94 protein-coding genes, 3 tRNA genes and 2 pseudogenes (2 of these 99 cut by a window edge) are annotated in these 115,343 nt (G+C 73.7%); 50 read left to right on the top strand and 49 right to left on the bottom strand.

Annotation, left to right across the window (positions count from 1 at the left end; genetic code table 11):
• The 4 genes from K353_RS23000 to K353_RS36620 form a co-directional block, all read right to left on the bottom strand.
• Nucleotides 1-862, bottom strand: the 5' portion of a protein-coding gene (locus K353_RS23000; protein WP_111555428.1) for a dihydrolipoamide acetyltransferase family protein. The gene continues 662 nt to the left of window position 1, outside the view; the window shows 862 of its 1,524 coding nt (coding positions 1-862); it begins with the start codon at nt 860-862; its stop codon lies off the left edge, out of view.
• A gap of 14 nt (nt 863-876) precedes the next feature.
• Nucleotides 877-1,851, bottom strand: a complete 975-nt coding sequence (locus tag K353_RS22995) for an alpha-ketoacid dehydrogenase subunit beta (protein ID WP_370447637.1) — start codon at nt 1,849-1,851, stop codon at nt 877-879.
• Nucleotides 1,851-3,002, bottom strand: a complete 1,152-nt coding sequence (pdhA, locus tag K353_RS22990; RefSeq protein WP_233533769.1) for a pyruvate dehydrogenase (acetyl-transferring) E1 component subunit alpha — start codon at nt 3,000-3,002, stop codon at nt 1,851-1,853. Before pdhA ends, K353_RS22995 begins: the two co-directional genes overlap by 1 nt.
• 231 nt (nt 3,003-3,233) lie before the next feature.
• Nucleotides 3,234-3,359, bottom strand: coding sequence for a hypothetical protein (locus tag K353_RS36620; RefSeq protein ID WP_255410759.1), 126 nt, complete (start codon nt 3,357-3,359; stop codon nt 3,234-3,236).
• Between K353_RS36620 and K353_RS22985 the strand changes: the two genes are divergently transcribed.
• Entirely contained in the window at nt 3,315-3,974 is a 660-nt protein-coding gene (locus K353_RS22985) for a response regulator transcription factor (RefSeq protein ID WP_111555426.1), read from the top strand. The two genes, K353_RS36620 and K353_RS22985, sit on opposite strands and share 45 nt — an antisense overlap.
• Nucleotides 3,975-4,032: 58 nt before the next feature.
• On the top strand, nt 4,033-5,118 hold the full coding sequence (locus K353_RS22980) for a phosphotransferase enzyme family protein (RefSeq protein ID WP_199528211.1): 1,086 nt from the start codon (nt 4,033-4,035) through the stop codon (nt 5,116-5,118).
• A gap of 14 nt (nt 5,119-5,132) precedes the next feature.
• Here K353_RS22980 and K353_RS22975 read toward each other — a convergent pair whose 3' ends face one another.
• From K353_RS22975 to K353_RS22950, 5 genes are all read right to left on the bottom strand, one after another.
• A complete protein-coding gene (locus K353_RS22975; protein ID WP_111555425.1) occupies nt 5,133-6,833 on the bottom strand; it encodes a protein kinase in 1,701 nt (566 codons plus the stop codon).
• Nucleotides 6,834-7,013: 180 nt separating this feature from the next.
• Nucleotides 7,014-8,330: a protein kinase gene (locus tag K353_RS22970; RefSeq protein WP_111555424.1), complete on the bottom strand. Its 1,317-nt coding sequence runs from the start codon at nt 8,328-8,330 to the stop codon at nt 7,014-7,016.
• Between the two features lie 103 nt (nt 8,331-8,433).
• Complete coding sequence (locus tag K353_RS22965; protein ID WP_111555423.1) at nt 8,434-9,054, bottom strand: bacterial proteasome activator family protein; 621 nt, start codon at nt 9,052-9,054, stop codon at nt 8,434-8,436.
• Nucleotides 9,055-9,145: 91 nt separating this feature from the next.
• Complete coding sequence (locus tag K353_RS34480) at nt 9,146-10,201, bottom strand: hypothetical protein (protein WP_158585466.1); 1,056 nt, start codon at nt 10,199-10,201, stop codon at nt 9,146-9,148.
• A 103-nt stretch (nt 10,202-10,304) separates the two neighbouring features.
• Entirely contained in the window at nt 10,305-11,288 is a 984-nt protein-coding gene (locus tag K353_RS22950; RefSeq protein WP_111555420.1) for an NAD(P)H-quinone oxidoreductase, read from the bottom strand.
• A 200-nt stretch (nt 11,289-11,488) separates the two neighbouring features.
• Here K353_RS22950 and K353_RS22945 point away from each other — a divergent pair, with 200 nt between their 5' ends.
• Nucleotides 11,489-12,547 (top strand): TrkA family potassium uptake protein, encoded by a 1,059-nt coding sequence (locus K353_RS22945; RefSeq protein WP_370447641.1) that lies wholly within the window; start codon nt 11,489-11,491, stop codon nt 12,545-12,547.
• Nucleotides 12,548-12,632: 85 nt separating this feature from the next.
• Here K353_RS22945 and K353_RS22940 read toward each other — a convergent pair whose 3' ends face one another.
• The 4 genes and pseudogenes from K353_RS22940 to K353_RS22925 all read right to left on the bottom strand — a co-directional run bounded on the left by K353_RS22940 (nt 12,633) and on the right by K353_RS22925 (nt 16,032).
• Nucleotides 12,633-13,877, bottom strand: a complete 1,245-nt coding sequence (locus K353_RS22940) for a molybdopterin molybdotransferase MoeA (RefSeq protein WP_233533768.1) — start codon at nt 13,875-13,877, stop codon at nt 12,633-12,635.
• Nucleotides 13,874-14,293 (bottom strand): annotated as a pseudogene (locus K353_RS35970) (DUF6457 domain-containing protein); the annotation flags it as partial. The pseudogene K353_RS35970 and the gene K353_RS22940, both read right to left, overlap by 4 nt.
• A 144-nt stretch (nt 14,294-14,437) precedes the next feature.
• Nucleotides 14,438-15,014 (bottom strand): annotated as a pseudogene (locus K353_RS22930) (molybdenum cofactor guanylyltransferase); the annotation flags it as partial.
• Between the two features lie 94 nt (nt 15,015-15,108).
• Nucleotides 15,109-16,032, bottom strand: a complete 924-nt coding sequence (locus K353_RS22925; RefSeq protein ID WP_111555417.1) for an MBL fold metallo-hydrolase — start codon at nt 16,030-16,032, stop codon at nt 15,109-15,111.
• 197 nt (nt 16,033-16,229) lie between these two features.
• Here K353_RS22925 and manA point away from each other — a divergent pair, with 197 nt between their 5' ends.
• Nucleotides 16,230-17,423: a mannose-6-phosphate isomerase, class I gene (manA, locus tag K353_RS22920; protein WP_111555416.1), complete on the top strand. Its 1,194-nt coding sequence runs from the start codon at nt 16,230-16,232 to the stop codon at nt 17,421-17,423.
• 61 nt (nt 17,424-17,484) lie between these two features.
• Here manA and K353_RS22915 read toward each other — a convergent pair whose 3' ends face one another.
• Entirely contained in the window at nt 17,485-18,036 is a 552-nt protein-coding gene (locus K353_RS22915; protein ID WP_111555415.1) for an HD domain-containing protein, read from the bottom strand.
• A 103-nt stretch (nt 18,037-18,139) separates the two neighbouring features.
• On the opposite strand from K353_RS22915, the gene K353_RS37255 reads away from it, so the two are divergent.
• Nucleotides 18,140-18,892, top strand: coding sequence for a GNAT family N-acetyltransferase (locus K353_RS37255; RefSeq protein WP_370447636.1), 753 nt, complete (start codon nt 18,140-18,142; stop codon nt 18,890-18,892).
• On the opposite strand, the gene dnaB is transcribed toward K353_RS37255, so the two are convergent.
• Nucleotides 18,853-20,409 carry a replicative DNA helicase gene (gene dnaB / locus K353_RS22905; RefSeq protein ID WP_370447640.1) on the bottom strand — a complete coding sequence of 519 codons (1,557 nt, stop codon included), beginning with the start codon at nt 20,407-20,409 and terminating at the stop codon, nt 18,853-18,855. The two genes, K353_RS37255 and dnaB, sit on opposite strands and share 40 nt — an antisense overlap.
• A 537-nt stretch (nt 20,410-20,946) precedes the next feature.
• Between dnaB and K353_RS22900 the strand changes: the two genes are divergently transcribed.
• Entirely contained in the window at nt 20,947-22,296 is a 1,350-nt protein-coding gene (locus K353_RS22900) for an MATE family efflux transporter (protein ID WP_111555414.1), read from the top strand.
• A 138-nt stretch (nt 22,297-22,434) separates the two neighbouring features.
• Here the strand turns inward: K353_RS22900 and rplI are convergent, their stop codons facing one another.
• The 4 genes from rplI to rpsF all read right to left on the bottom strand — a co-directional run bounded on the left by rplI (nt 22,435) and on the right by rpsF (nt 24,194).
• Nucleotides 22,435-22,881, bottom strand: a complete 447-nt coding sequence (rplI, locus tag K353_RS22895) for a 50S ribosomal protein L9 (protein ID WP_100837244.1) — start codon at nt 22,879-22,881, stop codon at nt 22,435-22,437.
• A gap of 17 nt (nt 22,882-22,898) precedes the next feature.
• Nucleotides 22,899-23,135, bottom strand: a complete 237-nt coding sequence (rpsR, locus tag K353_RS22890; RefSeq protein WP_033214207.1) for a 30S ribosomal protein S18 — start codon at nt 23,133-23,135, stop codon at nt 22,899-22,901.
• 67 nt (nt 23,136-23,202) lie between these two features.
• The gene (locus K353_RS22885) at nt 23,203-23,802 is read right to left on the bottom strand and encodes a single-stranded DNA-binding protein (RefSeq protein WP_111555413.1); all 600 of its coding nucleotides are present in this window, start codon (nt 23,800-23,802) and stop codon (nt 23,203-23,205) included.
• Nucleotides 23,803-23,903: 101 nt separating this feature from the next.
• Nucleotides 23,904-24,194: a 30S ribosomal protein S6 gene (rpsF, locus tag K353_RS22880; protein WP_030457607.1), complete on the bottom strand. Its 291-nt coding sequence runs from the start codon at nt 24,192-24,194 to the stop codon at nt 23,904-23,906.
• 236 nt (nt 24,195-24,430) lie between these two features.
• On the opposite strand from rpsF, the gene K353_RS22875 reads away from it, so the two are divergent.
• The 3 genes from K353_RS22875 to K353_RS22865 all read left to right on the top strand — a co-directional run bounded on the left by K353_RS22875 (nt 24,431) and on the right by K353_RS22865 (nt 27,228).
• Nucleotides 24,431-24,748 carry a hypothetical protein gene (locus K353_RS22875; RefSeq protein ID WP_100837242.1) on the top strand — a complete coding sequence of 106 codons (318 nt, stop codon included), beginning with the start codon at nt 24,431-24,433 and terminating at the stop codon, nt 24,746-24,748.
• Nucleotides 24,749-24,936: 188 nt separating this feature from the next.
• Nucleotides 24,937-26,055, top strand: a complete 1,119-nt coding sequence (locus K353_RS22870) for a peptidoglycan bridge formation glycyltransferase FemA/FemB family protein (RefSeq protein WP_111555412.1) — start codon at nt 24,937-24,939, stop codon at nt 26,053-26,055.
• A gap of 141 nt (nt 26,056-26,196) precedes the next feature.
• Nucleotides 26,197-27,228, top strand: a complete 1,032-nt coding sequence (locus tag K353_RS22865; RefSeq protein WP_111555411.1) for an alanine racemase — start codon at nt 26,197-26,199, stop codon at nt 27,226-27,228.
• 140 nt (nt 27,229-27,368) lie between these two features.
• Here K353_RS22865 and K353_RS22860 read toward each other — a convergent pair whose 3' ends face one another.
• Both K353_RS22860 and K353_RS22855 read right to left on the bottom strand, forming a co-directional pair.
• Nucleotides 27,369-28,931, bottom strand: a complete 1,563-nt coding sequence (locus K353_RS22860) for a glycosyltransferase family 87 protein (RefSeq protein WP_111555410.1) — start codon at nt 28,929-28,931, stop codon at nt 27,369-27,371.
• Nucleotides 28,932-29,037: 106 nt separating this feature from the next.
• Entirely contained in the window at nt 29,038-31,800 is a 2,763-nt protein-coding gene (locus tag K353_RS22855) for a transglycosylase domain-containing protein (RefSeq protein ID WP_305000326.1), read from the bottom strand.
• 296 nt (nt 31,801-32,096) lie between these two features.
• On the opposite strand from K353_RS22855, the gene K353_RS22850 reads away from it, so the two are divergent.
• Together K353_RS22850 and K353_RS22845 are read left to right on the top strand one after the other, a co-directional pair.
• Entirely contained in the window at nt 32,097-32,759 is a 663-nt protein-coding gene (locus K353_RS22850) for a PadR family transcriptional regulator (RefSeq protein WP_100837239.1), read from the top strand.
• Between the two features lie 145 nt (nt 32,760-32,904).
• Nucleotides 32,905-33,987, top strand: a complete 1,083-nt coding sequence (locus tag K353_RS22845; protein WP_111555409.1) for an inositol-3-phosphate synthase — start codon at nt 32,905-32,907, stop codon at nt 33,985-33,987.
• 87 nt (nt 33,988-34,074) lie between these two features.
• Here K353_RS22845 and K353_RS34925 read toward each other — a convergent pair whose 3' ends face one another.
• Complete coding sequence (locus tag K353_RS34925; RefSeq protein WP_199528210.1) at nt 34,075-34,845, bottom strand: peptidoglycan-binding protein; 771 nt, start codon at nt 34,843-34,845, stop codon at nt 34,075-34,077.
• Between the two features lie 165 nt (nt 34,846-35,010).
• Between K353_RS34925 and K353_RS22835 the strand changes: the two genes are divergently transcribed.
• Nucleotides 35,011-36,303, top strand: a complete 1,293-nt coding sequence (locus K353_RS22835) for an MFS transporter (RefSeq protein ID WP_111555408.1) — start codon at nt 35,011-35,013, stop codon at nt 36,301-36,303.
• A gap of 132 nt (nt 36,304-36,435) precedes the next feature.
• Here K353_RS22835 and K353_RS22830 read toward each other — a convergent pair whose 3' ends face one another.
• Complete coding sequence (locus tag K353_RS22830; RefSeq protein ID WP_111555458.1) at nt 36,436-37,872, bottom strand: CCA tRNA nucleotidyltransferase; 1,437 nt, start codon at nt 37,870-37,872, stop codon at nt 36,436-36,438.
• 291 nt (nt 37,873-38,163) lie between these two features.
• On the opposite strand from K353_RS22830, the gene K353_RS22825 reads away from it, so the two are divergent.
• The 7 genes from K353_RS22825 (at nt 38,164) to trxA (ending at nt 49,012) form a co-directional block, all read left to right on the top strand.
• Nucleotides 38,164-40,509 carry a DUF6049 family protein gene (locus tag K353_RS22825; RefSeq protein WP_146616549.1) on the top strand — a complete coding sequence of 782 codons (2,346 nt, stop codon included), beginning with the start codon at nt 38,164-38,166 and terminating at the stop codon, nt 40,507-40,509.
• 51 nt (nt 40,510-40,560) lie between these two features.
• Entirely contained in the window at nt 40,561-43,080 is a 2,520-nt protein-coding gene (gene murJ, locus K353_RS22820) for a murein biosynthesis integral membrane protein MurJ (RefSeq protein ID WP_199528209.1), read from the top strand.
• 287 nt (nt 43,081-43,367) lie between these two features.
• Complete coding sequence (locus K353_RS34475; RefSeq protein WP_158585465.1) at nt 43,368-45,557, top strand: protein kinase family protein; 2,190 nt, start codon at nt 43,368-43,370, stop codon at nt 45,555-45,557.
• 127 nt (nt 45,558-45,684) lie between these two features.
• Entirely contained in the window at nt 45,685-46,512 is an 828-nt protein-coding gene (gene sigM, locus K353_RS22810; protein WP_111555406.1) for an RNA polymerase sigma factor SigM, read from the top strand.
• Nucleotides 46,509-47,468 carry a hypothetical protein gene (locus tag K353_RS22805; RefSeq protein WP_111555405.1) on the top strand — a complete coding sequence of 320 codons (960 nt, stop codon included), beginning with the start codon at nt 46,509-46,511 and terminating at the stop codon, nt 47,466-47,468. The genes sigM and K353_RS22805 overlap by 4 nt, the downstream gene beginning before the upstream one ends.
• Before the next feature lie 153 nt (nt 47,469-47,621).
• Nucleotides 47,622-48,590 (top strand): thioredoxin-disulfide reductase, encoded by a 969-nt coding sequence (trxB, locus tag K353_RS22800; RefSeq protein ID WP_111555404.1) that lies wholly within the window; start codon nt 47,622-47,624, stop codon nt 48,588-48,590.
• A gap of 95 nt (nt 48,591-48,685) precedes the next feature.
• A complete protein-coding gene (trxA, locus tag K353_RS22795; protein ID WP_014137010.1) occupies nt 48,686-49,012 on the top strand; it encodes a thioredoxin in 327 nt (108 codons plus the stop codon).
• Between the two features lie 145 nt (nt 49,013-49,157).
• Here the strand turns inward: trxA and K353_RS22790 are convergent, their stop codons facing one another.
• The 9 genes from K353_RS22790 to rpmH all read right to left on the bottom strand — a co-directional run bounded on the left by K353_RS22790 (nt 49,158) and on the right by rpmH (nt 55,829).
• Complete coding sequence (locus K353_RS22790) at nt 49,158-49,775, bottom strand: GNAT family N-acetyltransferase (protein WP_111555403.1); 618 nt, start codon at nt 49,773-49,775, stop codon at nt 49,158-49,160.
• Nucleotides 49,776-49,893: 118 nt separating this feature from the next.
• Nucleotides 49,894-50,961 (bottom strand): ParB/RepB/Spo0J family partition protein, encoded by a 1,068-nt coding sequence (locus K353_RS22785; RefSeq protein ID WP_111555402.1) that lies wholly within the window; start codon nt 50,959-50,961, stop codon nt 49,894-49,896.
• Nucleotides 50,958-51,950: a ParA family protein gene (locus K353_RS22780; RefSeq protein WP_111555401.1), complete on the bottom strand. Its 993-nt coding sequence runs from the start codon at nt 51,948-51,950 to the stop codon at nt 50,958-50,960. Before K353_RS22780 ends, K353_RS22785 begins: the two co-directional genes overlap by 4 nt.
• Before the next feature lie 307 nt (nt 51,951-52,257).
• Nucleotides 52,258-53,034 (bottom strand): 16S rRNA (guanine(527)-N(7))-methyltransferase RsmG, encoded by a 777-nt coding sequence (gene rsmG, locus K353_RS22775; protein WP_111555400.1) that lies wholly within the window; start codon nt 53,032-53,034, stop codon nt 52,258-52,260.
• A gap of 139 nt (nt 53,035-53,173) precedes the next feature.
• On the bottom strand, nt 53,174-53,695 hold the full coding sequence (locus K353_RS22770) for a R3H domain-containing nucleic acid-binding protein (protein WP_100837227.1): 522 nt from the start codon (nt 53,693-53,695) through the stop codon (nt 53,174-53,176).
• Between the two features lie 58 nt (nt 53,696-53,753).
• Nucleotides 53,754-54,929: a membrane protein insertase YidC gene (gene yidC, locus K353_RS22765; RefSeq protein ID WP_370447635.1), complete on the bottom strand. Its 1,176-nt coding sequence runs from the start codon at nt 54,927-54,929 to the stop codon at nt 53,754-53,756.
• 3 nt (nt 54,930-54,932) lie between these two features.
• Entirely contained in the window at nt 54,933-55,247 is a 315-nt protein-coding gene (gene yidD / locus K353_RS22760) for a membrane protein insertion efficiency factor YidD (protein ID WP_100837226.1), read from the bottom strand.
• Nucleotides 55,244-55,672: a ribonuclease P protein component gene (gene rnpA / locus K353_RS22755; RefSeq protein ID WP_111555399.1), complete on the bottom strand. Its 429-nt coding sequence runs from the start codon at nt 55,670-55,672 to the stop codon at nt 55,244-55,246. The genes yidD and rnpA overlap by 4 nt, the downstream gene beginning before the upstream one ends.
• Before the next feature lie 19 nt (nt 55,673-55,691).
• The gene (gene rpmH, locus K353_RS22750; RefSeq protein ID WP_033214180.1) at nt 55,692-55,829 is read right to left on the bottom strand and encodes a 50S ribosomal protein L34; all 138 of its coding nucleotides are present in this window, start codon (nt 55,827-55,829) and stop codon (nt 55,692-55,694) included.
• Between the two features lie 429 nt (nt 55,830-56,258).
• Here rpmH and dnaA point away from each other — a divergent pair, with 429 nt between their 5' ends.
• The 13 genes from dnaA (at nt 56,259) to K353_RS22685 (ending at nt 72,583) form a co-directional block, all read left to right on the top strand.
• A complete protein-coding gene (gene dnaA, locus K353_RS22745; RefSeq protein ID WP_111555398.1) occupies nt 56,259-58,154 on the top strand; it encodes a chromosomal replication initiator protein DnaA in 1,896 nt (631 codons plus the stop codon).
• A 1,235-nt stretch (nt 58,155-59,389) separates the two neighbouring features.
• Complete coding sequence (gene dnaN / locus K353_RS22735) at nt 59,390-60,520, top strand: DNA polymerase III subunit beta (RefSeq protein WP_111555396.1); 1,131 nt, start codon at nt 59,390-59,392, stop codon at nt 60,518-60,520.
• 146 nt (nt 60,521-60,666) lie between these two features.
• Nucleotides 60,667-61,542: a phosphogluconate dehydrogenase (NAD(+)-dependent, decarboxylating) gene (gnd, locus tag K353_RS22730; RefSeq protein WP_100837222.1), complete on the top strand. Its 876-nt coding sequence runs from the start codon at nt 60,667-60,669 to the stop codon at nt 61,540-61,542.
• Between the two features lie 36 nt (nt 61,543-61,578).
• Entirely contained in the window at nt 61,579-62,715 is a 1,137-nt protein-coding gene (recF, locus tag K353_RS22725; RefSeq protein ID WP_111555395.1) for a DNA replication/repair protein RecF, read from the top strand.
• 67 nt (nt 62,716-62,782) lie between these two features.
• A complete protein-coding gene (locus K353_RS22720; protein ID WP_111555394.1) occupies nt 62,783-63,295 on the top strand; it encodes a DUF721 domain-containing protein in 513 nt (170 codons plus the stop codon).
• A 273-nt stretch (nt 63,296-63,568) separates the two neighbouring features.
• Nucleotides 63,569-65,560 (top strand): DNA topoisomerase (ATP-hydrolyzing) subunit B, encoded by a 1,992-nt coding sequence (gene gyrB, locus K353_RS22715; protein ID WP_233533765.1) that lies wholly within the window; start codon nt 63,569-63,571, stop codon nt 65,558-65,560.
• A gap of 37 nt (nt 65,561-65,597) precedes the next feature.
• Nucleotides 65,598-68,198 (top strand): DNA gyrase subunit A, encoded by a 2,601-nt coding sequence (gene gyrA, locus K353_RS22710; protein WP_111555392.1) that lies wholly within the window; start codon nt 65,598-65,600, stop codon nt 68,196-68,198.
• Nucleotides 68,199-68,345: 147 nt separating this feature from the next.
• Nucleotides 68,346-68,993: a DUF3566 domain-containing protein gene (locus K353_RS22705; protein ID WP_111555391.1), complete on the top strand. Its 648-nt coding sequence runs from the start codon at nt 68,346-68,348 to the stop codon at nt 68,991-68,993.
• Nucleotides 68,994-69,218: 225 nt separating this feature from the next.
• Nucleotides 69,219-70,601, top strand: a complete 1,383-nt coding sequence (locus K353_RS22700) for a cyclopropane-fatty-acyl-phospholipid synthase family protein (protein ID WP_111555390.1) — start codon at nt 69,219-69,221, stop codon at nt 70,599-70,601.
• A 16-nt stretch (nt 70,602-70,617) separates the two neighbouring features.
• Nucleotides 70,618-70,691 (top strand) — tRNA-Ile (locus K353_RS22695).
• 285 nt (nt 70,692-70,976) lie between these two features.
• A complete protein-coding gene (locus K353_RS35960; RefSeq protein ID WP_233533764.1) occupies nt 70,977-72,011 on the top strand; it encodes a hypothetical protein in 1,035 nt (344 codons plus the stop codon).
• Nucleotides 72,012-72,271: 260 nt separating this feature from the next.
• Nucleotides 72,272-72,400 (top strand): DLW-39 family protein, encoded by a 129-nt coding sequence (locus K353_RS35955; RefSeq protein WP_014137031.1) that lies wholly within the window; start codon nt 72,272-72,274, stop codon nt 72,398-72,400.
• A gap of 110 nt (nt 72,401-72,510) precedes the next feature.
• Nucleotides 72,511-72,583: transfer RNA gene (locus K353_RS22685), tRNA-Ala, on the top strand.
• A gap of 74 nt (nt 72,584-72,657) precedes the next feature.
• Here K353_RS22685 and K353_RS22680 read toward each other — a convergent pair.
• Nucleotides 72,658-73,581, bottom strand: coding sequence for a DUF5324 family protein (locus tag K353_RS22680; RefSeq protein ID WP_111555389.1), 924 nt, complete (start codon nt 73,579-73,581; stop codon nt 72,658-72,660).
• A 163-nt stretch (nt 73,582-73,744) separates the two neighbouring features.
• On the opposite strand from K353_RS22680, the gene K353_RS22675 reads away from it, so the two are divergent.
• Nucleotides 73,745-74,272, top strand: a complete 528-nt coding sequence (locus tag K353_RS22675) for a peptidylprolyl isomerase (RefSeq protein ID WP_111555388.1) — start codon at nt 73,745-73,747, stop codon at nt 74,270-74,272.
• A gap of 133 nt (nt 74,273-74,405) precedes the next feature.
• Nucleotides 74,406-75,305, top strand: coding sequence for a rhomboid family intramembrane serine protease (locus tag K353_RS22670; RefSeq protein WP_111555387.1), 900 nt, complete (start codon nt 74,406-74,408; stop codon nt 75,303-75,305).
• 272 nt (nt 75,306-75,577) lie between these two features.
• On the opposite strand, the gene crgA is transcribed toward K353_RS22670, so the two are convergent.
• Complete coding sequence (gene crgA, locus K353_RS22665) at nt 75,578-75,832, bottom strand: cell division protein CrgA (protein ID WP_100837211.1); 255 nt, start codon at nt 75,830-75,832, stop codon at nt 75,578-75,580.
• Nucleotides 75,833-75,986: 154 nt separating this feature from the next.
• Here crgA and K353_RS22660 point away from each other — a divergent pair, with 154 nt between their 5' ends.
• The 5 genes from K353_RS22660 to K353_RS22645 all read left to right on the top strand — a co-directional run bounded on the left by K353_RS22660 (nt 75,987) and on the right by K353_RS22645 (nt 79,646).
• The gene (locus K353_RS22660; RefSeq protein ID WP_199528208.1) at nt 75,987-76,757 is read left to right on the top strand and encodes a DUF881 domain-containing protein; all 771 of its coding nucleotides are present in this window, start codon (nt 75,987-75,989) and stop codon (nt 76,755-76,757) included.
• 264 nt (nt 76,758-77,021) lie between these two features.
• Nucleotides 77,022-77,192, top strand: a complete 171-nt coding sequence (locus K353_RS34920; protein ID WP_199528207.1) for a hypothetical protein — start codon at nt 77,022-77,024, stop codon at nt 77,190-77,192.
• Nucleotides 77,193-77,250: 58 nt separating this feature from the next.
• Nucleotides 77,251-77,913: an aminodeoxychorismate/anthranilate synthase component II gene (locus K353_RS22655; protein WP_111555386.1), complete on the top strand. Its 663-nt coding sequence runs from the start codon at nt 77,251-77,253 to the stop codon at nt 77,911-77,913.
• Between the two features lie 5 nt (nt 77,914-77,918).
• Complete coding sequence (locus tag K353_RS22650; RefSeq protein ID WP_111555385.1) at nt 77,919-78,893, top strand: class E sortase; 975 nt, start codon at nt 77,919-77,921, stop codon at nt 78,891-78,893.
• An 18-nt stretch (nt 78,894-78,911) separates the two neighbouring features.
• Entirely contained in the window at nt 78,912-79,646 is a 735-nt protein-coding gene (locus tag K353_RS22645) for a class E sortase (protein WP_111555384.1), read from the top strand.
• An 85-nt stretch (nt 79,647-79,731) separates the two neighbouring features.
• Here K353_RS22645 and pknB read toward each other — a convergent pair whose 3' ends face one another.
• From pknB to K353_RS22615, 6 genes are all read right to left on the bottom strand, one after another.
• Nucleotides 79,732-81,768, bottom strand: a complete 2,037-nt coding sequence (gene pknB / locus K353_RS22640; protein ID WP_111555383.1) for a Stk1 family PASTA domain-containing Ser/Thr kinase — start codon at nt 81,766-81,768, stop codon at nt 79,732-79,734.
• Nucleotides 81,769-82,086: 318 nt separating this feature from the next.
• A complete protein-coding gene (locus K353_RS22635) occupies nt 82,087-83,544 on the bottom strand; it encodes a penicillin-binding transpeptidase domain-containing protein (RefSeq protein WP_111555382.1) in 1,458 nt (485 codons plus the stop codon).
• Complete coding sequence (locus tag K353_RS22630) at nt 83,541-85,046, bottom strand: FtsW/RodA/SpoVE family cell cycle protein (RefSeq protein WP_111555381.1); 1,506 nt, start codon at nt 85,044-85,046, stop codon at nt 83,541-83,543. Before K353_RS22630 ends, K353_RS22635 begins: the two co-directional genes overlap by 4 nt.
• Before the next feature lie 34 nt (nt 85,047-85,080).
• Nucleotides 85,081-86,592, bottom strand: a complete 1,512-nt coding sequence (locus K353_RS22625; RefSeq protein ID WP_111555380.1) for a protein phosphatase 2C domain-containing protein — start codon at nt 86,590-86,592, stop codon at nt 85,081-85,083.
• A gap of 45 nt (nt 86,593-86,637) precedes the next feature.
• Nucleotides 86,638-87,162 carry an FHA domain-containing protein gene (locus K353_RS22620; protein WP_111555379.1) on the bottom strand — a complete coding sequence of 175 codons (525 nt, stop codon included), beginning with the start codon at nt 87,160-87,162 and terminating at the stop codon, nt 86,638-86,640.
• Nucleotides 87,163-87,174: 12 nt separating this feature from the next.
• Nucleotides 87,175-88,053, bottom strand: a complete 879-nt coding sequence (locus K353_RS22615; RefSeq protein WP_111555378.1) for a DUF3662 and FHA domain-containing protein — start codon at nt 88,051-88,053, stop codon at nt 87,175-87,177.
• 352 nt (nt 88,054-88,405) lie between these two features.
• On the opposite strand from K353_RS22615, the gene K353_RS22610 reads away from it, so the two are divergent.
• Nucleotides 88,406-88,489, top strand: a tRNA-Leu gene (locus K353_RS22610).
• A 102-nt stretch (nt 88,490-88,591) separates the two neighbouring features.
• On the opposite strand, the gene K353_RS22605 is transcribed toward K353_RS22610, so the two are convergent.
• Nucleotides 88,592-89,833, bottom strand: coding sequence for a sensor histidine kinase (locus K353_RS22605; RefSeq protein WP_233533762.1), 1,242 nt, complete (start codon nt 89,831-89,833; stop codon nt 88,592-88,594).
• Nucleotides 89,830-90,498 (bottom strand): response regulator transcription factor, encoded by a 669-nt coding sequence (locus K353_RS22600; RefSeq protein WP_111555453.1) that lies wholly within the window; start codon nt 90,496-90,498, stop codon nt 89,830-89,832. The genes K353_RS22605 and K353_RS22600 overlap by 4 nt, the downstream gene beginning before the upstream one ends.
• Before the next feature lie 186 nt (nt 90,499-90,684).
• Here K353_RS22600 and K353_RS22595 point away from each other — a divergent pair, with 186 nt between their 5' ends.
• Both K353_RS22595 and K353_RS35950 read left to right on the top strand, forming a co-directional pair.
• Nucleotides 90,685-92,466, top strand: coding sequence for a phosphatidylglycerol lysyltransferase domain-containing protein (locus tag K353_RS22595; RefSeq protein ID WP_370447634.1), 1,782 nt, complete (start codon nt 90,685-90,687; stop codon nt 92,464-92,466).
• A gap of 536 nt (nt 92,467-93,002) precedes the next feature.
• The gene (locus K353_RS35950; protein WP_158585464.1) at nt 93,003-93,443 is read left to right on the top strand and encodes a hypothetical protein; all 441 of its coding nucleotides are present in this window, start codon (nt 93,003-93,005) and stop codon (nt 93,441-93,443) included.
• 19 nt (nt 93,444-93,462) lie between these two features.
• Here the strand turns inward: K353_RS35950 and K353_RS22585 are convergent, their stop codons facing one another.
• Entirely contained in the window at nt 93,463-96,156 is a 2,694-nt protein-coding gene (locus K353_RS22585; RefSeq protein WP_111555377.1) for a SpoIIE family protein phosphatase, read from the bottom strand.
• Between the two features lie 216 nt (nt 96,157-96,372).
• Here K353_RS22585 and K353_RS22580 point away from each other — a divergent pair, with 216 nt between their 5' ends.
• The 5 genes from K353_RS22580 (at nt 96,373) to K353_RS22560 (ending at nt 102,084) form a co-directional block, all read left to right on the top strand.
• On the top strand, nt 96,373-97,494 hold the full coding sequence (locus tag K353_RS22580; protein ID WP_111555376.1) for a rhodanese-like domain-containing protein: 1,122 nt from the start codon (nt 96,373-96,375) through the stop codon (nt 97,492-97,494).
• 79 nt (nt 97,495-97,573) lie between these two features.
• Nucleotides 97,574-98,200 (top strand): DUF5819 family protein, encoded by a 627-nt coding sequence (locus K353_RS22575; protein ID WP_146616546.1) that lies wholly within the window; start codon nt 97,574-97,576, stop codon nt 98,198-98,200.
• On the top strand, nt 98,158-99,237 hold the full coding sequence (locus K353_RS22570) for an HTTM domain-containing protein (protein ID WP_370447639.1): 1,080 nt from the start codon (nt 98,158-98,160) through the stop codon (nt 99,235-99,237). Before K353_RS22575 ends, K353_RS22570 begins: the two co-directional genes overlap by 43 nt.
• Nucleotides 99,238-99,280: 43 nt before the next feature.
• On the top strand, nt 99,281-101,431 hold the full coding sequence (locus K353_RS22565) for an FUSC family protein (RefSeq protein ID WP_111555373.1): 2,151 nt from the start codon (nt 99,281-99,283) through the stop codon (nt 101,429-101,431).
• Nucleotides 101,428-102,084, top strand: coding sequence for a TrmH family RNA methyltransferase (locus tag K353_RS22560; protein WP_111555372.1), 657 nt, complete (start codon nt 101,428-101,430; stop codon nt 102,082-102,084). Before K353_RS22565 ends, K353_RS22560 begins: the two co-directional genes overlap by 4 nt.
• 18 nt (nt 102,085-102,102) lie before the next feature.
• Here K353_RS22560 and K353_RS22555 read toward each other — a convergent pair whose 3' ends face one another.
• From K353_RS22555 to K353_RS22540, 4 genes are all read right to left on the bottom strand, one after another.
• The gene (locus K353_RS22555; protein WP_111555451.1) at nt 102,103-103,425 is read right to left on the bottom strand and encodes a peptidoglycan-binding protein; all 1,323 of its coding nucleotides are present in this window, start codon (nt 103,423-103,425) and stop codon (nt 102,103-102,105) included.
• A 312-nt stretch (nt 103,426-103,737) separates the two neighbouring features.
• Entirely contained in the window at nt 103,738-104,844 is a 1,107-nt protein-coding gene (locus K353_RS22550; protein WP_111555371.1) for a hypothetical protein, read from the bottom strand.
• Nucleotides 104,845-105,094: 250 nt separating this feature from the next.
• A complete protein-coding gene (locus tag K353_RS22545) occupies nt 105,095-107,260 on the bottom strand; it encodes a S53 family peptidase (protein ID WP_111555370.1) in 2,166 nt (721 codons plus the stop codon).
• A 188-nt stretch (nt 107,261-107,448) separates the two neighbouring features.
• Nucleotides 107,449-108,924 carry an FAD-dependent oxidoreductase gene (locus K353_RS22540; RefSeq protein ID WP_111555369.1) on the bottom strand — a complete coding sequence of 492 codons (1,476 nt, stop codon included), beginning with the start codon at nt 108,922-108,924 and terminating at the stop codon, nt 107,449-107,451.
• 128 nt (nt 108,925-109,052) lie between these two features.
• On the opposite strand from K353_RS22540, the gene K353_RS22535 reads away from it, so the two are divergent.
• Nucleotides 109,053-110,300 (top strand): glycosyltransferase, encoded by a 1,248-nt coding sequence (locus tag K353_RS22535; protein ID WP_370447633.1) that lies wholly within the window; start codon nt 109,053-109,055, stop codon nt 110,298-110,300.
• A gap of 444 nt (nt 110,301-110,744) precedes the next feature.
• Nucleotides 110,745-111,701: a hypothetical protein gene (locus K353_RS22530; RefSeq protein ID WP_111555367.1), complete on the top strand. Its 957-nt coding sequence runs from the start codon at nt 110,745-110,747 to the stop codon at nt 111,699-111,701.
• Between the two features lie 89 nt (nt 111,702-111,790).
• Here the strand turns inward: K353_RS22530 and paaN are convergent, their stop codons facing one another.
• Complete coding sequence (gene paaN / locus K353_RS22525) at nt 111,791-113,485, bottom strand: phenylacetic acid degradation protein PaaN (RefSeq protein ID WP_111555366.1); 1,695 nt, start codon at nt 113,483-113,485, stop codon at nt 111,791-111,793.
• A gap of 192 nt (nt 113,486-113,677) precedes the next feature.
• A complete protein-coding gene (locus K353_RS22520) occupies nt 113,678-114,943 on the bottom strand; it encodes a glycosyltransferase family 39 protein (protein WP_111555365.1) in 1,266 nt (421 codons plus the stop codon).
• A gap of 149 nt (nt 114,944-115,092) precedes the next feature.
• Between K353_RS22520 and K353_RS22515 the strand changes: the two genes are divergently transcribed.
• A protein-coding gene (locus K353_RS22515) for a glycosyltransferase family 2 protein (RefSeq protein ID WP_111555364.1) crosses the window boundary here: on the top strand, nt 115,093-115,343 show its 5' end (the start). 817 nt of this gene lie beyond the right edge of the window; only the first 251 of its 1,068 coding nucleotides appear in the window; it begins with the start codon at nt 115,093-115,095; its stop codon lies off the right edge, out of view.

Genomic DNA, 115,343 nt, shown 5'->3' with positions numbered 1-115,343 from the left:
TGGCCTTGCGCACGCCCTTGACCGGCACCCGGACGTCCCCGGACGCGTCCGGCACCGGCCGCACCGGCGCGGCGACGGCCGGCGCGGCGACAGCCGGCGCGGCGACGGCCGGCGCGGCCGACTGGACCGCCGGGGCCGCCTGGACGGGCGGGGCCGCCGGGGCCGCGACCGGCTCGACGACCGTCCCGGCGGCGGTGTTCGCCGCGGCGTGCACGTCCTCGCGGGTGATCACGCCGTTCGGACCGGTCGGCACCACGGCGCGCAGGTCGATCCCGAGGTCCTTGGCGAGCTTGCGCACCGGCGGCTTGGCCAGCGGGCGCTCCCCCTCGACGGCGGGCGCGGCGGGCACGGCGGGCGCGACGGCCACCGGCTCGGAAGCCGGGGCGGCGGGCGCGGCCGGGGCGGCGGGCGCGGCCGGGGCGGCGGGCGCCATCGGGGCGGTCGGCGCGGCCGTCCCGTTGCTGCGGCGGGTCCGGCGCTGCGCCGAGCCGGTGCGCGGCCCGTAGCCGACCAGCACCTCGCGGCGCTCCGGCTCCGGCTCGGCCTCCGCGGCGGTCGCGGGCGCGGGCACCACGGGCGCGGCGGGGGCGGCGGCGGGCGCGGCGCCCGCGACGGCCACCGCGATGATCGGGGTGCCGACGTCGACGGTGGCGCCCGCCGGGAAGTGCAGCGCCTCGACCACGCCGGTGAACGGGATCGGCAGTTCGACGGCGGCCTTGGCGGTCTCCACCTCGCAGACCACCTGCCCGTCGGTGACGGCGTCGCCCGGCTTCACGTACCAGGTGAGGATCTCGGCCTCGGTCAGGCCCTCGCCCACGTCGGGCATCTTGAACTCGCGGAGCGAGTGAACACCAGTGGTCATCTTCGCTCCCCGGCTCAGAAGGCGAACGTGCGGTCGACGGCGTCGAGCACGCGGTCCAGGTCGGGGAGGTAGGTCTCCTCGACGCGCGACGGCGGGTACGGGGCGTGGTAGCCGCCGACCCGCAGGATGGGTGCCTCCAGGTGGTAGAAGCAGCGCTCGGTGAGCCGGGCGGCGAGCTCCGCGCCCAGGCCGAGGAAGACCGGGGCCTCGTGCACGACGATGCCGCGGCCGGTGCGCTTGACCGACTCCTCCAGGGTGGCGAAGTCGATCGGCGACAGCGAGCGCAGGTCGACCACCTCCAGCCGGCGGCCGTCCTCCTCGGCGGCCTTCGCGGCCTCCAGGCAGACCTTGACCATCGGCCCGTAGGCGATCAGCGTGGCGTCGGTGCCGGGCCGGGCGATCCGGGCCGCGTGCAGCGGCAGCATCGGGTCCTCGCCGACCTCGCCCTTGTCCCAGTAGCGGCGCTTGGGCTCCAGGAAGACCACCGGGTCGTCCGACTCGATGGCCTGGCGCAGCATCCAGTGCGCGTCGTGCGCGTTGGACGGGCTGACCACCCGCAGGCCGGCGGTGTGCGCGAAGTACGCCTCGTGCGACTCGCTGTGGTGCTCGACCGCGCCGATGCCGCCGCCGAACGGGATGCGCACGGTGACCGGCATCTTCACGTGGCCGAGCGCCCGGGCGTGCATCTTGGCGAGCTGGGTGACGATCTGGTCGAAGGCCGGGTAGACGAAGCCGTCGAACTGGATCTCGACCACCGGGCGGTAGCCGCGCAGCGCGAGGCCGATCGCGGTGCCGACGATGCCGGACTCGGCGAGCGGGGTGTCGATCACCCGGTCCTCGCCGAAGTCCTTCTGCAGGCCGTCGGTGATCCGGAAGACGCCGCCGAGCTTTCCGATGTCCTCGCCCATCAGGACGGTCTTCGGGTCGCTCTCCAGCGACTTGCGCAGCGCCTCGTTGAGCGCCTTGGCGATGCTGAGCTGGCCGGCCATCAGTGGTGCTCCCCACCCTCGAAGGAGGCGGCGTACGCCTCGTACTCGGCGCGTTCCTCGTCCACCAGGGCGTGCGGCTCGCTGTAGACGTGGTCGAAGATCAGGGTCGGGTCGGGGTCGGGCATCGAGCGGACGCCCTCCCGCACGCGCAGGCCCAGCTGCTCGCTCTCGGCCTCGACCCCGGCGAAGAACGCCTCGTCGGCGAGGCCCTGCTTCTCCAGGTGGGCCCGCAGCCGCAGGATCGGGTCCTTGGCCTTCCAGGACTCGGTCTCCTCGGACTGCCGGTAGCGGGTCGGGTCGTCGGAGGTGGTGTGCGCGCCCATCCGGTAGGTGAACGCCTCGACCAGGACCGGGCCCTGGCCGGTGCGGGCGCGGTCCAGCGCCCAGCGGGTGACCGCGAGGACGGCCAGCACGTCGTTGCCGTCGACCCGGACGCCGGGGAAGCCGAAGCCGGCGGCGCGGCGGTAGAGCGGGATGCGGGTCTGCACGGCGGTGGGCTCGGAGATCGCCCACTGGTTGTTCTGGCAGAAGAACACCACCGGCGCGTTGTAGACCGAGGCGAAGGTGAAGGCCTCGTTGACGTCGCCCTGGCTGGAGGCGCCGTCGCCGAAGTAGGCGATCACCGCGTCGTCCGCGCCGTCCTTGGCGATGCCCATCGCGTAGCCGGTGGCGTGCAGGGTCTGCGAGCCGATCACGATGGTGTAGAGGTGGAAGTTCTTCTCGTTCGGGTCCCAGCCGCCGTGGTTCACGCCGCGGAACATGCCGAGCAGGTTCAGCGGGTCCACGTCGCGGCACCAGGCCACGCCGTGCTCGCGGTAGGTGGGGAACGCGTAGTCGCCGGTGCGCATCGCGCGGCCGGAGCCGACCTGGGCCGCCTCCTGCCCCAACAGCGAGGCCCACAGGCCCAGTTCGCCCTGGCGCTGGAGCGAGGTGGCCTCCGCGTCGAAGCGCCGGACCAGGACCAGGTCCCGGTAGAGCGCGCGCAGCTCCTCGGGCGTCACGGTGAGCGGGAACTCCGGGTCGTCGACCCGGTCGCCCTCCGGGGTGAGCAGCTGGACGAGCTCGGGTTCGGCGGTGGCGCCGGCCCGGGCGGGGTCAGGGACGCCGGGGGCGGCCTTCTTGCGCGCCCTCGACGTGCTTTTGACGGTCACGTTCACTCCTCGGTCTGTCCGGCCACCCGGGGTCGCCGGCGGCCGGTCCGGTCGCCTCCCCGGCTCGCGCGCGTGGGTGTGCGCACCAGTGCGGGCAGGCGGTGTTCCCTTTCCGACGGCGTCCTCACGAGAACGTTACCCAGCGGCGCCCTTCGGCGCGCTTGCGCTAGGACGTCCTAGTTGTTCCCCGGCGGGGATGACCGCAGGTGTGGCGCGGTCGGCCCGTTCCGGTCAGGACACCAGCGCACGGTATCCGGGCACGGGCCGCTGCGAAAGGGGGTAACCGGCATCGATTTGTGCGACGCTTTGCAAATGACTGATAACGGACATATCAGGGTTTTTCTCCTTGATGATCACGAAGTGGTCCGGCGCGGCGTGCACGACCTGCTCTCGATGGAGGACGACATCGAGGTGGTCGGCGAGGCGGGGACGGCGGCCGAGGCGCTCAACCGCATTCCGGCGGTCCGTCCGGACGTGGCGGTGCTCGACGTCCGGCTCCCCGACGGCAACGGGGTCGAGGTGTGCCGGGAGATCCGCTCCCAGGACCCCTCGGTGAAGTGCCTGATGCTCACCTCCTTCTCCGACGACGAGGCGCTGTTCGACTCGATCATGGCGGGGGCCTCCGGATATGTCCTGAAAGCGATCCGCGGCACCGACCTGCTCTCCGCGGTGCGCGACGTCGCGGCCGGCAAGTCCCTGCTCGACCCGGTGGCCACCAGCCGGGTGCTGGCCCGGCTGCGGGACGGCGGCGAGAAGGAGGACGAGCGGACCGCCCAGTTGACGAAACAGGAGCGCCGCATCCTCGACCTGATCGGCGAGGGGATGACCAACCGGCAGATCGGCAACGAGCTGCACCTGGCCGAGAAGACGGTGAAGAACTACGTCAGCAGCCTGCTGGCCAAGATGGGCATGGAGCGCCGCACCCAGGCCGCCGCCTACGTCGCCCGCCGACAGGCCGACCAGCAGCACTGAGAGCAGATTCGCACACGCTGTGTCAAGCACCCATCACGCCGAGTAATAGGCTCTGTGCGTGACGGACGGTCAGACCATCTCCCTCGCGCCGGCCCGCCCGGACGCCACCGCTCCCCCCGTCGGAACCCTCAGCCCCCCGGTCGCCCGCGCCGCCGTGGCCGGGGTCCTGCGGGCCTACCGCGTCCCGCCGCCGCTCGCGGTGGAACCGGTCGCGGAGGGCCTGCTCAACCGGGGGTACCGGATCACCACCGCGGCGGGCGACTACTTCCTCAAGTGCTACGTCGACCGGGCCACCGCCAGCCGGTCCGCGATCACCGCCCAGCACCGCGCCACCACCGCGCTGGCCGCCCGCGGCCTGCCGGTGCCGGCCCCGCTCGCCGACACCGGCGGCCGCACCGTCACCGCGCGCGGCGGACGGCTGTTCGCGCTCTACCCGTGGGTGGCCGGACACCACCGGCACGGCACCGGCCTCGACCCGGTCCGGTGCGGCGAACTCGGCGCCCTGCTGGGGGTGTTGCACGGCACGCTGGCCGAGGTGTGCGCCCCGCTGCGGCAGCCCGCCGGGGTGCTCAGCGCCGAGGTCGAGGAGACCGGGCGGATCATCGCCGAACTCCGCGCGCTGGCCCGCGCCCACCGCCCCTACGACGCCTTCGACCGGCAGGCCGAACAGCACCTGGCCCAGCGCCTGGACCTGCTCGCCGCCCACCGCCACCGCCGCCCCGGCCCGGCCGACGCCCCGCCCACCGGCTGGACCCACGGCGACTTCCACGGCCTGAACGTGCTCTACCGGGGAGACACCGTCAGCGCCGTCCTGGACTGGGACAAGCTCGCCCCGCACCCGGTCGCCGAGGAGGCCGTCCGGGCCGCCACCCTGCTGTTCAACGACCGCGCCACCGGCGTCCTCGACCTGCCCCGGGTCCGCCACTGGGCCCGCGCCTACCGGGCCACCGGCGCCGCGGACGCCGAACAGGTCGCCCGCGCCGTCCACCGGGTCTGGTGGGAGCGGCTGAACGACCTGTGGATGCTGCAGTGGCACTACCAGCGCCGCGACCACCGCGCCGACCCGCTGTTCCCGGCGGCGGCCGGGCAACTGGCCTGGTGGTGCGAGGAGTACGAGCAGGTCATCGACGCGTTCGCCAACTGACCTGCCCGCACCGCCTACTGGACGGGCGGCAGCCCTCCGACGGCCACTCCGGTGCTGGACGGGTTCGCGCTGGGCGAGTTGGAGGCGGGGGCGCTGGCCGACTCGCTGGGCTTGGTCCCGGTCGCGCTGGCCGAGGGCGACGCCGACGACGAGCGCGACGGGCTGGTCGAGGGCGACGCGGAGGGGCTGGTCGAGGGCGAGGCGGACGGCGAGTACGAGGGGGTCGTGGTCTCCGGCCGGCTGCTGCTGCTCGGGGTGCGGCTGGGCGCCTGGGTGGTGGGCTGCTCGCTCGGCTGGTCGGTGGCGTGGGTGCTGGCGCTCTGCACCGGCACCGTCGGCCGCTGGTCCTGCGGGCCCTTCGGGTGGTCGTCGTTGGCGGACAGCGCGAGCGCGACCCCGATGGTGGCGGCGAGCACCAGCGCGACCGCGCCCAGCACCCAGCCCCACGGGTTGCGCCGCCGCCCCGGCTCCTCGCCGTCCTCCCTGCTGCCGCCGCCCCCGCCGCCGGCCCCGACCGCCGCCGGGTAGGGCGACGCGGGCGTCCGGTAGGCCGAGGTGACCTGGTAGGGCAGCGCCTCGGTGGCGGCCGTCCCGGCGACCGGGTTCATCGGCTCGGTGAGCGAGGCGGAGCCGGTCGGCGGGGTGGCGTCCCAGGCTCCGGCCCCGGCGGCGGCCAACCCCGCCGCGGCGGCCGGGTGGCCGGCGCCGGCCGCGCCGTGCATCTGCCGCAGCGCGTGCTGCAGGTGGGCGCGGAACTCGTCGGCGCTCTGGAACCGGTCGTCGGGGTTCTTCTCCAGCGCCCGCAGCACCAGCCCGTCCAGCGGCGGCGGCACCCGGTCGTTGGCCCGGGACGGCGGCACCGGCGCGTCCTGGACGTGCTGGTAGACCACCGACAGCGGGGTCTCGCCGACGAACGGCGGCCGCAGGGTGAGCAGTTCGTACAGCATGCAGCCGGCCGCGTACAGGTCGGAGCGGTGGTCGACGGACTTGCCGAGGGCCTGCTCGGGCGAGAGGTACTGCGGGGTGCCCATCACCATGCCGGTCTGCGTCATGGTGGTGGCGCCGCCGGCCAGCGCCCGGGCGATGCCGAAGTCCATCACCTTGACCGCGCCGGTGGTGGTGATGATGACGTTGGCCGGCTTGATGTCCCGGTGCACGATGCCGTGCCGGTGGCTGTAGGCCAGCGCCTCCAGCACCCCGGCGGTGATGATCAGCGCCTGGTCGACCGGCGGCGCCTCCTCGTCCACCAGCAGCTCGCGCACGGTGCGGCCCTCGACCAGCTCCATCACGATGTACGGGGTGGACTCCCCGCCGTGCTGCTCCTCGCCGGTGTCGTAGACCGCGACGATCGAGTGGTGGTTGAGCGCCGCGACGGCGTGCGCCTCGCGGGTGAAGCGCAGCCGGGCGGTGTCGTCCTCGGCGAGCTCCGAGCGCAGCAGTTTGACGGCGACGGTGCGGCCCAGCCGGATGTCCTGGGCGGCGAACACCTCGGCCATCCCGCCGCGGCCCAGCCGCCGGGTCAGCCGGTAGCGGCCGTCGCCGACGGTGGGGAACGGAACGGCGCTGCCGCGCGCGGGAGTTCGGGGGCCGGTCGGGAACACCTCGGTGGGTCCGGTGGCCTCGTCCGGGCGGCCCGCGTCCCCGTCCCGGGCGTCCGCCCCGGGCATCTCCGGCCGCTGGTCCCCGTCGTCGTCCGGTCGTTCGCTCTGACCCATCGCTCCTCGCCCCGGGCACCCGCTCGGCGCGCGCTCGCCCTGTCGGTTCTTCTTCAGCACGCTACCGTCTCGCGCCCTTCGGCGTGGAACGGGACGGTACGCGCGGGGGTGGCTTCGGGTGGCGCGAACCTGTCGGCACCCCGGTTCGATTACCGTGTCGGTCGACCGCGCCCGACGCCGTCAGGAGGTGTTGGCGCCGGCCACCACGACCATCAGGACGATGAACGCCAGCATCAGCACACCGGCGATCACGCAGATCACGACCGCGGCGGTCGAGCAGCCGTTGCGCTCGTTGACCGGCACCGCCGGGTACGGCACCGGGGTGTGCGCCTGGGCCGGGAAGGGTCCCGGGGTGCTCTGCGGGAACGGCTGCTGGAAGGCCTGCTGCGGGAACGGCGGCGGGGTCTGCGCGGCCTGCGGGAACGGCTGCGGGGTGGGCACCGCGTACGGCGGCGGGGTCTGCGGGCCGGGCACCGGCCGGTAGGGCTGCTGCACCGATGACGGACCGGCCTGCGGGCCGGGCACCGGCGGGAAGTTGGTCAGCGACGGCGCGGCGTGCACCGAGCGCGGCCCCTCGCCGATCACCAGCGGGGTGGACGCCTGCAGGGGCGTGTTGCCGCCGCCCCGCTCCCCTGCCAGGACCCGCTCCACCTCCTCGCGCATCGCCTCCGCGGTCGGGAACCGGTGCGCCGGGTCCTTGCGCAGCGCCCGCTCCACCAGCGCGTCGATCCCCGGGGTGACCGCCCGGTTCAGCGTGGACGGCGCCGGCGGGGTCTCCTGCACGTGCTTGTACGCGATCGAGAAGGCCGAGTCGCCGTCGAACGGCAGTCGCCCGCTGAGCAGTTCGAACAGCATGCAGCCCACCGAGTACAGGTCGGACCGGGCGTCCACGCTCTTGCCGAGCGCCTGCTCGGGCGAGAGGTACTGCGGGGTGCCGACCACCATGCCGGTCTGCGTCATCGAGGTGACGCCGGACTGCAGGGCGCGCGCGATGCCGAAGTCCATCACCTTGACGACGCCCTTGCCGGACACCATGACGTTGGCCGGCTTGATGTCGCGGTGCACCAGCCCTTGGTCGTGCGAGGCCTCCAGTGCCGCCAGCACCGCCGCGGTGATCTTCAGCGCCTGCTCGTTGGGCATCGCCCCGAGGGTGGTCACCTGCTCGTCCAGCACGTCCTTGAGCGAACGGCCCTCGACGAACTCCATGACGATGTACGGCGTGGTCGACCCGTCCGCCGCGACGTCCTCGCCGGAGTCGAACACCGAGACGATGTTGGTGTGCTGGAGCCGGGCCACCGCCTGCGCCTCGCGCCGGAACCGCTCCTTGAACGAGGCCTCCCGGCCCAGTTCGGTGTGCAGCGTCTTGACCGCGACCTGACGGTCGAGCACCGTGTCGTGGGCCAGGTGGACGGAGGCCATGCCGCCCTGCCCGAGCATCCGCTGCAGCACGTACCGGCCGTGCCCGAGCGAGTACCCCTCGGTGGTGCCCTCAGTCATGGTCCCAGCTCCCCCTCGGCGCGCGGTACTTCCGGACACCGGTCAGGGTAGCGGTTCGGGGCCGCGCCGAAGCGCGGCCCCGAGAAGGCCACCGTGGGTAGGGCTACAGGTACGGACCGGAGCGGATTCCGCGGCCCGGACCGCCCTCCTCCGGGTCGCCCTCCGCGCCCTGGAGGCCCGGGGGCAGCGCCCGCCGCATCTGCTCCAACTGGGCCCGGGCGGCCATCTGCTGGGCGAACAGCGCGGTCTGGATGCCGTGGAACAGGCCCTCCAGCCAGCCCACCAACTGCGCCTGGGCGATCCGTAGTTCGGCCTCGGTCGGGATCGTGTCGTCGGCGAACGGCAGCGACAGCCGCTCCAGCTCCTCGACCAGCTCCGGGGCCAGGCCCAGTTCCAGCTCCTTGATCGAGCTGGCGTGGATGTCCTTCAGGCGCGCCCGGCTCGCCTCGTCGAGAGGCGCCGCCCGCACCTCCTCCAGCAGCTGCTTGATCATGCTGCCGATCCGCATCACCTTCGCCGGCTGCTCGACCATCTCGGTCACCGGCAGCTCGCGCGGCTCGTCGTCCCCGTCGCCCCGTCCGAGCCCGCCGGCCGGCGCGGTGCCCACCGCCATCCCGTCCGGCCCGACGATCAGCACCTTCGGGCTGTCCTCCGGTCTCCCGTTCGCCGCCTGTGCCGCCGGGAAGGGCTCCTGCTGAGACCGCTCGTTCATCGGGTTGGTCATAGCTCCTTCATATGCTTCATCCGCTACGGAGGTCAACGAAGCCGGACCGCCGATCGTCCCGCCCCGGCCGCTCCGTCTTACCGCTGCCGGCCTAGCGCCTACGCAGCCTCAGCCCGATCAAACCCAGACCCAGGCCGATCATTCCCAGCCCGGCGCCCAGCGGGAGCAGCCGCAGGGACGGATCGTCCCAGTGCAGCGGCGGTACGGCCGGCACTACCGGCCCGGCGGCCAGCGCCCCGTCCGCGGCCTCCGACGGCGTCCCCGGGTCGGCCGTTCCCGCCTCGTCCGGCAGCGCCTCGTCCTCCGCCGGGTCCGCGGCCGGGCCGCTCCGGCCGGGCGGTGCCGCCTCCGGCGCGGGCGCCGCCTGCCGTCCGGCGCCGCTCCCGCCCGGCCGGGCCGGCGGCGCCGGCCGGACCGGGGAGGCCGCCACGGTCGCCGCCCCGCTCGTCTCCGCCGTCCCGCTCGCCTCCGCCGTCCCGCCGTCCGAGGGCTCCGGCGACGGCGGGAGCGGCGGCACCACCGCCTGCTGGTGCCGCCCGTACCCGGGCACGGGCGGGGCGGAAGGGGAGGGGGTGGGCTCGGGCTGCTCCGCGGGGCCCGGGGACGCCTCGGGGGAGGGCGTGGGCGCGGCGGACGGTGCGGTGGACGGCGCGGCGGACGAGGGGGCCGGAGCGGCCGGGGACGGCTGCGCCGACTCGACCGGCGCGGCGGGCTCGGCCGGTCCGGCCGGTTCCACCGGGACGGCTGGCGCGGCTGGCGCGGCTGGCGCGACCGGGGCGGCCGGGACGGTGGCGGTGCGGGTGGAGGCGGCGGTCGGGGCGGCCGTCCCGGGGACGGGGGCCGGGGCGGTCGGCCCGGATATCGCGCCGCCCGGCGCCGGGCTCACCGGTGGCACCGTGACCTCGGCCGCGAGCCCGGCCACCTGCTCGCGCGCCGCGTCCAGCTGTGCTCGGGCCTGCTCCCGGGCCGCGTCTAGCTGGGCCTGCGCCTGCTGCCCCGGCCCGGCCGCCGGGTCGGCGGCCAGGGCTGGGGCGGCCAGCAGCAGCGGGAGCGCCACTCCGGTCAGCGCCGCCCAGCGGCGCAGCGCGGGCGGGCAGGCGGTGGCACGGGCCGGAACGGCGGGGGCGGGGCGGCGGCGAGCGAGCATGGAAAGCAGGTCCTCCCGACGGCCGTCCGCAGCGGGGTGCGGGCGGAGGCGGAACAGCTTGTGACCAGACTCACATATGCGGACACTCCGGGCATGTCGACCGTCAGTCGGCGGCTCCCGGCACCTCCAGGACCACCTTGCCGACCTGGGCGCCGGACTCGACCACCCGGTGGGCCTCGGCGGCCTCGGTGATCGGCAGGACCCGGTCGACCACCGGGCGGACCGCGCCCGCCTCGACCAGCGGCCAGACGTGCTCGCGGACGGCGGCGACGATGGCGGCCTTCTCGCCGAGCGGGCGGCCGCGCAGGTTGGTGGCGACCAGGGCGGCCCGCTTGGCCAGCAGGGTGGAGAGGTCGACCTCGGCCTTGACGCCGCCCTGCAGCCCGATCACCACCAGGCGGCCGTTGACCGCCAGGGCGTCGATGTTCCGCTCCAGGTACTTGGCGCCGATGATGTCGAGGATCACGTCGGCCCCGCCGAGCGCGGTCAGCTCCGCGGTGAAGTCCTGCCGGTGGTAGTCGATCAGCAGGTCGGCGCCGAGCTCGGCGCAGCGGGCCAGCTTCTCCGGGCTGCCCGCGGTGACCGCGACCCGGGCGCCGACCGCCTTGGCCAGCTGGATCGCCATGGTGCCGATGCCGCTGGCGCCGCCGTGCAGCAGGACGGTCTCGCCGGGGCGCAGGTGGGCGACCTGGAACACGTTGGACCACACCGTGCAGGCCACCTCGGGCAGCGCCGCCGCCTGCTGCGGCGTCAACCCCTTGGGCACGGGCAGCAGTTGGCCTGCGGGGACGGCCACCCGCTGGGCGTAGCCGCCGCCCGCGAGCAGGGCGCACACCTCGTCGCCGACCGCCCAGCCGGCCACCCCGGGGCCGACCTCGACGATCCGTCCCGCGCACTCCAGGCCGGGGTAGGGGGAACTGCCGGGCGGCGGATCGTAGAAGCCCTGGCGCTGCAGCAGGTCGGCCCGGTTGACCGCGGTGGCGGCGACCTCGACCAGCACTTCGCCGGCCGCCGGGACGGGATCGGGAACCTCGGCCCAGACCAGCCGCTCGGGGCCGCCGGGCTCGGGAATCGTGATGGCTCGCATGGCCGCCACGCTACGCCTCCCGTTCCCGCGCACCCCGCCCCCCTCGCCGTCAACGGACAGTCCGTCAGGGCCTCGGGGGCGGACCGGACAGGGTGGCGACACTCCGGCCCCGCCGTCACCCCGGGGCGACCCGACCCCCCATCCTTGTCCCTGTGCCGAAAACCACCCCGCCCCAGGACCCGGGTGCCCGACCGTCCTTCCTGACGCGCAGTCTCTTCCGGGACGCGGGCACCGACACCACCGACCCCACCCGACGGATCGCCCTCCCGTCCCGGCCGGGCCGGCCGCCGACCCTCCAGGTCGCCCGTCGGCTGCTGCTGGCGCTGGGCGTGCTGGCGGCCACCACGCTGATCGTGTACGCGGACCACGCGGGCTACCACGACAACGCGGACACCTCGGTCAGCCTGCTCGACTCGGCGTACTACGCCACCGTCACCCTCTCCACCACCGGGTACGGCGACATCACCCCGGTGAGCGACGGCGCGCGGCTGGTGAACATCCTCGTGATCACGCCGCTGCGCGTGGTCTTCCTGATCATCCTGGTCGGCACGACTCTCGAAGTGCTCACCGAACGCACCCGCCTGCAGTGGCGGATCGAACGCTGGAGGCACACCGTGCGGGACCACACCGTCGTCATCGGCTACGGCACCAAGGGTCGCAGCGCCGTGGACACCCTGCTGGGACAGGGCGTCCCGAAGGAGTCCATCGTGGTGGTCGACCCGCAGGCCAAGGCCGTCGAGCAGGCCACCCACGACGGGCTGGTCGGCGTGCTCGGCGACGCCACCCGGGCCGCCACCCTGATCCGGGCCGAACTGCCGCGCGCCGCCCAGGTGGTGGTCGCCCCCGAGCGCGACGACACCGCCGCCCTGATCACCCTGACCGCCCGCCAGCTGAACAAGGCCGCCACCGTGGTCGCCGCCGTCCGCGAGGACGAGAACGCCCCGCTGCTGCGGCAGAGCGGCGCGGACGTGGTGGTCACCTCCTCCAGCTCGGCGGGCCGACTGCTGGGCATGTCGATGCTCAGCCCCAACGCGGGCGCGGTGATGGAGGACCTGCTGACCTACGGCAACGGCCTGGACGTCACCGAGCGCCCGGTCACCAGGGCCGAGGCCGGACGCAGCCCGCGCGAGCTGGACGACCTGGTGGTGGCGGTGGTCCGCGGCCGCCGTGTGCTCAACTACACCGAGCCGGAGGCCGCGGTGCTCCAGCTCACCGACCGCCTGATCGTCATCAAGCAGGGCACCCAGGTCACCCACTGACCCGGGGCGCGAGGAGGGGGCGGTGTTCCACGTGGAACACCGCCCCCTCCTCGCGTCCGCCCGCCCGCCCGCCGGATTCCGGGGCTCAGGCCGCGGGCAGCGCCAGCACCTCCGCGTACTCCCCCGCCGCCAGGCCGCCGGGCGGGACGACCGCCAGCGCCTCGGCCCGGGCCAGACCGCGCAGCATCGCCGGTCCGTCGTGCGGCAGCGGGGCCAGCCCGGCGGCGGTCCGGCGCACCGGGTGCAGCCGGGTGTCGACGGGGTGCCCGGGCAGCGCGGCGGCCAGCGGCTCGACCGGACCGGCGGCCGGCGCGGCCCGGCCGGACAGCGCGTGCAGCAGCGGCAGGGCCAGCGTGACGGTGCCCGCCACCGCGGCCAGCGGGTTGCCGGGCAGCCCCACCAGGTGACGGCCGCCGGGCAGCGCCGCCAGCAGCATCGGGTGCCCGGGCCGCACCGCCACCCCGTCCACTAGCGGGTGCCCGCCGGTGGCCTCCAGCGCGGCGTGCAGGAAGTCCACCGGCCCGGCGGCGGTGCCGCCGGTGGTGAGCACCAGGTCCGCGGGCGAGTGCCGGATCGCGTCCCGCAGCAGCCCGAAGTCGTCCCGGACGTGGCGGCCGCCGAGCAGTTCGGCCCCCGCCCCGGCCAGCCAGGGCGGCAGCAGCGGACCGAGCGCGTCCCGCACCCGGCCCGGACCGGGCAGCCCCGCCACCAGCAACTCGTCGCCCAGCACCAGCAATTCGACGGTCGGACGGCGGTGCACGGCCAGCCGGTCGTGCCCGGCCGCCGCGGCCAGCCCGAGCACCGCCGGAGTCACCGGCAGCCCCGCGGGCAGCAGCTCCTCGCCCCGGCCGCACTCCTGCCCGCGCGGCCGGACGTCCTGCCCGGGCACCACCGCACCGCGCACCTGGACGGCGCCGTCCGGACGTTCGGTGAGCACGCCGTGCTCACGCCGGAGCACCCCGGTGGCGCCCGGCGGCAACTGGGCACCGGTGGCGATCTCCACCGCCGCGCCGTCCGCCAGCGGCGCGCACGGCTGCCCCGCCAGCACCCGGCCGGACAGCCGCCACGGCCCCGGACCGGCCACCGCCCAGCCGTCCATCGCCGAGGTGTCGAAGGCCGGCAGGTCGGTGAGTGCCGCCAGCGGCTCGGCCAGCGTCCGCCCCGCCGCCGCGGCCAGCTCCACCCGCTCCACCGGCAGCGGCCGGGCCCCCGCCGCCCGCGCCGCGTCCCGGGCCGCCCGCCACGGGCCCCCGCGCAAGGTGGCCGCCACCGAGGTCAACCGGACGTCACCGGCCGGGTCCACCGTCCCCATCCCCGCCGGCCCGCTCATCGCCCGTCCGCGCCGTCGGCCGCCGGGGCCGCCGGGGCATCAGCGGCAGCCGGGGCGTGGGCGTCGTCAGCGGCAGCGGCAGCGGCCCAGCGCTCGGCCAGCGCCACCGCCTTCGCGTTCGCCTCGGCCACCGCCGCCGCGCCGCCACCGGCCCCGGCCGCCGCGTAGCCGACCAGGAACGCGGTGAGCGGCGCCGCCGGCCGCTCGACCCCGTGCGCGACCACCCGGGTCATGTCCAACAGCCCGCGCACGTCCACCGCCAGGTCCACGCCCAGCTCGGCAGCGGCCGCGGCCATCCACTCGTCCAATGTGCGCTCCATGACGCCCATGCTGCCCGATCCGGGCACCCGCCGACCGCTTCCCCGGTGAGCGCCGCACGTCGTTTCGCTCACCCCCCGCCCCCGCCCGCCGTGAGCACCCCGCCGGAGCCGACCCCGCGCCCCGGACGGCCACGGGCCGCGGGCGGCTCCGGGCGGGTGCCGCCGGGTCGGGGAGGCCGCCGGACCCGCCCGTCGTGCGCGGCCCCCGTCCTCCTCCTCAGGACCCCCCGGTCTCCCGCCCCGCCCGGTCGCGGGCCGCGGCCAGCTCCGGCCAGGTGTCGCAGTCGAAGGAGGCGTGCGCCGGATCGGGCAGGCGGGTCAGGCGGAGCGGGGCGAGCAGGTGGCGGAGCGGGCGGCCGGACGGGTCACCGAGGGCGGCGAGCGCCGCGCGCAGGGCGGTGGTGCGGTAGGCGGCGGCCAGCGGCTGGTCGCGGCCGTCGGCGTCGACCAGCAGGGCGCCGTCCGGGCCGCCGTCCCCGTCGAGCGCGGCCAGCAGCCGCCCCACCGTCGGCCGGTCCAGGAACGGCAGGTCGGCGGCGAGCAGCAGGACCCGGGGCGCGGTCACCGCGGGCAGCGCGGCGGCCACCGCCGCCAGCGGGCCGCCGCCCGGCGGGTCCTCGCGCAGCCAGCGCACCCCGGCCCGCTCGGTGGGCCGCTCGGGGCCGACCACCAGGACCTCGCGGGCGTCCGCGCAGGCCGCCAGCACCCGGTCCAGCAGCGGGCGTCCACCGACCGTCAGGGCGGGCTTGTCGATCCCGCCGAGCCGTCGCCCCGCCCCGCCGGCCGCCACCACCGCGTCGTACCCGTTCCGCGTCACCCCCGCAGTATCACTCCCCGGCCGCCGCTCCTCCGGGGCCGCTCCCCGGGCGCCGCTTCCCCGGGGCCGCTCCCCGGGCGCCGCCCCCGCGGGGTCACTGGTCGTCGCCGTCGACGATCTCCGCGTCCACGATCCCGTTGTCCTCGTGCGGGACCTCCCGCCGCGCGACGTTCGCGGCCGCGCCGTGCTCCAGGATGGCCGGCAGGGTCAGGCCGCCGTAGCGCTCGTTCACCGCGGCGGCCAGCGCCTCCGCGTCCTCGGGGTGGTCGTGCAGCGCCTCGTCGAAGTCGCGCAGGTAGCCGGCGGTGAAGGCGAGCACCCGGTGCGCGGCGTCGTCCATGCCGGGGGCGCGGTGCCCGGCGATCACCCGGTCCACGCCGAGGTCGGCGATCCGGCCCAGGTTGTGCGACCACTGGTCGCGGGCGTCCGGGTCGGTGTCGGCCGTCCAGACGTGGGTGCCGTTGTAGGCGAAGTCGCCCGCGACCACGGTGCGGATGCTCGGCAGGTGGGTGATGGTGGAGCCCGCGCTGTCGCCCTGGCCCAGCTGCAGGACCCGGATCAGCTGGCCGTCGATCATCAGCGGGCGCGGCAGCAGCGGCGCGGGCAGCAGCGGCTGGTCCGGGACGTCGTCGCCGTACACCGGCTTCCACTGCGCGACCTTCGCCGCCGCGGTCCGCCCGATGCCCTCCACCACCGAGGGCGCGGCCAGCAGCTGCGCGGCCGGGAACAGCCGCAGCACCTCCTCCGCGCCGAAGTAGTGGTCGGGGTGCTGGTGGCTGACCACGATCGCCAGTAGCTCGCGCCCCTTGCCGGCGATCCACTCGGCCAGCTCGCGCCCGGCGCTGCGGGTCAGCTGGGCGTCGACCAGAATCGCCGTGCGCTCGCCCATGATCAGGCTGGAGGTGGCGAAGAACGCGCTCTCCGGGCCGGTGAAGACCTCGACCTCCAACGGGCGGACGGCCGGTGCGGCGTCCGCCCGGCGGCCGGGGGCGCTCTCGTCGGACGGTGACGCGGTCACGGCTGCTCCCCTGGTCGGTGCGGCGGCGGGCGCGGGCCGGCCCGTCCCGTCCAGCCTGGCCGGAAGGCCCCCGCGCCGCCGGGTGGGCGCGCCCAGGAGGGTGATCACCGCAACCCCCGGCCCGCCGCGGGCGTCGACTATTGTCGTTGGTCCCCGGCCACCGGGCACCTCGCGCACACACCCTTCCGGGAGCACTGATGGACCGGCTCGACAACACCGTCCGCGACTACGCCTGGGGTTCGACCACCGCCGTCCCCGAGCTGCTCGGACGGCCCGCCACCGGTGCGCCCCAGGCCGAGCTGTGGATGGGCGCCCACCCCGGCGCGCCGTCCCTGGTCGACCGCGGCGACGGTCCCGTCCCGCTGGACCGGCTGATCGCCGCCGACCCGGTCGGCGAACTGGGCGCCGCCTCCGTCGAGCGGTTCGGGCCGACGCTGCCGTTCCTGTTCAAGGTGCTCGCCGCCGCCCTGCCGCTCTCCATCCAGGCCCACCCGACCAGGGCGCAGGCCCGGGCCGGGTACGCCGAGGAGGAAGCCCGCGGCATCCCGCTGGACGCCCCGGAGCGCAACTACAAGGACGACAACCACAAGCCCGAACTGATCTGCGCGCTCGACGAGTTCGAGGGCCTGTGCGGCTTCCGCACCCCCGCCGGCGCGGCCGCCCTGATGGCCTCGCTCGACGTCCCCGGGCTGGCCCCGCTGATCGACCTGCTGCGCACGAAGCCCGAACCGGAGGCGCTCGCCGGGGCCCTCGCCGGGGCGCTCGGCCTGACCGGCGCGGCGGGCCGGGAGACCGTGGCCGCCGTCGCCCGCGCGGTCACCGCCGCCGCCCCCGCCGACCCGACCGGCGAGCTGGCCGGGTACGCCTTCGCCGCCGCCGAGCACCCCGGCGACCCCGGGCTGGTCGCCGCCCTGCTGCTCAACCACGTCCGGCTCCAGCCCGGCGAGGCGCTCTACCTCGGCGCCGGGCTGCCGCACGCCTACCTGCGCGGCACCGGCGTCGAGATCATGTCCAACTCCGACAACGTGCTGCGCTGCGGCTTCACCCCCAAGCACGTGGACGTCCCCGAACTGCTCAAGGTGGTCGACTTCCGCGCCGGCCGCCCGGAGATCCTGCGCCCCGCGCCCGGCCCGGACGGCGAACGGCACTACCCGGTGCCGATCGACGAGTTCCGGCTCTCCCGCTACGAGCTCACCGACCGCCCCGCCACCCTGCCCGGCGACGCCCCGCAGATCCTGCTCTGCACCGCGGGAACGGCCGAACTCGCCTCGGACGGACGGACGTTGACGCTCCACCGGGGCGAGTCCGCGTTCCTGCCGGCCGACGGCACCGCGACGCTGCTCACCGGCCCCGGCGCGACCGTCTTCCGCAGCACCGTCACGCTCGACTAGCGACCCCGGCCCCGGACCTGGATCGGACCCGGGACCGGGAGCAGCACCGGACCGGACCGGCTCAGACCGGGAAACGCCCCTGGTACGCCAGCCGCGCCCCGGCGTCCGCGCCGATCGCGGTGAGCAGCTCGTCCAGGCCCAGGAACCACGTCCAGCGCTCCCCGCCGCCCGCCCGCGCCAGGGCGTCGACCAGCAGGTCCTCCAGCTCCGGGACCCGCTTGTCCTTCCACACCTTGTCGGCCACGCAGACCAGCAGGTCCTCGGCCGTGGAGGACGGGCCCCAGTCGGCGTGCCCGGCCGCGAACCGGGCCAGCTCCGGGGCCACCCCCGCCGCCAGCAGCAGCTCCCGCCCGGCCGGTTCGTGCGCCGAGCCCGGGCCGGACAGCTCCGAGCGGTGCACCGCCTTCCCGATGTCGTGGGTGGCCGCCCCGAACAGCACCGCCTCCCGGTCCACCGCCAGCTCCGGACAGCGCTCCGCCGCCCAGTCCGCCAGCCGCGCCGCCACGTCGTGCACCAGCCGCAGGTGCGCCACCAGCCGCGGCGGCGCCCCCGCCCCGGCCAGCAGCTCGGCCGCCCGGTCCGGCAGCGGCAGCAGTTCCAGGTCATCGTCCATGGCGGGCGACCCTACCCGACCCCGTTCAATCCCTTGACCGTGGACGGGCGAGCGGGCTGCACTGGCCCCGGACAGGCGACGGCTACCGCGGAAGGCGGCGGCATTGATCGACATCCGGCCCACCACCGAGCAGGACCTCGACCTCTTCGTCGAGACCATGCACGCCGCGTTCGGGATGTTCGTCGGCCCGCCCGGCGCGGACGGCGGCGGCGTCTGGTGGTCGGCGTTCGAGCCGGAGCGCGGCCTGCTCGCCCACGACGCGGACGGCCGGCCGATCGGCACCGCCGGGGCCTACACCTTCGAACTCACCCTCCCCGGCGGGCGGATCGTCCCGGTCTCCGGGGTGACGGCCGTCGGCGCGCTGCCCTCGCACCGGCGGCGGGGCGTGCTCACCGCGATGATGCGCCGCCAACTCGCCGAACTGCGCGGACGCGGCGAGGTGCTGGCCGTGCTGCTCGCCTCCGAGTCGCTGATCCACCGCCGCTTCGGCTACGGGCCCGCCACCTCCACCCAGCGCTACACCGTCCCCCGGCGGCGCGCCGCCCTCGCCCCCGCCCGGGCCGGGTCCGTCGAGGCCGGGACGGTCGAACTGCTGCACCGCGGCAGGGCCGTGCCGCTGCTGGAGCACCGACGGCACGCTCGTCCTCGACGTCGACGACCCGTTCCTCGGCGAGCACCGGCGCCACCTGCTGACCGTCCGCGACGGCGGGGTCACCTGCGTCCCCACCGACCGCGCACCGCACTGCCTGCACTGGTTCTGAGACACCCCGCGCGCCACCGCAGAAGTCGAGCCGCCCCGGGCCGGGTCAGGTCAGGTCAGGTCACGTCCCTGGTCATGTCCACGAAGCGCGAGTAGTGGCCCTGGAAAGCGACGGTAATGGTCGCAGTCGGGCCGTTTCGGTGCTTTGCCACGATCAGGTCGGCTTCACCGGCGCGCGGCGACTCCTTCTCGTACGCGTCCTCGCGGTGCAGCAGGATCACCATGTCGGCGTCCTGCTCGATCGAGCCGGACTCGCGCAGGTCGGAGACCATCGGCTTCTTGTCGGTGCGCTGCTCGGGGCCGCGGTTCAGCTGGGAGAGCGCGATCACCGGGAGTTCCAGCTCCTTCGCCAGCAGCTTCAGGTTCCGGGACATGTCCGAGACCTCCTGCTGCCGGCTCTCCGCCCGCCGCGACCCGCCGGACTGCATCAGCTGCAGGTAGTCGATCACCACCAGCCGCAGGTCGTTGCGCTGCTTGAGCCGTCGGCACTTGGCCCGGATCTCCATCATCGACAGGTTCGGGGAGTCGTCGATGTACAGCGGCGCCGCACTCACCTCGGGCATCCGCCGGGCCACCCGCGTCCAGTCGTCGTCCGTCATGTTCCCCGACCGCATGTGGTGCAGCGCCACCCGTGCCTCCGCCGACAGCAGGCGCATGGCGATCTCGTTGCGGCCCATTTCGAGCGAGAAGATCACGCTCGGCAGGTTGTTGTGGATCGAACAGGCCCGCGCGAAGTCCAGGGCGAGCGTTGACTTGCCCATGGCCGGGCGGGCCGCGATGACGATCATCTGGCCGGGGTGGAGGCCGTTGGTGAGCTGGTCGAAGTCGGCGAAGCCGGTGGGGACGCCGGACATCTGGCCGGAGCGGGAGCCGATGGCCTCGATCTCGTCGAGGGCGCCTTCCATGATGTCGGCGAGGGGGGCGTAGTCCTCGTTGGTGCGCTGTTCGGTGACGGCGTAGATCTCGGCCTGGGCGGCGTTGACGATGTCGTCGACGTCGCCCTCGGCGGCGTAGCCCATGCCGGCGATGCGGGTGCCGGCCTCGACCAGGCGGCGCAGGACGGCGCGTTCGTGGACGATCTCGGCGTAGTACTCGGCGTTGGCCGCGGTGGGGACGGAGTTGACCAGGGTGTGCAGGTAGGAGGGGCCGCCGACGCGGGTGAGCTCGCCGCGCTTGGTGAGTTCGCCGGCCACGGTGATCGGGTCGGCGGGCTCGCCGCGGGCGTAGAGGTCGAGGATCGCGCCGTGGATGAGTTCGTGGGCGGGGCGGTAGTAGTCGGCGGGCTTGAGCACCTCGACGACGTCCGCGATGGCGTCCTTGGAGAGGAGCATGCCGCCGAGCACGGACTGCTCGGCCGCCAGGTCCTGCGGGGGGACGCGTTCGAAGCCCTCGCCGCCGAAGCCGCCCTCGCGGTCGCCGTCCCGGTCGCGGCGCTCACCCTTGGCCGGGAAGCGGTCGCCGCCCTTGCCGCCGTCCCGCCGCTGGAAGCCGCCGCCGGACCCGCCGGAGCCTCCGGACCCGCCCGAGCCGCCGGAGCCCTCGCGGCCGGCCGGGGCGCCGGAGCGGCGGGAGACCGGGAGGCGGTCACCCGGGACGTCGGGGAAGGCGTCCAGCGGGAAGGCGTCGTCGGACGGCTGCCAGTCGTCCTCCGGCGGCGGGGCGTCGTGGTCTTCGTACTGGGGGCCGGTCACGCGTGTTCCCCGATCAGCGAGCGGTGCGAGTTGGTGCGGGCCTGTCCGGTGGGGCGCGTTCCTTCCTACGCCACCGAGCCGACAGTTCCGGCCGTGTGCGGGCGGTGTCACGCGGCCACCGGGGTCTGGTCCGGAGCCACGGTACGGGGGCTCGGGCGGTTGTTCAAAGGCGGTTATCCACAGGGGGTGTGGATAACTGTCCCCAGGCTGTGGGTAACTCCGCCAAAGCTGTGCACAACCCTGTGGACACCACTGTGGATAACCACACGATCACCCTGGTGGGACATCGCTGACCTGCGGTGACTCTCCGCACAGCCTGTGCATGAGAAATTCTTCACACACCCGGGGCCCGAGCCGGGGGCCTGTTCGAGAGGCCGTTCGAGCCCGGGTCCGTCCACAGCGAAAGTAAGTGTCACAGGGCACTTACAGCCATTACCTGTGGATGAGTAGGCTGTGCCCATGCCCGTCCGACCGCCCACGGCCCGTCCGCACGCCGCCGACCGCCGCCGCCACGACCGGGAGATCCTCGCCCTGGCCGTCCCGGCCTTCGGCGCCCTGGTCGCAGAACCGCTGTTCCTGATGGCCGACTCGGCGATCGTCGGCCACCTCGGCACCGCCCAGCTGGCCGGCCTGGGCGTCGCCTCGGCCGCGCTCACCACCGTCGTCGGCGTGTTCGCCTTCCTCGCGTACGCCACCACCGCCGCGGTGGCCCGCCGGATCGGGGCGGGCGACCGGCGGGCCGCCGTCCAGCAGGGCATCGACGGGATCTGGCTGGCGCTGCTCCTCTCGGCCGGCCTGGTGGTGCTCACCCTGCTGTTCGCCCCGCAGGCCGCCCGGCTGCTCGGCGCCTCCGCCACCGCCGAGCCGCACGCCGTCACCTACCTGCGGATCAGCGCGCTCGGGGTGCCCGCGATGCTGCTGGTGCTGGCCGCCACCGGCGTGCTGCGCGGCTTCCAGGACACCCGCACCCCGCTGCTGGTGGCGATCGGCGGGTTCACCGCCAACCTGCTGCTCAACCTGGGCCTGGTGTACGGCGCCGGCCTCGGGGTGGCCGGCTCCGCCTGGGGCACCGTGATCGCGCAGAACGCGATGGCCGCGGTGTACGTGGCCGTGGTGGTCCGCGGCGCCCGCCGGGAGGGCGCGACGCTGCGGCCGGACGCCGCCGGCATCCGCGCCTCGGCCCGGGCCGGCGGCCCGCTGCTGGTGCGCACCCTGAGCCTGCGCGCGGTGCTGGTGCTGGCCACCGCGGTGGCCGCGCACCTGGGCGACGCCGAGGTGGCCGCCCACCAGATCACCATGACCGTCTGGTCCTTCGTGGCCTTCGCGCTGGACGCGGTGGCGATCGCCGGGCAGGCGATCATCGGCCGCTACCTGGGCGCCGGCGACCTGCCGGGCACCCGGGCCGCCACCCGGCGGATGGTCGAGTGGGGCCTCGGCGCGGGCGTGCTGTTCGGGCTGCTGATGGTGCTGGGCCGCCCGCTGTACGTCCCGCTGTTCAGCTCCGACCCGGCCGTGCGGGGGCAGCTGTCCACCGCGCTGCTGCTGGCCGCGCTGACCCAGCCGGTGGGCGGGCTGGTGTTCGTCCTGGACGGGGTGCTGATGGGCGCGGGCGACGGCCGCTACCTGGCCTGGGCGATGACGGCCACCCTGCTGCTGTTCGTCCCGGCGGCGCTGGCCGTCCCGGCGCTGGGCCTGGGGCTGGCCGGGCTGTGGTGGGCGATGAACCTGTTCATGCTGAGCCGGGCCGCGTTCCTGGCCGGCCGGGTGCGCACCGGCCGCTGGATGGTCACCGGCGCGGTCCGGGCCTGAGGACGGCACCGGGGACCGGGCACGGCGGCGGCCCCGGAACGGCCGGAGGGCCGGACCCCGTGGAGACGGGGTCCGGCCCTCCGGGTGCCTCGCGGCGTGCCCTGCGGCACGGTCGCTACGGCACCGCTACGACTGCGTTCAGGCGGCGACGACGTTGACGTCGAGGTTGGCCTGGACGTCACCGTGCAGCTTGACCGAGACCTTGTGGGTGCCCACGGTCTTGATCGGCGAGGCGATCGCGACGGCGCGCTTGTCCACGGCCGGGCCGCTGGCGGCCTTGATGGCCTCCACGACGTCGGCCTGGGTCACGGAGCCGAACAGGCGGCCGGCCTCGCCGGAGCGAACGGCCAGCTTGACCTGCAGGCCCTCGAGCTTGGCCTTGACCTCGTTGGCGGCCTCGAGGGTCTGGATGGCGTGGATCTTCCGGGCGCGACGGATGGCGTCGACGTCCTTCTGACCGCCCTTGGTCCAGCGGATGGCGAAGCCGCGCGGGACCAGGAAGTTACGGGCGTAGCCGTCCTTGACCTCGACGATCTCGCCGGCGCTGCCGAGGCCGGGGACCTCGTGAGTGAGGATGATCTTCATTCTTCGGTCACCCTCTCTTAGCGCGCGGTGGAGGTGTAGGGCAGCAGGGCCATCTCACGGCTGTTCTTCACGGCCGTGGCGACGTCACGCTGGTGCTGGGTGCAGTTGCCGGTGACCCGGCGGGCACGGATCTTGCCGCGGTCGGAAATGAACTTCCGCAGCAGGTTCGTGTCCTTGTAGTCCACGTACGTGGCCTTGTCCTTGCAGAAGACGCAAACCTTCTTCTTCGGCTTGCGAGCAGGCGGCTTCGCCATTGTGTGCTCCGTTAGGTACGAGATCTGTCAGCGTCGGCGGGCCCGCGGGGGGCCCGCCGGGCACCGCTTAGAACGGGGGTTCTTCCGAGTAGCCGCCGCCGGAGTTTCCACCCCAGCCGCCGCCGCCCTGGTTGGACGCGGGGGCGCTGGACGCCCACGGGTCGTCGGACGGGCCGCCCTGGCTGCCGCCGCCGGGGTTTCCGCCCCAGCTGCCGCCGCCCTGGTTGCCGCCGCCGAAGCCGCCGCCACCCTGCTGGCCGCCGCCGCCGAAGCCGCCGCCGCCACCGCCCGGACCGCCGGTCCGGTTGGCGCGGGTGACCTTGGCGGTCGCCGAGCGCAGGCTCGGGCCGACCTCATCGACCTCGACCTCGAAGACCGTCCGCTTCTCGCCTTCCTTGGTCTCGTAAGACCGCTGGCGCAGTCGGCCCTGCACGATCACGCGCATGCCGCGCTGCAGCGACTCGGCCACGTTCTCCGCCGGCTGCCGCCAGACGTTGCACGTGAGGAAGAGGCTCTCGCCGTCCTTCCACTCGTTGGTCTGGCGGTCGAAGGTGCGCGGGGTGGACGCGATGCGGAACTTGGCCACCGCGGCACCCGACGGGGTGAAGCGCAGCTCGGGGTCGTCGACGAGGTTGCCGACGAGGGTGATGACGGTCTCGCCTGCCATGTGGTGATGACCTCTCGGAAAGGAGTTCTGCGGTGCTCGTCAGCGGTGTTCCACGTGGAACACCGGACGTGAGCCCTCCGGCGCGGACGCCGGAAGTGGGCTCAGTGGGTGTCCGGGCGCAGGACCTTGGTCCGCAGAACCGACTCGCTCAGGCTGAACTGGCGGTCGAGCTCCTTGACGACCTCGGGCGTGGCCTTGAGGTCGATGACCGAGTAGATGCCCTCGGACTGCTTGTTGATCTCGTACGCCAGGCGACGACGGCCCCAGGTGTCGACCTTCTCCACCTTGCCGCCGCTGGTGCGGACGACGTTGAGGAAGCTCTCGATCAGGGGGGAGACAGCGCGTTCCTCGACCGAGGGGTCGAGGATGACCATCACCTCGTAGTGACGCATGTGTAACCCACCTCCTTTGGACTCAACGGCCACGGCATTTCCGTGGCAGGAGGGTTGTGCGCGTCGGCACCGGTGGACGCGGGCATGCGGGCACGCCCCTACACCAGTGCAGAGGGGCCAGCCTACCGGGTCAGCCGACCGGCGGACAAAACAGTTGGCCGCCGCGGTTGTCACTTCGGTCACACCGGCCGCAATCTGGACAGAACGAACGTTCCCTCTCCCGGGAGGTGGGTCCCATGGCACAGGCCGTCCCCAGGCCGCAGCACCGGTCGCAGTTCACCCTCAACACCGACGGACACCCGCACCCGCGGGAGAACGCCCTGGTCGGCGTGACCGTCCTGCTCGGGGTGATCGCCTTCGTCACCTCGTTCTTCCACCACCTGCACCTGCTGACCTCGTGGACCGGCCTGTTCGGGGTGCTCACCGGGCTGGCCGGGCTGTTCCTCTCGGTGACCACCGCCGAACGCTTCGCGGTCGTCATCGGCACCGGCGCGGCGGCGTTCGGCCTCTTCCTCGGCGTGGCGCACGGCGGCCTGTTCGGGGGCGTGTGGTGACGTCCCCCCGGCGCGGGGCGGGCTGAGTCCGCCTCCCTCCGCTGGGCCTCCGATGCCCTCCCGGCGTAGTACCTGTATCAGCGGGTGCCGCCGGGAGGGCATCATCATGTCGGGTCGGTTCCCGGTCGAATCGGACCATTCGGACGATAGGGTCACCATGGGGGGATCCACGAGGAGGAGCACGGAGCATGAGCCTGCGGCTGCGGACGATCACACGCGAGGAACACCTGGCCTTCGTGCAGAGCCGGCCCTCGGCCAGCCACATGCAGGTGCCCTCCTGGGCGGACGTGAAGGCGGAGTGGCGCGCGGAGAGCCTGGGCTGGTTCGACGCCTCCGGCGAGCTGGTCGGCGCCGGGCTGGTCCTCTACCGCCAGCTGCCCAAGGTGAAGCGGTACCTGGCCTACCTGCCGGAGGGGCCGGTGATCGACTGGTTCGACCAGGACCTCGACCGCTGGCTCAAGCCGATGCTGGCGCACCTGAAGTCGCAGGGCGCCTTCTCGGTGAAGATGGGCCCGCCGGTGGTGGTGCGCCGCTGGGAGGCGCCCACCATCAAGGAGGCGATCGCCGGCGACGGGGCCAAGCGGCTGCGCGACGTCGAGCCGGACTTCACCGAGGCCCGCGCCCTGGAGACCGCCGAACGGCTGCGCCGCTCCGGCTGGCTGCAGGGCGAGGACGGCGGCGCCGGCTTCGGCGACGTCCAGCCCCGGTACGTCTTCCAGGTGCCGCTGGGCGGCCGCTCGCTGGACGACGTCCAGCGCGGCTTCAACCAGCTGTGGCGGCGCAACATCAAGAAGGCCGAGAAGAGCGGCGTCGAGGTGGTCCAGGGCGGCTACGAGGACCTCGCGGTCTTCCACAAGCTGTACGTGGTCACCGCCGAGCGGGACCACTTCACCCCCCGGCCGCTCTCCTACTTCCAGCGGATGTGGCAGTCCCTGACCGCCGAGGACCCGAACCGGATGCGGCTCTACCTCGCCTACCACGAGGGCGAGCCGCTGGCCGCCACCACGATGCTGGTGGTCGGCGAGCACGTCTGGTACTCCTACGGCGCCTCGGCCGACCACAAGCGCGAGGTCAAGCCGTCCAACGCGATCCAGTGGCGGATGATCCGGGACTCCTACGCGCTCGGCGCGAGCGTCTACGACCTGCGCGGGATCAGCGACACCCTGGACGAGGACGACCCGCTGTTCGGGCTGATCCAGTTCAAGGTCGGCACCGGCGGCCAGGCCGCGGAGTACCTCGGCGAGTGGGACTTCCCGCTCAACAAGCTCCTGCACAAGGCGCTCGACCTCTACATGTCGCGCCGCTGAGCCGGACGGCCGGGCCGGCGGGCCGCCGACCGCTCGCCCGCCGACCGGTCGCCGACCGCTCGCCCGCCGACCGGTCGCCGGACGCCCGGTCGCCGGACGCCCGCCGGTGCGCCACCCGAAGAACACCACGGAGAGAACGCGATGACCCTGACGATGTACGTGGACACCGGCCGCTGGCGGGCGCACCAGCGCGGCCTGCTGGCCGAGTTCGACGGGCTCGTCCCGGTCGCCAAGGGCAACGGCTACGGCTTCGGCAACACCCGGCTGGCCGCCGAGGCCGCCCGGCTGGGCGTGCCGACGCTGGCGGTGGGCACCACGGACGAGGCGGCGGCGGTGGCCGGCGACTTCCCCGGCGACCTGCTGGTGCTCACCCCCTACCGGGCGGGCGAGCCCGAGGTCGAGCTGCCCGCCGGGCGGGTGGTGCGCACCGTCGCGCACGCCGAGGCGCTGGCCGCGCTGCCCGGGGGGACCAGGGTGGTGATCGAGTGCATGACCTCGATGCGGCGGCACGGCGTCGCGGCCGGTGAGCTGCCCCGGCTGCCGGTGGGGCACCTGGCGGTGGAGGGCTTCGCGCTGCACCTGCCGCTGGACCGGCCGGACGGCAGCGACCCGGTGGACGAGGTGTCCGGCCTGGTCCGGGCGGTCGGCGAGGCCGGGCTGCCCACCGGCACGGTCTACCTCAGCCACCTGTCCGCCGCGGACGGGCCGCGGCTGGCCGAGCGGCACCCCGGCACCGCCTTCCGCTCCCGGATCGGCACCCGGCTCTGGCTCGGCGAGGTGGAGGCGCTCTCCTCCCGGGCCACCGTCCTGGACGTCACCCCGGTCTCCCGCGGCGAGCGCTACGGCTACCGGCAGCACAGGGCCCCCTCCGACGGCCACCTGCTGGTCGCCACCGGCGGCACCGCGCACGGCGTCGGCCTGGAGGCCCCCAAGTACGTGCACGGGGTGCTGCCCCGGGCCAAGGGGCTGGCCCGGGCCGCTCTGGGCACCGTCAACCGGACGCTGTCGCCGTACTCCTGGCAGGGCAGGCAGCTGTGGTTCGCCGAGCCGCCGCACATGCAGGTGTCGATCCTGTTCCTGCCCGGCCGGCTCAAGCCGCCCGCGATCGGCGACGAGCTGTCCCTGACCGTCCGGCACACCACCACCCACTTCGACCGGGTGGTCGAGCGCTGAGTCCGCCCCCCCGGTGCCCGGCCGAACGCCGGAGCCCCGCCCGCCGTGACGGCGGGCGGGGCTCCGGCGGCTCCGGGTCTCACGGGGCCGGGCGGCGTCCCGGAGGACTCACCGGGCCGCCTCCCGGATCACTTCCCGGATCACTTCTCGGGCCGGGGCTCCGCGCCGAGCTCGACGACCGGCTCCGGGTCCTTGCCCAGCCAGTCCGAGCGCGGCGCGTACGCGGCGTAGCTCTCCTCCTCGCGCAGGCCGCGGGCGGCGCCGAGCACGAACCGGTCCGGGGCGCCGTCCAGCACGCCGCCCGACGGGTCGTCGCTGCCGTCCCAGCGGACCGGGTCGCACTCCGGGTGGAGGACGTCGCGGACCACCATGTAGCAGAGGTACAGGGTGCCGACCAGGTGCAGGGCGATGGCGAAGTGGTACCACTCCTGGTCGATGCCGTGGTGCTTGCCGTCGCCGTTGTAGGCCAGGAACGACCAGACGCCGAGGAAGTACAGCACCTCGCAGGCCTGCCAGAGCAGGAAGTCGCGCCAGCGCGGCCGGGCCAGCACCGCCAGCGGGATCAGCCAGAGCACGTACTGCGGCGAGTACACCTTGTTGGTGAGCACGAAGGCCGCCACCACCAGGAAGGCCAGCTGGGCGAAGCGCGGGCGGCGCGGGGCGCTGATCGCCAGCCAGCCGACCGCCAGGCAGCTGAGCACCAGCAGGACGGCGATCCAGGTGTTCAGGGTCTCCAGGTTCCGGCCCTTGCGGATGCCCTGCATCAGGATCAGCCAGAACGAGCCGTAGTCCTCCCGGCGGGTCTGGCTGAAGCTGTAGAAGGTCAGCCAGCCCTTCCAGTTGGCCAGCATGATCGGCAGGTTGACCACCAGCCAGGCCCCGGCCGCGCCGCCGAACGCCTGGCCGAACTCCTTCCACCGGCCGGCCCGCAGGCAGAGCACCAGCAGCGGGCCGAGCAGCAGCACCGGGTAGAGCTTGGCGGCGGTCGCCAGGCCGATGAAAACGCCCGCCCAGACCGGCCGGGAGCCCGACCAGTAGGCCATCGCGACCGCGGCCAGGGCCACCGCCAGCAGGTCCCAGTTGATGGTGGCGTTCAGCGCCAGGGCCGGGGCCAGGGCGAACAGCAGCGCGTCCCACGGGCGGCGGCGCTGGGCGCGCGAGGTGGCGACCACCGCGACCACGGCGCAGATCATCAGCATCCCGGCGTTGACCATCCAGAACCACTGCTCACGGCTCATCAGGTCGCCGCTGTGGGTGGTCAGCCAGGCCGCGACCTGCATGAACAGGCCGGTCAGCACCGGGTACTCCAGGTACTGCATGTCCGGCGAGCCATGCGGGATCGGGTCCAGGTACGGGTGCAGCCCGTCGGCGAAGCCGCGGCCGGAGAACAGGTGCGGGATGTCGCTGTAACAGGCCTTCGTGTACTGGGTGGTGGCGCCGTGGAACCAGCCGTCGTCGTAGCACGGGGCCTTCTGGAACAGGCCCAGCACGTAGACCGCGATCACCGCCAGCGCGAGGAACTTGGCCGGCGTCCACCAGGAGACCCCCAGCAGCGCCCGCCGCCCGGGCGGGCCGCCGAACAGCTCGCTGCCGGCCTCCGCGACCGGGTCCTCGTCCGCGGGCACCACCACGGTGTTGGGCAGCGGACCGTCGGCCTGCGCGGGGCCGGGCGGCGAGGTCTCGTCACGAAGGCTGGAGGTCATGGCCGACATACTGCCGCACCGTTCCGCGCAATCGAAGAGGGGCACGGGATCGCCCTCGCGATCCGTGCCCCTCTGCGGTGTTTGTGCCGGGGTTCCGGCGGGCGGCTCAGCCGGTGCCGGTGCCCGGGCCGCCGTTGCGGCCGCTGGTGGTGCCGGTGGTGGTGCCGGTCCCGCCCGCTCCGTTGCCCCCGTTGCCCCCGTTGCCGCCGTTGCCGCCGTTGCCGCCGGTGCCGGTGCCGCCGGCCGCTCCGGAGCTCGGGGAGGAGCTGGGGCAGAAGCCGAGCAGGCAGTCCGGGCTGGAACTCGCGCTGGAGCTGGGCTTGCCGGACGGACGGCCGGTCGGACGCTGGCTCTCGGTCGGCGACGGGTCGGCGGTCTCGGTGGGCACCTCGGCGGTGGGGCTGGTCTCCATCGACGGGGAGGTCGAGGGAGAGGCCGAGGCCGAGGCGGTGGCCGGGGCGCCGGAGGAGTCGACCTCCTGGCCCCAGGGGGCCGGGGCGGTGAAGCTCCGCGGGTTGCCCGGGCCGATGATCTTCATGTAGCGGGTGAAGATCTCGGTCGGGAAGTCACCACCGTGGATCTCGCTCTTGCCGCCGGTGCCGTCCAGCGACTCCAGGCCGGTCTGCTTGGCCACGTCCTCGCGCCACATGCTGACCGCGGTGGTCAGGCTCGGGGTGTAGCCGATCCACCAGGCCGACTTGCTCTTGTCGGAGGTGCCGGTCTTGCCGGCCACCGGGAAGCCCAGCTCCGCGGTCTTGCTGCCGGTGCCGTTCTTCGCCACGTTCTGCAGCACGTCGGTGATGTTGTCGGCGACCGCCGGCTCGACCACCGTCTTCAGCACCGGCTTGTCGAAGTTCGGCAGGTCCTTGCCGCGGAACTGCACGCCGGTCACCGAGTACGGGTCGGCCTGCTGGCCGTGCGCCGGGAAGACCGAGTAGGCCGCGGCCATCCGGATCGCGCTCGGCGTCGAGGTGCCCAGCGGGAGGGTCAGCGTGTTGGCCGGCGACAGGGTCTTGTCGTCGTGCAGGCCGAACTTGATCGCCATCGCCCGGACCCTGTCGCCACCGACGTCCTGGCCGAGCTGGACGAACGGCACGTTGTACGACCACTGCATGGCCGTCCGCAGCGTCACGTAGCCCTTCTTGCCCGGGTCGCTGTTGCGCTGGTGGTAGGGCTGGCCGTCGTCGCCGATCGCCTTGCTGCCGTCGGCGCGGTAGATCTGCGCCATGTCGTCGGCCAGGTAGCGGGAGTCCGGGTTGATCCGGGCGGGCTTGCCGTCCGGGCCGTTCTTGGTGAGGACGCCCTCCTGCATCGCGGTGGCCAGCACGATCGGCTTGAAGGTCGAGCCGACCGGGACGCCGGCCGCGTCGGCGTTGTTGGTGAAGTGGCCGTTCTCGATGCCCGGGCCGCCGTAGATGGCCACGATCGCGCCGTCACCGGGCACCACCGAGGCCGCGCCGATCTGGACGTTGCGGTCCAGCTCCTTGTCGGCCGGGTTCAGCCGGGCCGCCTCGAAGTCGTCCACGGCCTTCTTCAGGGCGTCGACCTTGTCCTTCTGGAAGGTGGTGTGGATCTGGTAGCCGCCGCGGTCCAGGGCCGCCGTGGTGATGTCCGGGTCCTTGTTGGTGACGTACTGCTTGGCGGTCTCGACCAGGTAGGAGACCTCGCCGGTGGTCTTGGTGGCGGTCTTCACGTCGATCGGCTCGGGGAAGTCCTTGCACTTGGCCCGGTCGTCCGCGGACAGCGCCTTGGTGGTCACCATCCGGTCGAGGATCCAGTTCCAGCGCTCCACCATGCGCTCGTGGTTGGCGGCGCTCAGGCTCGGGTCGTACAGGCCCGCGCCCTTCAGCAGGCCCGCCAGCATGGCGCCCTGGCAGACGTCGATCTTGCTGGCGTCCACGCCGTAGTACGCCTGCGCGGCCGCCTGGATGCCGGTCGCGCCGCGGCCGAACCAGCTGGTGTTCAGGTAGCCGGTGAGGATCTGGTCCTTGGTCTTCTCCCCGTTGACCTTCAGGGTGATGAAGAATTCCTTGGCCTTGCGGGAGAGCGTCTGGTCCTGCGACAGGTAGACGTTCTTCACGTACTGCTGGGTGATGGTCGAACCGCCCTGGGTCTCGCCGCCGGTGGCCATCTTGTAGACGGCGCGGGCGATGCCCTTCGGGTCGATGCCGGAGTCGGTGCGGAAGGTGTCGTTCTCCGCCGCTATGACCGCGTCCTGGGCCGGGCGGCTGATCTGCGAGAGCTCGACCAGCTGCTGGTTCTCGTTGCCGGTACGGGCCATCTCGCTGCCGTCGGCCCAGTAGAAGACGTTGCTCTGGATCTGCAGCGGGGTCTTCTCGTCCGGCACGTGGACCAGCGCGTACGCGGCGCCGACCGCGGCCACGCTGCCGCCGAAGAAGACCAGGAACAGGGTCAGCAGCTGCTTCCAGGACGGCAGCCAGCGCCGCAGGCCCGACTTGCCGGACCGCGGGTAGTCGATCAGCCGCTTCTTGCCCGGCCGACCGCCCCGGCCGGCGCCGCGGCCACCGGGCGGCCCGCCCGCGTTGCCGCCACCGCCGCCCTTGCGGGACTGCTTGCGCATCTCCGCCCGGGTCGGCCGGGGCTGCTCCGCGGTCTCCCGCGCGGCGCGCCGGCCGCCCTGGCCGGGGACCTGCCCGGGCCCGGGACGCCCGGGGGCGCCGGAACGGTTCGGCCCGGCCGCCCGCCCCGGGGCCGCGGCCCGTCCGGGACCGCCCGCGGGGCCGCCCCGCCCGTACTCGGGTGCGCCCTCGACCGGGTGGCCGTACGCGTACGGCCGTTCGGAGTCCGACCGCCGCGGCGGCGGCTGCTCGCCCCCGGGGTTGGCCGACCTGCGCCGGTGTTCGCTCATCTCTCCGCAGCTCCTCGGTCAGGGTGCACAGGCGAAAGAGTACGGCGCTCCGAAAGCCACCTAATCGGGCATTGGAAGCCAACCGGGACGAACCGACCGCGATTCATTACACGCCCGTTGCCCAGTGGCCTTGTGATCCCAGTTACGCGTGCCCCCCTTGCTCCTTCCGTGACCCAGGGTTACTGTTGCCGATATATCGAGCCGATACATCGGCGCGACACATCGGTTCGGCATACACTGCCGGACCGGGGCCCGCATCCGGCGAGCAGGAACCCTCACGGAAGGAGGAAGGCGGCATGAGCCGACGCTCCGGCGTCCTCGAATTCGCCGTCCTCGGCCTGCTCCACGACGCGCCCATGCACGGGTACGAGCTGCGCAAGCGGCTCAACGTCCTGCTGGGCTCGTTCCGGGCCTTCTCGTACGGAACGCTCTACCCCTGCCTGAAGAGCCTGGTCGCCCAGGGCTTCCTGGTGGAGGACAACCCGGACGTCGAGTACGTCCCGGCCACCGCGCTCAACGGCAAGCGGTCGAAGATCGTCTACCGGCTCTCCCCGGAGGGCAAGCAGCGCTTCGAGGAACTGCTCGCCGACACCGGGCCGGAGGCCTGGGAGGACGAGCACTTCGGTGTCCGGTTCGCGTTCTTCGGCCAGACCGACCGGGCGGTCCGGATGCGCGTGCTGGAAGGCCGCCGCAGCCGGCTGGAGGAGCGGCTGGAGCGGATGCGCAGCTCCGTCTCCCGCACCCGCGAGCGTTTCGACGACTACACCCTCGAACTCCAGCGCCACGGCCTGGAGTCCGTGGAACGCGAGGTCCGGTGGCTCAACGAGCTGATCGAGACCGAGCGGGCCACCAGAACCGGACGCGGCACCGCGTCCCCGCACACTTCGGACGGCCGTGGTCCGGCCGACGGGTCCTCCGACCCGCCCGGGCCACCGTACGACCGCCCGGGGCGCTCCTGACCGGAGCGCTGCACCACCGCGCCGGCCCCGCCGCCCGCGGCGAGGCGTGGGCGCCCCGTGCGCCCGATCAGACAGTCAGAACAGATGTGGAACGAGGTCGCCGCCACAGCACGGCGGGCCTCATGAGATTCAGGGAGCAACCGGAATGGGTTCGGTTCGCGTAGCCATCGTCGGCGTGGGCAACTGCGCCGCCTCGCTGGTGCAGGGTGTCGAGTACTACAAGGACGCCGACCCGGCCGGTAAGGTCCCCGGCCTGATGCACGTCCAGTTCGGCGACTACCACGTCAAGGACGTCGACTTCGTCGCCGCGTTCGACGTGGACGCCAAGAAGGTCGGCTTCGACCTGGCCGACGCCATCGGCAACAGCGAGAACAACACCATCAAGATCTGCGACGTGCCGCCGACCGGCGTCACCGTGCAGCGCGGCCACACCCTCGACGGCCTGGGCAAGTACTACCGCGAGACCATCGAGGAGTCCGACGAGGCTCCGGTCGACGTCGTGCAGATCCTCAAGGACCGCCAGGTCGACGTCCTGGTCTGCTACCTGCCGGTCGGCTCCGAGGACGCCGCCAAGTTCTACGCCCAGTGCGCCATCGACGCCAAGGTCGCCTTCGTGAACGCCCTCCCGGTGTTCATCGCCGGCACCAAGGAGTGGGCCGACAAGTTCACCGAGGCCGGTGTCCCGATCGTCGGCGACGACATCAAGTCGCAGGTCGGCGCCACCATCACGCACCGCGTGATGGCGAAGCTCTTCGAGGACCGCGGCGTGGTCCTGGAGCGCACCATGCAGCTGAACGTCGGCGGCAACATGGACTTCAAGAACATGCTCGAGCGCGAGCGCCTGGAGTCCAAGAAGATCTCCAAGACCCAGGCCGTCACCTCGCAGATCCGCGACCGCGAGCTGGGCGCCAAGAACGTCCACATCGGCCCGTCCGACTACGTCGCGTGGCTCGACGACCGCAAGTGGGCGTACGTCCGCCTCGAGGGCCGCGCGTTCGGCGACGTCCCGCTGAACCTCGAGTACAAGCTCGAGGTCTGGGACTCCCCGAACTCGGCCGGTGTCATCATCGACGCCGTGCGCGCCGCGAAGATCGCCAAGGACCGCGGCATCGGCGGCCCGATCCTCTCCGCGTCCTCGTACTTCATGAAGTCCCCGCCGGTGCAGTACTTCGACGACGAGGCCAAGGAGAACGTCGAGAAGTTCATCCGCGGTGAGGTCGAGCGCTGAGCACCGAGTGCTGAGCACCGGCTGACGTGACGTCAGGTCCGACCGGAGGGCCGTCCCGCTTCGCGCGGGGCGGCCCTCCGGCGTCGGTCAGGACCAGGCCGCGTTCCAGGTGGCCGGGCCGACGACGCCGTCCACGCCGAGCCCGTGGCGCTGCTGGAAGGACCGGCAGACCTGGGCGGAGGCGGGCCCGTACCAGCCGTCCGCGGTGATCGACCAGCCGCGGTCGGCCAGCCGGCGCTGCCACGTCAGGACGTCGTCCCCGTGCAGCATCGGCGTCTGCACCCTCAGGTACCGGCCGGGCCAGCGCGGCGGGCCGGACGGCGGGGTGGTGGCCTGCCCCGAGACGCGGGCCGCCGGGACGCCGCCGAGCGCCGGGTCCGCGGAGACGGTCCCCTCCGGGAAGGCCGGGACCCCGTAACCGTACGGCGAGCCGGGGCCGCGGCGCGGGCGGGACTTGAGGTAGACGCCGTCGCCCTCGGTGGAGCCGCTGTCGTTGGTGTTCCCCTCCACGCTCCGGATGGTGTCGGCGTCGTAGGCGACGACGACGCCGGTGTGGCTGCCGCCGCCGGGGCCGAGGTAGAAGGGGCCGCCGAGGACCGGGTACTCGGACCAGCGGCGGCGGTCGCGCCACCAGGCGACGGCGGTGAGGCAGGACGCGGTCATCGGCCAGAGCCCGTCCATGCCGGCCCGGTGGGCGGCCCAGGCCTCGAAGGTGGCGCACCAGGGCTGGCCGTCGGACCACTCCAGGCCGGGGGTCTCGGTGCTGTAGCGCTGTCGGTTGTTCCAGGTGCCGTCGGCGTCTCGGCCCTCGTGGCGGCCGACCTGGCCGAGCAGAAGGGCGGCGAACTCGTCACGCATGGGAGCCTCCCGTTGTTCCGAGGTGGTTCTTCCCTCCCGGGCTGGTCAACGAGCCTGCGACACGCAGGTCATCGGTGGTGCGGAAGCACGCGGGGGGCGTCCGGCCGCCGGACTGTCGACGGATGTTTCACGTGGAACCGACGGACCTCGTGGCACCCTTGGCGGGTGATCACCGAACGGCCCCCGCGGGAGGCCCCCCTGCTCGGGCTGCTGCGCGGCCGAGGTTTCCGGCGACTGCTGACCGTCCGGCTGCTCTCGCAGCTCTCGGACGGGGCGTTCCAGGCCGCGCTGGCCGCCTCGGTGGTCTTCTCGCCGGAGAAGCAGTCCTCCCCCGCCGACATCGCCGCGATCGCGGCGGCGACGCTGCTGCCGTTCTCGGTGGTGGGCCCGTTCGCCGGGGTGCTGCTGGACCGCTGGCGGCGCCGGCAGGTGCTGCTGACGGGCAACCTGATCCGCGCGGTGCTCGGCCTGGCGACGGCGGCCCTGCTGCTGGGCGGGGCGCCGAAGTGGGCGTTCATCTCGGCGGCGCTAGTGGTGACGGCGATCAACCGGTTCATCCTGGCGGGCCTCTCGGCCTCGCTGCCCCGGGTGGTGGCCCCCGCGCGGCTGGTCACCGCCAACGCGGTGTCGCCGACCCTGGGCGCGGTCGCGGCGGCCACCGGCGCGGGCGCCGGCTTCCTGGTGCACCTGGTGGTGCCGGCCGGACCGCGCGCGGACGCCCTGACGGTGACGCTGTCCGGGCTGCTGTACCTGTCCGCCGCCCTGGCCGCGCAGCGCATCCCGGCCGACCGGCTGGGCCCCGACCAGTCGGACGGGCTCCCCCCGCTGCGCGAGACGCTGGCCGCCACCTGGTACGACCTGCTGGCCGGGCTGCGGCACCTGGTGCGGGACTGCCGTCCGGCGGTGCGCGCGCTGGCCGCGGCGACGCTGACCAAGTTCTGCTTCGGCGTGCTGACCGTCGTGGTGCTGATGCTGTCCCGGTACACCTTCAACAGCGCCTCGGACGAGACCGGCGGCCTGGCCAGCCTGGGCTGGGCGGTCGCGATGTCGGCGGCGGGCATGTTCCTGGCCGCGGTGGTCAGCCCGTGGTGCACCCGCAGGCTCGGCCTGAACGGCTGGGTGACGACCTGTCTGGTCGGCTCCGCGGTGCTCGTCCCGGCGCTCGGCCTGCCCTTCCGGGAGGCCCCGGCGATGGCCGCGGCGCTGCTGCTCGGCCTGACCACCCAGAGCACCAAGATCTGCGCCGACACCCTGGTGCAGGAATCGGTGGAGGACGAGTACCGCGGCCGGGTGTTCGCCGTCTACGACGTCCTGGTGAACGTGGCGTTCGTCGCCGCGGCGGCCGTCACCGCGCTGGTCCTGCCGCTGGACGGCCGGTCGGCGACGGTGATGCTGGGCCTGGCGGCGCTGTACGCGCTCGGCGCGGTGCTGTACTTCCGCTCCTCCCGCCGCCCCTGACGGGGTGTCGGCCGCCGGAGCCGGGAGGGCCAGGACGCCGCGGCCCCGTAACGGTCAACCGCCCGCCGACCGCCGGGCGGTCGACAGACCGCCCGCCGGGCCTTCCGGAAACGGGCGGTCGACCGACCGGGATCAGTCCTGCGGCTGCTCGGCCCACCAGGCCCGCAGCGCGGCCACCGCGTCCTCGTGCGCCATCGGGCCGTGCTCCAGGCGCAGTTCGAGCAGGTGCCGGTAGGCGCGGCCGACCGCCGGGCCGGGGCGCAGGCCGAGCAGTTCCATGATCTCGTTGCCGTCCAGCGCGGGCCGGATCGAGTCCAGCTCCTCCTGGGCCTGAAGGGCGGCGATCCGCTCCTCCAGTGAATCGTAGGTGCGGGCCAGCGCGGCGGCCTTGCGCTTGTTGCGGGTGGTGCAGTCGGAGCGGGTCAGCTTGTGCAGCCGGGACAGCAGCGGGCCGGCGTCGGTGACGTAGCGGCGCACCGCGGAGTCGGTCCACTCGCCGCCGCCGTAGCCGTGGAAGCGCAGGTGCAGCTCGACCAGCTTGGCCACCTCGTTGACCAGTTCGTTGGAGTACTTGAGCTCGCGCATCCGCTTGCGGGTCAGCTTGGCGCCGACCACCTCGTGGTGGTGGAAGGAGACCCGGCCGTCGGACTCGAAGCGGCGGGTGCGCGGCTTGCCGATGTCGTGCAGCAGCGCGGCCAGCCGGAGCACCAGGTCGGGGCCCCCGGTCTCCAGCGCGATGGCCTGCTCCAGCACGGTCAGTGAGTGTTCGTACACGTCCTTGTGTCGGTGGTGCTCGTCGCTCTCCAGGCGCAGCGCGGGCAGCTCGGGCAGCACGAAGTCGGCCAGACCGGTGTCGACCAGCAGGCGCAGGCCCTTGACCGGGTGCTGGGCGAGCAGCAGCTTGTTCAGCTCGGCCTGGACGCGCTCGGCGGAGACGATGGTGATCCGCTCGGCCATCGCGGTCATCGCGGTCACCACCTCGGGCGCCGGGTCGAAGTCCAGCTGGGCGGCGAACCGGGCGGCGCGCATCATCCGCAGCGGGTCGTCGGAGAAGGACTCCTCGGGGGTGGCGGGGGTGCGCAGCACCCGGGCCTCCAGGTCCTCCAGGCCGCGGTGCGGGTCGACGAACCGCCGGCCGGGCAGGTCGACCGCCATCGCGTTGACGGTGAAGTCGCGGCGCACCAGGTCCTGCTCGATCGAGTCGCCGTAGCTGACCTCGGGCTTGCGCGAGGTGCGGTCGTACGCCTCGCTGCGGTAGGTGGTGATCTCGATCAGGAACGAACCCTCCGGGGTGTCCTTGCGGGCGCCGACGGTGCCGAACGCGATGCCCACGTCCCAGACCGCGTCGGCCCAGCCCTTGACCAGCTTGAGGATCTGCTGCGGGCGGGCGTCGGTGGTGAAGTCGAGGTCGTTGCCGAGCCGGCCGAGCAGGGCGTCCCGGACCGACCCGCCGACCAGCGACAGCCGGTGGCCGGCGTCCTCGAAGCGGCGGGCGATCTCGTCGGCGACCGGGGAGACCCGCAGCAACTCCTGCAGGCCGAGGGTCTGCGCCTCGGTCAGCCCCGGCAGGGCGACCCGGTCGGCGGAGCTGGAATGATTGGCGCTGGACGCATTGGCAGTGGACACGGCTCACAAGGGTACGTGCCCGGCCTGCTCCGCCGCCCTCCCGTTTCGCTCCCCCGGCCCGTCCGGCAGCTCCCGGGCCGCAGCACTGCGGCCCGGACGGCGTCGTTACCATGCCGGTGGACGCTCCGGTGGGGGACCGCCCGGCCGGGTCGGCCGCGGCGGTGCGCGGAGTGATCGAGACGATCGGGAACGGCGAGGACGCGCGTGGACGAGCGGACCGGGCGGAACGCGGCAGTGGCGGCGCGTCGCGGACGGTGGACGGGCCGGCTGGTCAGGGGCGCCGCCGCCCTGCTGGCGGGCGGACTGGTCGGAGCGCTCTGCGCCGCCCCGGCGGCGGCGGCCCCCGGCCTGCTGCCCGCTGCGGCGGCCGAGTACCCGGCGGTGGTGCGGATCGACGCGCTGTCGCAGCAGGTCGCGTCCGAGAACTCGACCGTGGTCGTCACCGGCACGCTCACCAACTCCGGCACGTCGACGTTCAAGGCGCCGACCGTGAAGGTGCGCCAGCCGCAGGCCCGGCCGATGAAGACCCGCAGCGAGATCGCCATGGCGGCGTCCCGGACCACCCCGAGCACCCTGGACGGCATCTCGCTGGACGGCCCGGTCCAGGGCCTCCAGGACCTGGAGCCCGGGAAGAGCGAGGAATTCTCGCTGCCGGTGCCGGTCTCCGCGCTGAAGGTCGGGGAGACCGGCACGTACGAGCTGGCGGTGGACGTCTGGGGCAGCACCGGCGACGAGAGGGCCCACCCGCTGGGCATCGCCCGGACCTTCCTGCCCTACCAGGGCAAGGAGTCCGCCCAGCCCTCGCAGCTGGCCGTGGTCTGGCCGCTCACCCACGCCCCGGTGCTGGCCGCGCAGACCATGGCGGACGCCGACCAGACGCCGGTGCTGCGCGACGACACCCTGGCCGCCGAGCTGACCGGCGACGGACGGCTGAACCGGCTGGTCGACCTCGGCTCCGGGCTGACCGGGCTGACCTGGGCGGTCGACCCGGACCTGCTGGACACCGTGTACGCGATGACCAAGCCGTACCGGGTGCAGAAGCCGGGCACCTCCGGCGAGTCCGCGAGCGAGGAGAACACCGTCCCGGGCACCGGCCGGGACGCGGCGACGGCCTGGCTGGCGAAGCTGCGCACGGTGCTGGCCAAGCCGAACACCCAGGTGCTGTCGCTGCCGTACGCCGACCCCGACCTGGCCTCGATCGCGCACAACGGCGCGGGGCTGGCCGGGATGGACACCGCGCTGCGCAAGGCGGTGACGGCCGGTCAGATCACCGCCGAGGCCCGGCTGTCGGTGGACGCCGCCTCCGACGTGGCCTGGCCGTACCGGGGCCTGCTGGACCAGCGCACCGCGGCGGTGGCCGGGGCGGCGGGCGGCCGGGTCCTGCTGGTGGACGGCAGGTCGCTGCCGGACTCCGACAAGCTGTACTACACCCCGAACGCGGTCCGCTCGATCGGCAACGGGCAGACCGCGGTGGTCGGCGACTCCGTGCTGTCCTCGCTCTTCCAGTCCGACCTGGGCTCGGCCGGCGACCGCGCCTCGGCCGTGCAGCACTTCCTCGCCGAGACCCTGACCATCGCCCTCCAGGAGCCGGAGCACCCGCGCGGCCTGCTGGTGCTGCCGTCCCGCTCGCTGACCGGCGACGCCGCGCAGGCGCTGCACGACGCGGTGCTGGGCGCGGCCGGCGGCGGCTGGGTGGCGCCGACGGTCCTGCAGAAGGTCGCCGAGCAGAAGCCCGACCCGGCCGCGAACGCGTCCGTCCCGCAGTCGTACCCGGAGGAGGCGGCCGGCAGCGAGCTGTCGGCCGGCGAGCTGACCGCCACCACGCAGCTCCAGGACGGCGTGGACCAGCTGATGATGATCCTCACCGAGCCGGAGCGGGTGCGCGGTCCGTTCAGCGCCGCGATGGTGCGCGCGATGTCCACCGAGTGGCGCGAGCAGCCGAAGACCGGCACCGAGTTCCGGAACGGGGTCCGCAGCTACCTGGACAACCTCAAGTCCGCGGTCCGGGTCCCGAAGAAGACCGTGGTGACCCTGCCCGGCGACAACGCGACGCTGCTGGTCAGCGTGCGCAACGGGCTGACCCAGTCGGTCGGCAACCTGGAGCTGAAGATCACCTCGGCGCAGCCGAACCGCCTGCGGGTCGACTACCCGATCCAGCCCGTGGTGATGGACGCCGGCACCAGCCGCACCTTCCGCTTCCCGGCCGAGGCGCAGGTCAACGGCCCGGTCCAGGTGACCGCGCAGCTGTGGACCACCGGCCCGGACGCCCGGCCCTACGGCGAGGCGGTCGAGTTCACCGTCGACGTCACCTCGGTGGCCAGCGGCGTGACGTACGTGATCGCCGGCGGCACCGTGCTGATGGTCCTCGCCGGGGTCCGGTTCTCCCTCCAGCGCAAGAAGCGCCGGGCGGCCGGCGAGGTCGACGAGGACCCGGACCGTCCGGCCGAGGGCCCCGCGGGCGGCCCCGCCGACGGCCCCGCGGGCACGCCGCGGGACGCCGGGCGGCCGTCCGACGCGGACCCCTCGTCCGCCGCCGGTGCCACCGATCGGGTCGCCGGTGATGAGAAGGTGGATCACTAGGCCGCCCCACCCCCCGGGCGCCGTCCCCCCTCTCTGACGTGGATTGGTGGCATGAACGAGCGGAGCGAGCGAGCAACCAAGGACCAGGGCGGAGGCCGACCCCAGGACCGGGCGGGCGGCCCCCGCGCCGCCGCCCCCGCGGAGCCGGCCGCCGACTGGTACGTCGCCAACACCTACGCCCACGACCCCTACGCGCCCGGGGCCTTCGGGAGCACCGACCCGTACGGCGCGATCGACCTGCCGGGCGCCGGGCCCGACGAGACGGACACCCCGGAGGGCTCGGCCGCGGTGCCCGGCCAGGGCGGCGGCGACCCCGAGACCACCCGGCAGCTGACCGCCCCGGCCCCGCGCTGGGCGTCGATCGCCGCCGAGCTGGCGGCGGAGGCGGGCCCGGAGGCCCCCGCGGAGGCCCCCGCCGACGGCGCCCAGTCCGCATCCGCCGACGGCGCCCCGGCCGAAGCTCCGGCCGCGCCCCCGGGCGGGGCGGGCGCGGACGGGGCGGGCGCGGACGGGAAGCCGTCCGGTGCGCGCTGGCGGATCGAGCCCGCCCCCGAGCCGGTGGGCGAGTACGTCGGGATGGACTCGCTGCTCTCGAAGACCCCCGCCGGCGCCGAACCGCCCGAGGACCCGGCCGACGCCCCGGACGGTGGCCCGGAAGGCAGCACGGAGGGCGACGCGGAAGGCGGCCCGGACCCGGCCGGGGGCGCGGACGACGGCCCGGACGGCGGCGCGGCGGGTGGGCACCCGTACGTGCCGCCGATCGAGTTCGACCCGCCGCTGTCCGAGGAGGAGGCGGTGATGCAGGCCGACGCGGCCGTGCTGGAGGCGAACGCCGCCGCCGCACCGCCGACCGCCGCCACCACCGCGACCCCGCCCGTGCCCGCGTCCGCGTCCGCGCCCGCTCCGACCACGGGCGACGGCGGCCCGAGCCGGGTCTCCGGGCTGCTGAACTCCAGCGCCGTGATGGCGGCCGGCACCCTGGTCTCCCGGGGCACCGGCTTCCTGCGCACCATGGTGATCGCCGCCGCGATCGGCGTCGCCTCGATGGGCGACTCGTACAACGCCGCCAACACCCTGCCCACCCTGCTGTACATCCTGATCGGCGGCGGCGCGCTGAACGCGGTGTTCGTGCCGCAGCTGGTGCGCAGCATGAAGAACGACGAGGACGGCGGCACCGCCTACGCCAACCGGCTGCTCACCCTGGTGGTGACCGGCCTGGCGGGCGTGGTGTTCGTGGCGGTGCTGGCCGCGCCGGTGCTGGTGCAGCTGATCTCGCACGCGCTGATGCGCGACGCGGCGAGCGCCGACACCACGGTGGCGCTGGCCCGGTACTGCCTGCCGACCATCTTCTTCATGGGCGTGCACGTGGTGATGGGCCAGATCCTCAACGCGCGCGGCCGGTTCGGCGCGATGATGTGGACCCCGGTCCTGAACAACGTCGTGGTGATCTTCACCTTCGTGATGTACATCGCGGTGTACGGCACCTTCCAGCACACCGAGGTCACCCCGCGGTCGATCTCCCCCGAGGGCGTCCGGCTGCTCGGCATCGGCACCATGCTGGGCCTGGCGGTGCAGGCGCTGGCGATGATCCCGTACCTGCGGGCGGCGGGCTTCTCGTTCCGGCCCCGGTTCGACTGGCGCGGCCACGGCCTGGGCAAGGCCGCCCGGCTGGCCAAGTGGACCTTCCTGTTCGTGCTGGCCAACCAGGCGGGCTTCCTGGTGGTCACCCAGCTGGCCACCGCCTCGGGCCGGACCGCCGAGGCGGAGGGCCACCTCGGCGTCGGCCTGGCCGCCTACTCCAACGCGCTGCTGATCTGGCAGCTGCCGATGGCCGTCATCACCGTCTCGGTGATGAGCGTGGTGCTCCCCCGGCTCTCCCGGGCCGCCGCCGACCAGGACTCCGGCGCCGTCCGCGACGACCTCTCGTACGGCCTGCGCACCTCGGCGGTGGCGATCGTCCCGGCGGCGTTCCTGTTCCTGTCGCTGGGCCCGGTGATCGGCTCCTCGATCTACGGCCTGGGCAACGGCGGCGCGGTCGCCCACGGCACCACCGCGGTCGGCTACATGCTCTCCGCGTTCGCCCTCGGCCTGATCCCGTACTCGGTGCAGTACGTGCTGCTGCGCGGCTTCTACGCGTACGAGGACACCCGGACGCCGTTCTCCAACACCGTCTGGGTGGCGCTCACCCAGGCCGCCACCGCGGTGCTGTGCTGGCTGGTGCTGCCCGCGCAGTGGGCGGTCACCGGCATGGCGCTGGGCTACGGCCTGGCCTACGCGGTCGGGGTGTTCGTCGCGGTGCCGAAGCTGAAGGCGAAGGTCGGCGACCTGGACACCGCCCGGATCACCAAGACCTACGTCCGGCTGGCGATCGCCTCGCTGCCCGCCGCCGTCGTCGGCCTGGCCGTCGAACTGCTCGCCCTGCAGGTGCTGGACGGCTGGATCGGCAACGTGCTGACCCTGCTGGTCGCGGGCGGCGCGCAGCTCGCGGTCTTCCTGGTGCTGGCCCGGAAGATGCGGGTCGAGGAGCTGAGCGCCCTCACCGGAATGGTCCGCAGGCGGCTCGGCCGCTGAACCGCCCCCGCTCCCCCGGTTGACCGGACGTCAACCCGGACGAGGACGAACCGTCGGAACCTCAGTACGCTTTGCCTGGGCCGGAGTCGGGGCACACCCCCGGTTCCGGCCCATTCGTCTGCTGTTCCGCCGGAAGTGGGCAATCGGGCAACCTCCCGCCACTCTCAGAGGTCGTACCCGACGTCCGGTAGTGGGCACAATTGACCCTGCACGGCCGACCGCTCCGGTACGGAGCCATCGACCGTCCTGGGATGGACCGGGGCGACACAAGGGGAGGCAGGACCACGGTGGCTGACGGCACCAAGGCGATCGTCGACACGTCCGAGGCGGACGGGGCGGCGACCGAGGCCGCACCGGCGGCCGCGGAGCGCGACGCCGGCTCCGAGCGCGGGTCCGAACACGGCTCCGACCGCGGCCCCGACCGCGGCCCGGCCGCCGAGGACCCGGCCGGGAGCACCCCGAACGGCACGGTGCGGGCCGCCAACGGCTCCCCGAAGGCCGGGGCGAAGGGCGGCATCGAGCCGGGCGCGCGGACCGGACCGAAGGGCGGCGACCGCGGCAGCGGCAAGAGCACCGCGAAGGCGGACCCGAAGACCACCCCGCTGCGCGCAGCGGCCCCGAAGAGCGCCCCCGCCTCCCCCGGCGCCTCCCCCGCTCCCGACGCCCCTGCCACCCCTGCCTCCCCCGCTCCCGACGCCCCTGCCGCCCCCGCCGCCGAGCCGGCGCCGGCCCGGCCCGCCGAGGCCACCGCCCCGCTCTCCGCCCAGGAGATCGACGCCGAGCTCACCGCCCGGGGGGCCCGCCCGGAGCGTCCCTCCCGCACCCGCGGCGTGCGCCGCCCGCTGCCGCCGGTCGAACCCGCCGAGCCCGTCCCGGCCACCAGCACCGAGACCCTGGACGCCGACACCGCCACCCTGCCCACCGTGCGGCCCGCCCCGCAGCGGCACAGCGGCGACAAGATCGGCGCCCGCTACCGGCTGGAGGAGTGCATCTCCGAGTCGGAGACCTTCACCAGCTGGCGCGCCGTCGACGAGAAGCTCCGCCGCGCCGTCGGCGTCCACCTGCTCGCGGCCGGCCACCGCCGCGCCAAGTCGGTGCTCACCGCCGCCCGCAGCGCCGCCCTGCTCGGCGACCCGCGCTTCGTCCAGGTGCTGGACGCGGTGCAGGAGGGCGAGCTGGTCTACGTCATCCGCGAGTGGCTGCCCGGCGCCCGGGACCTCGGCGAGCTGCTGGCGGACGGCCCGATGGAGCCGTACGACGCGTACCAGATGGTCCGCCAGGTCACCGACGCGATCGCCGCCGCCCACCGGCGCGGCCAGGCGCACCTGCGGCTCACCCCCAAGTGCGTGCTGCGCACCGACGGCGGCCAGTACCGGATCAACGGCATCGCGGTGGACGCGGCGCTGCGCGGCCTGCCCGCCGAGGACGCCGAACTGACCGACGTCCGGGCGATCGGCGCGCTGCTGTACGCGGCGCTCACCCACCGCTGGCCCTACCCGGAGGACCGCTACGACCTCCAGGGCCTGCCCAAGGACCTCGGCTGCGTCCCGCCGGACCAGGTCCGGGCGGGCGTCCACAAGGGCCTCGCGGAGCTCGCCGCCCGCATCCTGTGCGAGCAGCCCCCGCACCACAAGGACCCGATCACCACCCCCGCCGAGCTGGCCGCGGCGATCGACCTGATGCCGAAGGTCCGGCAGCCCGAGCAGCCCGTCCCGCCCGCGCTGCGCGCCCTGCCCGCCGCCCGGCCGCGCTACGCGAGCAGCGCGCCGACCCAGGCGCTCCCCCGCACCGAGCCCGCCCCGGCGCCCGGGCCCGTCCCCGCCGCGGCCCCCGCGCCGCGCCGCCGCGGGCTGCGCCGCCTGCTCAAGTGGACCGCCTCGCTGGTCGCGCTCTCCGCGGTGGCGGTCGGCTCCTGGCAGCTGGCCCAGTACGTCAACCACCAGGACGCCGCCACCGGCGGCCGCAGCACCCCCGCGCCCGTCCCGGCCGGCGTCTCCCCCGCCCCCGCCGGGCAGAAGCTCAGCATCTCCGCGCTCGCCCCGTTCAACGCGTTCGGCGACACCAAGGACGAGCACAGCAGCGAACTGTCGAACGCCACCGACGGCAACCCGGCCACCGCCTGGACCACCCAGCGCTACAACGACCAGTTCGGCGGCGCCTACCGGCCCGGCACCGGCATCCTGATCGACCTCGGCTCGGCCCGCGAGGTGGACTCGGTGGACGTCCAGTTCATCGGCGACACCAAGGCGGAGCTGAAGGCCGCGCCCGGCGGCACCAACAGCGCCCCGAACGCCGACGACGCGGGCTTCCGCAGCTTCGGCGCCCCGATCGCCTCCGGCTCGGGCGGCAAGGTCGCCCTGAAGCCCGCCAAGCCGGTCACCACCCGGTACCTGCTGCTCTGGCTGACCAACCTCCCGACCAACGACGACGGTGGCGGCTTCCGCGGCAAGGTGGCCGAGGTCCAGGTCAACGGCTGACCGCCGCCCCGAACCGCCGCCCCGGATGCCGCCGGACACCGCGCACCCCTTGATCCGCCCCGGCGCATCCCCAACGATGTGACCCACGGCCGCCGGAGCGGACGGCCGAACCGCAAGGAGGGGGCGGATGGCCGAGGAGCCCACCGACGCCGAACTGCTCGCCCGGCACACCGCGGGCGACCCGGACGCCTTCGGGCTGCTGGTGCACCGCCACCGCGACCGCCTGTGGGCCGTCGCGGTGCGCACCCTCGGCGACCGCGAGGAGGCCGCCGACGCGCTCCAGGACGCCCTGGTCTCCGCGTTCCGGGCCGCCGCCGGGTTCCAGGGCCGCTCGGCGGTCACCACCTGGCTGCACCGCATCGTGGTCAACGCCTGCCTGGACCGCGCCCGCCGCGGCGCGGTCCGCCGGGCCGAGTCGCTCGACCAGCGGCCGGCCGGCACCGCGGAGCGCGCGCTGGGCGCCGCCGAGGGTGCGGAGAGCCACGCGGTGCGGGCCGAGACCCGCCGCGAGGTGGCGGACGCGCTGGCCGAGCTGCCCGCCGAGCAGCGGGCCGCCCTGGTGCTGGTCGACCTACAGGGCTACCCGGTGGCCGAGGCCGCCGAGGTGCTCGGAGTCCCGGTCGGCACCGTGAAGAGCCGCTGCGCCCGTGGCCGGGCCCGGCTGCTGCCACTGCTGCGCCACCTCGGTCCGGGCACCGTTCCACGTGGAACCGAACCGGCCGCCCGTCCCGCCGCCGCTCCCGCTCCCCGTGGAACGGCCGCCGTGTCCGCCGGTGTTCCACGTGAAACCGGCCCGGACCGGCGTCCCGCCGGTGTTCCACGTGGAACACCGGCGGGCCCTGACGGCGGCGGCACCGCCCCGCCCGGCCCCCGCGACGGGAACCCGAACCCGCCCTCCCCCGTCCCATCCACGGATTCCTCGCCCGCGCTGGAAGGAGATGCGACCCCGCGATGACGCCGCACCCGCCTTCCGAGCATCCCGACCTGGACGCCCTCGCCGACCTCGCCGAGGACCTGCTGCCGCCCGAGCGGGCCGCCGCGCTGCACGCGCACCTGGCCCACTGCCCGCTCTGCGCCGAGGACTTCGCGGCTCTCTGCGGCCTCCCCGCGCTGCTGGCGGACGTCCCCGCCCCGGCCCTGCCGCCGGACGTCGCGGACCGGCTGACGGCCGCCCTGGCCGCCGAGTCCGCCGCCCGCACCGAGCGCCACCCCCGGCCGCCCGCACCGGCCGTCCCCAGCACCCCCGCCGTCCGCACCGCTTCCGCCCCGCCCCGCACCACCGCCCCGACCGGCGCCCCGTCCGGCGCCACCGGCCCCGGCCGCCCGGCCCGCCGCCGTCGCGGCGCCCGACTGCTGCTCGCCACCGCGGCCGTCGCGGTGGCGGCGCTCGCCGTCGGCCTGGGCGGCTCGCTGCTGGGCCGGGACACGGGCCGGCCGGACAGCGCCGCCGGCCGCCCTGCTGCCGACCGTTCCACCGCGGCCGACGGCCCGGCCCTCGCCGACGGCTCCCGGCCGACCGGCACCACCGGCACCGCCGGGACGACCGGCACCACCGGCACCGGCGTGCCCCGGCAGGTCGCTCCGGGCGGCGGCGGCGCGGAGGACGGTCCGGAGTTCACCGCCGACGGGCTGCCCGCCCAGGTCCGGCAGCTGCTGGAGAGCAAGGCACCGCACCAGCTCGGCCAGGCCGCCTCCGACGGACCGGCCGCGGCCCCGTCCTGCGCGCTGGAGGCCGCCGGACACCCCGGCGAGCGGCCCGCCGCCACCAGCCCGGGCCGCTACCAGGGGCGGCCGGTGCTGGCCCTGGTGTTCCGCCCGCCCGGCGGCGGCGGGCCGCTGGACGTCTACCTGGCCACCCCGGACTGCCCCGGATCGACGATCCTGCTGCACAGCTCCGTCCCCGCCCCCTGATTCCTCGCCCGGCCGGTCCCAGCGCGCCCGGAGCACGGGCGGTTGGTGCGGCCGGGCCTGGGAATGCGGGAGACTGGTGAGTCGTTGTCCGGGGCGGCGGAGCAGACCGCCCTCCCCCGCGCGAGCGGGACGCCAGGCAGACCAGGAGATGCAGTGAGCGACGTCCGAAACGTGATCATCATCGGTTCCGGCCCGTCCGGATACACCGCTGCGCTGTACACCGCGCGTGCTTCCCTCCATCCGCTGGTGTTCGAGGGCGCGGTCACCGCGGGCGGCGCGCTGATGAACACCACCGAGGTGGAGAACTTCCCGGGCTACCGCGACGGCATCATGGGCCCCGAGCTGATGGACAACATGCGGGCCCAGGCCGAGCGCTTCGGCGCCGAGCTGGTGCCGGACGACGTCGTCGCGGTCGACCTGACGGGCGAGATCAAGACCGTCACCGACTCCGAGGGCACCGTGCACCGCGCCCGCGCCGTGATCGTCGCCACCGGCTCGCAGCACCGCAAGCTCGGCCTGCCCAACGAGGACAAGCTCTCCGGCCGCGGCGTCTCCTGGTGCGCGACCTGCGACGGCTTCTTCTTCCGCGACCAGGACATCGCGGTGGTCGGCGGCGGCGACACCGCCCTGGAGGAGGCGACCTTCCTGTCCCGCTTCGCCCGCAGCGTCACGGTCGTCCACCGGCGCAACTCGCTGCGCGCCTCCAAGGCGATGCAGGAGCGCGCCTTCGCCGACCCGAAGATCACCTTCGCCTGGGACAGCGCGGTCGAGGAGATCCACGGAGACCCGAAGCTCTCCGGCCTGACCCTGCGCGACACCAACACCGGGGACTTGCGCGAGCTGGCCGTCACCGGCCTGTTCATCGCCATCGGCCACGACCCGCGCACCGAACTGTTCAAGGGCCAGCTGGACTTGGACGCCGAGGGCTACCTCACGGTGGACGCCCCCTCCACCCGCACCAACCTCCCCGGCGTCTTCGCCGCGGGCGACGTGGTGGACCACACCTACCGCCAGGCCATCACCGCGGCCGGCACCGGCTGCTCCGCCGCGCTGGACGCCGAGCGCTACCTGGCCGCGCTGGCCGACGCGGACGAGGCCCCGGCCGCCGCCGTCGCGGTCTGACGCCCGGTCAGGCAAGCCCGGGCGGGAGCAGAAACAGATCCGCCCCCGCCGTTGTTATCACTGACGCACCTCTCCTCCGACCCCAAGGAGTTCCCGTGGCCGGCGCCACCAAGGAAGTAACCGACGCCACCTTCGACGCCGAGGTCCTCAAGAGCGACAAGCCCGTCCTCGTCGACTTCTGGGCCACCTGGTGCGGCCCGTGCCGCCAGGTCGCCCCGGTTCTGGAGGACATCGCGGCCGAGCACGGCGACAAGCTGACCGTCGTCAAGCTCGACGTGGACGCCAACCAGGAGACCGCCGCGGCGTACAACGTGATCTCCATCCCGACGCTCAACGTGTACAAGGGCGGCGAGCTGGTGAAGACCATCACCGGCGCCCGCCCGAAGGCCGCGCTGCTGCGCGAGCTGGCCGAGTACCTGTAGGCCCGACCGTCACCGAGGCGGCCCGGACGGAGACCCCGTCCGGGCCGCCTCGGCGTCTCCAGGGCCGTCCGGGGCTTCGTCAGGAAGCCCTGAGCGCCGGGGCCCTCGTCCGGGCGCGGGCGCCCCGGCGCGGAGAACGGCTCCCTCAGAGCGGCCGGAGCACCGGTTCCGGCCGCCGTCCGCCGAGCAGCCGCTCCAGCGCGCCCTCCACGTCGCCCTTCCAGGAGAGCGTGGTGCGCGCCTCCAGGCGCAGCCGCGGGTACCGGTGGTGCGGCCGGACGGTCTTGAAGCCCACCGCCAGCAGGTGGTCGGCGGGCAGCACGCAGCTCGGCACCTCCCGCCCCTGCGCACCGAACGCCTCGATCGCCCGGAAGCCGCGCCGGACCAGGTCCTTGGCCACCGACTGCACCAGCACCCGGCCCAGTCCCTGCCCCTGGAAGTCCGGCAGCACCCGGGCGACCATCAGCTGCACCGCGTCCGGTGAGATCGGGCTAGTCGGGAAGGACTGCCCGCGCGGCACGTAGGCGGGCGGGGCGTAGAGCACGAACCCGGCCGGGCGGTCGTCCACGTAGGCGACCCGGCCGCAGGAGCCCCACTCCAGCAGCACCGCGGAGATCCAGCCCTCCTTCTCCAGCTCCCCCTTGCCGGCGTCCTGCGCGTCCCGCCCGCTGACCGGGTCGAGCTCCCAGAAGACGCAGGAGCGGCAGGTGTTCGGCAGATCCGCGAGGTTGTCCAGCGTCAGCGGAACGACCCTCCGTCCCACGCCCGCACCTCCTCCTCCAGGCGGAAACCGTTCAGACCCCAGTCTGCTCCGCCCAACGGAACGGGTGCACGTTTCACGTGAAACATGCACCCGTGGTTCGCCGTCCGGGACCGCCCGGTCAGGACAGCGACAGACCCTGCTCGCCGGGGGCCAGGCTGTCCAGGATGCGGTTCAGGTCCTCGACCGAACCGAACTCCAGTACCACCTTGCCCCGGCCGAACTTGCCGTCGCGCTGCGCGACCTCGACCTTGACCCGGGTCTCGAAGCGGTCCGAGAGCCGCCCGGCCAGCTCGTCGAAGGCCGGGGAGGGCAGCTGGGCCGCGCGCGACGGGGCCTTCTTCGGCTTCGGCTCGGTGCCCGCCAGCAGCTGGGCCACCTCCTCGGTGCTGCGCACCGACAGCTCCTCGGCCACCACCCGCTCGGCCAGCTTCTCCTGCCGCTCGGCGTCCGGCACCATCAGGATCGCCTTGGCGTGCCCCGCGGTGATCACCCCGGCCGCCACCTTCAGCTGCACCGAGACCGGCAGCTTCATCAGCCGCAGCGTGTTGGAGACGTGCGAACGGGACTTGCCGACCCGGCTCGCCAACTGGTCGTGGGTGCAGGCGAAGTCGCGCAGCAGCTGGTCGTAGGCGGCGGCCTCCTCCAGCGAGTTCAGCTCGGCGCGGTGCAGGTTCTCCAGCAGCGCGTCCAGCAGCAGCTTGTCGTCCTCGGTGGCCCGGACGATCGCCGGGATGACGTCCAGCCCGGCGAGCCGGGAGGCCCGCCAGCGGCGCTCACCCATGATCAGCTCGTAGCGCTCCGCCCCGGTCTGACGGACCACCACGGGCTGGAGCAGGCCGACCTCCTTGATCGAGGCGACCAGTTCGGCGAGCTTCTCCTCGTCGAACACCTCGCGCGGCTGGCGCGGGTTGGGGCTGATCGACTCCAGCGGCAGCTCGGCGAACCGGGCGCCGTTCACCGGGGCCAGCGCCGCCTCCAGGACGCTGCGGCGCTGGTCGCCGGCCAGCTCCCGCAGGCTCTCCGCGGCGGCCTTGGCCGCCACCGTGCCGCGGTCGGTCGGCACCACCGGCGCCGCCGCGGCGGGCGCGGCCTCGGCCGGCTCGGCCGGAGCTCCCCCGGCGGCCGGCTGGGTCGCCGGGATCAGCGCCCCCAGACCCCTGCCCAGACCCCTGCGCGTGCCACTCACCGGTTGCCCTCCATCGAACTGTGCTGTGCCGTCGGCGCGGACGTCTCCCCGCCGCTCTGCGGCGGAACGACCGCCGCGTTCGCCCGGTGCCGGCCGACCGTCGGCTTGGCGACCTCGGCCCGCAGCGCCAGCTCGCGGGCCGCCTCCAGGTAGGAGAGGGCGCCGGTGGAGCCGGGGTCGTAGGTCAGGACGGTCTGCCCGTAGCTGGGGGCCTCGGAGATGCGCACCGACCGCGGGATCGCGGTGGCCAGCACCTCCTTCTCGAAGTGCGCGCGCACCTCCTCGGCGACCTGCGCGGCCAGCCTGGTCCGGGCGTCGTACATGGTGAGCAGGATGGTCGACACGTGCAGCGACGGGTTCAGGTGCGCCCGCACCAGCTCCACGTTGCGCAGCAGCTGGCCCAGGCCCTCCAGCGCGTAGTACTCGCACTGGATCGGGATCAGCACCTCCTGGCCGGCCACCATCGCGTTGACGGTGAGCAGGCCCAGCGAGGGCGGGCAGTCGATCAGGACGTAGTCGAGCGGCTGCTCGTACGCGGCGATGGCGCGCTGCAGCCGGCTCTCCCGGGCGACCAGCGAGACCAGCTCGATCTCGGCGCCCGCCAGGTCGATGGTGGCCGGGCAGCAGAACAGCCCCTCCACGTCGACCACCGGCTGCACCACGTCGGCCAGCGGCTTGCCCTCGACCAGCACGTCGTAGATCGACGGCACCTCGGCGTGGTGGTCGATGCCGAGCGCGGTCGAGGCGTTGCCCTGCGGGTCGAGGTCGATGACCAGCACCCGCAGCCCGTGCATGGCCAGCCCGGCGGCCAGGTTGACGGTGGTGGTGGTCTTGCCCACCCCGCCCTTCTGGTTGGCGACCACCATCACCCGGGTCGCGGCGGGCCGGGGCAGCGCCTCCGCGGCGTGCCCGGCCACCGGGACGGCGGCGGACGCGGCCCGTGCGACGGGGGTGCCGTCCACCTGATCGACGATCTCCGACTCCTGCATGGGGGTCAGTGTTTCACGTGAAACCGGGGCCGCGACAGTCACCTCCGGATGACTGTCGCGGGTCCGGTTGCGGTCTTGATCCAGTACGCCGGAGAGCAGGAAGCGACGTTTCACGTGAAACACGATGCCCGGAATGTCATGATGCGCCGGGCCGACACTCCGAGCCGCCCGAACCGAAACGGGGCGGGCGGCCCCTCGGCCACCCGCCCCGAACACCAGTGCCAGCCGGGCCCGACGGCCGCCGCCGCACCCGCTCCGGCTCGCCCCCGCCGCCACCCGCTTCCGGCGCGGTGTCACCCGCTCCGGCTCAGCGCCGCCCGCGGCTCCCGCCGCGCCGCCCGGTGCTCTCGCCGCCCTTGCCGCCGCGCCCGGCCCGGGCCGCCCTGGCCCGCCGGGTGGCCGCCTTGACGCCGCCGGGGCTCTCCCCCGCCTCCACCCGGACCACCCGGGTCGGAGTCACCAGCACGCCCTCGCCGACCCCGATCACCGACCACTTCACCGCGCCGAGCCGGGCCAGCGCCGCCCGCGACTCCGCCAGCTCCTGCTCGGCGGTGTCGCCCTTCAGCGCCAGCATCTGGCCGTAGGGCCGCAGCAGCGGCATGCCCCAGCCGGCCAGCCGGTCCAGCGGCGCGACCGCGCGGGCGGTCACCACGTCCACCGCCAGCTTGCCGATCGTCTCCTCGGCCCGGCCGCGCAGCACCGTGACGTTCTCCAGACCGAGCTCGCGCACCACCTCCTCCAGGAAGGTGGTGCGCCGCAGCAGCGGCTCCAGCAGGGTCACCGACACGTCCGGCCGGGCCAGCGCCACCGGGATGCCCGGCAGCCCGGCGCCCGAACCGACGTCGCACAGCGAGACCTCGGTGGGCAGCAGCTCGGCCAGCACCGCGCAGTTGAGCACGTGCCGGTCCCACAGCCGGGGCACCTCGCGCGGGCCGATCAGCCCGCGCTGCACCCCCGCGGTCGCCAGCAGCTCGGTGTAGCGCACGGCCAGCGGCAGCCGATCGCCGAAGATCCGTCCCGCCGCCTCCGGTGCCTGTCCCGGCCCCTCCAGCGGCGCCTCGGACTCCGTGCCGTCCCTGTCCATCTCTGCCTCTCCGCTCACCGTCGAATCCACCCGCCCTACCAGCACTGTTCCACGTGAAACACCACTCCGCCGCAGAGCCGACGACCCCGCCCGCGCGAGGCGGGCGGGGTCGGACGCCGGAACGGCGACACCACCGGCGTCAGGCCGGCAGCACGACCACGCAGCGCTGGGGCTCCTCGCCCTCCGACTCGCTGCGCAGCCCCGCGGCGGCCACCGCGTCGTGCACCACCTTGCGTTCGAACGGGGTCATCGGCCGCAGCTTGACCTGCTCGCCGGTGCCCTTGACCCGCTCGGCGGCCTCCGCGCCCAGCTCGGCGAGCTCGGCCCGCTTGCGCGCCCGGAAACCCGCGACGTCCAGCATCAGGCGGCTGCGCTCACCGGTCTCCCGGTGCACGGCCAGCCGGGTCAGCTCCTGGAGCGCCTCCAGCACCTCGCCGTCCTGGCCCACCAGCCGCTGCAGCGTCCGGTCGTCGCCCTCGCTGACGATGGAGACCAGCGCCCGGTCCCCCTCGACGTCCATGTCGATGTCGCCGTCCAGGTCCGCGATGTCCAGCAGACCCTCCAGGTAGTCGGCGGCGATGTCACCCTCGTGCTCCAGACGCGAGAGGACGCTCTCACCGGCCGGGGCGGTGTCGACGGCGGAGGTGGTGCCATCCGTCACAGGTGGACTCCTTCGGAAACGAGGCCCTCGGGTGGGGCCGGGAAACGAGGGTGGGTGACTACTTCTTCTTCGGCCGCTGGCCGCCCTGGCCACCGCGCCGCGGCTGCTGGCGCTGGCCCTGGCCCGGCTGGGCCCCCGGCTTCGACCCGCCCGCCTTCGTACCGGACTTCCCGGCCGACGCGGCCCCGGCCGGGGTGGCCCGGGCCTCGTCCGCCGCCGTGTCCTGCGCGTCCGGGTGCTCCCCGGTCTGCGCCTGGTGGGTCGTGGACGCGGACGCCTGCCGCTGCGCCTTGCTCTGCTTGCGCGGCTGCTGCCGGCGCACCTGCACGCTCTCCTCGACCGCCGCCTGGGCGTCGACCGCCGCGCCGCCCTTGGAACCGCCCTTGAGCATCGCCGCCAGGCCGGCCTTCTGGATCGAGCCGTCCGGGTTGATCCGGCCCTGCTTCTTCAGCCGGGCCTGGCGCTCGTCCCACGCCTTGCTGCCCGGCGTCGGGTTGTTGCGGATCACGACCAGCTGCTGGCCCATCGACCAGACGTTGGTGGTCAGCCAGTAGACCAGCACACCGACCGGGAAGTTGATGCCCATCACGGCGAACATCACCGGGAAGACGTACATCAGCATCTTCTGCTGCTGCATGAACGGCGTCTTGACCGACAGGTCGACGTTCTTGGTCATCAGCTGGCGCTGGGTGACGAACTGGGACAGCGACATCAGCACGATCATGACCGCGCAGACGATCTGGATCTGGATGCTGTCCGCGCCGACGAACTTGGCCGACAGCGGGGCGCCGAAGATGCGCGCCTTCTGGGCGCTCTCCAGCAGCGGCGTGTCGATGACGCCGATCGTCTTGTCGATGGCGATCGAGTGGAGCACGCCGTAGAGGGCGGTGAAGAACGGCGCCTGCACGAGGATCGGAAGGCACGAGGAGAACGGGTTGGTGCCCGCCTCCTTGTACAGCTTCATCATCTCTTCGGACTGGCGCTGCTTGTCGTTCTTGTAGCGCTCCTGGATGGCCTTCATCTTCGGCTGGATCGCCTGCATGGCCCGGGTCGCCTTGATCTGCTTCACGAAGAGCGGGATCAGGCAGATCCGGATGACGACCACCATCATCACGATGGACAGGCCCCACGCCAGGCCGCCGTCCGGATCGAAGACGTGGCTGAACAGCGAGTGGAACTGGACGATGATCCAGGACACCGCTGTGTAGAGGGGACTCAGAAAGCCGAGGATCACCGGTCAGACTCCTTGGACATCGGGCTTCGCCACCGGCTCCGGCTCGGCGGTCCCGCTCGTGGGGTTCAGCAGATTGCGCAGCCGGCGGTGCCACACCGGGTGCTTTCGCGGCGGAACATGGTCGACCCCACCGGGAGACCAAGGATTGCAGCGCAGGATGCGCCAGACGGTCAGCCAACCGCCCTTGATCGCGCCGTGGACGCGAACCGCCTCGTACCCGTAGCGCGAGCACGAGGGGTAATAACGGCACACCGGACCGAGCAGCGGACTGATGGTCCACTGGTAGAGCCTGATCAGGCCCATCAGCAGGTACTTCATCGCCCTGTTCCCGTCGGGGCACTGCCGGTCGGTTCGGACCTGAGCAGGCGGCGCAGCGCCGCGTCCAGGTCATGTTCGAGGTCCTGGTAGGGAGCCGTCGCCGCAGCCGGCAGCGCCCTTACCACTATCAGGCTACCTGCGGGGAACCGGGACAGGCGCTCTCGGACCAGGTGACGCAGGCGACGCTTGACCGCGTTGCGGACCACGGCCGGCCCCACGGCCTTGCTCACGACGAAACCCGCACGCGCCGAAGGGGGCCCTTCGGCGACGTGCGGGTGGAAGTCGCTGTGCCGGTCGGCCCCCGTGTCGGGCGCCACCTCTCTGTGGAGGTGGACCACCAGCAGGGGCCGACCGGCGCGACGACCGCGTTTCACCGCGGTCGTGAAGTCCTGGCGCCGCCGCAGCCGATTCTCGGTGGGCAGCACTGCAGACCCTCTGCGCGGATCAGGCGGACAGGGCGGTGCGGCCCTTGGCACGGCGGTTCGCCAGGATGGCGCGGCCGGCGCGGGTACGCATGCGCAGCCGGAAGCCGTGGGTCTTGGCGCGACGACGGTTGTTCGGCTGGAAGGTGCGCTTGCTCACTCGGGGGCTCCTGGGGTGAATCGTAGGATGACGGGGAGTCACTTGGCCGTCACCGTGCGTCCGCGCGATCTCCCCTTGCACTGGGAAATCCGGCCCCCGGACCCAGATCTGCTGGGTCGAGGACCACCACGGCGCCCGTGCTGCGCGCGTCATGGAAGCGGGTGGACCCGCGGACATGCGGCAGCGGCCATCGACAACTCGACCTGGTTACGGTACGCGGGAGCGGGTCCGAGGGTCAAACCAGGTGGCCGCCACGCCGTTACCCACAGCCTGTGGACAGAAACTTGAATCAGCTCTGCGCGCTGACTACCGTTGCAGGACTTGTCTCTTTTGTTCTCCGCCCGTGGCCGCCCCGGTGAGGCGGCACCCGGGCCTCCCGTCCTGACCTGCCTGGCTCCCCCTGCTCGGGGAACGAGAAAGCGTGTACCAGTGGCTGATGTCAACAGCGATCTCGTCCTGATGTGGTCGAGGGTCGTCGAGCGACTGGTCAGCGACAGCGATGTCGTGGAGAAGGACAAGAACTGGGTGCGGCGCACCCAGCCGATGTGGATGATGCACGACACCGCCCTGCTCGCGGCGCCCAACGAGTTCGCCAAGCAGGTGCTGGAGGGCCGGCTGCTGCCGCAGCTGACCGAGGCCATCTCGCAGGAGTTCGGCCGCCAGGTCCGGATCGCGGTGATGGTGGACGCCACCGCCGCCCCGGCCGGCGAGCCCGACCCGGAGTCGGACCTCGACCACGAGCCCGTCCCGGAGTGGCCGCACCCGCGCCCGGAGCCGTCGTACCCGGCGCACGCCGAGCAGCCCTACCCGGCGCACGCCGAACAGCCCTACCCGGTCCGGGCCGAGCAGCCCTACCCGGGCGGCGGCCCCGGCTACCAGCAGTCCGGGCCGCCGCCCGGCAGCTGGCCGGGCCGGGGCGGGGACGACTACCAGCGCTCGGCGTACCCGCCCGCGGGCTACCCGGCGGCCGAGCCCTACCGGACGCCCGCGCAGGCCCCGTACCGCGACCACCAGCCCGGCGCGGAGGCCGGCGGCTGGGGGGAGCCGGCCCCGCTGCCCGAGCGGCGGCCCGACCCGGCCCCGCGGCGCTCGCACCGGCCGGGCCCGGACTCGGCGCAGGGCGACCTGTTCGGCGGGGCGCTCGGCTCCCCGGACGAGGACCGGCCGCGCCAGGGCGGCTCCCGGCGCGGTGCCCGCCCCGCCGCGCAGCAGCACGCCCAGGTCGAGCGGACCCCCGGCGTCCCGGCCCCGCCCGGCGCTCCCCCGGCCGGCGGCCCGCGCAAGGACGAGCCGAACGCCCGGCTGAACCCCAAGTACCTGTTCGACACCTTCGTGATCGGCGCCTCCAACCGCTTCGCGCACGCCGCGGCGGTGGCGGTCGCCGAGGCGCCCGCCAAGGCGTACAACCCGCTCTTCGTCTACGGCGAGTCCGGGCTCGGCAAGACCCACCTGCTGCACGCCATCGGGCACTACTCGCGCAGCCTGTTCCCGGGCACCCGGGTGCGGTACGTGAGCTCGGAGGAGTTCACCAACGAGTTCATCAACTCGATCCGGGACGGCAAGGCGGACGCGTTCCGCAAGCGCTACCGGGACATCGACATCCTGCTGGTCGACGACATCCAGTTCCTGGCCAGCAAGGAGTCGACGCAGGAGGAGTTCTTCCACACCTTCAACACCCTGCACAACGCCAACAAGCAGATCGTCCTCTCGTCGGACCGGCCGCCCAAGCAGCTGATCACCCTGGAGGACCGGCTCCGCAACCGCTTCGAGTGGGGGCTGATCACCGACGTCACCCCGCCGGAGCTGGAGACCCGGATCGCGATCCTGCGCAAGAAGGCGATCCAGGAGCAGCTGAACGCCCCGGCCGACGTGCTGGAGTTCATTGCCTCCCGGATCACCCGGAACATCCGGGAGCTGGAGGGCGCGCTGATCCGGGTCACCGCCTTCGCCAACCTGAACCGGGCCCCGGTGGACCTGGAGCTGGCCGGCATCGTCCTGAAGGACCTGATCCCGGGCGGGGACGAGGACGCGGGGCCGGAGATCACCGCGCAGGTGATCATGCAGCAGACCGCCGCGTACTTCGGGCTGGGCGTGGAGGACCTGTGCGGCTCCTCCCGCAGCCGGGTGCTGGTGACCGCCCGGCAGATCGCGATGTACCTGTGCCGGGAGCTGACCGACCTCTCGCTGCCGAAGATCGGCGCCCAGTTCGGCGGCCGGGATCACACCACGGTGATGCACGCGGACCGCAAGATCCGCTCGCTGATGGCCGAGCGCCGGTCCATCTACAACCAGGTCACCGAGTTGACCAACCGCATCAAGAGCTAGCTAACAAAACCGGGGCACCACGGGAGCCGACCGGACCGGGATCGACTCGAAGGCTCAAAAGCCTTGAGCAGAGCGGTAGTTGGCGCATCGAAGGGGAGTCGGGCCGAGGCGGCCCGGCTCCCCTTTCGGCTGTCCGGAGCGTTGCCCGGACGGCCGGAGCGTTACCCGGACGAGTGGTGCGCGTGCGGCGGGGAGCACTCGTCCGGGTGGCCGGGCCGCCCTTCGGCGGACCGCGGCGGGGGCCCTGTAGTAGGGGCGGACCGCGGGCGGCCGATCGAACGCGGCGGTGCCCGCCCGGTCGGCCGGATCCGTTCGCTCGGGGCCGGCCCTGGGCCGAACGGGGGTGTGGAAGGGCTTCCGGCGGGGCAGAAACACCCGGAACGGCCCCTTGCGCGGGCCCCTCGCACCGGCGAACGTTTGCGCGCCGAATCGAACGGTTCGGGTGCGCACCCCGGGTTGTCCACAGGAACGGGTGGGTTTTCCCCGTCCACAGGGTGCACGGCGGCCGGTTATCCCGAGGTTCCTCCACAGCCCCGACAGGGCTACGCTCTTCCGCGCAGGTCAACCCCCTGGGGACTTGTGCACAACAGTTATCCACAGCCTGTGGAGAACTGAGGGGCCGTCAGCCGGTCCACGGAGTTATCCACCGGCTGTCCACAGGAATGGGCGAGTTATCCCCAGGTTTTCCACAGCTGTGTCCACAGTTCGGCAACATCAACTCGCCCGTCACCCTTGCGTGTGAAAGGCGTCACGTGACGTTGATCCGGGCCGGTGGATAACTCTCCCGTTTTCTGTGGAAACAGCTGTGGATAACCTGTGGATACTCAGCGTGCCCTGTGGATTACTCTCCGCTGTCCACAGGAGGGCCTGGTTGTCCACAGCCGCCATCCACAGGGCCTGTGGACAAAATCTGGCCGCTGACCTGCGAAAACGGGGTTATCCACGGTATCCACAGGCCCTACTACTACTGCTACACATAGAGAGCTCGGAACTTGATCAACAGTGGGGGTGGCCCGAATCTGTGGACAACCGGGCCCCGACATTTGTTCGGCCCGCTTGTGCCCATCTGCCCCGGCTGTCAGCCGCGTACGTCAGACTGTCCTTCGGCAACCGGGAGCAGGACGGGGCGGAGCTGATCCGCCCGACCGGTCGCCGAACGGGATCAGACGATCGACAGCACGGGCCGGCGGTACCGGCCGGCCGTGCGGCGAGATGCAGCCAGGAGGCGGTTACCGGTGAAGTTCCGGGTGGAGCGTGATGTCCTCGCGGAGGCGGTGGCCTGGGCTGCCCGCAGCCTCCCCGCGCGGCCGCCGGTGCCGGTGCTGGCCGGCCTGCTGCTGACCGCGCAGGAGGGCACCCTGGCGCTCTCCGGTTTCGACTACGAGGTCTCCGCCCGGGTCGAGCTGGAGGCGGACGTCGAGGAGGCCGGCACCGTCCTGGTCTCCGGCCGCCTGCTGAACGACATCTCGCGCAACCTGCCGAACCGCCCGGTGGAGATCTCCACCGACGGCGCCCGGGTCAGCGTGGTCTGCGGCAGCTCGCGCTTCACGCTGCCGACCCTGCCGGTCGACGAGTACCCGGCGCTGCCCCAGATGCCGACCGCCACCGGCACCGTCCCGGGCGACGTGTTCGCCTCGGCGGTCAGCCAGGCCGCGGTCGCCGCCGGCCGCGACGACACCCTGCCGGTGCTCACCGGCGTGCGGGTCGAGATCAACGGCGGCGGGATCACCCTGGCCGCCACCGACCGGTACCGCTTCGCCGTCCGCGAGCTGCTCTGGAAGCCCGAGCAGGACGACATCAACGCGGTCGCGCTCGTCCCCGCCAAGACCCTGCAGGACATCGCCAAGTCGCTGGGCAGCGGCGACCAGGTCACCATCGCGCTGTCCGCCGGCGGCGCGGGCGAGGGCCTGATCGGCTTCGAGGGCGCCGGCCGGCGCACCACCACCCGCCTGCTGGAGGGCGAGTTCCCCAAGTTCCGGTCGATCTTCCCGACCGAGTTCTCGGCGGTCGCCGCGGTGCAGACCCAGCCCTTCCTGGAGGCGCTCAAGCGCGTCTCGCTGGTGGCCGAGCGCAACACCCCGGTCCGGCTGAACTTCGAGCAGGGCGTGCTCACCCTGGAGGCCGGCTCGGGCGACGACGCGCAGGCCACCGAGCGGATCGACGCCGACCTGGAGGGCGACGACATCTCGATCGCCTTCAACCCCGGCTACCTGGAGGAGGGGCTCAAGGCGATCGACGCCGGCTACGCGCAGCTGAGCTTCACCACCCCGACCAAGCCGGCCCTGCTCACCGGCAAGGCCGCGGTCGACGCGGAGCCGGACGAGGCCTACCAGTACCTGATCATGCCGGTCCGCCTCTCCGGCTGACCGGCCACCCGTCCACCAGGGGCGCGAGGGGCGACCCCCCCCCCGCGCCCCTGTGGCTGCCCGGCGCTCCCTCCCCGTCGGCGTAGGCTCAGTGGGTGCGGCAACGGCGCCGCCGTCAGGCACGACACCACAGTGAAGGACTTGTCATGGAGCTCGGCCTCATCGGTCTCGGCAAGATGGGCGGCAACATGCGCGAGCGCATCCGCCGCGCTGGCCACACCGTCACCGGCTACGACCGCAACCCGGACCTCGCCGACGTCGACAGCATCGAGCAGCTGGTCGCCAAGCTGGAGGCGCCCCGCGTGGTGTGGGTGATGGTCCCGGCCGGCGGCCCGACCCAGGAGACCGTCGAGCGCCTGGCCGACCTGCTCTCCCCCGGCGACGTGGTGGTCGACGGCGGCAACTCGCGCTGGACCGACGACGTCAAGCACGCCGAGCTGCTGGCCGAGAAGGGCATCGGCTTCGTCGACTGCGGTGTCTCCGGCGGCGTCTGGGGCCTGGAGAACGGCTACGCGCTGATGTACGGCGGCGAGGCCGCCGACGTGGCCAAGGTGCAGCCGGTCTTCGACGCGCTCAAGCCCGAGGGCGACTTCGGCTCGGTGCACGCCGGCAAGGTCGGCGCCGGCCACTTCGCCAAGATGGTCCACAACGGCATCGAGTACGCGATGATGCAGGCCTTCGCCGAGGGCTGGGAGCTGCTGGAGGCCGCCCCCGAGGTCACCGACGTGCGCGAGGTGTTCCGCAGCTGGCAGGAGGGCACCGTCATCCGCTCCTGGCTGCTCGACCTGGCGGTCCGGGCGCTGGACGACGACGAGCACCTGGCCAAGCTCAAGGGCTGGGCCGCCGACTCCGGCGAGGGCCGCTGGACGGTCGAGGCTGCGATCGACCACGCGGTGCCGCTGCCCGCGATCACCGCCTCGCTGTTCGCCCGGTTCGCCTCCCGGCAGGACGACTCCCCGCAGATGAAGATGATCGCCGCGCTGCGCAACCAGTTCGGCGGCCACGCGGTCGAGTCCAAGTAAGCACTCCCGGACAGAAGGCGAGCGCAGTCCACCGTCATGCACGTCGCGCACCTGTCGCTCGCCGACTTCCGTTCCTACGCCCGGGTCGAGGTCCCGCTCGACCCGGGCGTCACCGCGTTCGTCGGCCCCAACGGGCAGGGCAAGACCAACCTGGTCGAGGCGGTCGGCTACGTCGCCACCCTGGGCAGCCACCGGGTGGCCACCGACGCCCCGCTGATCCGGCTCGGCGCCGAGCGGGCGGTGATCCGGGCGAACGTGGTCTCCCAGGGCGGCCGCTCCACCCTGGTCGAGCTGGAGCTCACCGCCGGCAAGGCCAACCGGGCCCGGCTGAACCGCTCCGACAGCGTCCGCCCGCGCGACGTGCTGGGCGTGCTGCGCACCGTGCTGTTCGCCCCCGAGGACCTCGCCCTGGTGAAGGGCGACCCGGCCGAGCGCCGGCGCTTCCTGGACGAACTGCTGACCGCCCGGGCCCCCCGGCTGGCCGGGGTGCGCGCCGACTACGAGCGGGTGCTCAAGCAGCGCAACGCCCTGCTGCGGACCGCCGCGGCGGCCCGCCGGGCCGGCGGCGGCAAGGCCGCCGACCTGGCCACCCTGGAGGTCTGGGACGGCCACCTGGCCCGGTCCGGCGCCGAGCTGACCGCCTTCCGGATCCAGCTGGTGGCCGCCCTGCAGCCGCTGGTCGCCGAGGCGTACCGCCAGCTCGCCCCCGGCGCCGGCGACACCGTGCTGGAGTACCGCTCCTCCTTCGAGGGCGAGCTGCCCAGCAGCCGCGAACAGGCCGAGCAGCAGCTGCTGGAGGCCCTGCGCGGGATGCGCCGGCAGGAGATCGAGCGCGGCCTGACCCTGGTCGGCCCGCACCGCGACGAGCTGCTGCTGCGGCTGGGCCCGCTGCCCGCCAAGGGCTACGCCAGCCACGGCGAGTCCTGGTCCTACGCGCTGGCGCTGCGGCTGGCCTCGTACGAGCTGCTGCGGGCCGAGGGCGGCGAGCCGGTGCTGGTGCTGGACGACGTGTTCGCCGAGCTGGACGCCCGCCGCCGGGACCGGCTGGCCGAGCTGGTGGCCGGCGGCGAGCAGGTGCTGGTCACCGCCGCGGTGGCCGAGGACGTGCCGAAGGCGCTGAACGGGGCCCGGTACGGCGTCTCGGGCGGCACAGTGGACCGGCTGACCCCGTGAGCCCCGGGAACCACGTACCCTGGGCGGCTCGTCGGCGGAGTCGTCCACAGCCCGGGGAGGGAGCGTGATGGCGGAGGGGCCGGAGCTTTCGGGGGTGGACCTGGCCCGGGTGGCGCTGCGCGCCGCCAAGGAGCAGGCCCGGCAGCGCGGGGAGCAGGTGCGCGAGCGGCGGGAGGCCAAGCGGACCGGGCTGCGCAGCGGTGCCCGCGCGGACGGCCGGGACCCGGTGCCGCTGGGGGCGGCGCTGAACCGGCTGATCACCGAGCGGGGCTGGGAGGCGCCCGCCGCGGTGGGCGGGGTGATGGGCCGCTGGTCGCAGATCGTCGGGCCGGACATCGCCGCGCACTGCGAGCCCAAGTCGTACGCGGAGGCCGAGGCGGTGCTCACCGTGCAGTGCGACTCCACCGCGTGGGCGACTCAACTGCGGCTGCTGGCACGGCAGTTGGTGGCCCGGCTGAATCACGAGCTGGGGCACGGCACGGTCCGGGTGATCAAGGTGCTGGGGCCGGACGCCCCGGTGCGTGGGTACGGGCGGTTGCGGGCACCCGGGAGCAAGGGCCCGGGTGACACCTGGGGCTGACCCCGGTGCGGCGGACCGGGATCTTCCGGAATCGCTGGCGGCCCGTCCAGGCGCTCTGAGCCCCCCTGTCGAGTATCGGGACACGTCCCGAGGGGATTCAGGGCGGCACATCTGCCCTCAGAGGCTGCCAAACGCCCCTCTCTGTCGGTCGTACCGGTAGACTGAAGCGTAAACACCGTTGCGTGGAGCAACAGAGTCGAAACGCCGTGGTCGCACACCTGCCCGGGCAAGCGGGGAGGGGCGCGGCCCGCGCTGTGCCAGAGAGGGCGCTTCGTGGCCGATTCCGGCAACCCCAGCCAGACCCCAGACCCGTCCGACCAGAAGGCCTACGACGCCAGCGCGATCCAGGTGCTGGAGGGCCTCGACGCCGTCCGCAAGCGCCCGGGCATGTACATCGGCTCGACCGGTGAGCGCGGCCTGCACCACCTCGTGTACGAGATCGTCGACAACTCCGTCGACGAGGCGCTGGCGGGTCACGCCGACACCATCGGCGTCACGATCCTGGCCGACGGCGGCGTGCGGGTGGTCGACAACGGCCGCGGCATCCCGGTCGGCATCATGCCGGGCCAGGACAAGCCCGCCGTCGAGGTCGTGCTGACCGTGCTGCACGCGGGCGGCAAGTTCGGCGGCGGCGGCTACGCGGTCTCCGGCGGTCTGCACGGCGTCGGCATCTCGGTGGTGAACGCGCTCTCCACCCGCCTCGCGGTGGACATCAGCACCGACGGCGCCCGCTGGACGCAGGAGTACAAGTCCGGCGCCCCGACCGCCCCGCTGGCCCGGCACGAGGAGACCTCGGAGACCGGCACCACGGTCACCTTCTGGGCCGACCCGGACATCTTCGAGACCACCGTCTACTCCTTCGAGACGCTCTCCCGGCGCTTCCAGGAGATGGCCTTCCTCAACAAGGGCCTGACGATCGAGCTGACCGACGAGCGCCCCGAGCACCTGGACGAGGAGGGCAACCCGCTCTCCGTCACCTACCGGTACGACGGCGGCATCGCGGACTTCGTGGCCCACCTCAACTCCCGCAAGGGCGAGCCGGTCCACCCCTCGGTGATCGACTTCGAGGCCGAGGACAAGGACAAGACGATCTCGGCCGAGATCGCCATGCAGTGGAATTCGTCCTACACCGAGGGCGTGTACTCGTTCGCCAACACCATCCACACCCACGGCGGCGGCACCCACGAGGAGGGCTTCCGGTCCGCGCTCACCGGTCTGATGAACCGGTACGCGCGCGACAAGAAGCTGCTCCGCGAGAAGGACGACAACCTCTCCGGCGAGGACATCCGCGAGGGCCTGACCGCGATCATCTCGGTCAAGCTCGGCGAGCCGCAGTTCGAGGGCCAGACCAAGGACAAGCTCGGCAACACCGAGGCCAAGACCTTCGTCCAGAAGGTGGTCAACGAGCACCTGGCCGACTGGCTGGACCGCAACCCCAACGAGGCCGCGGACATCGTCCGCAAGTCGATCCAGGCCGCCAGCGCCCGGGTCGCCGCCCGCAAGGCCCGCGACCTGACCCGGCGCAAGGGGCTGCTGGAGTCGGCCTCGCTGCCCGGCAAGCTCTCGGACTGCCAGTCCAAGGACCCGGCCGAGTGCGAGATCTTCATCGTCGAGGGCGACTCGGCCGGCGGCTCCGCCAAGCAGGGCCGCGACCCGCGCACCCAGGCGATCCTCCCGATCCGCGGCAAGATCCTGAACGTCGAGAAGGCCCGGATCGACAAGGTGCTGCAGAACACCGAGGTCCAGGCGCTGATCTCGGCCTTCGGCTGCGGCATCCAGGAGGACTACGACGCCGAGAAGCTGCGGTACCACAAGATCGTGCTGATGGCCGACGCCGACGTCGACGGACAGCACATCCGGACCCTGCTGCTCACCCTGCTGTTCCGCTTCATGCGCCCGCTGGTCGAGGCCGGGTACGTCTACCTGGCGATGCCCCCGCTGTACAAGATCAAGTGGGGCCGGGACGAGTTCGAGTACGCCTACTCCGACCGCGAGCGCGACGCGCTGATCGCGGCCGGCGTCGAGGCCGGCCGCCGGCTCCCGAAGGACGACGCGATCCAGCGCTTCAAGGGCCTCGGCGAGATGAACGCCGAGGAGCTGCGCGTCACCACCATGGACGCCGCGCACCGCCTGCTGCTCCAGGTCACCCTGGAGGACGCCGCCCGCGCCGACGACCTGTTCTCCGTCCTGATGGGCGAGGACGTCGAGGCCCGCCGCTCCTTCATCCAGCGCAACGCGAAGGACGTCCGCTTCCTGGACGTCTGACGTCCGCCCAGGATCGTTGAAAGGAAACTGACCACCAGTGGTCGACGACAACCGTCCGGACGGCGGCGAGCAGCCCGCGGACAGCACCCTCCTCCCCGCCCAGAGCGGCAACCGGGTCGAGCTCATCGAGCTCGAGACCGAGATGCAGCGCTCCTACCTCGACTACGCGATGAGCGTCATCGTCTCGCGCGCCCTGCCCGAGGTCCGCGACGGCCTCAAGCCGGTGCACCGCCGGGTGCTCTACGCGATGTACGACGGCGGCTACCGGCCCGAGAAGGGCTACTACAAGTGCGCCCGCGTGGTCGGCGACGTGATGGGCAACTACCACCCGCACGGCGACACCTCGATCTACGACACCCTGGTCCGCCTCGCCCAGACCTGGTCGATGCGGATGCCGCTGGTCGACGGCAACGGCAACTTCGGCTCCCCGGGCAACGACCCGGCCGCGGCGATGCGCTACACCGAGTGCAAGATGATGCCGCTGGCGATGGAGATGATGCGCGACATCGACGAGGAGACCGTCGACTTCGCCGCCAACTACGACGGCCGGCAGCAGGAGCCGACCGTCCTGCCCTCGCGCATCCCCAACCTGCTGGTCAACGGCGCCACCGGCATCGCGGTCGGCATGGCCACCAACATCCCGCCGCACAACCTGCGCGAGGTCGCCTCCGGCGCGCTCTGGGCGCTGGAGCACCCCGAGGCCTCCAACGAGGAGCTGCTGGAGGCCCTGATCGAGCGGATCAAGGCCCCCGACTTCCCGACCGGGGCGCTGATCGTCGGCCGCCGCGGCATCGAGGAGGCCTACCGCACCGGCCGCGGCTCGATCACCATGCGCGCGGTGGTCGAGGTCGAGGAGATCCAGGGCCGCCAGTGCCTGGTGATCACCGAGCTGCCGTTCCAGGTCAACCCGGACAACCTCGCGCTGAAGATCGCCGACCTGGTCAAGGACGGCCGGATCGCCGGCATCGCCGACGTCCGCGACGAGTCCTCCTCGCGCACCGGCCAGCGCCTGGTCATCGTGCTCAAGCGGGACGCGGTCGCCAAGGTCGTCCTCAACAACCTGTACAAGCACACCGACCTGCAGACCAACTTCGGCGCCAACATGCTGGCCCTGGTCGACGGCGTGCCGCGCACCCTCTCGCTGGACGCCTTCATCCGGCACTGGGTCGCCCACCAGATCGAGGTCATCGTCCGCCGGACCACCTTCCGGCTGCGCAAGGCCGAGGAGCGCGCGCACATCCTGCGCGCCCTGCTCAAGGCGCTCGACCAGATCGACGCGGTGATCGCGCTGATCCGCGCCTCGGAGAGCGCCGAGGCCGCCCGCACCGGCCTGATGCGGCTGCTCGCCATCGACGAGCTCCAGGCCAACGCCATCCTGGAGATGCAGCTGCGCCGGCTCGCCGCCCTGGAGAGCGCCCGCATCCTCAGCGAGCACGACGAGCTCCAGGCCAAGATCAACGAGTACAACGCGATCCTCGCCTCGCCCTCCCGGCAGCGCGAGATCGTCTCCGAGGAGCTCACCGCGATCGTCGAGAAGTACGGCGACGAGCGGCGCTCCACCCTGATCCCCTCCGACGGCGACCTCTCGATCGAGGACCTCATCGCCGAGGAGGACATCGTGGTCACCATCACCCGCGGCGGCTACGTCAAGCGCACCCGCTCCGACCTCTACCGCTCGCAGAAGCGCGGCGGCAAGGGCGTGCGCGGCGCGCAGCTGAAGCAGGACGACATCGTCGACCACTTCTTCGTGACCACCACCCACAACTGGATCCTGTTCTTCACCAACAAGGGCCGGGTCTACCGCGCCAAGGGCTACGAGCTGCCCGACGCCGGCCGCGACGCCCGCGGCCAGCACGTCGCCAACCTGCTGGCCTTCCAGCCGGAGGAGCACATCACCCAGGTGATGGCCGTGCGCACCTACGAGGACAAGCCGTACCTGGTCCTCGCCACCCGCGGCGGCCTGGTCAAGAAGACCCCGCTCAAGGACTACGACTCCCCGCGCTCCGGCGGCCTGATCGCGATCAACCTGCGCCAGGACGAGGAGGGCCGGGACGACGAGCTGATCGGCGCCGAGCTGGTCTCCGCCGAGGACGACCTGCTGCTGATCTCCCGGAAGGCCCAGTCGATCCGCTTCAAGGCGACCGACGAGGCGCTGCGCCCGATGAGCCGGGCCACCTCCGGGGTGAAGGGCATGTCCTTCCGCGAGGACGACGAACTGCTCTCGATGAACGTGGTGCGGCCCGGCACCTTCGTCTTCACCGCCACCGACGGCGGGTACGCGAAGCGGACCACGGTTGACGAGTACCGTGTCCAGGGACGCGGTGGTTTCGGTATCAAGGCGGCGAAGATCGTCGAGGGCCGGGGCTCGCTGGTCGGCGCCCTGGTCGTCGAGGAGACCGACGAGATCATGGCCATCACGCTGTCCGGCGGCGTGATCCGGACCAGGGTTTCCGAGGTGCGTGAAACCGGACGTGACACCATGGGCGTCCAACTGATCAACCTCGGAAAGCGCGACGCGGTGGTGGGCATGGCCCGCAACGCGGAGGCGGACGAGGAGGAGGGCGCGGACGAGGCCGTCGACGAGGCGGAGTCCGCGGCCACCGAGCAGGACGCGGACGGCGCGCCCGCCCAGGGCTGACGCACGGACGCGCACCGTGGTGCCCGCCCCGCCGGTGGCGGGGCGGGCACCACGGTCTGACCGCGGGCCACCGGGGTACGCGGAGCACGAGCACAACACGGACCAGGGCGGTGCGATCGCCCTGGCGGACGGTTCGGGAGGACCACGGTGAGCGGAGCCACGGGTGCTGGAGGTGCCACGGGCGGCCTGGCGGGCGGGCCGGGCGGAACCGCCCAGCAGTCCTACGGGGGCCAGACCCCGCCTCCCCCGCCGAGCGCGCCGCCCGCGGGCGGCTTCTCCCAGCCCACCACCTACGCCAAGGGCCAGCCCACCCCGCCGCGCGGCACCCGCGTCCCGGGCGCTCCCGGCACCCCCGGCACCCCCGGGCAGAGCGGCGGCCAGCCCCGCCGCCCCGGCCCGTCCGGCGGCGGCACCGGCCGGACCCGCAAGGCCCGGCTGCGGGTCACCAAGGCCGACCCGTGGTCGGTGATGAAAGTCAGCTTCCTGCTCTCGCTGGCCCTCGGCGTGATCATCATCGTGGCCGCCGCGGTGCTCTGGATGACCCTGGACGGCCTCGGCGTCTTCTCCTCGCTGAGCAGCACCCTGAAGGACGTCACCGGCAGCGGCGGCGACAGCTCCGGCGCCTTCGACCTGATGGACTACATCGGGTTCGGCAAGGTCATGCTCTTCACCGTGCTGATCGCGCTGGTCGACATCGTCCTGATGACCGCGCTGGCCACCCTCGCCGCGTTCATCTACAACTCGGCGGCGGGCTTCACCGGCGGCATCGAACTGACCCTCGCCGAAGAAGACTGATCCCGCGTCAGTCAGGCGGAATTCCCGGGGCCCCGGAGGCTGTTGAAGCCTCCGGGGCCCTTCGTCGTCCCCGGTGCAATCGGGTGACCGCCCGGCGTGCCGGGGCCGCGTTCCGGCCCGCAGCGCAGAGACAGGTGGAAGAACGGGAACGGTCAGCGGGCCGCCCGGCCGCCTCCGGCGGTCACCGGGCGTCCCGGACGGGAACGACTGGTCGGAGGGGCCGTCATGGCGCAGCACGCACAGCAACTGGTGGACGCGGTGGAGGGACTGATCGGCCGTCCGATCCCGCTGCGGGTCCGCGCCTGGGACGGCTCCGAGGCCGGCCCGTCCGGAGCCCCCACCATCGTCCTGCGCAACCGCCGCGCCCTGCGCCGGCTGCTCTGGTCCCCGGGCGAGCTCGGCCTGGCCCGCGCCTACGTCTCCGGCGACCTCGAAGTCGCCCCCGACACCGACCTGTACGAGGTGCTGGCCGCCGTCTCCACCTTCGCCGAGGACCGGGACGCCCCCCGCCCGCAGGTCGGCCCCCGCCAGTACCTCGGCGCCCCCGGCCGCCGGCTGCTCGGCACGGCCCTGCGGCAGGGCATCCTCGGCCCGAACCCGGCACCCCCGGCCGAGGAGGTCGGGCCCCGCCGCGGCCAGCTGCACAGCCGCCACCGGGACCGCGCCGCGATCAGCCACCACTACGACGTCGGCAACGACTTCTACGGGCTCGTCCTCGGCCCCACCCTGGTCTACTCCTGCGCCTACTGGGAGCCCGCCGCCAAGAGCCTGGAGGACGCCCAGACCGCCAAGCTCGACCTGATCTGCCGCAAGCTCGGCCTGCGCCCCGGCACGCGCCTGCTGGACGTCGGCTGCGGCTGGGGCTCGCTGCTCCTGCACGCCGCCCGCCACTACGGCGTCGAGGCGGTCGGGGTCTCCATCTCCACCGAGCAGGTCGCGCTGGCCCGGCAGCGGGTCGCGGAGGCCGGTCTCGCCGACCGGATCGAGATCCGGCTCCAGGACTACCGGGAGATCCCCGACGGCCCCTTCGACGCCATCTCCAGCGTCGGCATGGCCGAGCACGTCGGCTCCGCCCAGTACCTGGTCTACGCCCGCCACCTGTACGGCCTGCTCGCCCCCGGCGGCCGCCTGCTCAACCACCAGATCGCCCGCCGCCCGCTGCCGCCCGGCGAGGCGTACCGGCTCTCCCCCTTCATCGACCGCTACGTCTTCCCCGACGGCGAGCTCTCCCCCGTCGGCACCACGGTCTCCCGGCTGGAGCAGGCCGGCTTCGAGGTCCGCGACGTCGAGGCCCTGCGCGAGCACTACGGCCGCACCCTGCGCGAGTGGGTCGCCAACCTGGAGGCGCACTGGCCCGAGGCCGTCGCCCTGGCCGGCCGCGGCCGGGCCCGGGTCTGGCGCCTCTACATGGCCGCCTCCGCCGTCTCCTTCGAGCAGAACCACATCGGCGTCAACCAGGTCCTCGCCGTCCGCCCCACCCCCGTCGGCGGCTCCGGCCTCCCCCCGACCCGCCCCGAGTGGCTCGCCGAGCCCGCCGAGCCCGCTGAGCAGCACCGTCCGGAGGAGGCCCGGGATACGGATTTGGGAGATCGGCCGTCGGTCCGCTAATCTTTCAGTGCGGCAAGGGCCTATAGCTCAGACGGTTAGAGCGCTTCCCTGATAAGGAAGAGGCCACAGGTTCAAGTCCTGTTAGGCCCACCGGCGCGAAGGCCCCGATCACCTGGTGATCGGGGCCTTCGACGTGTTCCGCCCCCGTAACCTCCCGCCCGTCCGCTCGTTGGGCCCGGTGCGCAGAGGCAACACAGGGTGAGCTGACTCGAAACTGATGTGAAGTCGGGGATGGCCGGGCGACAGAACCGGTCACTGGGTGACGTGGGACGTAACGCGACCTCTGCTCCGGCCGGCGGATGATCCGGCCCCGCCCGCCCCGGGCGATCGGGCGGTTCCCACGTCATGTCTTCTTCCCCCCTGTGAGGCACTCCCATGTCCATGGAAGCCGCGCTGCTCGAATCCAGGACGCTCCGAAGCGGCCTGTGCGAGCGCACCGAAGTCCTCGGCGAGGTCAAGGCCCTCGTCCTGCTGCCCGACGGGCTGTACGTCACCACGCGGATGGTGGCGGACTACTTCGAGGTCGGCGAGAACATCATCCGAGCGGTGGTCCGACGCCACCGGCAGGAGCTGGAGAGCAACGGGTACACCGTCCTCAAGCCTGTGGATAACCCCGCGAACCAGACCTTCAAAATGAAGGTCTGGCAGGTCAGCGGCCCGCAGGAGGCCGACCGGCAGTCCGGCGAGGTCGGGCGACCGGCGCACCCGGCCGAGAACCCCGAGGACCAGAGTTACAAGAAGTACTTCTGGCAGGTCAGCGGTGCCGAAGGAGGTGAAGGGAGCCCCCGCGCGGAGGCCCCCCGGTGGTCCCCGCCTGTGGACAACCCCTACGGCCGTCCCCAGGGCGGCGGCAACGGCATCGCCCTCTACTCGCGGCGGGCCGTCCTGAACGTCGCGATGCTGCTGCGCGACAGCGAGGTGGCCCGGCGGGTGCGCGGGCGGCTGCTGGACGCGGTGGAGGCGGCGGCGCGGCCGGTGGTGGTGCCGCCGGTGGTGCACGCGTTCCGGGCGCGGCCGTGGCGGCGGTGGAGCGAGCTGCGGTGGGACGAGTACGAGGCGGGGCGGCGGGACCCGGCGGTGGAGGACTGGCGGCGGCGGATCGACGGGCTGGAGCCGTTCGAGTCGTACCGGCCGGGGGAGTGCGAGCCGGTGGTGCCGCGGTACGCCGAGGAGCCGGAGTCCGCGTTCACGGCGGAGGACCTGCCGGCCGTGGTCGCGGGGCTGGCGGTCTCGGTCGGCTCGATCGAACGGCGGCTCGACGCCCAGGGGCTGCTGACCACCGCGCTCGGTGAGCGGACCTCCCGGCAGGAGGCCCGCCTGGACGGGCTGGACACCCGGCTGGACGTCCTGTCCGCGGACGTGCGGGCGGCCCGGCGCGAGCTGGCCCGGCTGCGGCGGCGCAAGCGGTAGCCGTACGCGGTAGCCGGTAGCCGGGCGCAGGAGTGCGCGGGCGCGCCGTCGGGCGGAAACGGCGGCGCGCCCGGGCGCGTTGTCGGACGATCGTACTGATGCCGGTATGTCAAAGCCGGTGGCGGATCGGTCGGTTGGCGGTGGCGGGGGCCGCTCTTGAAGGGGTTACCGGTGTGTATCATCGGCCTCAGGGCGGTCCGCACCCCGGCCGCTGGTTCGTGCTCCTACATCCAAGTAAGCAAGAAGGACGAGGTCCCGCGGTGAAGAAGCTTCTCCTGGTCGCCCTGGTCGCCCTCGGCGGCTTCTTTGTCTACCGTCAGGTCCAGGCGGACCGTGCCGAGCAGGACCTGTGGACCGAGGCGACCGACCCGGTCCCCGCCGGCCGCTGAGCGCCGACTGACGAAGTCTTTCTCGGGCCGGCCCGCGGAGCACGGGCCGCGGCCGGTCCGAAACCCGCGTGGGCGGCTGCCCGGGAGCGGGTAGGCTGTCCCCGTTGCTCGGGGCCTTAGCTCAGTTGGTAGAGCGCTGTCTTTGCATGGCAGATGTCAGGGGTTCGACTCCCCTAGGCTCCACAGTCGACGAACGGCCCCCGACCTGGTGAACAGGTCGGGGGCCGTTCGCGTGCCCGGAGGCTTCCGGGGCGGGGTCAGTGCGGCTTGCGCGGGTCGTGCGGCTTGGGACGGTCTTCGTCGTGCTCGTCCTCCGACGGCCGGGGGGCGACCTCCGGGTCGGCCGGTGCGCCGGGCTCGTCGAGCGGGACGGAGCCGTTGAGCACCGCGCCGCCGACCGTGCCGCCCACCGGGCCGCCGGCCGCGCTGCCGGGAGCGGTGGCCGACGCGGAGTCCGCGGCGGCCGTGGTGTCGGTGGCGGCCGTGCCGGAGGGGACGGAGGAGAGGGTGGGCGCGGCGGCCGGGGCCGGGGGCTCGGTCAGCCACTCGGGGTTGTTCTGCTTGCGGTACCACTGCCAGGCCAGTACGCCGGTGCCGATGGCCAGGGTGCCGGCCACCGCGAGGGCGGTGGCCCAGCCGTTGCGGCGCTGCTTCTTGGCGTTCTTGGCGGCCAGCTTGCTGATCTCGGCGGAGCTGACGTGGCCCTGCAGGGCGGTGACCGCGGCGGCGCCGCGGGTCTGCGCCTCCAGGGCGATCGGAGTGATGTTCTCCTTGGCGGCCTGGAAGGTCTCGGTGACCTTGGGCACCACGGTGGCCCGGGCCTGTCCGGCGGCCTGGCCGGCCGACAGCTTGGCGGCCAGGGCGGCCTCCTGGGCCCGGTGGGCGGCCCGGAGCGCGGCCTTCTGGGTCTCCGGGGGGAGACTGGTGAAGGCGTGCTCCAGGTGCGGTGCGACGTACTTGGCGTACTGCACCCGGGCGGTGTGCGCGGCCTGGCCGGCTCCGACCTTGGCCTGGGCTCCGGCGGCGGCGGCCTTGGGGCCGAACGCCTCCAGCTTGGGGCCGAGCAGCTGCTTGGCCTCCTCCGCGTAGTGCAGCGCAGCCTCCTTGGCAGAAACGGCGTAGGGCGCCACGGCGTCCTTCGCCCGTCCGGCGGTCTCGCGCGCGGTGTCCGTACGGCTCACGGGCTTCTCCTTCTCGGCGGGTGTCCGGCGTCCGGTACGCACCTTTCCACCTGCTAGGAGATCATGCATCGGGCTTGCCGACCGGGCACCTCCGGCTGAGCCGTCCGCGAGCCGCGTGGGATGATTCATCGGATAGTCAGGCAAGAGAGAAGAAGGTACTGCCGTGGCCGAGGAACTCACCGCCACCCTGAAGACCAACCGCGGTGACATCGTGGTCAAGCTCTTCCCGAACCACGCGCCGAAGACCGTCGCCAACTTCGTGGAGCTGGCCGAGGGCGCCCGCGAGTGGAAGAACCCGGAGACCGGTGTGCTGGCCGCCGAGCCGCTGTACGACGGCACGGTCTTCCACCGGGTCATCGCGGGCTTCATGATCCAGGGCGGCGACCCGCTGGGCAACGGCACCGGCGGCCCGGGCTACGAGTTCGGCGACGAGTTCCACCCCGACCTCTCGTTCGACCGCCCGTACCTGCTGGCGATGGCCAACGCCGGCCCGGGCACCAACGGCTCGCAGTTCTTCATCACGGTCGCCCCGACCAGCTGGCTGAACCGCAAGCACAGCATCTTCGGCGAGGTCGTGGACGAGGCCAGCCGGAAGGTCGTGGACGCGATCGCCACCACCGCCACCACCAAGCCGTACGACCGCCCGGTCCAGGACGTGGTGATCGAGCAGGTCGTCGTCTCGCGCGGCTGATCCGCACCCGGCCGCCCCGCGGGGCGGCCCCCGCGCGCCCGTGCGCGCAGTAGCCTGGGCGGTCCCGGCGGTGCCCCGTTCCGTACGGCGGGGGGCGGCGCCGGGACCGTTTCGTTGAGGAGGGACAGCGGCGATGCATCCGGAGGAGCCCGTGCGGCCGACGTCGGCGGACGGCCGGGGGAGCGGGTTGCCCCGGTGCGCTCGGCACCCCGAGCGGGAGACCGGGGTGAGCTGCGCCAGGTGCGGGCAGCCGGTCTGCCCGGAGTGCATGGTGCCCGCCTCGGTGGGCTTCCAGTGCCCGGACTGCGTGCGGGGCGAGGCCGGGCAGCAGGCCCGGCAGCAGCCCCGGACCACGGCCGGCGCGCTGCTGACGCTCGGTGACGGGGCACTGGTCACCAAGGTGCTGATCGGCGTCAACCTGCTGGTGTTCCTGCTCACCGAGTACGTCGACGGGGTCTGGCAGTTCCGGCTGGGGATGGGCAGCGGGGCGGACGCGTTCGGGACGCGGATCGGCGTGGCCGAGGGCCCGGGCCAGTGGTACCGGCTGGTCAGCGGGATGTTCGTGCACGCCGGGGTGATGCACATCCTGATGAACATGTTCTCGCTCTGGGTGCTCGGCCCCCAGCTGGAGCGGGTGCTGGGCCGGTGGCGCTTCCTCGCCCTCTACCTGCTGTCGGGGGTGGCGGGCAACGCGTTCGGCTACCTGCTGGACGGGGCGGACATGTTCTCGGTCGGCGCCTCCGGGGCGATCTTCGGCCTGCTGGGCGCGACCGCGGTGCTGTTCCGGGCGAACCGGGTGCCGATGCAGCCGGTGATCGCGCTGCTGGTGGTCAACCTGGTGCTCACCTTCACGCTGAACAACATCGACTGGCGGGCCCACCTCGGCGGCCTGGTGGCCGGGGTCGCCATCGGGGCCGGGATGATGTCCGCCCCGCGGGAGCGCCGGAACCTGGTGCAGGGGCTGGCGCTGGCCGGGGCGGTGGCGGCGATCCTGCTGATGCTGCTGATCGGGACGGCGCGCCTGCCGGGGTGACGGGGGCGGGGTTGTGCACAGCCGGTGGTCGCCGGGGCGTGCCCACCGATTGGATTTCCCGGCTCTACGCGCGTTATGCTGCTGCGTTGCGAGTTATCCACAGGCTGGGCGGAGTTTTCCCCAGTGTGGACAACCCTGTGGATAAACGTTCGGACGCTCCCGGCGGGGTCCGGTCGGCCCCGGTCGCGGACAGCCCGGACACCGCCCCGGCGCGCTGTCCGGGGCGGTGCGGGTGGATCAGGCCGGGGTCCGCCGGGCGGGCGGAGCCGGCGTCACTTCCACTGGGTGGAGACGCCGAAGCCCGCCGCGATGAAGCCGAAGCCGGCCAGGATGTTCCAGTTGCCCCAGCTGCTGATCGGCCAGTTGCCGCTGGTCACGTAGTACGTGACGATCCAGACCAGGCCGACCAGGAAGAACACCAGCATCAGTGGTGCCACCCAGCTCCGGCCGGAACTGATCTTCACGGCCGTCGCGGTGCTCGGAGGCGGCGTGTAGTCGGCCTTCTTGCGGAGTCGAGACTTCGGCACGAGGGGCTCTCCTGTCGATGCGCTGTGACCGCGCGGGTGGGTCAGCGTGGGCGGGCGGCAAATGGCGGGCCGGTCCGTACGGTTGATCCTCCGCACATGCCACCGGCGTCCGTTAGCGTAGTGGCTCGCCGGGTCGTAAGGAGATAAGGGTACGGTGCCTGATTCCACGATTTCTTCGCCCTCCCCGGCTTCGGGCCCCCGGCGTGGGCGAATTGTCGGACGTGCCCTGACCTGCACCGTCTTCGCGCTCGCCGGACTGCTCTTCTACGTCAGCGCGCGGACCGCGCACGGCACCGACCTGCGCACTGACAACTCGCTGCTGAAGCTCAGCGACGTCATACAGCAGCGCTCCACCCAGAACCAGCAGCTGTCGGAGCAGGTCTCCGCCGACCGGGACCGGGCCGACCGGCTGGCCCGGGAGCAGGGGCAGAGCCCGGACGACGCGGCCCGGCTGGCCGAGCTGCAGCGGGCCGCCGGGCTGGACCCGCTGCGCGGGCCCGGGCTGACCGTCACCCTGGACGACGCCCCGCCGAACGCCACCGCCCGCATCCCGGGCGTCCCCGAGCCCGGCGTCAACGACCTGGTGATCCACCAGCAGGACATCCAGGCCGTGGTGAACGCCCTCTGGCGGGGCGGCGCGGAGGGCATCCAGGTGATGGACCAGCGGCTGATCTCCACCAGCGCGGTGCGCTGCGTCGGCAACACCCTGCTGCTCCAGGGCCGGGTCTACTCGCCGCCGTACGTGATCCGGGCGGTGGGCCGGACGGAGGCGCTGCGCGCCGCGGTGGACGCCGACCCGACCATCCGCAACTACCTGGGCTACGTGACCGCCTACGGGCTGGGCTGGAAGGTCCAGGAGAGCGGCGAGCTGACCCTGCCCGGGTACACCGGCTCCGCCGACCTGCGCTCCGCGGAGGCCCCCTAGCGTCCGCCTGCCCGCCTGCCCGCCTGCCCGCCTGCCCGCCTGCCCGCCTGCCCGCCCGATCGCCCGTGCGTCCGGACCCGGCCAGGAACCGGACAGGACCCGCCGGGACCGGTGCGGATCCGGCCAGGACCTGACCGGAACCCGTTCAGGATGCGTCCGGAATCCGCCCCCGACCCGCCGCGGCCGGCCCGTTGCGCGGATACCCTCCTGGGCCGGGCGGAGGGGCGTCTACGCTTGTGCCGACCCGAAACACCGAGGAGCACCATGTACGGCTGGATCTGGCGGCATCTTCCGGGCCCCGCGCCGGTCCGTGCGCTGATCTCCCTGCTGCTCGTCCTCGGGGTGGTCTACGTCCTGTTCCAGTACGTCTTCCCGTGGGCCGAGCCGCTGCTCCCCTTCGGGAACGTGACGGTGGACCAGGGCGCCGGCGGCTGAGACCGGCACCGTTCCGACTCCGTCCGTCCCCCGACGCACCCGTACCCCAGGAGTAGCGATGACCCCCGCCGGCCGAGCGCCCCGGATCCTCGTGGTCGACAACTACGACAGCTTCGTGTTCAACATCGTCCAGTACCTGTACCAGCTGGGCGCGGTCTGCGAGGTGGTCCGCAACGACGGGCTGACCGTGGCCGACGCCCGGCCGCGGGCGGGCGAGGAGGGCTACGACGGGGTGCTGCTCTCCCCCGGGCCCGGCACGCCCGAGGAGGCCGGGGTGTGCGTGGAGATGGTGCACCACTGCGCCCGGGTCGGGCTGCCGCTGTTCGGGGTCTGCCTGGGCCTGCAGTCGATCGCGGTGGCGCACGGCGCGGTGGTCGGGCGGGCGCCCGAGCTGCTGCACGGCAAGACCTCGCCGGTGCTGCACGAGGACGGCGGCGTGTTCGCGGGCCTGCCCTCGCCGCTGACCGCCACCCGCTACCACTCGCTGGCGGTCGACCCGGACACCGTGCCCGCCGAGCTGGTGGTGACCTCGCGCACCGACAGCGGCGTGATCATGGGCCTGCGGCACCGCGAACTCCCGATCGAGGGCGTCCAGTTCCACCCGGAGTCGGTGCTCACCGAGGGCGGCCACCGGATGCTCGCCAACTGGCTCGCCGCGTGCGGCTTCCCGGAGGCGGTGGGCCGCTCGGCCGGGCTCGCCCCGGTCATCGGCCGGAGCTGACGCCGGTGACCGCCGTGCGCCCGGAGGGGGGCGTCCCCGACGAGCTGGGGGAGCCGGGGGACTGGAGCGTCTACGAGGCCGCGGCCGACGAGAGCCCGGCCGAGCAGACCCTGAAACTGCGGCTGCCGACCGCCCCGACGGCCGGGCCGGTGCCCCCGCAGCCCGGCGACCGGGCGGCCCGCCGCCGGGCCGCGGCCGGCCCGTCCGGCCTGCGCGCGCCGGGCACCGGGCGCCGCCGGGCCACCGGGCGGCCCGCCGGGCCGCGGCCGCCGCGCCCGAAGGAGCGCAAGCGGGTGGTACTGGCCCGGCTGGTGGGGGAGCTGTTCATCACCCTCGGCGCGGTGATGCTGCTGTTCGTCTCGTACCAGCTGTGGTGGACCAACGTGCTGGCCGATCGGGACGCCGGGGCCGCCAGCAGCAAGCTGGAGCAGCAGTGGGCCCAGCAGCCGGCCGCCCCGACCGGCGGGGGCGCCGCCCCCGCCCCGCAGCCCACCGCCTTCCAGCCCGGGCAGGGCTTCGCCATCATCCACGTGCCGAAGCTGGGCCTGGACTACCCGATCGCCGAGGGCACCGACAAGCAGAAGGTGCTCGACCACGGCCTGGTGGGCCACTACGCGGGCACCGCGATGCCGTCCGACCGGCAGGGCAACTTCGCGGTCGCCGCGCACCGCACCACGCACGGCCAGCCGTTCCGGAAGATCGGCCAACTCGTGCCGGGCGACAAGATCGTGGTGGAGACCGCGACCGCCTACTACACGTACGAGGTGGCCGGCGGCATCCCGGAGACCCCGCCGACCAACGTGACGGTGCTCCAGGCGGTCCCGAAGGGCTCGCCGTTCACCGGGCCGGGCCGCTACCTGACCATGACGACATGCACGCCGGAGTTCAGTGCCCGGGGAAGGCTGATCGTCTTTGGCAAGATGGTCGAGGAACGGCCGAGGAGCCAGGGCCAGCCGGAGGCGCTGACCGGGCGACACTGAGCAGCGAGGCGCGGCACCATGGGCACAGCCATGCGGGGCGGTCGTAGGCGGCGCGGACGGACGGCGGTGGCCCTGGGGCTGCTGGGGGAGCTGCTGATCACCCTGGGGCTGGTGCTGGCGCTGTTCGTCGGGTACTCGCTGTGGTGGACCGACGTGCTGGCCGACCGGACCGCCGGGCACGCGGGGGACCGGCTGCGGCAGACCTGGGGCATCCCGGCCGCGCCCCCGGCGGACGGCGCGGCCGCCGGGCCGGCGCCGCAGTACGCGGCGGGGGACGGGGTGGGCTTCCTGCACGTGCCGGCCTTCGGCCGGGGCGACCAGACGCTGATCCGGATGGGCACCACCGCGCAGGTGCTCGACGAGGGCGTGGCCGGGGTGTACGAGGAGCCGTACCGCTCGGCGATGCCGTGGGACGCCGAGGGCAACTTCGCGCTGGCGGCGCACCGGGACGGGCACGGCGCCAGGTTCCACGACCTGGACAAGGTCGCGGTCGGCGACCCGGTGGTGGTGGAGACCAGGGACGCCTGGTACGTCTACCGGGTCGCCGGGGCGCTGCCGCAGACCTCCAAGTACGACGTGGGCGTGGTGGCGCCCGTCCCCGAGGGCTCGCCGTTCACCGGCCCGGGCCGCTACCTGACGCTGACCACCTGCACGCCGGTGTACACCTCCCGCTACCGGATGGCGGTCTGGGCCCAGCTGGTCCGGGTCGACCCGGTGGACGCGCGGCGCACCCCGCCGCCCGAGCTGCGCTGACCGCCACCGGGTGCCGGAACGGCCGAGGGGCCGCACCGTTCAGCGCGAACGGTGCGGCCCCTCGGCGTGGTCCCGGGCGCCGGTGCTACGGCTTCGGGTCGTTGGACTTGTCCGGCGCCTGCGCGAACAGGGTGACCTTGTCGCCGGGGTTGAGCGGGGTGCCCGCCGTGACGTTGGTGTTGACCACGGTGCCGTTGGGGTCCTGCGAGCCGACCAGGGCGTAGCTCAGGCCGAGCTTGGTGAGCTGGTTGATGGCGTCGCTGACCTTGACGTTCTGCAGCGGCGGCATCGTCACCTTGTCGGCCTGCTTGCCCACCACCAGGGCCACCTGGCCGCCCTGCTTGAGCTGGCCGTTCTTCGGGTTCTGGTCGAGGACCTGGCCCACCTGGGTGCTGTCGGTGACGGGCTTGGTGGTGATCGTGAAGTTGAGCTTGGCCTCGGTGAGGGTCTGGGTGGCCTCGTCCTGGGCCTTGCCGACCACGTTCGGCACGGTGACCTTCTGCTGGCCGGAGGAGACCGTCAGGGTGACCGTGGCGCCCGGGGCGGCCTTGCCGGTGACGTCCTGCGAGACGACCTTGTCCTGGTCGATCTTGTCGTCGTTGGCGTAGGTGGTCTTGACGTCGAAGCCCTTGTCCTTGAGCGCCTTGGTCGCGGCGTCCTTGGCCTGGCCGGTGACGTCCGGCACGTCGACCTGGGCCGCGGCGGCGGCCAGGTGCACGGTGATCGTGCCGGAGGCGGACATCTGGCCGGCCGCGGCGGGCTCCTGGGTGCAGACCTGGTCCTTCTGGACCTTGGTGTCGGCGCAGGTGGCGGCCGGGTCGCCGGTGACCACCTTGAGGGTGGCGTTCTGCGCCTTCGCCGCGTTCTCCGCGTCGGCCAGGCTCAGCCCGGCCAGGTTCGGGACGGTGGTCTTCCCGGCGGCCTTGTCGCCGGTCTTCACCATGGACTGCACCACGAAGAACGCGCCGACCAGGACCAGCACCGCCGCGACGGCCAGCACGATCCAGGAGGTGTTGCTCTTCTTCGGCTGCTCCTCGCGCCGCCGGCTGCCGCGGCCCTCGTAGCCGCCCTCGTCCCCGCCGCCGTAGCCGCCGTCCTGGTAGCCGCCGTACGGGGCGGGCTGCTGGTTGCCGACCGGCGGCAGCACGGTGGTCGGGCCGCCCTGCTGGGGCAGCACGTTGGTCTGGCCGTACGGGTCGTGCTGGTGGCCGCCCTGGTCGTAGCCGTAGCCGTAGCCGGCCGCGCCCATGCCGTAGGCCGCCTGCTGGGCGGCGTTCACCGGCAGGCCGTCGAGGAAGCGCTCGATGTCGTCGCGCATCTCGTCGGCGGACTGGTAGCGGTAGTCGCGCTCCTTGGCCAGCGCCTTGAGCACGATCGCGTCGATCTCGGGGCGGACCTCGGGGTCGTACGAGGACGGCGGGGCGGGCTCCTCGCGGACGTGCTGGTAGGCCACCGCGACCGGCGAGTCGCCGACGAACGGCGGCCGGACGGTGAGCAGCTCGTACAGCAGGCAGCCGGTGGAGTACAGGTCGGAGCGGGCGTCGACGGTCTCGCCCTTGGCCTGCTCGGGGGAGAGGTACTGGGCGGTGCCGATGACCGCGGAGGTCTGGGTCATCGTCATGCCGGCGTCACCCATCGCGCGGGCGATGCCGAAGTCCATCACCTTGACGTTGCCCTGCCGGGTCAGCATCACGTTGGCGGGCTTGATGTCGCGGTGCACGATGCCGGCCCGGTGCGAGTACTCCAGGGCCTGCAGGATGCCGATGGTCATCTCCAGCGCCCGCTCGGGCAGCAGCCGCCGCCCGGTGTGCAGCAGTTCGCGCAGGGTGGAGCCCTCGACGTACTCCATCACGATGTACGGGATGGAGATCCCGTCGATGTAGTCCTCGCCGGTGTCGTAGACCGCGACGATGGCCGGGTGGTTGAGCGAGGCCGCGGACTGCGCCTCGCGGCGGAACCTGGCCTGGAAGGAGGGGTCGCGGGCCATGTCGGTGCGGAGGGTCTTCACGGCCACGGTGCGGCCGAGCCGGGTGTCGTGCCCGAGGTACACCTCGGCCATGCCACCGCGCCCGAGGACGCCGCCGAGTTCGTACCTGCCGCCTAGGCGACGAGGCTCTTCCATATCTCCGACCCTCTCCCCCACCGGCAGGTGAGGATGTGACGTAGGTGTCCCCGCACGCCCTCTTCGGACGCGGCGGCCGCCGCCGCGGTTGCACGGCTCCGGCCACGGTCTCCGGCCGCGGGTACACCCGCTGCTGGCGGATACGCTACCGGGCCGACCTGGGCGGGCCCGAGCGGACCGTCAGCTGAGACCGGACCGATATCGACCAGGACCGTCCCATTGTGACAATTCCGGCCGCCGATCGAGGACCGGCGGCCGGAATGTGACGCATGCGACCGGGCCGCTCCGCGGCCCGCCTCCCGGGCCCGGTCACCGGGCCTACTTGCCGAGGGCCGCCTGCATCATCGACTTGGCGATCGGCGCGGCCAGCGAGCCGCCGGAGATCTCCGAGCTCTGCGCCGCGCCGTCCTCGACCACCACCGCGACCGCGACCTGCTTGCCTGCGGAGTCCTTCGCGTAGGAGACGAACCAGGCGAACGGCTTGCCCGCGTTGTCCTGGCCGTGCTGCGCGGTGCCGGTCTTGCCGCCGACCGTCACGCCCGGGATGGCCGCCTTCCTGCCGGTGCCCTCCTTCACCACGCCCTCCATCAGCTGCTGGAGCTTCTGCGCGGTGTCCGGCGAGACGGCCTGGCTCAGCTGGTGCTCGGAGTGGGTGGAGATGGCGTGGCCCGCCGAGCCCTCCTGGGCGACCAGGTAGGGCTGCATCAGCGAGCCGTTGTTGGCGACCGCCGCGGCCACCATGGCCATCTGCAGCGGGGTGGCCCGGGTGTCGTGCTGGCCGATGGCGTCCATCGCGGTGCCGTCGGGGGAGGAGCCGCTGGGGTAGTAGCTGGCGGCGGCCCGGACCGGGACGTCCAGCTTGTCGTTGTTGAAGCCGAACTTCTCGGCCTGCGCGCGCAGCGCGTCCTTGCCGAGCTCGGCGCCGATCTTGCCGAACACCGTGTTGCACGAGATGGCCATCGCCGAGGCGAGGGTGGCGTTCGTGCAGGGCTCGTCGGGGCTGTCGTTGACCAGCGGGGTGCTGGTGCCCGGCAGGATGTACGTCTCCGGGGTGTCGGTGGTGTCCGTCGGGTTCTTGAACTTGCCGGTCTCGAACGCGGTCGCCGCGGTGACCAGCTTGAACGTCGAGCCGGGCGGGTAGGTCTGGCGCAGCGCCCGGTTCAGCATCGGCTGGTTCGGGTCGTTCTGCAGCGCCGTCCAGGCCGCCGAGTCGGCCTCGCCGCCGCCGGCGAAGGTGCCCGGGTCGTAGGACGGGGTGGAGACCAGCGCCAGGATCGCCCCGGTGCGCGGGTCGATCGCCACCGCGGCGCCCTTGCGGTTGCCCAGGCCCTCGAAGCCGGCCTTCTGCACCTTCGGGTCGATGGTGGTGACCACGTCGCCGCCCTGCTTGGTCTTGCCGGTCAGCATGTCCAGGGTGTTGCGGAAGAACAGCCGGGAGTCGGTGCCGGAGAGCACCGGGTCCTCCAGCTTCTCCAGCTGGCTGGCGTCGAAGATCTGCGAGGAGTAGCCGGTGACCGGCGCGTACATCGGCCCGTCCACCCAGGAGCGCTTGTACTTGTAGCGCAGGCCGTTGACGAAGTCGGACTTGGTGACGGGCTGGCCGGCGACGATGATGTTGCCGCGCGGGTAGGCGTACCGGTCGTACTTCACCCGGTCGTTGTGCGAGTTGCCCGCCCAGGCCGAGGCCTGCACGCCCTGCACCCAGTTGACCCGGACCATCAGCGCCAGCACCAGGACCAGGCAGAAGATCGACACCCGGCGGATCGGCTTGTTCACGAGGACGCTCCCCTGCTCTGGTCCGGCGCGCCGTACCCGGGCGGCCCGTACCGGTCGGGACCGGCCGGCTCCGGGATCGCCGGGGCCGGCTCGGCGGTCGGTTCGGCGGCCGGGCGGCGGGCGGTGTCGCTGATCTTCATCAGGATGGCGATCAGCGCCCAGTTGGCCACCACCGAGGAACCGCCCTGGGCCAGGAACGGCATGGTCATGCCGGTCAGCGGGATCAGGCCGGTGACGCCGCCCGCGACCACGAACACCTGGAGCGCGAACGCCGAGCTCAGGCCGACCGCGAGCAGCTTGCCGAACGGGTCGCGGGCGGCCAGCGCGGTGCGCAGGCCGCGCTGCACCACCAGGCCGTACAGCAGGAAGATCGCCATCAGGCCGGTCAGGCCCAGCTCCTCGCCGAACGAGCCGAGGATGAAGTCGCTCTTCGCCGCGAACTGGATCAGCCAGCTGCGGCCCTGCCCCAGGCCGGTGCCGATGGTGCCGCCGGAGCCCAGCGACATCAGGGTCTGGCCGATCTGCTCCGAGGACTGCTTGGGCGGGTGCGGCCCGAACGCCGCCATCGGGTCCAGCCAGGCGTTGATCCGGGTCTTCACGTGCGGCTCGCTGGTGGCCACCACGGCGGCGCCGCCGAAGGACATCAGCAGACCGAAGACGATCCAGCTGGTCCGCTCGGTGGCCACGTACAGCATCACCACGAACAGGCCGAAGAACAGGAAGGACGAGCCGAGGTCGGTCTCGAACACCAGGATCAGGATCGACAGCAGCCAGACCACCACGATCGGCCCGAGGTCGCGGCCGCGCGGCAGGTACAGGCCCATGAACTTGCGGCTGGCCAGCGCCAGGGCGTCCTTCTTCACCATCAGGAAGCCGGCGAAGAAGACGGTCAGGATGATCTTGGCGAACTCGCCGGGCTGGATCGAGAAGGACCCGAAGCGGATCCAGATCTTCGCGCCGAAGTTCGCGTCCTGGGACGGGAAGAAGGCCGGCGCGGCCAGCAGCACCAGCGCCACCACCATCGAGATGTAGGTGTAGCGCTGCAGGATCCGGTGGTCCTTGAGCAGCCACATCACGCCGATGAACAGCGTGATGCCCAGGCCCGACCACATCAGCTGGTTGGTGGTCGCCGGGTAGTTGTCGTGCAGCAGGTCGCCGGCCTTGTCGAGCCGCCAGATCATCACCAGGCCGAGCCCGTTGAGCAGCGTCGCCAGCGGCAGCAGCAGCGGGTCGGCGTACGGGGCGAAGCGGCGCACCGCCAGGTGCGCGAGGCCGGCCAGCACGCCCAGGCCCAGGCCGTAGGCCAGGATGTTGGCGGGCAGCGTGCCGTCCATCGCCAGGCCCACGTTGGCGTACCCGAAGACCGGGACGGCCACCGCGAAGGCCAGCATCAGCAGCTCGGTGTTGCGCCGGTTCGGCACGGTGTCCGGGGTGCCGCGGCCGGTGGCGCGGCGGCGCCCGGTGGCGGGCGTGCGGCCGCCGCTCACGTCGAAGGTGCTCATGCCTGTGTGCAACCCCCCGGGTTCGCCCGCGGCCCTACCGGGCCGGGCAGGACGCGGCGAGCTGCTGCTCCTGTTCGGTCAGCGGCGGCGCGGACGGCTCGGTGCCCTCCCCGGTGGCCGGGGCGGTCGTGGACTCGGCGACCTTCTTGCAGACGGCGGCCTGCGCGCGCAGCGCGTCGACCTGCTTCCGGGCGTCGGCCAGGCCGTCGGCCTGGATCTTCTTGGCCACCTGGTCCTGCTGGTAGGCGGGCAGGTACTTGAGTTCGATGTCGGTGAACGGCTGGTAGACCGAGCTGAGCTCGATGCCGGCCAGGTTCTGGTCGAGGCCGCGGTAGACCGCGACGTGGCCGTCCTGGACGCCGACGTAGTACTGGTCCTGGCTCCACTGCCAGGCGAAGAACCCGCCGGCGCCGAGCACCGCGAGCACCAGCACGCCGATCAGGGTCAGCTTCAGGCCGCGCTTCTTCTTCCGGTGCTCGGCCGGGGCGTCCTGGTCGAACTCCTCGCCGGGCGCGCCGTAGCCGCCCTCGCCGGCCGGGAAGCCGGCCCGGGTGACGTCGTCCGCCGGGGCGCCGTAGCCCTCCGGGGGGCCGAAGTCGCCCGCGGGGGCGCCGTAGCCGGGCTGCTGCTGGTCGTAGCCGCCCTGGTAGCCCTGGGCCGGGCCGAAGACGCCCTGCGGGGCCGGGCCGCGGCCCAGGCCGGCGGCCCGGCCGGCCGGGGTGTCCAGCAGCTGCGGGTCGTTGTAGTGGTGCGGCTGGTTCTCGGCGACCGCGCCGACCACCACCGGGGCCTCGGCGGCCCGGCCGCTGAGCTGGTCGGTGGCGCCGACGTCGATCACGTCGGCGACGATGCAGGTGATGTTGTCCGGGCCGCCGCCGCGCAGCGCCAGCTGGATCAGCTCCTGGACGGTCTGCTCGGGCGCGTAGTAGCTGCCGAGCGTCTCCTCCAGGGTCTGGTGGCTGACCGGGCCGGACAGGCCGTCGGAGCAGATCAGGTACCGGTCGCCGGCCCGGACCTCGCGGATCGACAGGTCGGGCTCGACCTGGCCGCGGCCGTCCAGGGCGCGCATCAGCAGCGAGCGCTGCGGGTGGGTCTCGGCCTCCTCGGCGGTGATCCGGCCCTCGTCGACCAGCCGCTGCACCCAGGTGTGGTCCTGGGTGATCTGGTCGAGCCGGCCGTCGCGCAGCAGGTAGGCCCGGGAGTCGCCGATGTGCACCTGGCCCATCCGCTGGCCGTCCCAGAGCAGCGCGGTGAGGGTGCAGCCCATGCCCTCCAGCTGCGGGTCCTGCTCGACCATCTGCCGCAGCCGCTCGTTGGCGGTCTGCACCGCCTCGTTGAGCAGGCTCAGCAGGTCGGCGCCGGGGTGCGGCTCGTCGAGCCGGACGATCGAGCCGAGGACCTCGGAGGAGGCGACCTCGCCGGCCGCCGCCCCGCCCATGCCGTCGGCCACCGCGAGCAGCCGGGGCCCGGCGTAGCCGGAGTCCTCGTTCCCTTCACGGATCAGGCCCTTGTGCGAGCCGGCGGCGAAGCGCAGCACGAGACTCATGCTGTCCGGGCCCTCCTTCGGGTGGAGCTGGTCCTCATGCGCTGACTACTTCCGCAGCTCGATGACGGTCCTGCCGATTCGGATCGGCACGCCGATCTGGAGCGGCGTCGGCGTGGTGAGCCGCTGCCGGTCGAGATAGGTGCCGTTGGTGGAGCCTAGATCCTCCACCGTCCACTGCCCAGCCTGATCGGGGTAGATCCTGGCATGGCGGGAGGAGGCGTAGTCGTCGTCCAGGACGATGGTGGAGTCGTGCGCCCGGCCCAGCGTGACGGTCTGGCCCTGGAGGGCGACGGTCGTCCCGGCCAGCGACCCCTGGGTCACCACCAGGTGGGTCGGTTGGCCGCGGCGCTGCCGGGCCTGCGCCTGCTGGGCGGCCGGGGCGGGCTGCCCCTGCGGCCCGCGGCCCGCCCCGGCCTGGGCCGGCGCGGGGGCGGGGGAGCGCTGGGCGGTGCGCGCGGCGCCCTTGGTGGTGAACAGGTCGCTGCGGATCACCTGCACCGCGACGATGACGAACAGCCAGAGGACGGCGAGGAAGCCCAGCCGCATGACCGTCAGGGTCAGATCAGACATACCGGCCCGCTTCTACCCTTCGACCTGTCGGTAGACGATGGTGGTCGACCCCAGGACGATCCGGGAGCCGTCGCGGAGCGTAGCGCGCTGGGTGTGCTGCCCGTCCACCACGATGCCGTTGGTGGAACCCAGGTCCAGGACCATCGCGGGTGCACCGGGGCGGATCTCCGCGTGCTTGCGGGACACCCCGGGGTCGTCGATCCGGATGTCCGCCTCGGTGGAGCGCCCGAGCACCACCGCGTTCTGGCTGATCTGGTGCCGGGCGCCGTTCACCTCGATCCAGCGCCGGGTGCCGGCGCCGCCGTGGCCCGCGCCGGGGAAGGGCCGGACGTTCCCGGCCGACGGGGCGGCGGACGCCGCGGGCGGCACCGCGGGCGGGGCGGGCGGTGGCGGCGGGGTGCCGTAGGGCGCGGCGGACGCGCCCTGGTGCCAGGGCGCGCCGGGCGCGGGCGGCGTCGGCGGACGGCCGTACCCGGGCTGGGCGGCGGACGGCGGGGCCGGGGCCCGCTGGGGCTCCTCGGCGGCCAGCGTGCGGCTGCGCACCCGGTACAGGCCGGTGTCCAGGTCGTCGGCCTTCTCCAGGGCGACCTGGAGCGGCCCCATGAAGCTGTACCGCTGGGCCTCCGCGTACTCGCGGACCATCCCGGCCAGCTCGGTGCCGAGCTGGGTGGCGTAGGGGCTGAGCCGCTCGTGGTCGTGCGGGCTGAGCTCGACGATGAAGTCGTTCGGGACGACCGTGCGGTCCCGGTTCCAGATGGTGGCGTTGTTGTCGCACTCGCGCTGCAGGGCACCGGCGATCTCCACCGGCTGGACCTCGGACTTGAACACCTTCGCGAAGGTGCCGTTCACGAGACCTTCGAGTCGCTGCTCGAACTTCTTCAGGACTCCCACGGGGCACCCCCTCTCAGGGCGTCGGACGGGCCGGTTCGTCGGCTGGAAAGCGGTACTTCCGTACTGATCGTATCCACGCCCGGCCCTTCCGTACGGTTCCCCGGCTAGGTCGCGCCCGGAGGGGTACCCGCCGGACGGCCCGCTCACGCGTTCGTCCGGCCTCCGGTTGCGGGCCGGGCGGGCCCGTGCGGGGGGCCGGGGGGAATGGATTCGCAGGTGCGGCGTGGGGCGTGCTAATGTTTTCCATGTCGGAAGGGGCGCCCGAGAGGGAGCCGAACGGAAGACCCCGAGAGATGCGGTAAGCTTCTCGACAGGTCGGAAGAAGCGGTAAGCAACTGAAGACAACACCCATGCGCGGGTGGCGGAATAGGCAGACGCGCTGGATTCAGGTTCCAGTGCCCGAAAGGGCGTGGGGGTTCAACTCCCCCCTCGCGCACAGATGAAGCCCCGCAGGTCCATCGGACCTGCGGGGCTTCCTCGTTCTCCGGCGGCGCCGGCCCGGAACGGCTCCCGTCGGTTCTTGCCGCTGCCGCGGTCCTCAGGGGGCGGGCAGCACGGCGTGCAGGGCGTAGCCGCCGTCGGGGGTGGCGCCGGCGGTGAAGGTGCCGCCGAGCAGGGCGGCGCGTTCGCGCAGGCCGATCAGGCCGTGGCCGCCGCCGGGCAGCGGGGCGTCCTGGCCGGGGCCGGTCGGGCCCAGCGGCGGGGGGCCGTTGCGGACCTCGACGTGCAGCCGGCCGCCGCGGGCGGTGACCCGGACGGTGACCGGGGCGCCGGGGGCGTGCTTGCTGATGTTGGTGAGGCCCTCCTGGACGGTGCGGTAGGCGGCCCGTTCGACGGCCTCGGGCCAGTTCCGGCGGCCCGGGTCGAGGCGGCTGGTGACGGCCAGGCCGCTGCCCCCGATCAGCCGGGGCAGGTCGGCCAGGGTGGGCTGCGGGGCGAGCGGGGTGCCGGGGCCGCCGGCGGCGCGCAGCACGCCGACCATCTGGCGGAGTTCGTCGAGGGTGCGGACCGAGAGCTCGCGGATGGTGCGGGCGCCGTCCCGGGCGGCCGGGTCGGTGCTGGAGACCTGGAGCGCCCCGGCCTGGATCGAGATCAGGCTGACCTGGTGGGAGACCACGTCGTGCATCTCGCGGGCGAGCCGGGCGCGTTCGGCGGTCAGCACCTGTTCGGCGAGCAGCCGGCTCTCGCGCTGCCGGCCGGCGGTGAGTTCGGTGACCCGCTCGGCGAGTTCGCCGCGGGTGCGGGCGAGCATGCCGAGGGCGGCCGGTCCGGCGCCGAGCATCACCGACTGGATGCCGTACAGCGCGTTGTCCCGGCTGAGTTCGAAGAGGCCGGGGTCGAAGGGCCAGTGGAAGAACTCGACCAGGGCGAAGGCGGTGGCGCAGGCGACCGGGACGCCGGGCCGGGGGCGGGCGGCGGCGACCGCGTAGACGGCGGTCAGCGGGGCCAGCCAGATCTCGTTGAAGAACGCGCCGGGCAGGGTGAGCAGGGCCACCGTGAGCGGGAGGCGGCGGCGGGCCAGCAGGGCGGCCACCGACAGCGCGGAGAGGGCCAGCTGCCAGGGCGCGGAGCCCTTGGCGACCAGCGCGGAGTCCATCGCGGCGAGCAGCACCGGGGCCAGCAGGGTGGTGCGCGGGGAACGCAGCCAGGCCCGGGCGCGGGCCCTGGCCCGCGCCCGGAGCGGGCGGCGCGGCCCGGCGGGCTCCGGGGGCGTCGGGTGCGCTGCGGTCCCGGGGGGTTCCGGGCGGTGTCCGGGGGCCGCGGCGGCCGCGGAGCTCACTCCCCGTCCCGCCGCTCGCGGACCAGCCCGGCGCGGTGGGCGATGACGGCGGCCTGGACCCGGTTGGCGGCGCCGAGCTTGGCCAGGATGGCGCTGATGTGGTCCTTGACGGTGCCGGTGCCCAGGAAGAGCCGGTCGGCTATCTCGGCGTTGGACAGGCCCTCGCCGAGCAGCGCCAGGACGTCCAGCTCGCGGCCGGTGAGCCGGCCGGTGAGGTCGGCGGCGGCGGTGTCGGGGCCGCCGCCCTCGACGTAGCCGCTGATCACGGTGCGGGCGACGGTCGGGGAGAGCGCGCTGCCGCCGGCCGCGAGCACCCGGACGGCGTGCACCAGCTGCTCGGGGGCGGTGTCCTTGAGCAGGAACCCGGCCGCCCCGGCCCGCAGCGCGGTGCCGATGTGCTCGTCGGTGTCGAAGGTGGTGAGCATGGCGACGGCGGGCGGGTCGGGCAGCGCGCGCAGTCGGCGCAGCACGCTGATGCCGTCCAGGTCGGGCATCCGGACGTCGAGCAGGACGACCCGGGGGGCGAGTTCGCGGGCCAGCTGCTCGGCCTGGCCGCCGGAGCAGGCGCCGACCACCTCCAGGTCGGGTGCGGTGCCGACGATCAGGCCGAGCCCGGAGCGGACCAGCACCTCGTCGTCCACGATCAGGACCCGGGTCGGCGGCATGTCTCTCCCTGTCTCTCCCCGGTGGGGGCGGTTGGGGGCCGGGCGGTCCGGCACCCCCGCCGATCGGCGGGGGTGGGAATCCGCTACCGGATTCACGCAATTCTCATCCGGGCTGGGCAACCATGGAAATCGGGGTCGAGTGCGCCGAACCGCGAGCGGATGCGCCCCTGTGATCGATCGTCTGGAATGGTTGCTGTGTCCACTGTGAAGACGGCTTCCCCGGCCGTGTCCCCCTCCCGGGGCGAAGGCCCCGGCCCGCTGGCACGGTGGCGGCTCAGGGCCGCCGCGTCGACGGTCTGGTACCTGCGGCTGGTGGCCCTGCTGAACCTGGTGGCGGTGCTCTCGGTGCCGTTCCGGGACCAGGTGCAGCGTCACAACGAGGGGGAGTTCTTCACCCCCTACCTGGTGACCGCCGGCCTGACCTCGATGCTCCTGGCGCTGTTCCTGGCGGTGGCGATGCGCCGCCGCAAGCGGGCGGCGTGGATCTTCAACACCGGCCTGGCCGGGTTGACGTTCCTCGGCTACCTGGCCTGGATGGCCTGGGGCGACCGGTACCGGGACCACCCGTGGAACTACTTCTCGATCGTGCTGACCGGCCTGTTCCTGGCCGCGCTGCTGTTCTCCCGCCGGGAGTTCACCTCCAAGGGCGACCGCTCGAACCCGAAGACCGCGGCCGCCGCGGCGGTCGGCGGGCTGCTGCTGGGCGGGCTGGTCGGTTCGCTGCTGGTGCAGCTGACCAACGAGGTCGCCGGCGCGGGCTTCGGGACGCGGTTCAGCTACGCGGTGCACCGGATGATCACGCTGACCCCGTCGGAGCGGGTCCTCGACGTGGTCTCGGTGCCGACCTGGGTGAACGCGGCGATCAACGCGATGAGCGCGGTGCTGTTCCTGTTCGTGCTGTACGTGGCGTTCCGCTCGCCGCGCGGCGAGGAGCTGCAGAGCGACGAGGACCAGAGCCGGCTGCGCGAGCTGCTGGACCGGCAGGGCGAGCGGGACTCGCTGGGCTACTTCGCGCTGCGCCGGGACAAGGCGGTGGTGTTCTCGCCGTCCGGGAAGGCGGCGATCGCCTACCGGGTGGTCGGCGGCGTCACGCTGGCGTCCGGCGACCCGATCGGCGACCCGGAGGCCTGGCCGGGGGCGATCGACGCCTGGCTGGCCGAGGCCCGCGAGCACGCCTGGGTGCCGGCCGTGATGGGCGCCTCCGAGGAGGCCGGGGTGATCTACGCCCGGCACGGGCTGGACGCGCTGGAGCTGGGCGACGAGGCGATCGTCGAGCTGGACGAGTTCTCGCTGGACGGCCGGGCGATGCGGGTGGTCCGGCAGGCGTACAACCGGGTCAAGCGGGCCGGCTACACGGTGCGGATCCGCCGGCACGGGGACATCCCGGAGTGCGAGATGGCCGAGCTGGTGGCCAGGGCCGACCACTGGCGGGACGGCGCGACCGAGCGCGGCTTCTCGATGGCGCTGGGGCGGCTCGGCGACGCGGGCGACGGGCGCTGCGTGATGCTGGAGTGCTTCGACGGGGACGGCGAGCTGCGGGCGCTGCTGAGCTTCGTGCCGTGGGGCGCGCACGGCCTGTCGCTGGACCTGATGCGGCGCGACCGGGACAGCGAGAACGGCCTGATGGAGTTCATGGTGATCGAACTCCTGCAGCGCGCCGGGGAGGTCGAGCTGGAACGGGTGTCGTTGAACTTCGCGATGTTCCGGTCGGTGTTCGAGCGCGGTTCGAAGCTGGGCGCGGGCCCGGTCCTGCGGCTGTGGCGCTCGGTGCTGGGCTTCTTCTCGCGCTGGTGGCAGATCGAGTCGCTGTACCGGGCGAACGCGAAGTACCGGCCGATCTGGGAACCGCGCTACCTGCTGTTCGAGAAGAGCGGCGAGATCCCCCGGATCGGCATCGCCTCGGCCCGCGCGGAGGGGTTCATCACGGCCCCCACGATGCCGGCGCTGTTCCGCCGCCGGCACGGGTGAGGAACGCTTCCCGGCCGGGAACGGCCCGGGAGGGGGAGGTCCCTCCGCCGGGGGGCGGAGCGGGCCGGAGGTCAGCCTCCGGGAGGAGGCCGGGAATGGTCTCCGAAGCTGATGCCGCGGTTCGGCCCGGTGCGTAGGGTCGGATCCGGGGAGCAGAAGAGAAATCGACGACGGAAGTCGGCACGGAATCGGACGGGAGAGCCGGGACGTGGAGCAGATCACCCACGCGGGGGGCGTGCGGTCGGGGCTCGGGGCGGTGTTGCGCCGGGCCGCGGTCGCGGAGTGGGGGGAGCTTTTCGCTTCCGTGAAGGAGGCGGTGGCGCGGCGGAGGTTCGCCGCGGTGCCGCTGGCGACCGCGGCGACCGCGCTGGTGCTGCTGTTCTCGGTGGTCCAGCACCTGCCGGGCGGGGACCGGCTGGTGGCCGACGTCGGGGTGGTGAAGGCGGCGCTGCCGCTGGACGTGTCGCTGCTGCGCACCCCGCTGTCGCTGTACGTGCCGGCCCTGGACCTGCCGGTGTGGGGGGGCGCTGGCCCAGGTGTTCCTGGTGTTCGGGGTGGCCGAGATCGTGCTGGGGCGGCGGCTGACCCTGGTGGTGGCGTACGCCTGCACCCTGGCGGGAACGCTGTTCGCCCGGGTCGGGGTGGCGCTGGGTCCGCACCACGCGCTGGGCTTCCCGCGCTGGGTGGCGTACGTGCGGGACACCGGGCCCTCGGCGGCGGTGGTGGCGCTGGCCGTGGTGGTGGCGCTGCGCTGCCGGGCCTGGTGGACGGCCGGGGCGGTGGCGCTGTCGATGGTGGTGGAGGCGCTGCTGCTGCCGAACCTGGCCGGGCTGGAGCACCTGGTGGCGATCAGCACCGCGGCGCTGATCGCGGTCTGGGTCGAGGTGTTCGGCGACTACTGGCCGCGGGTGCTGACCGGGGTCGGCGCGGCGGCGGCGGTGGCCGCCCAGGGCCGGGCCAGGGCGGTGGCGTCCTGACCCGGCGGGCGGGCGGCGGTCAGCCGCGCGACAGCGGCATCTCGAAGTAGACGACCTTGCCGACCGCCTTGCGGGCGGTGCCCCACTTCTCGGACAGCTTGCTGACCAGGTTCAGGCCGCGGCCGTGCTCGGAGAACGCGTCGGCGGGCTCCAGCGAGGGCAGGTTGTGGTTGTCGTCGCTGACCTCGACCAGCAGTTTGTCGACCCGGATCAGCTGCAGCTGCACCTCGGCCCGGGCCACCCGGACCGCGTTGGTGACCAGTTCGGAGACCAGTAGTTCGACCGTCTCGGAGAGCGCGGTCAGCTGCCAGGCGGCGAGCTGGTCGCGCACCAGGCTGCGGGCCCGGCCGACCTCCAGCTCGGTGACGCCGAGCTGCCAGGTGGCGACCTCGGTCGGCGGGACGCCGTCGAAGCGGGCCACCAGCAGCGCGATGTCGTCCTGCCGGTCGTCGGAGTGCAGGGTGTTCAGCACGGTGTCGCAGGCCTCGTCGGGAGTCTGCGCGGGGTCGATCAGGTTGCCGCAGAGCGCCGCCAGGCCCGCCCCTATGTCGCCGCCGCGGACCTCGACCAGACCGTCGGTGCACAGCACCAGCATCGAGCCGTCCGAGACGTCGATCTGCTTGGCCTGGAACGGCACCCCGCCGACGCCGATCGGCGCGCCGGAGGGCAGGTCGAGCAGTTCGCCGCGGCCGTCGGGGTGCACCAGCACCGGCGGGACGTGGCCGGCCGAGGCGAGTTCGCAGGTGCGGTTGATCGGGTCGTAGACCGCGTACAGGCAGGTCGCCAGGTGGTCGTCGCCGAGCTTGTGGGCCAGGTTGTCGAGGTGGCGCAGCAGCTGGGCGGGCGGCAGGTCGAGGGCGGCCAGGGTCTGCATGGCGGTGCGGAAGCGGCCCATCGCGGCGGCCGAGTGCAGGCCGTGGCCCATCACGTCGCCGACCACCAGGGCGACCCGGCTGCCGGGTAGCTGGATGGCGTCGAACCAGTCGCCGCCGACCTCGGCCTTGCGGTCGCCGGGCATGTAGCGGTGGGCGATCTGGACGCCGGGGATCCGCGGCGGGCGGGTCGGGATCATCGAGCGCTGGAGCGTGGTGGCGACCTTGGACTCGGCGCGGTGCAGCCGGGCGTTGTCCAGGGAGAGCGCGGCGCGGGCGGCGACCTCCTTGAAGGTGTCGGCGTCGGAGCGGGTGAACGGGGTCCGGTCGGCGAGCCGCAGCAGCTTGAGGATGCCCAGCACGGTGCCGCGGGCGGACAGCGGCAGCACCAGCATCGAGCGGCCGACCACGGCCGGCTCCAGTTCGGGGCCGCCGAGCGAGGCCGCGTAGTCGACCGCGACGTCCGGCGAGATCAGCGGGACCAGCACCGGCTGGTTCTCCTGGAGGGCCAGTCCGGGCGGGGTGGAGCGGGGCATGGCCAGCAGCGCGCCCTCGTCCAGGACGTGGCCCCAGCGCGGCGAGGCGGCGTTGAAGGTGCGGGCGACCCGGCGCAGCATGGTGGCGTCGTCGGGCGCCCCGACGGGCAGCTCGGAGTCGGAGATCAGGCCGTCGAGCAGGTCGACGCAGGCGAAGTCGGCGACCCGGGGGACCAGCACCTCGCACAGTTCGCGGGCGGTGGTGTCCAGGTCCAGGGTGGTGCCGACCTGGCTGCCGATCGAGGCGAGCAGCGCCAGGTCGCCGTCGTCGGGCAGTCCGCGGACCACCTCCACGCCGGTGCCGGTGCCGGAGCCGGCCGTCCGGCTCGGCGGGACGGTGGCGGGCGCGGGCGCGGGCGCACCGGTCGGGTCGGGGGCGGTGGTCGGGTCGGCTGCGGTGGTCGGGTCGGGGACGGCTGCGGGTTCGATGACGGGGCCTCCCGGGTCCGGGCGGTGGGCGGCGGCTTCGCGTGGTCCGGGGACGGTGCGGCCGGGCCGCGGCCCGTCCCGGTGGGCGGTCGCGGGCCCGGCGGCCGGGGGACGCGACCCGGCGGCGCCCGGGTTCGGCGGCTCCGCGGCGCGGCGGGCGGCGCGCTGCTGCGCGGTGGGGTAGCGGCGGCCGATCCCGGCGGCGGCCCGGGCGGTGCCGGCGCCCTCCGGGAAGGACGGCAGCGGGACCACGGGCAGCACGGCCGCGCCGTCCACCCGCAGCGCGGGCGGCCCGGCCTGGGCGAGGGCGTCCAGCAGTCGGCGGCGGCGCTCGGCGGAGCCCGGCGGGAGCAGCGCGGCGAGCGCCTCGGCGCGGCCCGGGCCGGGCGGGGCGAAGGCGGCGGCGACCTGCTGCGGGCGGGCCGCGGCGGGTGCGGCGGCGTACGGGAGCAGGCGCTCGCCGAGGGCGATCCGGGGGCCGGTGGCGCGCAGCGGGCGGGCGTCGGCGGCCAGCACCAGCAGCGAGCGGCCGGCCGGCTCGACCAGCGGGTAGGCCCACCACAGGACGTCGCGCAGCCGCTCCTCGCGGTCGTGCACGGTCATCGGCCCGGCCCACGGGCCGTCCAGGACGAGGTCGTCCAGGGTGTCGAGGGCGTCGCAGCGCTGGGCCGGGCCGGAGCCCTCGGGACGGGGTTCGACGGCGGGCAGCAGGCCGTGCGCGGTGCGGCCGAGGGCGACCTCGGCGCGGTGGCCGAACAGTTCCTCCGCGGTGCGGTTCCACAGCGCGATCCGGCCGTCCGGGTCGACCAGCACGGCGGCGACCCGGAGCAGGGCGACCACTCCGGCCGGGGGTGTGGGATCGGGCTGGTCCACCATGGGTATCGGTCTGCCCCTTTGTTGTGCTCGCTGCTCCTCCTGGCCGGTGCGCGCGTCCTCGCACGCGCCCTCCAATGAAGCACGGAGATGCCGGGGGCAGGTAGCCAATCGGGCAGATTCGTCAGTATCAGTTGCGTGTCGCCCGCCGCGCGCCCCGGGGAGTGCCGCCGGTGTCACCCGGTCGGCGGTGTGCCGGGCCCCGGTAGGGTGGCCAGGGTGAGCGTACCGAGCGTCGAGGTGTGGGCGGACCCGGAGCGGCAGGACCTGGAGGAGCGGGTCGCGGCGGCCGAGTTGGCCTGGCTGACCCTGGACGTCGACGTGGCCACCCTGCGGGTGGAGATCGACAACTTCGCGCTGGCCCACCACCAGCTGCTGGGCCCGCTCTACGCCGAGCTGGACGAGCTGGACGCGCTGATCGCCGAGTCGGTGGCGGTGCTCAGCGGCGACCCGGAGGACCTGCGGCGGGCCCGGGAGGCCCGGGAGCGGGTCGAGCCGCCGGAGGAGCGCGGCCCGCGCGAGGGCGAGCCGGAGGCCCGCCGGGTGCGGCCCGGCAAGGAGGCCCAGCGCACCTACCGCGAGCTGGTCCGCCGGGCTCACCCCGACCTGACCACCGACCCGGCCGAGCAGGAGCGCCGCTCGGGTTTCATCGCCCGCGTCAACGAGGCGTACGCGCTGGCCGACGCCGAGGGGCTGGAGCGGCTGGCCGAGGAGTGGTCCACCTCCCCGGACTCGGCGCCCGCCGCGGACTCCCCCGACCGGCTGGCCTGGCTGCGCCAGCGCCTGGAGTGGCTGACCGGCCGGATCACCGCGCTGGCGGTGGAGCGGGTCCGGCTGGAGCGCACCCCGATGGGCGAGCTGCTGCTGCTGCGGCCCGAGGAGCCGGAGCGGCTGCTGGAGGAGCTCGCCGAGCAGCTGCTGGCCACCGCCGCGGACCGGCAGGCGAGACTGGCCGCGCTCCTGCCCGACAATGGGCACCACCAACCGTCCCACGCACCCCAGGAGACCGCCCCGATGTTCGCTCAGCTGCCCACCGCCGACGCCGCCTCGGTGCCCGCCGACGCCGTCCTGCTCGACGTCCGCGAGCAGGACGAGTGGGACGCCGGGCACGTGGAGGGCGCGCTGCACATCCCGATCGGCCAGGTGGTGGCCCGCCTCGACGAGCTGCCCGAGGGCCGGCTGTACGTGGTGTGCCGGGTCGGCGGCCGTTCCGCCCAGGTGGTGCAGTACCTGGTGGCGGGCGGCCGGGACGCGGTCAACGTGGACGGCGGGATGTTCGCCTGGGAGGCCGCCGGGCGCCCGATGGTGGGCGGGACCGGCCGGGAGCCGTTCGTCCTGTAGCCCCCGCGGTCCGCCGCGGGGCGGTGCAAGGGCTCCGGCCCCTGTTCGAACGCTTGGGCGGTGCGGCAGGATGTCGGCCGTGCGCGTCTGGTCCAAGCCCGCCCGGGTGGTCCTGGTGGTCGCCGGGGTGGGGCTGGGAGCCTGCGTCCTGGCGTTCCTCGGCGCGCTCTTCCTGGCCGTGGCGCCCGCCAACTCGGTGTCGAAGGAGTACCGCTCCGAGCTGGACGCGGTGGTCTACCCGGAGTTCGAGCAGAACTGGAAGCTGTTCGCGCCGGACCCGCTGCAGCGCAACGTCGCGGTGGACGCCCGGGTGCGGACCATCGGCCCGGACGGGCAGGTGGCCACCGGCGAGTGGCACGGGCTGAGCGCCGGGGACTGGGCGGCGATCCGGCACGACCCGGCGCCCAGCCACCTGGACCAGAACCTGCTGCGCCGGGCCTGGGACTTCTACGAGTCCACCCACGGCGAGGGCGACGGGACCGCCGCGGCCGGCAACCGCGGCGAGCTCGCCGAGCAGTACCTGAAGCGGATCGCCCTCCAGCGGATCGGGCCCGGCGGCGACCGGGTGATCCAGGTCCAGCTGCGGGCCACCGCCACCGCCGTCGCCCCGCCGCCCTGGAGCGGCGAGCAGGTCGACACCGCCCCGCACGCCCGCGAGCTGCCCTGGTGGCCGGTGCAGGCCGAGGACCGGCGGGGCCTGTGGTGACCGGCGCGCCCGCGGCCGTCCGGGCCGCGCTGCCGCGCCTGCTGACCACCCTCGCCCCGTACCAGGCCGCCGTGGTGCGGATCGGCACCGCCGGCACCTGGGGCTGCTACCTGCTGCGCGAGTGGCCGCACCGGCGGGTGCTGTACGGGGACCTCTCGCCCTGGTCGGCGGAGCTGAACGGCCGGCTGCTGGCCGACACCCACGCGTTCACGGCGCTGTCCTGGAGCGACGGCCGCTGGTGGTTCGAGGCGGTGTACCTGCTGGCGCTGCTCTCGGCCGGGGCGACGGCGCTGGGCTGGCGCACCCGGGCCTCCTCGGTGCTGTTCGCGCTGACCGTGCTGTCGCTGCAGAACCGCAACGTGTTCCTCGGCGACGGCGGCGACAACCTGGTCCACCTGATGGCGATCTACCTGGCCCTCACCCGCTGCGGGACGGTCTGGTCGCTGGACGCCCGCCGCCGGGCCCGCAAGCCCGGCCGGGACCCGGCCGGGTGGGGCGAGCCGCGGGCGCTGGCCGACGCGCTGGCCGCGATGCTGCACAACGGCGCGATGCTGGTGATCGCCGTCCAGGTGGTGCTGGTGTACGCCACGGCCGGCTGGTACAAGGTCCAGGGCTCGCGCTGGCAGGACGGCACCGCGGTCTTCTACCCGCTGAAACTGGCGTACTTCACCCCCTGGCCGGAGCTGTCCGGGCTGCTCGGCGGCAGCCTGCTGGTCACCTTCGCGCTGACCTACGGCACCGTGGTCATGCAGGTCGGCTTCCCGTTCTCGCTGGCCGCGCGGCGGCTGAAGAACGTGCTGCTGGCGGTGATGGTGGTCGAGCACCTGGCGATCGCGGTGCTGCTGGGGCTGCCGTTCTTCTCGCTGGCGATGATCTCCGCGGACGCGGTGTTCCTGCCGACCGCGTTCCTGCTGGCGGTCCAGCGGTGGCCGGCCGGACGGCGGTGGGCGCGGGAGCCGGCGGCGGAGCGGGAGCCGGCGGACGGGCCGGCCGGTGACGGGCCGGCGGCGGAGCGGGCCGGGGAGCCGACCGCCTAGCGGCCCGGCGGGCCGAGTGGCGAAAAGTCGATAAGCTCGCGGTATGTCCTGGTTCACGGCCCTGCGCGACACCGCCCGGGCCGGGCTGACCGTGGACCGCTCGCTGACCAACCCCAGGCGCGCGCTGCGCGGGGCGGTGGCCGCCGCGCTGGTGGTCTTCCCGGCGCTGTTCCTGTACGGGCCCGCGCAGGCGACCTCGGCGGCGATGGGCGCGTTCATCGCCGGCACCGCGACCTTCCAGCGCTCGTTCCGGCCGCGCGCCTCGCTGGCGTTGGCGGCGGCGGCCGGGCTGGGCCTGTCGACCTTCCTGGGCTACGTCGCGGTGGGCATCCCCGGCGCGTTCCCGGTGGTGCTCGCGCTGTGGGCGTTCGGCGCCGGGCTGGCCTGGGCGATCGGACCGACCGCGGGCGTGGTCGCCGCCAACACGCTGGCCGTGATGATGGTGGTGGTGCAGCTGCCGGTGTCGGTGCCCACCGCGGTCGAGCACGGGCTGCTCTGCTCGGTCGGCGGCGCCGTCCAGGCCCTGGTGGTGACGGTCTGGCCGATCGACAGCTGGCGGGCCCAGCGCGACGCGCTCGCCGACATCTACGCCGGGCTCGGCGACTACGCCCGCCGGCTGCGCCACGACCCGGTGGCGCAGGTCGACCCGGAGCCGTTCATCGTCGGGCGGCAGGCCGCCAGGCTGACCGCCCGGCAGGCCAGGCGCCGTCCGCCCGAGCTGCGCGGCCTGCGCACCATCGCCGAGCGGATCCGCCCCGCGCTGGCCGCGCTCGCCGACCCCCGGGTCGGGGCCGCCGAGGAGGGCGCCGAGCGGGACCGGGCCCGGGAGGTGCTGGCCGCCGCCGCCGACGTGCTGGACGCGCTGGCCCGGGCGATCCGCAGCGGCGACCCGGTCCGGCTGCCCAGGGACACCCCCGGCCTGGCGCTGGCCCGCCCCGGCAGCGGCGAGGACCTGCTGCGCGGCGCCGCCCGCCGCTCGGCCCGCCGGCTCTCCGGCCTGCTGGGCCGGGCCGCCGACCGGCTGGACCGGCAGGACCGCACCACCGTGCAGTCCCGCACCGCGCCCACCGCCACCGCCACCGGCCTGCGCCGCCCGCCGCTGGTCAAGGTCGCGCCCGCCGCGCTGGCCACCGTCGGGCGGCAGCTGCACCGGCACTCGGCGATCTTCCACCACGCGGTGCGGATGGCCGTGGTGGTCACCTCCGCCTACCTGGCGTCCCGGCTGCTGCGGATCGAGCACGGCTACTGGGCGCCGATGACCTCCGCGATGGTGATGCGCCCGGACTTCGCGCAGACCTTCAGCCGCGGCGTGGCCCGGGTGGCCGGGACGGCCGCCGGGGTGCTGCTGTCCACCGCCGTGGTGCAGCTGTTCGACCCCGGGGACTGGGTGCTGGCGGTGCTGGCGGTGTGCTGCATGGGCCTGGCCTACCTGACCATGCGCACCGGGTACGCGGTGATGACGGTGGCGATCTCCTCGTACGTGGTGTTCCTGCTCGGCCTCCAGCCCGGCGACCCGGTGCGACTGGCCGTGGACCGGGTGTCGATGACGCTGCTGGGCGGTTTCGTCGCGCTCGCCGCGTACGCGCTGTTCCCGACCTGGCAGACCGCCCGGCTGCCGGAGCGCCTCGCCGAGTGGCTGGCCTCGGCGGGGCGGTACGCGGCGGCGGTGTTCGGCGCGTACGGGGACCCGGCGGGCGGGCGGGCCGAGCGGGAGGTGCGGCCGGCGCTGCTGGACGTGCGGGAGGCCCGCAGCGAGATGCTGGCGGCGCTGGACCGGGCCGAGGTGGAGCCGGTGCGGCACTCCGAGCAGGTGCCGGAGCTGAGCCGCAAGCAGTTCGACAAGGCCCGCTCCGCGGTCGGCATGCTGGACCGCTCCACCGTCCTGCTGGAGGCCCACCTGCCCGGCGAGGACGCCCCGCCGGTGCCCGGGGCCGGCGCGTTCGGCGAGGAGCTGCGGGACGCCACCGCGCTGGCCGCCGCCGCGGTGCTGCTCGGCCAGGACGTCGACTTCACCCTGCTGCGCGAGGCCCACCGGACCTGGGACCACCAGCTCGCCGCGCTGCCCCCGGACGACCGGATCGACGTCGTCCGGGCCGGGGCCCGCCTGGTCATGCAGGCCCTGACCGAGCTGGAGCGCGCGGTGCGGACGCGGCCGCAGCCGGCCCACCCGGAGCCCGTACCGTTGGGGGCGTGAGCGACACCTCGGTGCCCCAGCTGGGCGCGCAGTACGACGACCTTGGCGACGACCGGGAGATCGGCGTCGGCCCGCACCCCGAGCCGTGGCCCGACGACCCCCGGCTGGACCCGGAGCTGCTGGCCGCCGGGGACCGCCGTAACGTGGTGGACGGCTACCGCTACTGGCGGCACGAGGCGATCGTCGCGGACCTGGACACCCGGCGGCACGGCTTCCACGTCGCGGTCGAGAACTGGCAGCACGACTTCAACATCGGCTCGGTGGTGCGCACCGCGAACGCCTTCCTGGCGGGCGAGGTGCACATCGTGGGGCGGCGGCGCTGGAACCGGCGCGGCGCCATGGTCACCGACCGCTACCAGCACGTGCGCCACCACGGCTCGGTGGCCTCGCTGGCCGCCTTCGCCGCCGAGCGCGGGCTGCCGGTGATCGGCATCGACAACCTGCCGGGCGCGGTGCCGCTGGAGGCCTTCCGGCTGCCCGAGCGCTGCGTGCTGCTGTTCGGGCAGGAGGGGCCGGGGCTGACGCCCGAGGCGTGGGAGCACGCGGCGGCGGTCTGCTCGATCGCCCAGTTCGGCTCCACCCGCTCGATCAACGCGGGGGCCGCCGCCGCGATCGCCATGCACGCGTGGGTGCGGGAGCACGCCGCGCCCTGAGCGCGCTCCCGCCGGAGGTCAGGCGAACAGCAGCTTCCAGGTGTGCGGGCCCGGGTAGCCGTCGGCCTCGGCGCCCGTCCAGCCCCGGGCGCGCTGGAAGGCGGCCACGTTGAGGCGGTCGGCCTCGCCCCAGTCCCGGCTCGGGCCCTCCCGGTAGGCGGCGCCGTAGCCCTTGCGGACCAGCTGCTGCCCGAGCAGCAGCACGTCGTCGTTGACCTGCCCGGGGCCGAACCGGCCGGCCCCCGGGAAGGGCGGGGCGGCCGGAGCGGGCGGGGTGGCCGGCCCACCCGGAGCGGTCGGCGGCGGCGGGGCGGGCGCACCGGGAGCCGGGGTGCCGGGGGCGGGCGCGGGGGCGGTGGCGGCCGGGGGGATGTCCTTGCCCCTGTGGTGCACCAGCAGGTCCCAGGTGTCCTTGCCGGGGTAGCCGTCGGCCTCGGCGCCGCGCCAGCCCTGGGCCAGCTGGAACGCCTCGGTGGCCTGCCGGTCGGCCTCGCCCCAGTCGGGGCCGGGGCCCTCGTGGTAGAACCGCCCGCCGCCGCGCTCGACCAGCATGGTGCCCAGCCGCGTCACGTACGGGTTGACCTTCCCCGGCCCGAACGCGTCCGCCCCCGGGAAGGCGTCGGCGTCCGGCGCGGGCATCGGCTGGCTCAACCCCTTGTAGCGGTACGGGAGGTAGCCGCTCGCGTTGCTCCAGTACGCGTACGGGGTGCTGCGCTCGGTGGTGCCCGGGCGGGTCTGCTCCAGGGCGGTGTACCTGGTGCGGGCGGCGTCCAGCCAGCCGCCGAACAGCACGGCGTGCGAGCCGCCCTGCGGGTCCTTGGGGTTGTTGTAGATCAGCGCGTCGCCGGGCTGGAGGTCGTCCTTGGCGATCCGGTCGGCGAAGTCCGGCAGGGTCCAGGTGGTCTGGCTGCTGCCCAGGCCCCAGGCCATCGACACGAAGCCGGAGCAGTCCTGGCGGTAGCCGTCGGACCAGTACGTGCTCATGCTGTACGGCACTTTCCGGGCCACCCAGGCCCGGGCCCGTTGCAGGATCTCGGCCCGGGTGGTGGCGGGCTGGGCGGGTATCGAGCGTCCGGGCCGGGCTTCGGCGCCGTACGGGCCGGCCACCTCGCCCTGGGGCGAGTCGGGTATCGACGGGCTGCTGTCGGTGCCCGGCGCGGCGGTGACGGCGGCCGTCCCGGCGCCCAGGACGCCGCCGACGGCGGCCAGCAGGAAGGCCGCGCGGCGCGCCCCGCGGGCGGAGCACCGGCCCGGCCGGGCGGCGAGCGAACGGACCAGGCGGCGGTCGGCGCAGCCCGGACAGCCGCAGGAGGCGTCCGGCTCGACATCGCTGAACTCCATCAGCACGGGGGTCCTGCCTTTCCTCGGTGAGTGGGACTCACGTTCCTCGCGGGGAGCGGCGCGGACCACCCGATGGGCGGTCCGGCAGGGCGGTTCGGGTGAACGGCCGCACCGCGGGGTCGGGCGTGGCGGGGTCGGCCGCGACCGGCGGGAGGAAAGGGGTGAAACGGGTGGAAGTGGATGAAGCGGAAGCAACCATGACGAAGCGTCACGAAAGGGAGCAAACAGGAAGGAAAGGGAAGGATGGGGAAGGAAGCGGAGGGAAGGGGAGGGCGGGACGGAGCCGCGCGGGAGCCCGGACGGGTGCCGCGGCTACTCCCACTGCCAGCGGATGCCCACCTGGCCGGGCTGCTGGTCGGCGGTGAGGACGTGGGCGCTGGCCGAGGCGCCGATCCACAGCGGCTCGCGGTGGCGGTCGACCTCGGCGCCGGGGGCGCGGTCGAAGCGCTCGCACTGGACGGGGACGGTGGCGGGGTCGAAGTGCACCTGGAGGACGTACTCCCGCACCGGCGCGGCGAAGAAGCGTCCGTAGTCGATGGTGGGGCCGGAGTCGGGGATCTGCACCTCGTACTCCAGGACGGTGGAGTCGCCGAGGCCCAGCGGCCGGTCGAGCAGCAGTTCGGCGACCAGCAGCCCGCTGAGCGGGCGGCGGCGGACCCGGCCGAGGCGGGCGTGCCGGACGGAGGTGATCTCGGGGCAGGTCTGGACGCCCTCGTCGGCCTTGTGGACCACCACGTGCCGGGTGACGCCGTCCACGGTGGCGCGGACCACCTGGCGCATCCGCAGCAGGTGGCCGCGGCGGGAGGCGTCGACGTAGTAGGCGTCGTGGATGGACTGGCGCTCCAGCTGGCCGGCCGGCGGGGCGTCGAGTTCGGCGAAGACCTCGGCGAGTTCGGCCTGGCCGGGCCAGACCTGCTCGACCCGCAGGCCGTCGGGGGCCGGGCCCTGGGTGACCCAGCGGCCGCGCGGGCGGGGCGGGCCGAGCAGCGAGGTGAGCGCGGCGTGCCGCAGGCCGAGCAGCTCCTCCAGCAGGTGGACGGCGCGCAGCGAGGTGGCGCGCTCGGGCTGGCTGCGTCCGCGCCGCCAGTAACTGAGGGTGGTGACGCTGACCCTGACGCCCTGTTTGGCCAGGGCGGCCCGGATCCGGTCGAGGCTGAGCCCGCTGGTCTCGATGGCGGCGTTGAGCACGTCGGCGAAGCCGCTCTGCAGGACCGGCGGGACGGGTATGCCGGTCGGCGGGGCGCCGAGGCCGGGCGGCGTGCTGCCGAGGCCGGCCGGCGGGACGGACACGCCCACCGGCGGGGTGCCGACGCCGACCGGCGCCTGCTCGCCGCCGCCGGCCGTCGGCGGCCGGCCGCTGTGCTCGCGCTGGCCGACCAGCCGGAGCCGGCCGGAGTGCTGAGGTTGTTGTGAGCCCATGCGACACCCTTCCCACCCGGCGGGTTCGGCGGGTCCGCCCCCCGGCCCCACGGTGCGTCGGCGGGGCGTCGGTGGTGCGCCGCCGAGCGTGTGGGAACCCTATTGAGGGTTGAGAGGCTACGTCATCAATCAGGACATATGACAGTGGTCACGACAAGTATTTCGCGGGCGGAGCGAATCGGAAACACTCCTGACACACCCGTGCCGGGAGCCCCTGGGCGGGTCTCCCGGCACCGGTGCCGACGGGGGGTCAGGACACGTTGAGCGCGGTGTCGTCGAGCACGAAGGAGGTCTGCAGCGAGGAGTCCTCCACGCCGTTGAACTTCACCGTGACGGTCTGTCCGGCGTACGAGGACAGGTCGATCGTCTTCTGCGCGTAGCCGGTGTTCTTGTCGAGGTTGGAGTACGCGGCGACGGTGGTGCCGTTGACCGAGACGGTCAGCTTGTCGTACGCGGTGCTGCCGGTCTCGGCGGTGTCGACGTGCAGCCAGAAGCTCAGCTTGGCGGTGCAGCCGGACGGGACGGCCACCGACTGGGAGAGGCTGTCGGTGTGGCTGGAGCCGTAGCCGTCCAGCCACGCCTTCCAGGAGCCGCCGTGGGCGGCCTGCGAGCCGGAGTTGCTGACCACGCCGGAGCTGGCGGTCCAGGGGGAGGCGCTACCGGTCTCGAAGCCGGGGTTGCCGAGCAGCTGGGCGGCGGTGCAGGAGCCGGTGGGCGGCGGGGTGGTCCCGCCGGAGCCGAGCAGGGCGGCGGCCAGGCCGTCGGCGATCGGGGTGCCCCAGCCGGTGACCTGGTCGTAGCCGGCCTTGGTGGAGAAGTCCTGGTTCTTGCCGCTGGTGACGTCGTGGAAGGCGCTGCCGTACGACGAGGAGTTGGTGACCGCGTAGATCTTCGGGTTGGCCTCGCCGAGCACCGGCTTGGCGGCGGCCTTGGCCTTCTGGTTGTACAGCGCGGCGAAGCCGGACCACAGCGGGGCCGCCGCCGAGGTGCCGCCGTAGACCTGCCAGCCGGGGCTGCTGGTGCCCTGGGTGTAGATCGCGAAGCCGCTGTTCGGGTCGGCGTCGGAGGAGACGTCCGGGACGGTGCGCTGGGTGCCGGTGACGTTGGTGCCGGTCTGCCAGCTCGGCTTGGCGAACTGGGTGGAGACGCCGCCGCCGGCCGTGGACCAGGCGCTCTCCGAGCTGTAGGTGGTGCCGGAGACCTTGAGGTTGGTGCCGCCGACGCCGGTGTTGTACGGGCTGGAGGCGGGGAAGTCCACCGCCTTCACCGAGGAGCCGGAGTCGGAGCGGGTGCAGTCCCGGGAGCCGTCGTCGCCGGAGGCCGAGAAGATCGAGATGCCCTGGGCGGCGGCCTGCTTGAAGGAGTTGTTCACCGCGGTCATCGAGGAGGCGGTGGTGTCCGGCTCGCAGGAGCCCCAGGAGATGGAGATGACCGAGACCCGGTTGTCCGCGACGATCTTGGCGGCCATGTCGATCTCGCCCTGGTCGCTGTTGGGCGCCTCGTACACCAGCTGGGTGGCCTTCGGGGCGACGCCGCGGACGATCTCGGAGTCCAGCTCCACCTCGCCCTGGCCGTCGCCGGGCTTGGAGTCGTAGTTCGCGCCGTCCACCGCGACGGTGCTGACCGCCGGGCCGGACAGGCCGAACTGGCTGTCGTAGGTGGTCAGGTTGGAGGACTTGTAGCCGTCGAACTCCCAGAGCGCGACGGTGGAGCCGGTGCCGTCGGCGCCCAGCTGGTTCAGCCGGTAGGCGCCGTCGTAGCTGGAGGGGCCGAAGCCGGAGGGGGTGGCGTGCGGGGTGGCGGCGCCCGGCTTGGCGATCCGGGTGGTGCGCACGGTGTGGTCGTTCAGGCCGCTGACGCCCTCGACCACGCCGGCCAGCACGGCCGGCACCGAGGCGGCGGCGTCGTTGGCGAAGAAGGTCCGGTCGCTCTGCTGCGGGTCGGTGTACGTCGACTCGTGGGTGCCGAACGCGGCGGCGACCTGCGCGCTGGTGCCGGTGGCGTTCACCACCTGGCGGTTGTCGCTGACCGAGTCGACCTTCAGGCCCTGGGCGGTGAGGAACGCCCGGACCTGCTCGACGTCGGACGCGGTCGGGCCGAAGCGCTCGGTGAATTGCGCGGGCGTCAGGTAGTGGCCGTACTCGGCGGTGCCCGGGGTGGCGACCGCGGCCAGGAAACGGTCCAGTTCGGCGGTGTTGCGCAGTTTCAGCGAGACCGCCACGGATATCCGGCGGTCGGCGGGGACGTCACCCTGCTTGTGGGAGCGGGCGACCGCGGGGGTCACGGTCTGCGGCAGCGCCACCCGGGCGCCGGCGTTCGGCGTCGGGGCGGCCTGGGCGGTGGCGGTGCCCAGGGAGACGGCGGTGAGGGGAAGGACCGCGAGGGCGGCGGCAAGGGCGAGCGAGCGGGGTCGCACGGGCTCCTCCGGAATATCTGGCGGCGTTCCGGGTTTCGAAAACGCTCGCCAGAATCTCTCAGAGAAGTCCCGGGAAAAGGCCCATGGCCGGGCAATTGCTTATTAAAAAACAGTCAACTGTGAAAGGGTGGGGGAATTCAGTTTATGAACCGAATTCCCTTTCCGCGGGGGGCGGGCACAACTGAATGTCAGGGGCGGCCCAGCCACTGGACCAGCGCCGCCCGCAGCTCGCCCCGGGTCGGATCGGCGCAGGCCCAGGCCGCGTACCCGTCCGGACGGACCAGCAGCACGGTGTCGCGCAGCTTGCCGTGCGGGTCGGCGGGGGCCGCGGTGACCACCCGCTCCGCCCAGGAGTCGGCCACCGACAGCTCGTCGTTGCTGATCAGCACCGCCTTGCCGGAGCGCAGCGCCTCGTGCAGCCGGGCCGGGCCACCGGGTGCGTCCACCGCCAGCCGCAGGTCCGGGACGCGGCGGCCGACCAGCGGGTGGGCGCCCTTCTCGGCCGGGTAGGCGTACCCGATGCCGGAGACCTGCTTGGCGCCCAATTCGGCCAGCGGGCCCAGGTGTCCGGCCGCCGCGCCGAGCGCCGAGCGCAGCGCCCGGGCCGGGGCGTGCGCGCCCTGGGCGAGCCGGACCAGGGCGCCGGAGGAGCGCAGCGCCGCCCGGCCGACCGGGTGCCGCTCGGTCTGGTAGGTGTCCAGCAGGGCGTCGGGGGCCCAGCCGCGGACGGCGGCGGCCAGCTTCCAGCTCAGGTTGGCGGCGTCCTGCAGGCCGGTGTTCATGCCCTGGCCGCCGGCCGGGGAGTGGCAGTGCGCGGCGTCCCCCGCCAGGAAGACCCGGCCGGAGCGGTAACTGGGCACCTGCCGCTCGTCGCTGTGGAAGCGGGAGGTCCAGCGGACCTCCCGCACCCCGAAGTCACGGCCCATCACCTCGCGCAGCAAGTCGGAGAGTTCGGCCGGATCCACCGGGTCGGAGTCCGGCACCTGGTGCTCGCGGCTCCAGCCGATCACCCGGTACCAGCCGTCGCCGAACGGGGCCAGGAAGGCGAACCCGGCCTCGCCCGCGCCGGCCGTCAGCGGCTCGTCCGGCTCCCGCTCCAGCCGGACGTCGGCCAGCATCACCGAGCGCACCGCGGACTCGCCGGGGAACGGGACGCCCAGCAGGTCGCGCACCGCCGAGTGCACGCCGTCCGCGCCGACCGCGTAGCGGGCCCGGAACGACCGCTCGCCCCCGGCGGCGCGGGCGGTCAGCGTGACGCCCCGGCCGTCCTGCCGCAGGCCGGTCACCTCGGTGCCCCGGCGCAGGTCGGCACCGGCCTTGACGGCCCGCTCCCGCAGCACCCGCTCGGTGTGGTACTGCGGGGTGACCAGCACGAACGGGAAACGGGTGGGCAGGCCCGCGAGGTCGACCCGGAGCCGGCCGAACACCTGCAGCGAGGGCATCGCCCGGCCGGTGGCGATCAGCTCGTCGGCCAGGCCGCGGGCGTCCAGCAGCTCCAGGGTGCGGGCGTGCACGGCGAACGCCCGGGTCAGGTTCGACTCCTCGGCCCGCTTCTCCAGCACCGTCACCCGCAGGCCGGCCGCCGCCAGGTCGCCCGCCAGCAGCAGGCCGGTCGGGCCGGCGCCGACCACCAGCACGTCGGCGGTGAACTCCGTCTCGGACATCCGTCTCTCCCGTCGTCTTGCCGCAGAGGCCGGTGGTCACCGGACCGGAGTCCACGTCGCCCGGGTTCTCAGCGCGCTCTCAGGCTGCCATCATCGCGGGCCCATCAGGGGCTGTGAACCTCCTTCCCATGACACAGCCAGCGATGCGCCCGGCCCTCCGCCCCGCACTCCGCCCCGCCCCGGCGGCCGACGGCCGGGAACGGGCCGACGCCGTGGTGCGGACCAGGCTCGTGGAGATCGTCGTACCCGTCTACAACGAGCAGCACTCGCTGGAGCGCTGCGTCCGTGAGCTGCACGCCTACCTGTCGGAGACGTTCCCCTACGACTACCTGATCACCGTGGCGGACAACGCCTCGGTCGACGGCACCTGGGAGGTCGCCACCGCGCTCGCCGCGGAACTCGGGCCGGTGCGCGCCGTGCACCTGGACCTCAAGGGCCGCGGACGGGCGCTGCGGCAGGTGTGGGGCACCAGCACGGCCGACGTGGTGGCGTACATGGACGTCGACCTGTCCACCGGGCTGGAGGCGTTCCTGCCGCTGGTCGCACCGCTGCTGTCCGGGCACAGCGACCTGGCCATCGGCAGCCGGCTGCACCGCGGCTCGGCGGTGGTGCGCGGCCCGAAGCGGGAGTTCATCTCGCGCACCTACAACCTGCTGCTGCGGGCCACCATGGCGGCCAAGTTCTCCGACGCCCAGTGCGGGTTCAAGGCGGGCCGCACCGAGGTGGTCAAGCGGCTGCTGGAGCAGGTCGAGGACAACGCCTGGTTCTTCGACACCGAACTGCTGCTGCTCGCCGAGGCGTCCGGGCTGCGCATCCACGAGGTGCCGGTGGACTGGGTGGACGACCCGGACAGCCGGGTCGACATCGTCCGCACCGTGCTCGACGACCTCCGGGGCATGGCCCGGGTGGCCCGGCGGACCCTGGCCGGCCGGGGCGGCGTCGACCTGCCGGACCGGGTGCGCCGGGCCCAGGTCCCGCCGGGGCTGGGCTGGCAGACCGTCAGCTTCGCGGTGATCGGCGGCCTGTGCACGCTGGCCTACCTGCTGCTCTTCCTGGGGCTCCGGCACCTGGCCCCCGCCCTGGCGGCCAACGCGCTGGCCCTGGCCGTCACCGCGGTGGCCAACACCGCCGCGAACCGGCGCTTCACCTTCGGGGTGACCGGCCGCCGGGACGCCCTCAAGCACCAACTGGAGGGCGGCCTGGCCTTCCTGTTCGGCCTGGCCCTGACCAGCGGCGGCGTCGCGGTCCTGCACGCGACGGCCCCGGACGCCGGGCCCGGGATCGAGCTGGCGGTCCTGGTGGCGGCGAACGCCGCCGCGACGCTGGTGCGGTTCGTGCTGCTGCGGGTCTGGGTGTTCAACCCGAGGCGCGCGTAAGGACTCTCCGAGACTCCCTGTCCCTCCTCCCCTCCGGACAGGGCACGGGCCCGGACACCGTTGTGGGGCGGCGTCCGGGCCCGCTTCCCGCGTGGTGGCGGGGAACCGGTGCGGAACGAGACCCGGGGCGTGCCGAAGAACGTCGAACTCCACGCCGAGGACTCCGCCGACGGCGCCGAGAGCCTCCGGGCCCTCCACCTCGGCTGATCGCGCGATTCCGGGGGCGGGACAGGTGGGTGGGGGTGGGTGGCAGAGGTGTCGAATGTCTTGTGGGGAGTGGCGTTTGACGATCGATCATGATCGGGGGAGGGCGGGAGTGACCGCTTGTCGATCATGTCGGTTTTCGGCTGGTACGTGTGCTACGTTCCCCACCACAAGTGGAAAAGTTTGACCCCGGCGGTGCGCCAACACCCCGGGGCCTGACAGCAGGAGCTGAACCTCCCGATGCGAGTTCATCGTAGCGCCCACGCGCGCAATTTCACCGTGCTGCCCAATGCGGTGTTGCAGTACCGGCAGCTCTCCTACACCGCCCGCGGTCTGCTCGTCGACCTGCTGTCCCGGCCGGACGGCTGGCGGGAGGACGGGCGGCAGATGGCGGACAGCAGTCCGCAGGGGCGGAAGGCGATCTACCAGGCATTGCGGGAACTGGCCCGGGCCGGGTTCTACCGGGTCGAGAAGAACCGGCTGCCCGACGGGACGGTCGTCAGCGAGAACCACGTCTACGACACCCCGCAGCTCCCGCCGCTCCCGGGTGTCACCTTCCCGGGCTCCGGTGCACCAGTCACCACCGGGGGTGGGGCCCTTCCAAAGGACCGGTACCAAGAACCCTCCCTCCCGGCCGAGCCTGCCGAGCCTGCCGAGCCGACCGGACCCGCCGGACCCGCCGGGTCCGCCGGGCGGCGGGAGGCGGTGGAGCCGCCGCCGGTGGCGGACGAGCGGGTCCGCGCGGCGGCCGCCACGCTGTTGCGGGTGATCCGTCCGGAGCCGCGCCTGCGGCTCGGCCGGGCCGAGGCGGAGGAGCTGGCGCCGCTGGTCGCCGGGTGGCAGGAGCGCGGGGCGAGCGCCGCGGACCTCGCCGCCGCCCTGTTGCCCGGCCTGCCCGTCCCGCTGCACTCGGCGGCGGCCGTGCTCCGCAACCGCCTGGAGCGCAAGATGCCGCCCGAACCCGCCGCCGCCCGTCCGGTCGCGGCCCGCTACGCCGAGTGCGCCACCTGCCACGACCCCGTACCCCGCCCCGGCATCTGCGCCCCCTGCGCGGGCCTCGTCCCCCGGTCGGTCGCGGTCGGCGGCGGAGCGGCGGCCACCCGGGCGGGGGCCGCCCGGGTCCGGGACGCGATGCGCGCCGCCAGGGCCGCGCTGCCGGTGCTCCCGTTCGGCCTGCCCGCGACGTTCACCGGGTAGCGCCGGGCCGGCCACGCGAGCGGTTCGACCACCCGGCCCCGGTGGCGGAGCCGTCCGGGCCGGGTGGTCGAACCAACTGCGGTGGAACGCTACTTGCGGACCTCGACGGTGCGGAACCGGGAGGCCACGAAGGCGGCGTCGCAGTAGGCCGCGTTGGCGGCCGGGTTGGCGCCGGTGCCGTGCAGGTCGGAGAAGGCGGCGGTCTGGTTGACGTAGACGCCGCCGGTCAGGTTGAGCGAGAGCGAGACGCCGGCCTCCAGGCAGGCGTCCACCAGGGCGGTCTCGACGGCGGGGTCGGTGGTGTAGGCGCCGGCGGTCATCGCGCCGTGCTCGACGGTGGTGCGGCGCAGCAGTTCGACGGCGGCGGCGGTGGACTCCACGGCGACCGCGAAGGCCACCGGGCCGAAGCACTCGGCCAGGAAGCGGGCCCGGTCGTCCGGCTTCTCGGCGTCGGCCTTCACCAGGGCGGGGGTGCGGATGGTCGCGCCCGGGAACTCGGCGGAGGCCACCACCCGCGGGGCGAGGGCGAGTTCGCCGTACTCGCCGCCGGCCGCGGCGGCGCTGCGGGCCAGCACGCCCGGGTTGACCACGGCGCCCAGGACGGCGGCGGCCCGGGTGTCGTCGGCGAGCAGGCCCTGGACGGCGGCGGCCAGGTCGGTCACCACCTGCTCGTAGGAGCGCTCGCCGTCCTCGGTGCGGACGCCGGTGCGCGGGATCAGCAGGTTCTGCGGGGTGGTGCACATCTGGCCGCTGTACAGGCTGAGCGAGAAGGCCAGGTTGTCCAGCATGCCGCGGTAGTCGTCGGTGGAGTCCAGCACGACGGTGTTCACGCCGGCCTTCTCGGTGTAGACCAGCGCCTGCCGGGCGTTGTCCTCCAGCCAGTCGCCGAAGCCGGTGGAGCCGGTGTAGTCGATCAGCTTCACCTCGGGCCGCAGGGCCAGCACCTTGGCGATCGCGGAGCCCTCGTGCTCGGCGGCCAGGCAGACCAGGTTCGGGTCGAAGCCCGCCTCGGCGAGCACCTCGCGGGCGATCCGGACGGTCAGCGCCAGCGGCAGCACGGCGCGCGGGTGCGGCTTGACCAGCACGCCGTTGCCGGTGGCCAGCGAGGCGAACAGGCCCGGGTAGCCGTTCCAGGTCGGGAAGGTGTTGCAGCCGATCAGCAGCGCGGTGCCGCGCGGCACGGCGGTGAACTCCTTGGTCATCACCAGGGGTTCGCGCTTGCCCTGGGGCTTGGTCCAGCGCGCCGAGCGGGGCAGCCGGGTCTGCTCGGCGTACGCGTACGCCACCGCCTCCAGGCCGCGGTCCTGGGCGTGCGGGCCGCCGGCCTGGAAGGCCATGCCGTACGCCTGGCCGGTGGTGTGCATCACGGCCTGCGCGAACTCGGGCGTGCGGGCGCTGATCCGGGCCAGCACCTCCAGGCAGACCGCGGCCCGCTCGGCGGGCGACGCCTTGGCCCAGCCGGGCCGGGCGGCCTCCAGCGCGGCCAGCAGCGCGTCCGGCTCGGCGTGCGGGTAGAGCACGCCCAGTTCGAGGCCGTACGGGGAGGTCTCGCCGCTCACCGGCGTGCCGCCGCCGGGGTGGCCGGGGAGGTCGAACTCCCGCCCCAGCAGGGCCTCGAAGGCGGACTTGCCGTCGGCGACGGCGTTCTCCCCGTACGCCTTGGGGAACTCCGGGTACGGCGACCAGTAGTCGCGTTCGGCGATCGCGGCCAGGGCGCGGTCGAGGGTGTCCTGGTGGCGGGCGAGCAGTTCGGCGACCGGCAGGGCGGGGGTCGCAGCGGACATGGTGCGCTCCTCACGGGGGCGGGGCGGGACGCTCCTCAGCGTAACCGAACGATCGGTCGGTGCAAGGCCCCGGTCCGCTTCCGGCCCGCCCCCGGTCCGGCCCGCCCCCGGTCCGGTCCGCCGTCGGGCGGGCGGACGCGCGACGGCCGCCCCCGGGAGCCGGGGGCGGCCGTCGTGGAGGTCGGCCGCGCTCTACGGGATACCCAGTTCGAACAGCACGTACCCGGCGTACCAGCCGGAGGCCAGCGCGACGGTGCCCAGGGTGGCCGCCAGCGAGACCCGCGACAGCCGCTTGAGGCCGACCGCGATCGGGAGGAAGAGCGGGAAGCAGGGCAGCAGGTAGCGGGAGGTGTTGCCGAAGATCTGCTGGCTGCCGAGCACCAGGACCAGGGTGATGCCGGTGTAGACGAGCAGGAAGACCGGCGGGCGCATCCGGACCAGCAGGAAGACGAGTATCGGCAGCGAGAACACCAGGAACAGCGCGATCAGGTCCTCGGTGGGGTAGCCGAAGATGTAGTCGTGCTGCCCGAACAGCAGGTTCCGGAGCACGTTGCCGGTGTGCTTGCCCCAGTCGAAGAAGTGCAGCCAGGCCCCGCGCTGGAGGTCGAAGTAGGCGGTCCAACTGCCCATCCGCCAGCTCGCCCAGACGATGTAGCCGATGAACCCGAGCGGGGCGATCACCAGCGCGGCCAGCGGGCCGAGCACCCCGTCCCGGCGCTTCCAGAGCGCGATCAGCGCGGCCACGCCGACCGCCGCGGCCAGCGCGGCCGAGGTCGGCCGGTTCAGGCCCGCGACGAACGAGGTGACGCCCGCGGCCAGCCAGTTGCGGGTCATCACGAAGTAGCAGGCCCAGGCGGCCAGCGCGACGAACAGCGAGTCCGAGTAGACCGCCCACTCGACGCCCGAGCCCGGGAACAGGCCCCAGACCGCGGCCGCGATCACCGCCGCCCGGTGGCCCGCGAGCAGCTTGGCCACCGCGTAGACGCCGGCCGCCGCGACGAACGAGGACAGCACCGAGACCACGATGCCCGCGCCCAGCGTGTTCAGGCCGGTCACCGCGGAGACCATCTTGATCATGCCGGGGTAGAGCGGGAAGAACGCGACCGAGTTCTGCTCCAGCGTCCACGGGCCGGAGGTGGACGGCAGCAGCTTCGGGTCGTAGCCGTTCAGCGCGACCTGCTGGTACCACCAGCCGTCCCAGCCGCCGAGCACGTCCCAGACGTGCTTGCCGCCGCCGAACCGCGGGTCCTTGGTCAGGTACTCGCCGGACCAGGACAGCAGCCACATGAAGGAGGTGAAGGCGATCAGCCGGACCGCCGCGAACACCGCCAGGGCCGGCCCGTACTCGGCCAGGACGTGCCGCAGCCAGGCCCGCGGGCCCGGCGCGGGGGCGCCGCTCTCCACGGGCGGTTCGGGTCGCTCGGCCACTTCGGTGTCGGGGCTCGCTGCCATCGCCATCAGGTCCTGTCTGGGTCTCGGGCCCCGCCGGGCCGCCCGGATTCTCGGGCGAGCCTACGGCACGCACCACTGGTCCGTACCTGACGGGACGGCACGTGGCTACACTCCCCACCATCGGACGGACGTCACCCACTCGGCGGGAGAAACTGATGACTGCAGCGGCTCAGGAGGGCACCCTGCTGTCGGTGGTCGTCCCGATGTACGACGAGGAGGACGCGCTGCCCGCCTTCGCGGCCCGGATGCGCCCGGTGCTGGACGGCCTCGGCGCCCGCTACGAGGTGCTCGCGGTGGACGACGGCAGCACCGACAAGACCGCCGCCCTGCTGCGCGACCTGTCCGCGGACTGGCCCGAGCTGCGGATGGTCCGGCTGCGCCGCAACAGCGGCCACCAGGCCGCGCT

It is taken from the genome of Kitasatospora sp. SolWspMP-SS2h (genome assembly GCF_003259315.1).
In the GTDB taxonomy this organism is placed as follows: domain Bacteria; phylum Actinomycetota; class Actinomycetes; order Streptomycetales; family Streptomycetaceae; genus Kitasatospora; species Kitasatospora fiedleri.
Note: the sequence above shows the minus strand (reverse complement) of the source record. Positions and strands in the feature narration are given on the sequence as shown.

Excerpts from the sequence above, each read along its gene's own strand:
- K353_RS22995 (WP_370447637.1), bottom strand. The coding sequence starts at position 1,851 with ATGGCCGGCCAGCTCAGCATCGCCAAGGCGCTCAACGAGGCGCTGCGC.
- K353_RS22985 (WP_111555426.1), top strand. The coding sequence starts at position 3,315 with ATGACTGATAACGGACATATCAGGGTTTTTCTCCTTGATGATCACGAA.
- K353_RS22975 (WP_111555425.1), bottom strand. The coding sequence starts at position 6,833 with ATGGGTCAGAGCGAACGACCGGACGACGACGGGGACCAGCGGCCGGAG.
- K353_RS22970 (WP_111555424.1), bottom strand. The coding sequence starts at position 8,330 with ATGACTGAGGGCACCACCGAGGGGTACTCGCTCGGGCACGGCCGGTAC.
- K353_RS22965 (WP_111555423.1), bottom strand. The coding sequence starts at position 9,054 with ATGACCAACCCGATGAACGAGCGGTCTCAGCAGGAGCCCTTCCCGGCG.
- K353_RS34480 (WP_158585466.1), bottom strand. The coding sequence starts at position 10,201 with ATGCTCGCTCGCCGCCGCCCCGCCCCCGCCGTTCCGGCCCGTGCCACC.
- K353_RS22950 (WP_111555420.1), bottom strand. The coding sequence starts at position 11,288 with ATGCGAGCCATCACGATTCCCGAGCCCGGCGGCCCCGAGCGGCTGGTC.
- K353_RS22940 (WP_233533768.1), bottom strand. The coding sequence starts at position 13,877 with ATGAGCGGGCCGGCGGGGATGGGGACGGTGGACCCGGCCGGTGACGTC.
- manA (WP_111555416.1), top strand. The coding sequence starts at position 16,230 with ATGGACCGGCTCGACAACACCGTCCGCGACTACGCCTGGGGTTCGACC.
- K353_RS22915 (WP_111555415.1), bottom strand. The coding sequence starts at position 18,036 with ATGGACGATGACCTGGAACTGCTGCCGCTGCCGGACCGGGCGGCCGAG.
- K353_RS22900 (WP_111555414.1), top strand. The coding sequence starts at position 20,947 with ATGCCCGTCCGACCGCCCACGGCCCGTCCGCACGCCGCCGACCGCCGC.
- rplI (WP_100837244.1), bottom strand. The coding sequence starts at position 22,881 with ATGAAGATCATCCTCACTCACGAGGTCCCCGGCCTCGGCAGCGCCGGC.
- rpsR (WP_033214207.1), bottom strand. The coding sequence starts at position 23,135 with ATGGCGAAGCCGCCTGCTCGCAAGCCGAAGAAGAAGGTTTGCGTCTTC.
- K353_RS22885 (WP_111555413.1), bottom strand. The coding sequence starts at position 23,802 with ATGGCAGGCGAGACCGTCATCACCCTCGTCGGCAACCTCGTCGACGAC.
- rpsF (WP_030457607.1), bottom strand. The coding sequence starts at position 24,194 with ATGCGTCACTACGAGGTGATGGTCATCCTCGACCCCTCGGTCGAGGAA.
- K353_RS22875 (WP_100837242.1), top strand. The coding sequence starts at position 24,431 with ATGGCACAGGCCGTCCCCAGGCCGCAGCACCGGTCGCAGTTCACCCTC.
- K353_RS22870 (WP_111555412.1), top strand. The coding sequence starts at position 24,937 with ATGAGCCTGCGGCTGCGGACGATCACACGCGAGGAACACCTGGCCTTC.
- K353_RS22865 (WP_111555411.1), top strand. The coding sequence starts at position 26,197 with ATGACCCTGACGATGTACGTGGACACCGGCCGCTGGCGGGCGCACCAG.
- K353_RS22860 (WP_111555410.1), bottom strand. The coding sequence starts at position 28,931 with ATGACCTCCAGCCTTCGTGACGAGACCTCGCCGCCCGGCCCCGCGCAG.
- K353_RS22855 (WP_305000326.1), bottom strand. The coding sequence starts at position 31,800 with ATGAGCGAACACCGGCGCAGGTCGGCCAACCCCGGGGGCGAGCAGCCG.
- K353_RS22850 (WP_100837239.1), top strand. The coding sequence starts at position 32,097 with ATGAGCCGACGCTCCGGCGTCCTCGAATTCGCCGTCCTCGGCCTGCTC.
- K353_RS22845 (WP_111555409.1), top strand. The coding sequence starts at position 32,905 with ATGGGTTCGGTTCGCGTAGCCATCGTCGGCGTGGGCAACTGCGCCGCC.
- K353_RS34925 (WP_199528210.1), bottom strand. The coding sequence starts at position 34,845 with ATGCGTGACGAGTTCGCCGCCCTTCTGCTCGGCCAGGTCGGCCGCCAC.
- murJ (WP_199528209.1), top strand. The coding sequence starts at position 40,561 with ATGAACGAGCGGAGCGAGCGAGCAACCAAGGACCAGGGCGGAGGCCGA.
- sigM (WP_111555406.1), top strand. The coding sequence starts at position 45,685 with ATGGCCGAGGAGCCCACCGACGCCGAACTGCTCGCCCGGCACACCGCG.
- K353_RS22805 (WP_111555405.1), top strand. The coding sequence starts at position 46,509 with ATGACGCCGCACCCGCCTTCCGAGCATCCCGACCTGGACGCCCTCGCC.
- K353_RS22780 (WP_111555401.1), bottom strand. The coding sequence starts at position 51,950 with ATGCAGGAGTCGGAGATCGTCGATCAGGTGGACGGCACCCCCGTCGCA.
- rsmG (WP_111555400.1), bottom strand. The coding sequence starts at position 53,034 with ATGGACAGGGACGGCACGGAGTCCGAGGCGCCGCTGGAGGGGCCGGGA.
- yidD (WP_100837226.1), bottom strand. The coding sequence starts at position 55,247 with ATGAAGTACCTGCTGATGGGCCTGATCAGGCTCTACCAGTGGACCATC.
- gnd (WP_100837222.1), top strand. The coding sequence starts at position 60,667 with ATGGAGCTCGGCCTCATCGGTCTCGGCAAGATGGGCGGCAACATGCGC.
- recF (WP_111555395.1), top strand. The coding sequence starts at position 61,579 with ATGCACGTCGCGCACCTGTCGCTCGCCGACTTCCGTTCCTACGCCCGG.
- K353_RS22720 (WP_111555394.1), top strand. The coding sequence starts at position 62,783 with ATGGCGGAGGGGCCGGAGCTTTCGGGGGTGGACCTGGCCCGGGTGGCG.
- K353_RS22700 (WP_111555390.1), top strand. The coding sequence starts at position 69,219 with ATGGCGCAGCACGCACAGCAACTGGTGGACGCGGTGGAGGGACTGATC.
- K353_RS35960 (WP_233533764.1), top strand. The coding sequence starts at position 70,977 with ATGTCCATGGAAGCCGCGCTGCTCGAATCCAGGACGCTCCGAAGCGGC.
- K353_RS22670 (WP_111555387.1), top strand. The coding sequence starts at position 74,406 with ATGCATCCGGAGGAGCCCGTGCGGCCGACGTCGGCGGACGGCCGGGGG.
- K353_RS34920 (WP_199528207.1), top strand. The coding sequence starts at position 77,022 with ATGTACGGCTGGATCTGGCGGCATCTTCCGGGCCCCGCGCCGGTCCGT.
- K353_RS22655 (WP_111555386.1), top strand. The coding sequence starts at position 77,251 with ATGACCCCCGCCGGCCGAGCGCCCCGGATCCTCGTGGTCGACAACTAC.
- K353_RS22645 (WP_111555384.1), top strand. The coding sequence starts at position 78,912 with ATGGGCACAGCCATGCGGGGCGGTCGTAGGCGGCGCGGACGGACGGCG.
- pknB (WP_111555383.1), bottom strand. The coding sequence starts at position 81,768 with ATGGAAGAGCCTCGTCGCCTAGGCGGCAGGTACGAACTCGGCGGCGTC.
- K353_RS22630 (WP_111555381.1), bottom strand. The coding sequence starts at position 85,046 with ATGAGCACCTTCGACGTGAGCGGCGGCCGCACGCCCGCCACCGGGCGC.
- K353_RS22625 (WP_111555380.1), bottom strand. The coding sequence starts at position 86,592 with ATGAGTCTCGTGCTGCGCTTCGCCGCCGGCTCGCACAAGGGCCTGATC.
- K353_RS22620 (WP_111555379.1), bottom strand. The coding sequence starts at position 87,162 with ATGTCTGATCTGACCCTGACGGTCATGCGGCTGGGCTTCCTCGCCGTC.
- K353_RS22600 (WP_111555453.1), bottom strand. The coding sequence starts at position 90,498 with ATGCCGCCGACCCGGGTCCTGATCGTGGACGACGAGGTGCTGGTCCGC.
- K353_RS22595 (WP_370447634.1), top strand. The coding sequence starts at position 90,685 with ATGGTTGCTGTGTCCACTGTGAAGACGGCTTCCCCGGCCGTGTCCCCC.
- K353_RS22585 (WP_111555377.1), bottom strand. The coding sequence starts at position 96,156 with ATGGTGGACCAGCCCGATCCCACACCCCCGGCCGGAGTGGTCGCCCTG.
- K353_RS22565 (WP_111555373.1), top strand. The coding sequence starts at position 99,281 with ATGTCCTGGTTCACGGCCCTGCGCGACACCGCCCGGGCCGGGCTGACC.
- K353_RS22555 (WP_111555451.1), bottom strand. The coding sequence starts at position 103,425 with ATGGAGTTCAGCGATGTCGAGCCGGACGCCTCCTGCGGCTGTCCGGGC.
- K353_RS22550 (WP_111555371.1), bottom strand. The coding sequence starts at position 104,844 with ATGGGCTCACAACAACCTCAGCACTCCGGCCGGCTCCGGCTGGTCGGC.
- K353_RS22540 (WP_111555369.1), bottom strand. The coding sequence starts at position 108,924 with ATGTCCGAGACGGAGTTCACCGCCGACGTGCTGGTGGTCGGCGCCGGC.
- K353_RS22535 (WP_370447633.1), top strand. The coding sequence starts at position 109,053 with ATGACACAGCCAGCGATGCGCCCGGCCCTCCGCCCCGCACTCCGCCCC.
- K353_RS22530 (WP_111555367.1), top strand. The coding sequence starts at position 110,745 with ATGCGAGTTCATCGTAGCGCCCACGCGCGCAATTTCACCGTGCTGCCC.
- paaN (WP_111555366.1), bottom strand. The coding sequence starts at position 113,485 with ATGTCCGCTGCGACCCCCGCCCTGCCGGTCGCCGAACTGCTCGCCCGC.
- K353_RS22520 (WP_111555365.1), bottom strand. The coding sequence starts at position 114,943 with ATGGCGATGGCAGCGAGCCCCGACACCGAAGTGGCCGAGCGACCCGAA.